This is a genomic window from uncultured Marinococcus sp., from assembly GCF_947493875.1.
GTDB lineage: Bacteria > Bacillota > Bacilli > Bacillales > Marinococcaceae > Marinococcus.
In genome coordinates, this window is sequence record NZ_CANLSU010000003.1 from 115,344 (window position 1) to 226,280 (window position 110,937).

128 protein-coding genes and 1 riboswitch (2 of these 129 running past the window's edge) are annotated in these 110,937 nt (G+C 49.2%); of the genes, 86 read left to right on the forward strand and 42 right to left on the reverse strand.

Translation table 11 applies throughout. From position 1 onward, the window contains the following. Together Q0757_RS06195 and Q0757_RS06200 are read left to right on the forward strand one after the other, a co-directional pair. On the forward strand, positions 1 to 401 hold the 3' end of the coding sequence (locus Q0757_RS06195; RefSeq protein WP_298785509.1) for a thiolase family protein. The gene continues 787 nt to the left of window position 1, outside the view; 401 of the gene's 1,188 nt are visible here — the last part of the coding sequence; the start codon falls outside the window, past its left edge; it ends in the stop codon at positions 399 to 401. Between the two features lie 152 nt (positions 402 to 553). After that, positions 554 to 748 carry a hypothetical protein gene (locus Q0757_RS06200; RefSeq protein WP_298785510.1) on the forward strand — a complete coding sequence of 65 codons (195 nt, stop codon included), beginning with the start codon at positions 554 to 556 and terminating at the stop codon, positions 746 to 748. 164 nt (positions 749 to 912) lie between these two features. Here Q0757_RS06200 and Q0757_RS06205 read toward each other — a convergent pair whose 3' ends face one another. The 4 genes from Q0757_RS06205 to Q0757_RS06220 all read right to left on the reverse strand — a co-directional run bounded on the left by Q0757_RS06205 (position 913) and on the right by Q0757_RS06220 (position 4,355). Then, on the reverse strand, positions 913 to 1,191 hold the full coding sequence (locus Q0757_RS06205; RefSeq protein ID WP_298785511.1) for a hypothetical protein: 279 nt from the start codon (positions 1,189 to 1,191) through the stop codon (positions 913 to 915). Between the two features lie 392 nt (positions 1,192 to 1,583). Further along, positions 1,584 to 2,408 carry a GGDEF domain-containing protein gene (locus tag Q0757_RS06210; RefSeq protein ID WP_298785512.1) on the reverse strand — a complete coding sequence of 275 codons (825 nt, stop codon included), beginning with the start codon at positions 2,406 to 2,408 and terminating at the stop codon, positions 1,584 to 1,586. A 33-nt stretch (positions 2,409 to 2,441) separates the two neighbouring features. After that, the gene (locus tag Q0757_RS06215; protein WP_298785513.1) at positions 2,442 to 3,143 is read right to left on the reverse strand and encodes an HD-GYP domain-containing protein; all 702 of its coding nucleotides are present in this window, start codon (positions 3,141 to 3,143) and stop codon (positions 2,442 to 2,444) included. A gap of 342 nt (positions 3,144 to 3,485) precedes the next feature. After that, positions 3,486 to 4,355, reverse strand: a complete 870-nt coding sequence (locus tag Q0757_RS06220; protein ID WP_298785514.1) for a LysR family transcriptional regulator — start codon at positions 4,353 to 4,355, stop codon at positions 3,486 to 3,488. Between the two features lie 114 nt (positions 4,356 to 4,469). Here Q0757_RS06220 and Q0757_RS06225 point away from each other — a divergent pair, with 114 nt between their 5' ends. Then, positions 4,470 to 4,808 (forward strand): hypothetical protein, encoded by a 339-nt coding sequence (locus tag Q0757_RS06225; protein WP_298785515.1) that lies wholly within the window; start codon positions 4,470 to 4,472, stop codon positions 4,806 to 4,808. A gap of 54 nt (positions 4,809 to 4,862) precedes the next feature. Next, positions 4,863 to 5,291, forward strand: a complete 429-nt coding sequence (locus Q0757_RS06230; RefSeq protein ID WP_298785516.1) for a DMT family transporter — start codon at positions 4,863 to 4,865, stop codon at positions 5,289 to 5,291. 203 nt (positions 5,292 to 5,494) lie between these two features. Here the strand turns inward: Q0757_RS06230 and Q0757_RS06235 are convergent, their stop codons facing one another. Further along, positions 5,495 to 6,406: a diacylglycerol kinase family protein gene (locus Q0757_RS06235; RefSeq protein ID WP_298785517.1), complete on the reverse strand. Its 912-nt coding sequence runs from the start codon at positions 6,404 to 6,406 to the stop codon at positions 5,495 to 5,497. A 65-nt stretch (positions 6,407 to 6,471) separates the two neighbouring features. Then, on the reverse strand, positions 6,472 to 6,906 hold the full coding sequence (locus Q0757_RS06240) for a universal stress protein (RefSeq protein WP_298785518.1): 435 nt from the start codon (positions 6,904 to 6,906) through the stop codon (positions 6,472 to 6,474). 395 nt (positions 6,907 to 7,301) lie between these two features. Between Q0757_RS06240 and Q0757_RS06245 the strand changes: the two genes are divergently transcribed. From Q0757_RS06245 to Q0757_RS06275, 7 genes are all read left to right on the forward strand, one after another. Further along, positions 7,302 to 7,655: a helix-turn-helix transcriptional regulator gene (locus tag Q0757_RS06245; RefSeq protein ID WP_298785519.1), complete on the forward strand. Its 354-nt coding sequence runs from the start codon at positions 7,302 to 7,304 to the stop codon at positions 7,653 to 7,655. Between the two features lie 209 nt (positions 7,656 to 7,864). Continuing rightward, entirely contained in the window at positions 7,865 to 8,647 is a 783-nt protein-coding gene (locus tag Q0757_RS06250) for a Na-translocating system protein MpsC family protein (RefSeq protein WP_298785520.1), read from the forward strand. A 165-nt stretch (positions 8,648 to 8,812) separates the two neighbouring features. Next, a complete protein-coding gene (locus Q0757_RS06255; RefSeq protein WP_298785521.1) occupies positions 8,813 to 9,157 on the forward strand; it encodes a general stress protein in 345 nt (114 codons plus the stop codon). Between the two features lie 420 nt (positions 9,158 to 9,577). Further along, on the forward strand, positions 9,578 to 10,051 hold the full coding sequence (locus Q0757_RS06260) for a hypothetical protein (RefSeq protein WP_298785522.1): 474 nt from the start codon (positions 9,578 to 9,580) through the stop codon (positions 10,049 to 10,051). A 73-nt stretch (positions 10,052 to 10,124) separates the two neighbouring features. Next, complete coding sequence (locus Q0757_RS06265; RefSeq protein ID WP_298785523.1) at positions 10,125 to 10,823, forward strand: TVP38/TMEM64 family protein; 699 nt, start codon at positions 10,125 to 10,127, stop codon at positions 10,821 to 10,823. A gap of 123 nt (positions 10,824 to 10,946) precedes the next feature. Next, positions 10,947 to 11,732, forward strand: coding sequence for an SDR family oxidoreductase (locus Q0757_RS06270; RefSeq protein WP_298785524.1), 786 nt, complete (start codon positions 10,947 to 10,949; stop codon positions 11,730 to 11,732). Between the two features lie 263 nt (positions 11,733 to 11,995). Beyond that, positions 11,996 to 12,469, forward strand: coding sequence for a peptide-methionine (S)-S-oxide reductase (locus tag Q0757_RS06275; RefSeq protein ID WP_298785525.1), 474 nt, complete (start codon positions 11,996 to 11,998; stop codon positions 12,467 to 12,469). A gap of 26 nt (positions 12,470 to 12,495) precedes the next feature. On the opposite strand, the gene Q0757_RS06280 is transcribed toward Q0757_RS06275, so the two are convergent. Then, positions 12,496 to 13,083, reverse strand: a complete 588-nt coding sequence (locus Q0757_RS06280) for a hypothetical protein (RefSeq protein WP_298785526.1) — start codon at positions 13,081 to 13,083, stop codon at positions 12,496 to 12,498. A gap of 297 nt (positions 13,084 to 13,380) precedes the next feature. Between Q0757_RS06280 and Q0757_RS06285 the strand changes: the two genes are divergently transcribed. Then, positions 13,381 to 13,671, forward strand: a complete 291-nt coding sequence (locus Q0757_RS06285) for a hypothetical protein (RefSeq protein ID WP_298785527.1) — start codon at positions 13,381 to 13,383, stop codon at positions 13,669 to 13,671. Positions 13,672 to 13,719: 48 nt separating this feature from the next. Here the strand turns inward: Q0757_RS06285 and Q0757_RS06290 are convergent, their stop codons facing one another. The 5 genes from Q0757_RS06290 to Q0757_RS06310 are packed head-to-tail and all read right to left on the reverse strand — an operon-like array spanning position 13,720 to position 15,029. Next, the gene (locus Q0757_RS06290) at positions 13,720 to 14,031 is read right to left on the reverse strand and encodes a hypothetical protein (RefSeq protein ID WP_298785528.1); all 312 of its coding nucleotides are present in this window, start codon (positions 14,029 to 14,031) and stop codon (positions 13,720 to 13,722) included. Further along, positions 14,028 to 14,231 carry a hypothetical protein gene (locus Q0757_RS06295; RefSeq protein WP_298785529.1) on the reverse strand — a complete coding sequence of 68 codons (204 nt, stop codon included), beginning with the start codon at positions 14,229 to 14,231 and terminating at the stop codon, positions 14,028 to 14,030. The genes Q0757_RS06290 and Q0757_RS06295 overlap by 4 nt, the downstream gene beginning before the upstream one ends. A 24-nt stretch (positions 14,232 to 14,255) precedes the next feature. Then, positions 14,256 to 14,432, reverse strand: a complete 177-nt coding sequence (locus tag Q0757_RS06300; RefSeq protein ID WP_298785530.1) for a hypothetical protein — start codon at positions 14,430 to 14,432, stop codon at positions 14,256 to 14,258. Positions 14,433 to 14,469: 37 nt separating this feature from the next. Beyond that, complete coding sequence (locus Q0757_RS06305; RefSeq protein WP_298785531.1) at positions 14,470 to 14,760, reverse strand: hypothetical protein; 291 nt, start codon at positions 14,758 to 14,760, stop codon at positions 14,470 to 14,472. Further along, the gene (locus tag Q0757_RS06310) at positions 14,757 to 15,029 is read right to left on the reverse strand and encodes a hypothetical protein (RefSeq protein WP_298785532.1); all 273 of its coding nucleotides are present in this window, start codon (positions 15,027 to 15,029) and stop codon (positions 14,757 to 14,759) included. Before Q0757_RS06310 ends, Q0757_RS06305 begins: the two co-directional genes overlap by 4 nt. 237 nt (positions 15,030 to 15,266) lie before the next feature. Between Q0757_RS06310 and Q0757_RS06315 the strand changes: the two genes are divergently transcribed. From Q0757_RS06315 to Q0757_RS06325, 3 genes are all read left to right on the forward strand, one after another. Continuing rightward, positions 15,267 to 15,593, forward strand: coding sequence for a PadR family transcriptional regulator (locus tag Q0757_RS06315; protein ID WP_298785533.1), 327 nt, complete (start codon positions 15,267 to 15,269; stop codon positions 15,591 to 15,593). Continuing rightward, on the forward strand, positions 15,594 to 16,265 hold the full coding sequence (locus Q0757_RS06320; RefSeq protein WP_298785534.1) for a DUF1129 family protein: 672 nt from the start codon (positions 15,594 to 15,596) through the stop codon (positions 16,263 to 16,265). A gap of 215 nt (positions 16,266 to 16,480) precedes the next feature. Then, complete coding sequence (locus Q0757_RS06325) at positions 16,481 to 17,095, forward strand: hypothetical protein (protein WP_298785535.1); 615 nt, start codon at positions 16,481 to 16,483, stop codon at positions 17,093 to 17,095. 188 nt (positions 17,096 to 17,283) lie between these two features. Here Q0757_RS06325 and Q0757_RS06330 read toward each other — a convergent pair whose 3' ends face one another. After that, positions 17,284 to 17,907: a CHRD domain-containing protein gene (locus Q0757_RS06330; RefSeq protein ID WP_298785536.1), complete on the reverse strand. Its 624-nt coding sequence runs from the start codon at positions 17,905 to 17,907 to the stop codon at positions 17,284 to 17,286. Between the two features lie 336 nt (positions 17,908 to 18,243). Between Q0757_RS06330 and Q0757_RS06335 the strand changes: the two genes are divergently transcribed. The 4 genes from Q0757_RS06335 (at position 18,244) to Q0757_RS06350 (ending at position 22,489) form a co-directional block, all read left to right on the forward strand. Beyond that, positions 18,244 to 19,626, forward strand: coding sequence for a copper amine oxidase (locus Q0757_RS06335; protein ID WP_094908345.1), 1,383 nt, complete (start codon positions 18,244 to 18,246; stop codon positions 19,624 to 19,626). 30 nt (positions 19,627 to 19,656) lie between these two features. Beyond that, positions 19,657 to 20,664 carry a class F sortase gene (locus Q0757_RS06340; protein ID WP_298785537.1) on the forward strand — a complete coding sequence of 336 codons (1,008 nt, stop codon included), beginning with the start codon at positions 19,657 to 19,659 and terminating at the stop codon, positions 20,662 to 20,664. Positions 20,665 to 20,768: 104 nt separating this feature from the next. Beyond that, positions 20,769 to 20,966: a hypothetical protein gene (locus tag Q0757_RS06345; protein WP_298785538.1), complete on the forward strand. Its 198-nt coding sequence runs from the start codon at positions 20,769 to 20,771 to the stop codon at positions 20,964 to 20,966. Positions 20,967 to 21,118: 152 nt separating this feature from the next. Then, entirely contained in the window at positions 21,119 to 22,489 is a 1,371-nt protein-coding gene (locus Q0757_RS06350) for a copper amine oxidase (protein ID WP_298786151.1), read from the forward strand. Positions 22,490 to 22,588: 99 nt separating this feature from the next. Here the strand turns inward: Q0757_RS06350 and Q0757_RS06355 are convergent, their stop codons facing one another. Genes Q0757_RS06355 through Q0757_RS06375 form a run of 5 tightly spaced genes read right to left on the reverse strand, consistent with a single transcriptional unit; the run spans position 22,589 to position 26,326 of the window. After that, the gene (locus Q0757_RS06355) at positions 22,589 to 23,521 is read right to left on the reverse strand and encodes an ABC transporter permease (protein WP_298785539.1); all 933 of its coding nucleotides are present in this window, start codon (positions 23,519 to 23,521) and stop codon (positions 22,589 to 22,591) included. Positions 23,522 to 23,523: 2 nt separating this feature from the next. Then, positions 23,524 to 24,447, reverse strand: a complete 924-nt coding sequence (locus Q0757_RS06360) for an ABC transporter ATP-binding protein (RefSeq protein WP_094908349.1) — start codon at positions 24,445 to 24,447, stop codon at positions 23,524 to 23,526. Then, entirely contained in the window at positions 24,447 to 25,163 is a 717-nt protein-coding gene (locus Q0757_RS06365) for an ATP-binding cassette domain-containing protein (protein ID WP_298785540.1), read from the reverse strand. The genes Q0757_RS06360 and Q0757_RS06365 overlap by 1 nt, the downstream gene beginning before the upstream one ends. After that, a complete protein-coding gene (locus tag Q0757_RS06370; RefSeq protein ID WP_094908351.1) occupies positions 25,141 to 25,521 on the reverse strand; it encodes a GntR family transcriptional regulator in 381 nt (126 codons plus the stop codon). The genes Q0757_RS06365 and Q0757_RS06370 overlap by 23 nt, the downstream gene beginning before the upstream one ends. Before the next feature lie 4 nt (positions 25,522 to 25,525). Continuing rightward, positions 25,526 to 26,326 carry a hypothetical protein gene (locus Q0757_RS06375; protein ID WP_298785541.1) on the reverse strand — a complete coding sequence of 267 codons (801 nt, stop codon included), beginning with the start codon at positions 26,324 to 26,326 and terminating at the stop codon, positions 25,526 to 25,528. A 176-nt stretch (positions 26,327 to 26,502) separates the two neighbouring features. Between Q0757_RS06375 and Q0757_RS06380 the strand changes: the two genes are divergently transcribed. The 5 genes from Q0757_RS06380 (at position 26,503) to Q0757_RS06400 (ending at position 32,091) form a co-directional block, all read left to right on the forward strand. Then, positions 26,503 to 26,694, forward strand: coding sequence for a hypothetical protein (locus tag Q0757_RS06380; protein ID WP_094908353.1), 192 nt, complete (start codon positions 26,503 to 26,505; stop codon positions 26,692 to 26,694). A 227-nt stretch (positions 26,695 to 26,921) separates the two neighbouring features. Further along, a complete protein-coding gene (locus tag Q0757_RS06385; RefSeq protein ID WP_298785542.1) occupies positions 26,922 to 29,276 on the forward strand; it encodes a glycoside hydrolase family 31 protein in 2,355 nt (784 codons plus the stop codon). Positions 29,277 to 29,310: 34 nt separating this feature from the next. After that, complete coding sequence (locus tag Q0757_RS06390; RefSeq protein WP_298785543.1) at positions 29,311 to 30,300, forward strand: TRAP transporter substrate-binding protein; 990 nt, start codon at positions 29,311 to 29,313, stop codon at positions 30,298 to 30,300. Between the two features lies 1 nt (position 30,301). Next, positions 30,302 to 30,796, forward strand: a complete 495-nt coding sequence (locus Q0757_RS06395; protein WP_298785544.1) for a TRAP transporter small permease — start codon at positions 30,302 to 30,304, stop codon at positions 30,794 to 30,796. After that, positions 30,793 to 32,091, forward strand: coding sequence for a TRAP transporter large permease (locus Q0757_RS06400; protein WP_094908357.1), 1,299 nt, complete (start codon positions 30,793 to 30,795; stop codon positions 32,089 to 32,091). Before Q0757_RS06395 ends, Q0757_RS06400 begins: the two co-directional genes overlap by 4 nt. A gap of 7 nt (positions 32,092 to 32,098) precedes the next feature. Here the strand turns inward: Q0757_RS06400 and Q0757_RS06405 are convergent, their stop codons facing one another. Continuing rightward, positions 32,099 to 33,271 (reverse strand): ROK family transcriptional regulator, encoded by a 1,173-nt coding sequence (locus Q0757_RS06405; RefSeq protein ID WP_298785545.1) that lies wholly within the window; start codon positions 33,269 to 33,271, stop codon positions 32,099 to 32,101. Positions 33,272 to 33,384: 113 nt separating this feature from the next. Here Q0757_RS06405 and uxaC point away from each other — a divergent pair, with 113 nt between their 5' ends. From uxaC to Q0757_RS06445, 8 genes are all read left to right on the forward strand, one after another. Further along, positions 33,385 to 34,782, forward strand: a complete 1,398-nt coding sequence (uxaC, locus tag Q0757_RS06410) for a glucuronate isomerase (protein WP_298785546.1) — start codon at positions 33,385 to 33,387, stop codon at positions 34,780 to 34,782. Positions 34,783 to 34,796: 14 nt separating this feature from the next. Further along, positions 34,797 to 35,834: a mannonate dehydratase gene (gene uxuA, locus Q0757_RS06415; RefSeq protein WP_094908360.1), complete on the forward strand. Its 1,038-nt coding sequence runs from the start codon at positions 34,797 to 34,799 to the stop codon at positions 35,832 to 35,834. Between the two features lie 3 nt (positions 35,835 to 35,837). Next, complete coding sequence (locus Q0757_RS06420) at positions 35,838 to 36,683, forward strand: SDR family oxidoreductase (protein ID WP_298785547.1); 846 nt, start codon at positions 35,838 to 35,840, stop codon at positions 36,681 to 36,683. An 11-nt stretch (positions 36,684 to 36,694) separates the two neighbouring features. Next, entirely contained in the window at positions 36,695 to 37,324 is a 630-nt protein-coding gene (locus tag Q0757_RS06425; protein WP_298785548.1) for a bifunctional 2-keto-4-hydroxyglutarate aldolase/2-keto-3-deoxy-6-phosphogluconate aldolase, read from the forward strand. 3 nt (positions 37,325 to 37,327) lie between these two features. Next, entirely contained in the window at positions 37,328 to 38,332 is a 1,005-nt protein-coding gene (locus Q0757_RS06430) for a sugar kinase (protein WP_298785549.1), read from the forward strand. Positions 38,333 to 38,591: 259 nt separating this feature from the next. Further along, positions 38,592 to 39,428, forward strand: a complete 837-nt coding sequence (locus Q0757_RS06435) for a DUF4397 domain-containing protein (RefSeq protein ID WP_094908365.1) — start codon at positions 38,592 to 38,594, stop codon at positions 39,426 to 39,428. Continuing rightward, a complete protein-coding gene (locus tag Q0757_RS06440; RefSeq protein WP_298785550.1) occupies positions 39,397 to 40,026 on the forward strand; it encodes a class F sortase in 630 nt (209 codons plus the stop codon). Before Q0757_RS06435 ends, Q0757_RS06440 begins: the two co-directional genes overlap by 32 nt. 236 nt (positions 40,027 to 40,262) lie before the next feature. Continuing rightward, a complete protein-coding gene (locus tag Q0757_RS06445; RefSeq protein ID WP_298785551.1) occupies positions 40,263 to 41,591 on the forward strand; it encodes a TrkH family potassium uptake protein in 1,329 nt (442 codons plus the stop codon). A 73-nt stretch (positions 41,592 to 41,664) separates the two neighbouring features. On the opposite strand, the gene Q0757_RS06450 is transcribed toward Q0757_RS06445, so the two are convergent. Continuing rightward, entirely contained in the window at positions 41,665 to 42,099 is a 435-nt protein-coding gene (locus tag Q0757_RS06450) for a VOC family protein (protein ID WP_298785552.1), read from the reverse strand. Between the two features lie 243 nt (positions 42,100 to 42,342). On the opposite strand from Q0757_RS06450, the gene Q0757_RS06455 reads away from it, so the two are divergent. Further along, entirely contained in the window at positions 42,343 to 43,560 is a 1,218-nt protein-coding gene (locus Q0757_RS06455) for a hypothetical protein (protein WP_298785553.1), read from the forward strand. Between the two features lie 7 nt (positions 43,561 to 43,567). Here the strand turns inward: Q0757_RS06455 and Q0757_RS06460 are convergent, their stop codons facing one another. The 3 genes from Q0757_RS06460 to Q0757_RS06470 form a co-directional block, all read right to left on the reverse strand. Beyond that, a complete protein-coding gene (locus tag Q0757_RS06460; RefSeq protein WP_298785554.1) occupies positions 43,568 to 44,659 on the reverse strand; it encodes a hypothetical protein in 1,092 nt (363 codons plus the stop codon). A gap of 85 nt (positions 44,660 to 44,744) precedes the next feature. Continuing rightward, positions 44,745 to 44,900 (reverse strand): hypothetical protein, encoded by a 156-nt coding sequence (locus Q0757_RS06465; protein ID WP_298785555.1) that lies wholly within the window; start codon positions 44,898 to 44,900, stop codon positions 44,745 to 44,747. Then, positions 44,900 to 45,295 (reverse strand): DUF7010 family protein, encoded by a 396-nt coding sequence (locus tag Q0757_RS06470; protein WP_298785556.1) that lies wholly within the window; start codon positions 45,293 to 45,295, stop codon positions 44,900 to 44,902. Before Q0757_RS06470 ends, Q0757_RS06465 begins: the two co-directional genes overlap by 1 nt. A 186-nt stretch (positions 45,296 to 45,481) precedes the next feature. Between Q0757_RS06470 and Q0757_RS06475 the strand changes: the two genes are divergently transcribed. Continuing rightward, positions 45,482 to 46,369 (forward strand): SDR family oxidoreductase, encoded by an 888-nt coding sequence (locus Q0757_RS06475; RefSeq protein WP_094908373.1) that lies wholly within the window; start codon positions 45,482 to 45,484, stop codon positions 46,367 to 46,369. A 57-nt stretch (positions 46,370 to 46,426) separates the two neighbouring features. Here the strand turns inward: Q0757_RS06475 and Q0757_RS06480 are convergent, their stop codons facing one another. Then, entirely contained in the window at positions 46,427 to 46,786 is a 360-nt protein-coding gene (locus Q0757_RS06480; protein ID WP_094908374.1) for a helix-turn-helix domain-containing protein, read from the reverse strand. Between the two features lie 248 nt (positions 46,787 to 47,034). Here Q0757_RS06480 and Q0757_RS06485 point away from each other — a divergent pair, with 248 nt between their 5' ends. From Q0757_RS06485 to Q0757_RS06495, 3 genes are all read left to right on the forward strand, one after another. Next, positions 47,035 to 47,670 carry an FMN-dependent NADH-azoreductase gene (locus Q0757_RS06485; protein ID WP_298785557.1) on the forward strand — a complete coding sequence of 212 codons (636 nt, stop codon included), beginning with the start codon at positions 47,035 to 47,037 and terminating at the stop codon, positions 47,668 to 47,670. A gap of 139 nt (positions 47,671 to 47,809) precedes the next feature. Then, positions 47,810 to 48,103, forward strand: a complete 294-nt coding sequence (locus tag Q0757_RS06490) for a hypothetical protein (RefSeq protein ID WP_298785558.1) — start codon at positions 47,810 to 47,812, stop codon at positions 48,101 to 48,103. A 19-nt stretch (positions 48,104 to 48,122) separates the two neighbouring features. Beyond that, complete coding sequence (locus tag Q0757_RS06495) at positions 48,123 to 48,473, forward strand: DUF4181 domain-containing protein (RefSeq protein ID WP_298785559.1); 351 nt, start codon at positions 48,123 to 48,125, stop codon at positions 48,471 to 48,473. A gap of 12 nt (positions 48,474 to 48,485) precedes the next feature. Here the strand turns inward: Q0757_RS06495 and Q0757_RS06500 are convergent, their stop codons facing one another. Further along, complete coding sequence (locus Q0757_RS06500) at positions 48,486 to 48,851, reverse strand: hypothetical protein (RefSeq protein WP_298785560.1); 366 nt, start codon at positions 48,849 to 48,851, stop codon at positions 48,486 to 48,488. Between the two features lie 104 nt (positions 48,852 to 48,955). On the opposite strand from Q0757_RS06500, the gene Q0757_RS06505 reads away from it, so the two are divergent. After that, the gene (locus Q0757_RS06505) at positions 48,956 to 49,138 is read left to right on the forward strand and encodes a hypothetical protein (RefSeq protein ID WP_298785561.1); all 183 of its coding nucleotides are present in this window, start codon (positions 48,956 to 48,958) and stop codon (positions 49,136 to 49,138) included. After that, positions 49,138 to 49,404 carry a hypothetical protein gene (locus Q0757_RS06510; protein ID WP_298785562.1) on the forward strand — a complete coding sequence of 89 codons (267 nt, stop codon included), beginning with the start codon at positions 49,138 to 49,140 and terminating at the stop codon, positions 49,402 to 49,404. Before Q0757_RS06505 ends, Q0757_RS06510 begins: the two co-directional genes overlap by 1 nt. An 11-nt stretch (positions 49,405 to 49,415) precedes the next feature. Here Q0757_RS06510 and Q0757_RS06515 read toward each other — a convergent pair whose 3' ends face one another. Further along, positions 49,416 to 49,919 carry a DUF1648 domain-containing protein gene (locus tag Q0757_RS06515; RefSeq protein WP_298785563.1) on the reverse strand — a complete coding sequence of 168 codons (504 nt, stop codon included), beginning with the start codon at positions 49,917 to 49,919 and terminating at the stop codon, positions 49,416 to 49,418. Between the two features lie 288 nt (positions 49,920 to 50,207). Here Q0757_RS06515 and Q0757_RS06520 point away from each other — a divergent pair, with 288 nt between their 5' ends. The 11 genes from Q0757_RS06520 (at position 50,208) to Q0757_RS06570 (ending at position 58,807) form a co-directional block, all read left to right on the forward strand. Further along, the gene (locus Q0757_RS06520) at positions 50,208 to 50,489 is read left to right on the forward strand and encodes a hypothetical protein (protein ID WP_298785564.1); all 282 of its coding nucleotides are present in this window, start codon (positions 50,208 to 50,210) and stop codon (positions 50,487 to 50,489) included. A 174-nt stretch (positions 50,490 to 50,663) separates the two neighbouring features. Beyond that, positions 50,664 to 50,810 carry a hypothetical protein gene (locus Q0757_RS06525; RefSeq protein WP_298785565.1) on the forward strand — a complete coding sequence of 49 codons (147 nt, stop codon included), beginning with the start codon at positions 50,664 to 50,666 and terminating at the stop codon, positions 50,808 to 50,810. 471 nt (positions 50,811 to 51,281) lie between these two features. Further along, on the forward strand, positions 51,282 to 51,950 hold the full coding sequence (locus Q0757_RS06530) for a 3D domain-containing protein (protein WP_298785566.1): 669 nt from the start codon (positions 51,282 to 51,284) through the stop codon (positions 51,948 to 51,950). A gap of 153 nt (positions 51,951 to 52,103) precedes the next feature. After that, positions 52,104 to 53,228, forward strand: a complete 1,125-nt coding sequence (wecB, locus tag Q0757_RS06535; protein WP_298786152.1) for a non-hydrolyzing UDP-N-acetylglucosamine 2-epimerase — start codon at positions 52,104 to 52,106, stop codon at positions 53,226 to 53,228. A 1-nt stretch (position 53,229) separates the two neighbouring features. Next, on the forward strand, positions 53,230 to 54,006 hold the full coding sequence (locus tag Q0757_RS06540) for a hypothetical protein (protein ID WP_298785567.1): 777 nt from the start codon (positions 53,230 to 53,232) through the stop codon (positions 54,004 to 54,006). A 25-nt stretch (positions 54,007 to 54,031) separates the two neighbouring features. Continuing rightward, entirely contained in the window at positions 54,032 to 55,237 is a 1,206-nt protein-coding gene (locus tag Q0757_RS06545) for a glycosyltransferase (RefSeq protein WP_298785568.1), read from the forward strand. After that, positions 55,234 to 56,250, forward strand: a complete 1,017-nt coding sequence (locus Q0757_RS06550; protein ID WP_298785569.1) for a hypothetical protein — start codon at positions 55,234 to 55,236, stop codon at positions 56,248 to 56,250. The genes Q0757_RS06545 and Q0757_RS06550 overlap by 4 nt, the downstream gene beginning before the upstream one ends. Before the next feature lie 470 nt (positions 56,251 to 56,720). Further along, positions 56,721 to 57,074 (forward strand): hypothetical protein, encoded by a 354-nt coding sequence (locus Q0757_RS06555; protein WP_298785570.1) that lies wholly within the window; start codon positions 56,721 to 56,723, stop codon positions 57,072 to 57,074. 73 nt (positions 57,075 to 57,147) lie between these two features. Next, on the forward strand, positions 57,148 to 57,654 hold the full coding sequence (locus Q0757_RS06560; RefSeq protein WP_298785571.1) for a GNAT family N-acetyltransferase: 507 nt from the start codon (positions 57,148 to 57,150) through the stop codon (positions 57,652 to 57,654). A gap of 46 nt (positions 57,655 to 57,700) precedes the next feature. Next, entirely contained in the window at positions 57,701 to 57,844 is a 144-nt protein-coding gene (locus Q0757_RS06565) for a hypothetical protein (RefSeq protein ID WP_298785572.1), read from the forward strand. Positions 57,845 to 57,934: 90 nt separating this feature from the next. Beyond that, positions 57,935 to 58,807: an SDR family oxidoreductase gene (locus Q0757_RS06570; RefSeq protein WP_298785573.1), complete on the forward strand. Its 873-nt coding sequence runs from the start codon at positions 57,935 to 57,937 to the stop codon at positions 58,805 to 58,807. Positions 58,808 to 58,820: 13 nt separating this feature from the next. On the opposite strand, the gene Q0757_RS06575 is transcribed toward Q0757_RS06570, so the two are convergent. Continuing rightward, entirely contained in the window at positions 58,821 to 59,723 is a 903-nt protein-coding gene (locus tag Q0757_RS06575; RefSeq protein ID WP_298785574.1) for a DMT family transporter, read from the reverse strand. Between the two features lie 184 nt (positions 59,724 to 59,907). On the opposite strand from Q0757_RS06575, the gene Q0757_RS06580 reads away from it, so the two are divergent. From Q0757_RS06580 to Q0757_RS06600, 5 genes are all read left to right on the forward strand, one after another. Next, the gene (locus Q0757_RS06580; protein WP_298785575.1) at positions 59,908 to 60,363 is read left to right on the forward strand and encodes an Lrp/AsnC family transcriptional regulator; all 456 of its coding nucleotides are present in this window, start codon (positions 59,908 to 59,910) and stop codon (positions 60,361 to 60,363) included. 75 nt (positions 60,364 to 60,438) lie between these two features. Beyond that, entirely contained in the window at positions 60,439 to 61,350 is a 912-nt protein-coding gene (locus tag Q0757_RS06585; protein ID WP_298785576.1) for an aminoglycoside phosphotransferase family protein, read from the forward strand. A 64-nt stretch (positions 61,351 to 61,414) separates the two neighbouring features. Then, the gene (locus tag Q0757_RS06590) at positions 61,415 to 61,852 is read left to right on the forward strand and encodes a MarR family transcriptional regulator (protein ID WP_366139519.1); all 438 of its coding nucleotides are present in this window, start codon (positions 61,415 to 61,417) and stop codon (positions 61,850 to 61,852) included. A 131-nt stretch (positions 61,853 to 61,983) separates the two neighbouring features. Next, entirely contained in the window at positions 61,984 to 62,850 is an 867-nt protein-coding gene (locus Q0757_RS06595; protein WP_298785577.1) for a pirin family protein, read from the forward strand. A 37-nt stretch (positions 62,851 to 62,887) separates the two neighbouring features. Beyond that, positions 62,888 to 63,463, forward strand: a complete 576-nt coding sequence (locus tag Q0757_RS06600; protein WP_298785578.1) for a nitroreductase — start codon at positions 62,888 to 62,890, stop codon at positions 63,461 to 63,463. A gap of 48 nt (positions 63,464 to 63,511) precedes the next feature. Here the strand turns inward: Q0757_RS06600 and Q0757_RS06605 are convergent, their stop codons facing one another. Continuing rightward, on the reverse strand, positions 63,512 to 63,649 hold the full coding sequence (locus tag Q0757_RS06605; protein WP_298785579.1) for a hypothetical protein: 138 nt from the start codon (positions 63,647 to 63,649) through the stop codon (positions 63,512 to 63,514). 272 nt (positions 63,650 to 63,921) lie between these two features. Between Q0757_RS06605 and Q0757_RS06610 the strand changes: the two genes are divergently transcribed. Further along, positions 63,922 to 64,404: a universal stress protein gene (locus Q0757_RS06610; protein ID WP_298785580.1), complete on the forward strand. Its 483-nt coding sequence runs from the start codon at positions 63,922 to 63,924 to the stop codon at positions 64,402 to 64,404. Between the two features lie 423 nt (positions 64,405 to 64,827). Here Q0757_RS06610 and Q0757_RS06615 read toward each other — a convergent pair whose 3' ends face one another. From Q0757_RS06615 to Q0757_RS06625, 3 genes are read right to left on the reverse strand one after another with little or no spacing between them, the layout of a single operon-like run. Next, entirely contained in the window at positions 64,828 to 64,968 is a 141-nt protein-coding gene (locus Q0757_RS06615) for a hypothetical protein (protein WP_298785581.1), read from the reverse strand. A 27-nt stretch (positions 64,969 to 64,995) separates the two neighbouring features. Next, a complete protein-coding gene (sdaAA, locus tag Q0757_RS06620) occupies positions 64,996 to 65,880 on the reverse strand; it encodes an L-serine ammonia-lyase, iron-sulfur-dependent, subunit alpha (protein WP_298785582.1) in 885 nt (294 codons plus the stop codon). Continuing rightward, entirely contained in the window at positions 65,877 to 66,374 is a 498-nt protein-coding gene (locus Q0757_RS06625; protein ID WP_298785583.1) for a serine dehydratase beta chain, read from the reverse strand. The genes sdaAA and Q0757_RS06625 overlap by 4 nt, the downstream gene beginning before the upstream one ends. A gap of 158 nt (positions 66,375 to 66,532) precedes the next feature. Then, a riboswitch (glycine riboswitch) is annotated at positions 66,533 to 66,639 on the reverse strand. A 156-nt stretch (positions 66,640 to 66,795) separates the two neighbouring features. Between Q0757_RS06625 and Q0757_RS06630 the strand changes: the two genes are divergently transcribed. The 4 genes from Q0757_RS06630 (at position 66,796) to Q0757_RS06645 (ending at position 71,832) form a co-directional block, all read left to right on the forward strand. Beyond that, positions 66,796 to 67,305 carry a GNAT family N-acetyltransferase gene (locus tag Q0757_RS06630; RefSeq protein ID WP_298785584.1) on the forward strand — a complete coding sequence of 170 codons (510 nt, stop codon included), beginning with the start codon at positions 66,796 to 66,798 and terminating at the stop codon, positions 67,303 to 67,305. Positions 67,306 to 67,469: 164 nt separating this feature from the next. Further along, on the forward strand, positions 67,470 to 68,033 hold the full coding sequence (locus Q0757_RS06635; RefSeq protein ID WP_298785585.1) for a hypothetical protein: 564 nt from the start codon (positions 67,470 to 67,472) through the stop codon (positions 68,031 to 68,033). A 217-nt stretch (positions 68,034 to 68,250) separates the two neighbouring features. Next, complete coding sequence (gene sulP, locus Q0757_RS06640; protein ID WP_298785586.1) at positions 68,251 to 69,984, forward strand: SulP family inorganic anion transporter; 1,734 nt, start codon at positions 68,251 to 68,253, stop codon at positions 69,982 to 69,984. Between the two features lie 285 nt (positions 69,985 to 70,269). Then, a complete protein-coding gene (locus Q0757_RS06645; protein ID WP_298786156.1) occupies positions 70,270 to 71,832 on the forward strand; it encodes a catalase in 1,563 nt (520 codons plus the stop codon). A gap of 75 nt (positions 71,833 to 71,907) precedes the next feature. Here Q0757_RS06645 and Q0757_RS06650 read toward each other — a convergent pair whose 3' ends face one another. Both Q0757_RS06650 and Q0757_RS06655 read right to left on the reverse strand, forming a co-directional pair. Continuing rightward, positions 71,908 to 72,183 (reverse strand): hypothetical protein, encoded by a 276-nt coding sequence (locus Q0757_RS06650; RefSeq protein WP_298785587.1) that lies wholly within the window; start codon positions 72,181 to 72,183, stop codon positions 71,908 to 71,910. Between the two features lie 224 nt (positions 72,184 to 72,407). Continuing rightward, complete coding sequence (locus tag Q0757_RS06655; RefSeq protein WP_366139521.1) at positions 72,408 to 72,968, reverse strand: GNAT family N-acetyltransferase; 561 nt, start codon at positions 72,966 to 72,968, stop codon at positions 72,408 to 72,410. A gap of 170 nt (positions 72,969 to 73,138) precedes the next feature. Between Q0757_RS06655 and Q0757_RS06660 the strand changes: the two genes are divergently transcribed. Next, on the forward strand, positions 73,139 to 74,209 hold the full coding sequence (locus tag Q0757_RS06660; protein ID WP_298785588.1) for an aldo/keto reductase: 1,071 nt from the start codon (positions 73,139 to 73,141) through the stop codon (positions 74,207 to 74,209). A 233-nt stretch (positions 74,210 to 74,442) separates the two neighbouring features. Here the strand turns inward: Q0757_RS06660 and Q0757_RS06665 are convergent, their stop codons facing one another. Both Q0757_RS06665 and Q0757_RS06670 read right to left on the reverse strand, forming a co-directional pair. Continuing rightward, positions 74,443 to 75,159 (reverse strand): GntR family transcriptional regulator, encoded by a 717-nt coding sequence (locus Q0757_RS06665; RefSeq protein ID WP_298785589.1) that lies wholly within the window; start codon positions 75,157 to 75,159, stop codon positions 74,443 to 74,445. A gap of 107 nt (positions 75,160 to 75,266) precedes the next feature. Further along, positions 75,267 to 76,364 carry a tartrate dehydrogenase gene (locus Q0757_RS06670; protein ID WP_298785590.1) on the reverse strand — a complete coding sequence of 366 codons (1,098 nt, stop codon included), beginning with the start codon at positions 76,362 to 76,364 and terminating at the stop codon, positions 75,267 to 75,269. A gap of 165 nt (positions 76,365 to 76,529) precedes the next feature. On the opposite strand from Q0757_RS06670, the gene Q0757_RS06675 reads away from it, so the two are divergent. The 17 genes from Q0757_RS06675 to Q0757_RS06755 all read left to right on the forward strand — a co-directional run bounded on the left by Q0757_RS06675 (position 76,530) and on the right by Q0757_RS06755 (position 96,399). Beyond that, the gene (locus Q0757_RS06675; protein WP_298785591.1) at positions 76,530 to 78,176 is read left to right on the forward strand and encodes a DASS family sodium-coupled anion symporter; all 1,647 of its coding nucleotides are present in this window, start codon (positions 76,530 to 76,532) and stop codon (positions 78,174 to 78,176) included. 31 nt (positions 78,177 to 78,207) lie between these two features. After that, a complete protein-coding gene (locus tag Q0757_RS06680; protein ID WP_298785592.1) occupies positions 78,208 to 79,353 on the forward strand; it encodes a glycerate kinase in 1,146 nt (381 codons plus the stop codon). Positions 79,354 to 79,571: 218 nt separating this feature from the next. Next, on the forward strand, positions 79,572 to 80,546 hold the full coding sequence (locus Q0757_RS06685) for a 2-keto-3-deoxygluconate permease (RefSeq protein WP_298785593.1): 975 nt from the start codon (positions 79,572 to 79,574) through the stop codon (positions 80,544 to 80,546). 71 nt (positions 80,547 to 80,617) lie between these two features. Then, entirely contained in the window at positions 80,618 to 81,907 is a 1,290-nt protein-coding gene (locus Q0757_RS06690; RefSeq protein ID WP_298785594.1) for a four-carbon acid sugar kinase family protein, read from the forward strand. Beyond that, positions 81,904 to 82,899: a 4-hydroxythreonine-4-phosphate dehydrogenase PdxA gene (gene pdxA, locus Q0757_RS06695; protein WP_298785595.1), complete on the forward strand. Its 996-nt coding sequence runs from the start codon at positions 81,904 to 81,906 to the stop codon at positions 82,897 to 82,899. The genes Q0757_RS06690 and pdxA overlap by 4 nt, the downstream gene beginning before the upstream one ends. 68 nt (positions 82,900 to 82,967) lie before the next feature. Next, a complete protein-coding gene (locus Q0757_RS06700) occupies positions 82,968 to 84,698 on the forward strand; it encodes a sigma-54-dependent Fis family transcriptional regulator (protein ID WP_298785596.1) in 1,731 nt (576 codons plus the stop codon). A gap of 271 nt (positions 84,699 to 84,969) precedes the next feature. Then, positions 84,970 to 85,866, forward strand: coding sequence for an AraC family transcriptional regulator (locus tag Q0757_RS06705; protein ID WP_298785597.1), 897 nt, complete (start codon positions 84,970 to 84,972; stop codon positions 85,864 to 85,866). Positions 85,867 to 86,011: 145 nt separating this feature from the next. Then, positions 86,012 to 87,025, forward strand: coding sequence for a Gfo/Idh/MocA family protein (locus Q0757_RS06710; RefSeq protein ID WP_298785598.1), 1,014 nt, complete (start codon positions 86,012 to 86,014; stop codon positions 87,023 to 87,025). Then, complete coding sequence (iolG, locus tag Q0757_RS06715; RefSeq protein ID WP_298785599.1) at positions 87,022 to 88,056, forward strand: inositol 2-dehydrogenase; 1,035 nt, start codon at positions 87,022 to 87,024, stop codon at positions 88,054 to 88,056. The genes Q0757_RS06710 and iolG overlap by 4 nt, the downstream gene beginning before the upstream one ends. A gap of 57 nt (positions 88,057 to 88,113) precedes the next feature. Beyond that, positions 88,114 to 89,142, forward strand: coding sequence for a Gfo/Idh/MocA family oxidoreductase (locus Q0757_RS06720; RefSeq protein ID WP_298785600.1), 1,029 nt, complete (start codon positions 88,114 to 88,116; stop codon positions 89,140 to 89,142). A gap of 117 nt (positions 89,143 to 89,259) precedes the next feature. Next, positions 89,260 to 90,699: a sugar porter family MFS transporter gene (locus Q0757_RS06725; RefSeq protein ID WP_298785601.1), complete on the forward strand. Its 1,440-nt coding sequence runs from the start codon at positions 89,260 to 89,262 to the stop codon at positions 90,697 to 90,699. Further along, on the forward strand, positions 90,677 to 91,687 hold the full coding sequence (locus Q0757_RS06730; protein ID WP_298785602.1) for a LacI family DNA-binding transcriptional regulator: 1,011 nt from the start codon (positions 90,677 to 90,679) through the stop codon (positions 91,685 to 91,687). The genes Q0757_RS06725 and Q0757_RS06730 overlap by 23 nt, the downstream gene beginning before the upstream one ends. A gap of 335 nt (positions 91,688 to 92,022) precedes the next feature. Then, positions 92,023 to 93,057: a zinc-binding dehydrogenase gene (locus tag Q0757_RS06735; protein WP_298785603.1), complete on the forward strand. Its 1,035-nt coding sequence runs from the start codon at positions 92,023 to 92,025 to the stop codon at positions 93,055 to 93,057. Positions 93,058 to 93,360: 303 nt separating this feature from the next. After that, complete coding sequence (locus Q0757_RS06740; RefSeq protein ID WP_298785604.1) at positions 93,361 to 94,677, forward strand: hemolysin family protein; 1,317 nt, start codon at positions 93,361 to 93,363, stop codon at positions 94,675 to 94,677. Positions 94,678 to 94,886: 209 nt separating this feature from the next. Next, positions 94,887 to 95,093 carry a hypothetical protein gene (locus Q0757_RS06745; protein WP_298785605.1) on the forward strand — a complete coding sequence of 69 codons (207 nt, stop codon included), beginning with the start codon at positions 94,887 to 94,889 and terminating at the stop codon, positions 95,091 to 95,093. A gap of 334 nt (positions 95,094 to 95,427) precedes the next feature. After that, complete coding sequence (locus tag Q0757_RS06750) at positions 95,428 to 95,697, forward strand: hypothetical protein (RefSeq protein ID WP_298785606.1); 270 nt, start codon at positions 95,428 to 95,430, stop codon at positions 95,695 to 95,697. Between the two features lie 351 nt (positions 95,698 to 96,048). After that, on the forward strand, positions 96,049 to 96,399 hold the full coding sequence (locus Q0757_RS06755; RefSeq protein ID WP_298785607.1) for a hypothetical protein: 351 nt from the start codon (positions 96,049 to 96,051) through the stop codon (positions 96,397 to 96,399). A 130-nt stretch (positions 96,400 to 96,529) separates the two neighbouring features. Here Q0757_RS06755 and Q0757_RS06760 read toward each other — a convergent pair whose 3' ends face one another. Then, positions 96,530 to 97,867 (reverse strand): alkaline phosphatase, encoded by a 1,338-nt coding sequence (locus Q0757_RS06760; protein ID WP_298785608.1) that lies wholly within the window; start codon positions 97,865 to 97,867, stop codon positions 96,530 to 96,532. Positions 97,868 to 98,116: 249 nt separating this feature from the next. Here Q0757_RS06760 and Q0757_RS06765 point away from each other — a divergent pair, with 249 nt between their 5' ends. After that, a complete protein-coding gene (locus tag Q0757_RS06765; protein ID WP_298785609.1) occupies positions 98,117 to 98,488 on the forward strand; it encodes a metalloregulator ArsR/SmtB family transcription factor in 372 nt (123 codons plus the stop codon). Next, the gene (locus Q0757_RS06770) at positions 98,478 to 101,009 is read left to right on the forward strand and encodes a heavy metal translocating P-type ATPase (protein WP_298785610.1); all 2,532 of its coding nucleotides are present in this window, start codon (positions 98,478 to 98,480) and stop codon (positions 101,007 to 101,009) included. Before Q0757_RS06765 ends, Q0757_RS06770 begins: the two co-directional genes overlap by 11 nt. Before the next feature lie 57 nt (positions 101,010 to 101,066). On the opposite strand, the gene Q0757_RS06775 is transcribed toward Q0757_RS06770, so the two are convergent. The 4 genes from Q0757_RS06775 to Q0757_RS06790 form a co-directional block, all read right to left on the reverse strand. Beyond that, positions 101,067 to 102,113 (reverse strand): metal ABC transporter solute-binding protein, Zn/Mn family, encoded by a 1,047-nt coding sequence (locus tag Q0757_RS06775; RefSeq protein ID WP_298785611.1) that lies wholly within the window; start codon positions 102,111 to 102,113, stop codon positions 101,067 to 101,069. 333 nt (positions 102,114 to 102,446) lie between these two features. Beyond that, complete coding sequence (locus tag Q0757_RS06780) at positions 102,447 to 103,352, reverse strand: universal stress protein (protein WP_298785612.1); 906 nt, start codon at positions 103,350 to 103,352, stop codon at positions 102,447 to 102,449. Positions 103,353 to 103,405: 53 nt separating this feature from the next. Next, positions 103,406 to 103,633 carry a hypothetical protein gene (locus Q0757_RS06785; RefSeq protein WP_298785613.1) on the reverse strand — a complete coding sequence of 76 codons (228 nt, stop codon included), beginning with the start codon at positions 103,631 to 103,633 and terminating at the stop codon, positions 103,406 to 103,408. A 46-nt stretch (positions 103,634 to 103,679) separates the two neighbouring features. Next, complete coding sequence (locus Q0757_RS06790; protein ID WP_298785614.1) at positions 103,680 to 104,003, reverse strand: hypothetical protein; 324 nt, start codon at positions 104,001 to 104,003, stop codon at positions 103,680 to 103,682. Between the two features lie 424 nt (positions 104,004 to 104,427). Here Q0757_RS06790 and Q0757_RS06795 point away from each other — a divergent pair, with 424 nt between their 5' ends. Continuing rightward, on the forward strand, positions 104,428 to 104,835 hold the full coding sequence (locus Q0757_RS06795; protein WP_298785615.1) for a hypothetical protein: 408 nt from the start codon (positions 104,428 to 104,430) through the stop codon (positions 104,833 to 104,835). 76 nt (positions 104,836 to 104,911) lie between these two features. Here Q0757_RS06795 and Q0757_RS06800 read toward each other — a convergent pair whose 3' ends face one another. Then, positions 104,912 to 105,250, reverse strand: a complete 339-nt coding sequence (locus Q0757_RS06800; RefSeq protein ID WP_298785616.1) for a YrhK family protein — start codon at positions 105,248 to 105,250, stop codon at positions 104,912 to 104,914. 439 nt (positions 105,251 to 105,689) lie between these two features. Between Q0757_RS06800 and Q0757_RS06805 the strand changes: the two genes are divergently transcribed. Further along, a complete protein-coding gene (locus Q0757_RS06805) occupies positions 105,690 to 106,088 on the forward strand; it encodes a hypothetical protein (protein ID WP_298785617.1) in 399 nt (132 codons plus the stop codon). A gap of 107 nt (positions 106,089 to 106,195) precedes the next feature. Here Q0757_RS06805 and Q0757_RS06810 read toward each other — a convergent pair whose 3' ends face one another. After that, a complete protein-coding gene (locus tag Q0757_RS06810; RefSeq protein ID WP_298785618.1) occupies positions 106,196 to 107,155 on the reverse strand; it encodes a tyrosine-type recombinase/integrase in 960 nt (319 codons plus the stop codon). A 109-nt stretch (positions 107,156 to 107,264) separates the two neighbouring features. Here Q0757_RS06810 and hflX point away from each other — a divergent pair, with 109 nt between their 5' ends. The 4 genes from hflX to glnA all read left to right on the forward strand — a co-directional run. Further along, positions 107,265 to 108,554, forward strand: a complete 1,290-nt coding sequence (hflX, locus tag Q0757_RS06815; protein ID WP_298785619.1) for a GTPase HflX — start codon at positions 107,265 to 107,267, stop codon at positions 108,552 to 108,554. Then, a complete protein-coding gene (locus tag Q0757_RS06820; RefSeq protein WP_298785620.1) occupies positions 108,551 to 109,783 on the forward strand; it encodes a methionine gamma-lyase family protein in 1,233 nt (410 codons plus the stop codon). Before hflX ends, Q0757_RS06820 begins: the two co-directional genes overlap by 4 nt. Before the next feature lie 187 nt (positions 109,784 to 109,970). Beyond that, positions 109,971 to 110,366, forward strand: coding sequence for a MerR family transcriptional regulator (locus Q0757_RS06825; RefSeq protein WP_079476415.1), 396 nt, complete (start codon positions 109,971 to 109,973; stop codon positions 110,364 to 110,366). A gap of 88 nt (positions 110,367 to 110,454) precedes the next feature. Beyond that, positions 110,455 to 110,937 carry the beginning of a type I glutamate--ammonia ligase gene (glnA, locus tag Q0757_RS06830; protein WP_298785621.1) on the forward strand. It continues 864 nt past the right edge of the window, so the window shows 483 of its 1,347 coding nt (coding positions 1-483); its start codon is at positions 110,455 to 110,457; its stop codon lies beyond the right edge, outside the window.

Consider the following 110,937-nt stretch of genomic DNA (forward strand, 5'->3'; position numbering starts at 1 on the left):
ACAAAGTTAAAGAATTAGGTGTCACCCCTATTGCACGATTCGTGGGCTTCAAGGCAGCGGGTGTGGATCCAAAAATCATGGGGATCGGTCCCGCTTATGCCATTCCGGATGTGTTAAAATTAACTGACCTGACGGTTGATGATATGGATTTAATCGAACTAAATGAAGCATTTGCAGCACAAACGGTGGCCTCTATCAGGCAGACAGGGTTAGATATGTCTAAAACGAATGTTAATGGAGGGGCCATCTCATTAGGCCACCCTCTCGGGGCATCGGGAGCAATGCTGACTGCAAAGCTGCTTGCGGAAATGAAAAAAAGACCAGATTCCAAGTATGGCATGGTGACCATGTGCATTGGAGGAGGCATGGGGGCTGCAGGTATATTTGAATATATCAGATAGTTAACTCCGACGTTTTAATGTGTCAGTTATCCTTGTCCGCCCAAACAATTATCAGGTATCCGTAAATATCCAAGGGGCTGTCCTATTTTAGGACATCCCCACTTTTGTTTTAAACAAAAACTGCTGATAAATGCAGGATTAAGGAGGGAAACATGAACGTATTAAGACTGGCCTATAAATTACTTGGTATCATATCGTTTGCTTTTATTCTCATGGACTTGCGTCATATCATTGATATACCGGGAGGGTTATTCATATTATTATGCCTTGTTCTGGCCAGTTCGATTGGCATTTTCTTTTACCTTCAACGAAGACAGTCAAGTACTTCCACCGATGATGGAAATTGAGGTGACTATGAATGGAACTAGTTTATGTATTAGCGGTATTAATAAGTACCGGAACTTTTTTATTCTATTTAGGTAAAATCAAGTACAATAAATGAAAAAACGGACCCCCGGCAGGCCCGTTCTCTCCACTGTGATAACTCTATTCCCCTTTATTATAGCGTTTGTTATCCATAATAAAAAATCGGGTTAAAGAAGAAGACGACCGGTAAAATCCACCCGGCAATGACTGTGAGCACAAACCATATGGTGGATTTCTTCCAAAGCGTATATAGAGTCATCAAAAAAGCAATTACCCAGCCAAAAGCTGTTAAATACCCTAAATGATAAGTCCCGCCGCCTTCTGCAAGCCCGTATATTCTTAATCCTGTAGCATAAAAGGTCAATACGGCACTTAATGCAAGGTTAAGGATTAAAGCAACGGCGAACCATTCCCATTTCTGCATGTCAGCCCCCTATAAAACATTTTTCTCTATTCGCCTCCTCCTCAATTTAACATATATTTCCTTCAAGAAGTGCCATTTCCCGACCATCCCATATTGCCAGAACGTCCTGGCTTTTTTGCTTCCGGCTATCAATTTAGTTTCATATTACGCTGGATTTCCGCTTTGTACATGGTTGATTAAATTGGAAAAGCAGAGTAAAGGCACTCTTGGAGAAAGTTGCTAAAAGATATGACGATAAGCTGCATTATTTATATAAGCATGCAGTAAAATCATCTTTTAAGCCATTTATCACGAAAAATAGAAAACAGGCATCCCTGAACTTCTTAAAGCCAGGGATGCCTGTTTCATTAAAAAGGAACTGCTGCCAGCAACGCTATGAACAGGCCGGCTGTTTAAGTGGAAACCGGCGGGGAGCGCTCTTGTTTGGCCTGATACATGGTGTCGTCCGCCTGAGCCAGTACCGTCAGTAAATCAGTTTCCCGGGGGCAGAAATCATATCGGCCTACACTGACCCGCACGGTAAAGGTATCCTTGTTGACGGCACAGGTTTGATCGATACGTTCATGCAATCGTTCCGCCCATTCCTCGTTCGACAGCTCGGGGGAGGGAATCGGTCCAAGGACAATAAACTCATCTCCGCTCAGTCGGTAGGCGGTATGGTCGGACTCGATCGTATGCTGAAGCGCGTCGGCCACGCAGCGGAGTACACGGTCGCCGGTGAGATGACCATATGTATCGTTGATAATTTTGAACTGATCGACATCCAGAAAATACAGGGCATAGCGGGAGGTCGGAAGAAATGTGTGCTCGCGGAACACCTGCTGCAGCGCCACCCGGTTCGGAAGGCGGGTCAGGTCATCCGTGCGCACCTCGTTGCGGGTTTTCTCCAGGTGGGCAATCGTTCGGTTCAAATCCTTGGTCATCCGGCCAATCATCCCGGAAGAACGAAAGGACGCACGCGCACTTAAATCACCGGCACGAACCGCCGTTAAGACGGACTGAAAGTGAGTGATACAACGGCGGACGAAGGCAAAAAAGAGACAAAAGTTTAACACACCTAAAAGAATGCCCGCACTGATGGATGCGATGGTAAATAAACGCTGAAGTTCGGCGGGGACTGGGATCACAAGCGGCATGATTAGTGAAAAAGCGATGCCCACCACGATGCCAAAACTTAAATACACCAGTGCCATCCCATGAAGATAATTGTATCGCATATATTTCCTTCCTTTCTGCTGCTTCTCTGGATGTTAGGAGAGAGGAGTTTCGGGATCTGGTTCACGGGTGTGTAAAATATCGGGAAGGGCATGAATATAGACAGCATCCAACTCCTCGGTATGCTTACGAAGATGACACAACGCCTGGGCCGGCGTCATGGCTTTCCGGTAGGAACGGGGAAGTGTCAGGGCCGAATACACATCCACGACACTAAGCATTCGAAGCGGGGCGGGTAATTCCCCTGCTGGTAGTCCGAAGGGGTAGCCCGTTTGGTTACCACGTTCATGGTGATACAAAGCCATGTGAGCTATTGAATCCTCCAGTTCATGCGCCCGGAGCAAATGATATCCCTGCATGGGGTGCTCCTGAACAGCCTCCCATTCTTCCGGTGTTAAAGTACCTGATTTTTGAAGAATGGATGAAGATATGTATGTTTTCCCCACATCATGCAGCAGGAAACCAGCTGCAAGTTCTGCCATCTCCATCTGCAGATAATCCGCCAGCACGTTTCCAAGGAGAAACACATCCAATGAATGATGGTACGTTTCGGGACCCAAAGATTGTAACCTGGCTATCAAAGGATGGATACGGTCGTCCCGGCAAAGCGATAGAAACAACGACTCGTATTGCTGAAAGTCCAACTCCAAATTATGTACAAAACTCGTTTTATCTGGCCAGTGCTTTTGCCACAGCTGATGTAAATACGTTTGGGAAAGAAGAAGATCTACGGTCATGGGAGTCAATACGAAGCACCGCCTGCCTGTTAAAATGGTACTTTTGTTATAGCACAAAGGAGAGAATAAATAAACCAAATTGCCTGTCAAATTGGTTTTCCCGTCTTTAATTTAATCTGGGTCAGGTCGATAAGCATGAAAAATCCCCGGGTGCAATAGCGATATAAGCCCGCTATTATGCCAGTATATCCAAAAATATTTGTAATGAGGGGAAAGGAATAGAATTGGCTCAGCATGATCATTTAAGAGAAAAAATCACAGCATACTGAATGGAAAATGGATAAAAAAAGAAACCATTGTGTAAAAATGGCTTCTTACTTTTTAAAGGGAGCTTCATCAAGACTAAGAACGCAGGGATTCATGCATGATGTCCTGAAAAGCCTGGAAGGAACGGTGCTGTTCACTTTCCGGAGAATAGATAAAGGAAATATCCACCCGGGCGTGGGCTGGTGGCACCGGCGTGCATGCGATGTAGTCATCCTGAAACGAACGAACGTATCGTTCCGAGAGCATGGCGATTCCCATCCCGGCCCGGACATGTCCCAATAATGATTCGAGGTTCGAAAAGGTGATCACCTGTTTCGGAATGATGCCTTCCTGATGAATCATCTGCAGCAGGCGTTCCCGAAACATGCACCCCGGCTCGAGCACAAGAACGGTCTGCTGATGCAAGTCCTGGAGACTCTCGAGCGGGAGCACCAGCGGGTTGGAAACGAGCGTAAGGGTTTCTGAGGAAAATACGTGCTGATGGAGGGCCGGGTGACGCACGGGGCCGGTGACAAAGGCTCCCTGGCATTCATGCTGCAGCACCTGCTGGACCAATTCCTCCGTAATGCCGTAGCGCAGGGTTATATCGATGGATGGAAGGGCCTGATGGAGAGACGACATTAACGCCGGCAGGTGGGTTGCCGCCATGGAATTGATGGATCCGAGCACTAGGGGCTCATAGGGCAGGGATGAACGGGAAACCGTATCCTGCAAATGCTCCCACGAGGCAAGCATGTCCTCCACGCAGGCAAGTACATAGGTTCCCTGCGGAGTGAGGGTAAGGCCTCTGGAATGCCGATGGAAAAGAGGGACCCCGAGCTCATGCTCCAGTCGCTTCAGGTGGCCGGTCACATTCGACTGTACATAATTCCATTTGCTCGCGACCCTGGAGATATTTTTCTCGTGCGCAAGGGCACGAAACAGCTGTAGGGTCTGAATATTCATTTCTCGCCTCCGGGCATCTGTTTTTATGATAGCTTCTATATTATTTTATCATTATTCATGATCGATTGGGTGATGTATCGTAGAACCTATCATAGGAAGAGGGAGCGAAAAAGCATGCATCACGAGGAACGAACGTGCTGGATTCTTGCTGGATTACTGGGAGCGGGGATTGGCATCTGCTGGCCGTGGCTGTGGCAGGCGACGCAGAAATTTCCAGGCTGGACAGCGGTAGGAATGACAGCAGGTGGTGGAGAAATCGTAATGCCCGTCTGTTCTTTTATTCTGGCGGCTCTCGCATTCGGGCGGTGGCCTCTGGCTGCATACTGGGCCGCAGGGGTTGCGGTTTTGGGCACATTATATTTAACCGTGTTATGGGTTCTGCCGGGGGCTTTGAGCTGGACGGGATATGTGCTGTATCAGCAACGCAGAAGGCCAAAAGGTGAGAAACGATAGGAAGCTGAACCATACGGGTCCATAGGTTTTAAAAATTAAAGGGGGAGAAGTAGCATGGCCTGGGTGTTAATAGTATTATGCTTTATCGGAGGGGCGGCGCTTGCGTTTCAGGCCGGCGTGAACGGAGAAATTGGGAGCAAAATAGGCAGTTTGCAGGCGGCCTTTATCGCTTATTTTGTCGGGACCGTTTGCTTATTTGTGAGCGCGCTGGCGCAGGGAGGACTTACGTTTTCGTGGCCGTCCTTCTCGTTCTGGAAATGGACGGTAGGAGCGCTGGGCGCTTTTTATATTGTCTGTATTATCCTGGCCGTGCCGAGAATCGGGGCATCAGCGGCAATTACCGCCGGGATTGCCGGACAATTGCTGCTTGGAATGCTTCTGGACCATTTTGGTGCCTTTGGAACGCCGGAAATCCCGGTGGATGCCTCGCGTCTGGCCGCCGTCGGATTGATTGGAGTAGCACTGTATCTGTTTTACCATTAAAGGAGAAATTTATCCTGGTCTGATTCTTTCAACTACTGCTGTACGTAAAAAAAGTCCCCGAAGCGTTGGACGCTCGGGGTTACCATAAGCTTATGCGTTAGATAGCATAAAGGGGGCGTATATACTGGATAAATATATACATATTGGACATTCCTTCCATTACATAAAGGCAAACATGGTTTTGCAATAAATTATGAATAATTTTATTGGTCGTCCGGAGGTACAAACATACGGAGCTCATGCGGCAGGACGGCGGCGCTGAAAGGAAGTGGGCGTCCTTCGTCTCCGTCAATATTGACGATGTGCTTCTCATTGGTGTGCGCCTGCAGCGTGGTCGTAGTAAAGTATTCAATATCCTGATGATGAGAAAGATTTCCCTGCAGCAGCTCCGGGATCATCTGGGCGACATTGGTTATGCCGAGCTGCTTAACAATAAACACGTGGAAGCATCCATCGTGGATCTCTGCCTGGGGGGCCAGGGACTCGATGCCTCCCACGGAGTTGGTTAGAGCGACCAGGGCAAGATAAACATCACCCTCCCACACGCCCTCATCGTGGGTAAGCGTAAGAGAAAACGGCGTATGGTTTTTGAAGGCCTTGGTGCCTTCCATTACATAAGCGAACGGCCCCCACATGGACTTTTGCTCAGGGCTTACGTTATAAACGGCTTCTGCAATGGCACCGATGGCCAGAACGTTCATGAAATACGTCTGGTCGATGCGTCCGATATCGACAGGAACGATGTGCTGGTGCCGAAGCACCTGTACAGCCTCAGCTGGATCTAAGGGCAGCTGGAGGGCGCGGGCAAAATCGTTGACCGTACCGAGCGGAAGAAAGCCAAAGGCCGGCTGATAGGCCTGGCCGGCGAGGCCGTTAATGCATTCATTAATGGTGCCGTCACCGCCTAAAGAGATCAGGGCATCAAATTCCTGCTCGCTTGCCTGCTGAGCCAGATCTCTGGCGTCTCCAGCCTGTTTGGTGTAGCGAATCGTAACGCTGGAATACAGCTCCTGTAATACCTTGATGGCAGAAGCTTCATAGGACATTGCTTCTTCTTTACCGGAGGATGGGTTGATTATTAGCATGGCGTTCGACATTAAAAGCTCCTTTTTCATAAAAATAGGGAATCGGATTCACATTGTTTATTCTGGCATGAGTATCATTATACTGGAGCTTCTAATTACGTTGAAATAACTTTTACGTTGCATTCAACCTTTTTTCGGACGCTTTTGGCTGTACTGCCGAGTAACGCCCGGTCGATTTTGGAAGCTCCTGATTCCCCGAGCACGATTAGATCCGTTTTATAACGGGCACAAAGTTTTCCGATATCCCGTTTTGGAAGACCGGGCTCCATCACGGTTTCCACGTGAGGGACTCCCTGTTCAAGGGCCCATTCTTTGGAGCGCTGAAGCTGGGAGGAGGCCTGGTCCTGAAGCCGGCGGAAGCCGTTCGGATCCATGCGTTCGAAGGAGGCGTAGCCTTTGGTATCCATCATAAAGGCAATAAGTAATGTCGCCTGGTGCTCCTGTGCTAATTGAACAGCCTGTGCAAGCGGGTCATGTGAGGTGGCTTCGAGAGTTTCAACGCCGACTAGTATACGGTGAAATTGTTCCATAGCTGGTCTTCCTTTCTGTTAAAAACATTCGTGCGCACTATTTTTCATAGGAAATAGAAGAAATGAAAATGGTTTCATAAAAACATAAAAAGCCAGAAAAAGAGAAAGTACTCTTTTTCTGGCTGATGGTCTAGCTTTAACATCTATCCATTGCTGCCGCATATGAGGAGGACTGGTCCCTCTCTAGAAGAACCAAAATCCTTTCTCGAACGGTTTACCCGGTAAATGAAGCGGTAAAACATGGGAGGCACTACTCGTTGTTAAAATTATTTCTTAATGAGTATTTAAGGGGCGGGCTCCTAAGGGTGATTTTTCGTACTTAAGATGATATACTGAACAAAACATATGTTCTTCTTTAAAAGCTATGGTTATGAAGAAAAGAAGGGGGCCGACTGATGCCACAACAGCTATATGATTCCCGATGCGACCAGCCCCTGGTTGCCATGTTTATGCAGTATGTCGATGACAATATTCAGCACCGGCTCGCGGTGCCCCAGCTGGCCGAGGCGTTGGAAACCAAACCTTACATATTGTCCCAGGTAGTAAATACTTCGCTGGGCCAAACGATTCCCGGTTACATTCGAAAGCGGCGTATGGAAGTCGCTGCCCGCCTGCTGGTCGAAACTGATTATTCCATTCGTGCAATTGCCAAACGGCTTCGTTTTAACGGTCAGGATTACTTTACGGCCCAATTTCGTATTCACCAGGGCCTTTCGCCCAGTGCGTATCGGCATGCCTATCAATCCTGAGAGCTTTTGATGACGGGAAGACCATGGTCAAACCTGCAAGCCAGAAGGAGGCTGTGGCACATCCTGGAATAATTTGAAAAATATTAAAGAAAAAAGGTTTCACCCGTGGACAAGCGGGAATGGATTTACCATGTCTCCATCTTAATAGCGGTCGCAATACGAGGACATTAAGCGCCTGTCGTACAAGCCGAAGAGGATCTGTAGGTATCATGCAGACATCTTCGGCTTTTTTTGTGATGGATAAAAAGAAAGGAGTGTGTCCTATGCTGCCTGGCGATATTCAGCAGCGATCCCGTCAAAATCAGGAAAAGGAACTCGGAAGCTACATGAGCCGGGTGTTGCGCGAACACTTTGGCCGTGGCCCGGAGTCCGTCTACGTCAGCCTGGATCCGCATAGTGTCGTTATTCACATCCGGCGGTTTTTGGCGCCGATGGAGGAAGTGCTTTTGGAGCAGCGGGGTAAGGAAGCGATCGAAGAACTGCGTGAAACCATGATGGCCAACATGCTGCCGGAAATGGCGCACGCGATCTATCAATTGACTGGAAAAGAAGACTGGAGCTTTTTTGTGGATTGGAATATCTCCAACCGTTCCGGCATGGTGACGGCTTTGCACGAGCCTTCGTTCCAGCATCAGCCATCCCTGGCTGAATCCCCGCATCAAGCCAGTCTTCGCGAAGGTGTGCGTAATGTCAGTCAGCGCACTGAGAAAGAACCTGGAACGGTCCATGCCCATCAAATTAATGATCGCACTCTAGTTGTGGTGCGAACGGACGTACTAATTATGATCGAAAAGGAATTAATACGCATCGGGCACCGAAAGTCACTCAAGACGGTGAAACGCCAGCTGGAAAAGCGGCTATTGTACGAAGAACAGTTCAGCCAGCGGCTGGGAGTCGGGGTTCGAGACATTTTTGTCGACTGGGATTTTGACAAGGACAACAGCGTAGTCGTGCTGCTGACCGACCCACTGCCCCGTCCGAAAGAAGAATAACGGGGAAAAGCCCCCTGTTCGATATGTATGAAGCAGCGGGCTTGAAGGGTTTTATCCCTGCCAAATAGGGGTAAATCACTGCCGGAGGCCCAAGCCTTCTTATATTGGCAGGGACCAATAAATGCTCGGGAGAGGAGCCTATTTACGAACAGGGAGGAAGCGGACATGAAGCCTCAGGTGCGAAAATATACGAATGACGAACAGATTCAGCAGGATGTTCAGACACTTGGAAAAAAAGATATCAGCCGCAATGATATTTATATCATGAGCCATGATGACGACCGGACCGACCGGATTGCCAAAAACGTCCATGCTAATAAACCGGCAGACGATGAGTTTAATATTGATTCGGCCAACCGGTTTTCCAAAAAAGGAGATGAACTGCGCTACAAGCTCGAGGAACTCGGCTTCAGCAGTGGGGAAGCCGATGACCTGGAAGATGAGCTGGATGAAGGCAGGGTACTGCTTATAGTGCAGAGCGATCAAAGCGTAGAGAATTTGATGAAGTAAAGCCAGTTAAGGATCGGAGCACTTGTCTTCATTTTTTACCGGACATATGAAAAAGTTACGACAGAGATCGGGAGAGTCTTTTTTAGTGGAGAAGAGATACGGGTTGCAGGAAAGTAAAGCCGAAGCTTTAAATGAAGAAGAAGTTTAGAAGTTTAATACAAGATACAAGATAATGGCAAACAGAGAGTCTAATAACTGTCTGTTGATACATCATTGCCTATCTACCGTGATGGTCAGTCCTCAGGGCTGACTGTTTTTTGTGTCCAAATCAGGAAGAGACATTTGGAAGAAAATTTTCTAAATAAGATTTTACTATTCAATTCTTTTTAGAAGAGAAACGAAGAAACACTAATACTCAGTGGTTTTTAAAGACGCATCGTTGAAGCAAGAAAAACAGGCAAATGAAAGGAGAGGATCTCCTTGAGGAAACAACGATTGCGTCAAGTCTACGTTCTTCTCCGTCAATGGCTGCACCGAACATTCGTCACTGTCGTTCTATCCAGCGTTCGTTTTTTGATGCATCTCTGGATAAGGAATAGAAAGAAAGCAGGACCTTCGAAACGGCGAAAAAAAGATCTTCAAACTATGAAAGTAATGGGTGTGCTTGAAGAACTGCTGGCAAACACCGATCAATTGAAAAATGACCGAACGAAAGGTGCCACTCCTGTTTACACCAGTGCAGGACAGCATGTAATCGATGCATTTGTTTCCCAAAGGCCTCGTCAGCAGGAAAGCGATTATTATATTTTTGTTGCGCAAGCCTGGGTGGAGGAGTTGGAAAGAAATGAACTCCGCACGCTGCTTATATGGGTCATGCTGCTCTCAGGAATATTTATGGGAATAGTGACGTTCATTCAGTTATGGATTCTGCTAGAGGCTTGGGACGTTGAATGAGACCCGTTCGAATACTGTTTTTTGGCCAAAATAAGAGAGAAGCCGAAGAAAAGACCGAGAGGGGAGATGCTTGATGAAAACCAAATTAAAACAGTATGCATTGCGGCTTTCAATCACAGTGAGTATAGCTGCTCTTCTCCTGGTACTTTCACAGTTTTATATAGATCTTCATCCAGAACACGTAAAAGAAGAGATGAGAGATATTGGAATTTTGGGGCCGTTGCTACTGCTGCTGATATTTGCAGTTCGTCCTTACCTGTTGGTTCCATTGCCCATTATCGCCGTGGCTGCCGGCTTTTTATTCGGACAATGGCTTGGCACAGTGCTGATTTTTCTGGGCGCCGTGCTGGGCGCTTCTATTTCTTTTTTCGTAAAACGACGCAAGAAGAAACGTTTACGTTTAGATGAAAAGAATATGGATGAAATGGAAAATATTAAAGAAGAACTCGAGAGCAATGGTTTCAAATTTTTATTAATGCTCCGGCTTATTCCGGTGCTTCATTACGATTTACCAACTTCGCTCAGCGCCCGGATGAACGTGGGCTGGCCACAGTATCTTGGAGCTACGATGATAGGCACCCTACCGCGGGCGGTGTTACTTGGCTTTTTTGGATCAAGTCTTCTAGCCATTGATCCATGGAAGATGATAGTCCTCTGCAGTGCAGCAGCAGGAGTAGCCGGGATCGGGTACATTCTTAAACGAAACATGGAAAACAAATTTAATAAAAGGGAACTGAAAGAGGAAGCCAAAAAACTGCAGCCTCCCGTATGAAAGCCCCAAAGTCTGAGCCAACATTCGGGGGGGTTAGTTTTGGTGGACCTTGAGCTGAAAAAAATGACCAAAAGGTAGATAGAGTTGCGATTAATTCATTTAAATATAAAAGGAGTAAATAATATGACCAATGAACGTCAGTTTACCATGATCACCGGGGCCTCCTCAGGATTAGGACTGGAGCTTGCAAAACTGTTCGCCCAGGATGGATATGATATTGCGATTTTGGGGTCAAGCGAACGTATTTTTGAAGCGGCGGAGACTATTAAAAGCTACGGGGTGGAGGCATATCCTCACCAGGCAGATGCATCGACGTACGAGGGTGTGGAATCCTTTTGGAAATTTGTAAAAAGTAAGGACAGAAAGCTGGATGCGGCTGTTTTAAATGTCGGTGTCAGTATCGGTGGTTCCTTTTTAGAAAACGATTTACAGGAAGAGCTGAAGCTGATAGACATTAATATTTCGGGAACGGTGCATATGGCGAAACGCATCGTACAGGATATGGTTCCAAATAAAAAGGGAGACCTTCTTATCGTCTCGTCTCTATCTGCAACATTGCCGACCCCTTACGAAACAGTATACGGACCGTCGAAGGCATTTGGTTTTATGTTTGCCGAATCCTTAAGAGAGGAGCTAAGAGACACAGGCGTCAATGTAACAGCCATGCTCCCTGGTGCTACTAATACGGATTTTCACCATAATGCCGGAATGGACTCTACTTACTTTGGCGATGAGAGAAACAAAAATGACAAAGAGCTAGTAGCGCAGCAGGGATATGACGCGTTAAAAAATAAGCTGGACCATGTGGTTTGCGGAGACGAAGCTACGAAGAAGGCAGCAGAAGAGAATAGAACAACACCTGAAGAGGTTAAAGCAGCTGAACATGCGAAAAAAGCAAAGCCACAGTAAAGAAAAACTCTTGGTGGTTATTTATGCCGGTCCTGGATTCTTCCCGGGACCGGCTTTTTTATTAATTATGCTAAAATGAACGGAAATATGATACTTACTACTTAAAAGGAAAGTACCTGATGAAGATTTATCCAACTGAAGAATGCATCCTCGTATGAACAACGTGGGTACCGGTTTATTGAATACGGTGACTGGAACGTGAGCAGCCATCAAAGCGTCGTTATGAGTAAAACGTTGTAACGGCAAAGGAGGAAAATGCCATTATGGAAGTAGTATATCTTGCCGGCGGCTGTTTATGGGGCGTGCAGGCGTTTATTAAAACGCTGCCTGGCGTGGAATTGACAGAGGCGGGAAGAGCAAATGGAAGCAGTTATATGCTGGACGGTGACTATGACGGCTACGCCGAATGCGTGAAAACGGGATTTGATCCTGCAGTAATATCAATCAGAGAGTTGATGGAATATTTATTTGAAATCATTGATCCGTACAGCTTGAATCAGCAGGGGGAGGACATAGGGGAGAAATACAGAACCGGCGTGTACAGTGAACAGCCGGAGCATTTAACAGAAGCGGAGGCGTTTCTTAGGGAGAGAGCAGATTACGACCGTATCATGGTGGAGGTGCTGCCTCTGACAAATTACATTAAAAGCGCCGAGGAGCACCAGGACCGACTGGATAAGCACCCCGGCGATTATTGTCACATTCCGGAAGGGTTGTTACGTAAATATAGTAGGTGATGTATCCCCCGGGCTGGCGGGGGGAGCTAGAACGCTGCGTAAAAGCCTCCCAGGAACAAAGCTGCGACGACAGCAGCTATCACGGTAAAACATAAGTACGTGAAAGCGATCGTTAAGGCTTTTGGCCTGCTTGTATTTGCCGCAACCTGGATTGTGCCGACAGCAACGACAAACATCCATATAAAAGAAATCCATTCGAGCACTCTGTAAACAAACGTGAATAATGACGGAGTACTCCCCTGAGCAAAAAATAAGACCAATCCAATAAGCACGATTGGCAGTAAAAAGAGGGAAGGAATAACAGTTAAAATATTAACCCAAAAAGCTTTTTGATAGGACAAGGGACGATCGTGGATACTGCCCGCCCCTTTCAAAATCAAGGGTAATATAAAAACAGAAATTCCCGCAAACAGGGTCTCCGACAATAGAAGCCAGAGATTATCGGAAAAGATTGGAGATTGATTAGTATTGGGGAAAATATAATTCGTAATAAACGTATGTAAAAGACTGAGTCCCAGAATAATGGCTGCCACTGTTAGAAGCGGGTAATGGTTTGTTAAAAAAGCAAATTGCTTCCGGGGCTGAAAAGGAAGCTGAAGAATGGATGTAAACATAGAAGCCCTCCTGAGCTCGTACAAAGTAATAGAACAGATATAAGGCAGATCTCCACCAGTGCGGGGTATTATATCATCTTTTTATGTAAATTAATTACATTTAAAACGATAATATACATACACTAAAGTCGCAACCCTTCATTAATAAGCGTTTACAATTTATTCAATCAGAATTCTTTTATTTGATGATTTGGGTGGATTTCATTACTGGATAAATTTGTTAAAGTAAATCTTTGAAAGGATGTTGAACTTTTATTTTTGGCGTGCGCGAATATTTACAAAGAAAGAAGGACTTCTATGCTGGTTGCGAAGGAGAAAGCGGAGAAAAAGACAGTATTGAATCCAGCAAGCCCGGGGGCAAAAGCAGCTTTGATCTATGGCATGCTGTTTGTGGCTCTCATGCTGGCAGCGGAAAAAACGATTACGGCAGATAATCTCGGGCTGCCTGCTGTAGCACTATTTTTAGCTGTAAATGTCTGCAATTATATTGAACGTAAAAGCCGTAAGCATTTCCAGCAGGTCATTGTTGTAGGGTCCTTTCTTTTAGCCGTGGCTTCTGCTCTGTGTATGACGCTTTGGATGGTTTAACACCAAATGATAGTGACGGCGATAAAAATAACTTTTGAGCGTGTTTTTTTAAGGATTATTATTAATACCAAATAACAGTCCCATGACAATAGGCACCAGTACAATATATAAAATAATTGTAGAAGGAACGAAAATTCCTATATATTTCTTTTTTCCAGGCTCTTTGTTAACGATGGCAGCAATACTGCTTACTGCGCCTAAAAGGATAAAAACAGCAGCTGAAATTACTAATACGTTGACCGCAAATAGAGTGAAGCCCTGTGGTATATCTGGAGCAATAACATAGGTGAAACCAAGAGAAGCAGCACCAAGCAAACTGGTCACCACAGACCAATAACTGTACGACTTATGAAATATCATTTTTTCCCTTCCTTCTGTTTGATCCGATGGTCAACCCAGATGTAAATGCCGGAGCCCACGGAAGCGGATATCGCTGAAGACACAGGCACATCGATATGATGAGCACCAGATAATGTTAGTGAGCCTAATACGATAGCTGTAAGGCCGTGAATAATGAGCCAAATCATTAGTATATATTTTAACACTCTGAGCATTTTCATCGTGACTGCTCCTTATAGACAATTTCATGAATTCTTGTTGCTGAAAACGGCATAAGCGGTTGCCATCGCAAGAAAGGAGACAACCACATTGGTGGATACCTGGAGTAGCACCGGCAGATCGGGAAGCAGAACGTCCAGGAAAAATAAAACAATAATCGTTAAAACGCCTGAGAGTATCCCTATTTTCCAGGCGAAATTCATGTCTATGTCCTCCTTATTGGCAAATATTCAAATCTTGTCAGGCAATATAACGCTGGATCATCTGCACATCGTATATTAAAGCGAATATCAGAAGCGCAAGACATCCAATGCCAATGTAAAAGTTCTGATGGTCATTTTTGGCATGAAATCGGTACAGCAGGTACAGCCACACAGAAAAAGGAATCAGAGGAATGGCTGCCATGCCAATGGTAATAAAAAATTGATTGATGCTGCTGAAAATGCCGAGAGTGAACAGGGATACCAACCCCAGGCCGTACACTAAAAACATGCCGGATATCAGCAGCATGGCAAAATTACATTTTTTCATTGAATAACCTCCAATATTTTTAACCCTGAAGCGAACAGCAGGCTTACCCCAAGGGCTGTGCATACCCATAAGGCCAGACGCAGCTCCCAGCGTCCGAGGTGTAGATGGCCTACATAGCTGAGCGTCCATATGGCGCTGAAGGAAAAGAAGAAAAGAAACGTCGAAGGGTGAAGGTCAGCTGTAAAGCCCGTTCCAAATAAACCGAACCCAATTAGTCCGCATACGAAAAAGAGCAGAATAAAATAAAGTATATGAACAGCAGTACGCATAGCTTCCCTCCTGAATCCAACATTAGTAATTATTTCCATTTTTGAACATAAGAATCGAAAATACAAGGCTTTTAATGATTAAAATCATTGTTGTTTTTTGACTGAAGGTATATTAAGGTAAAACTATGTTGTTATACAAGATAGCGGAGGAATACTTATTTTAACCCGTTCTGGCGGTAATATGCACGGCGGGTATTTAATTAAATAACTAGCATGTATTGCAAGGCAGGTGACCAGATGAATGAGCGAAGCCAGCTGTTAAAGGGTATTCTCGAAGGGTGTATTTTAGCTATTATTTCCCGGGAGACCGTCTACGGCTACGAGCTGGCGGTCAAGCTGCAGCAGCAGGGGATCGACGTTAAGGAAGGATCCATTTATCCGCTGCTCCTGCGGCTGCAGAAGGAAAAGCTGATTCACGGGGAAATGAAGGCTTCAGGCAGCGGGCCGAACCGGAAATACTATACGCTGACCCCGGCGGGAGAAGCTTCGCTGAAGGCGTTCCGGAAGAACTGGAAGGCCCTGAAGCAGCCCGTTGATCAATTACTGGACAAGGAGGAGTCATAGGTGAGTACGTTGGTGGAGGAAAACAACGAAAAGCGAAACCAGTTAAATAAAGAAAACAAGAAGATATATGAAGATATGATGGTGTATATCCGCCTTTCATTTAATAAAAGTGACCAGGAGACGGAAGAGGTGCTGATGGAGCTGCTGGATCATCTTCTCGTTTTGCAGGCAGAGGGGAGAGACAGTTCGGAACTGTTCGGCTCTGACCCCAGGCAATACGCGAAAGATATTATCGGCGAACTGCCTCAGACGGTGCCCAGAAAAATGATGGCGTTGTTTGTAATGGGCATTTGTTATTTTTTAAGTGTATATATGCTGTCTACTGGATTGATACGAACGATTCTTTCGTATGGTTTTCAGCAGATGGAGCCAACGAAATCGTACAGCCTGGGAACAACTGTGATAATTATTATCGTCTCGAGCATCATATTATCGGTCGTGGGCTACAGTGTGTTTCGTTATATCAAGTGGTCTTGTTTCCGGGATATTTCGAAAATAAAGGAATTCCTGGTATCATGTTTTCTATTTGGAGTCGTGCCGGGAACAGTATTTTTTGCAATGTATTACTGGCTGCCTCCGCTGGGACCAACGTTAACCGTTCCGGTATATTGGCTGGGGATAGCTGGAGCGGTGTTCCTACTGGTGGCTGAAACATTGCGTAGGAAAGCTTAGCATAAAATGAGAGGTGAATTTAATTATTTAATACGTTAATGATGCTGAGACCTAAGCGCAAAAGTGAGATTAGATATGAAACAAAGAACTTGAAAGGTGAGAAAAGAGGTAATGAGAGAATTTCTTTCGTTTAAGACATTGGAGAATGAGGCGTTTCGAAAACAACGGACGAAATATTTGCTTAAAACTGCAAAAAAAACCCGAAAACAAAAAATTTGAATACTTGGTTAGAAGCTATTCTGATCGCTTTAGTTTGCCTTATATTCTTGACGGGTTTTATTTTTATCTATTCTGATCGTTTTGAATTTGGATGGCTCTGTTTAATTGCTACGTTTTTAGCGATCAGCATAATATATGCAGCGGCTTCGAACTTAATGATAAAAAAAGTGATCGCAATGTATTATGGGTACCAAAGCCTTTCACTTTTATATGATAAAATTGTCATTAAAGAAATTCAGCGATGGGTGATGAATAATAGTGTTCCTACGAAGAGATTAACGAATATTTATCTCCCTCATGTTCAAACACTTTTGGAAGAACATAAAAAAGCTTCTTTAATTGAACGGTTTAAATCCCAGTGGGGAAAAATATTTTTACTGCCAAGTACATTGTTTATAGTTTTTTCATTTATATTTCAGCTACCTGGGGCAGAAGACGCATCAAGTAACGAATTATTGTACGTTGGTTTTTTAATTTTAATGATTGGTGTTATGGTTTTAGTGATTATTGGTTTTGTAACTTTTGGAATACTTAGTTTCTCCGTTCCAGATTTTGATCGGCGTTTTCACGCCCGCCTGGAGCTGGCCTTAACCATAGCTGCGTATCGATAGCCGAATAACTTAAAGCATATTGAAAAAACTATAATCAGTCCCTGCTTCCCAAAAGCAGGGGTTTTTTGATGGAAAGCACGGATATAATTAAAAGCCTAAGCATGAACGCTTTAGCTGTCAAAAAGTAAAAAAGCCGTTCTCTCCTTTTAAAAGAGAACGGCTTCGAAATATTTTATCTGCTGGAATTTTTAAGCTTCACTTCTCCGGCGCATGAATAGTGCTGCTCCGCCAACTGCCAAGGCAGCAATACCTGCCCAGAGTCCGGTCATACCGCCAGTGTCACTGGTGCCTCCCATACCGGTTTGAGGCATTTCCTCCGGCATCATGGCTGCCTCCTGTGCTTCTTCATCCAGCTGGCCGCGGATCTCGCCATCCGGGTATTCTTCGGTGTGGAGATTCGCATAAACATCACCTGCGACAAGTCCCATGGAGAATTCCTCCCAGGTCATGTCGCCGACCAGGTCATCCTCGGTCAGTGTGCCGGTAGCAACCTCCCCGTCATAATCCATTGGTTCATCGTTTTCGAATAAAAACAACTCGACAGGACCGTCTTCGCCTTCAGCACCACTGTGCAGGTGTCCGGCAACAGCGTTATCCAGATCCTCAGCATGGACCGAATACATGATGGACTCGCCGTCTTCGCTCACTTCAAAGTGTGCTTCTCCCATCGCGTCGCTGTCGACGTCCTTGGTTTCCGCCTCTGGCGTTAAGTCCACCATAAATTCAAGTCCCTCGTGGTCGGCTGAAGCGGTACCGGCAAAGCTCGTAACCGCAAATACTGATGCTAATGGTACAATAACGCGTTTTTTCATTCTCATTTCCCCCTATTTGATAATGGAATGGAACAATCGCTGACGTACCAGTCGCGCCCCCTTTGATGAATGCAGACTAAAATTAAGCACCCAATTATAAAGACTACGAGCGCTAAAAGAAAACGGATCACCAATTGATAGAATTTTTTAAAAATTATGTAAATAAGCATTTTCAATACTTGAAATAGTTCAGTGCGCGGGACTGTTAATAAGGATAAATTTGAAATTACTGTTGAGAGAATTGTAAGAACCATTTAAAAGATATTGGTTAATTGTGATCCAAAACGTTTTTCTTCTCGTTAGCCTTTATGAATACAAAATGAGGAGGGTTTTTCCATGATTGGTAAAAAATTTATTTTAGGTGCAACAGCGGCTACCCTGATGGTGCCGACAACCGCAATGGCAGCAGACAATGGCTCCAGCGAGCAGATGCCGATGGCCGATATGCAGGAGATGAAGGACATGTCCGCCGGAGACGTCCGGGCGTCGTTTGACCAGCTGTTATCCGAACACTTCGTCTTAGCCGTGCTGTCGATGCAGAAGCAGTATGACGATGCGCCGGATGCCGAAGAAGTTCAAATGAACCTGAACAAGAATGCCGATGACATGCAGATGGCGATTACATCGCTTTACGGTGAAGAAGCCGGCCAGCAGTTTGGCGACCTGTTCCGGGAGCATAACGAATACACCACGGATATTGTGGAAGCTACCAAAAATGATGACGAAGCCGGTCTGGAAGAAGCCGAAGCCGAAATTCAAACCTTCGCGGATGACTTAAGCACCCTGTTGTCCGACGCGACCGGTGGGGAGCTGCCGCAGGAAGCAGCCGAGGAAGCCCTGATCGCTCACGAAGATGACGTCCAGAGCGCCTTTGACAACTACGTGGCGGAGGATTATGAAGCCGCTTATACGGATTACCGGGAAGGCTATGCCCGCATGTTTGACATCGGCGAAACGGTCTCGGACGCGGTCGTGAAAGGCATGCCGGATCAGTTTGACCAGAACACGACCGATACCGCCGCAGATGATCTTCGTTCGAATCTAAACATGCTGGCTGGCGAACATTTCAGCCTCGCCGTCCTGGAAATGCAGAAGGGCGTGAACCAGCAGGACGATTATGACTTTGTCACGTGGGCCGAGGACGGCAACACGGAAGACTTCCGGGCGGCGATCACCTCCATCTATGGCGAGGAAGCCGGGGTGCAGTTCATGGATATCTGGCAGGGCGAGCATATTGATGCCCAGAGCGATATCGTAGCTGCTACACTGGAAGAAGACGATGAAGCGCGTCAGGCCGCTGAAGATGAATTAAAAATGTTCTCGGAAGACTTTGGTGCCTTCTTAGGCGGAGCGACGGAGGAAAACCTTCCGACTGAAGCTGCGCAGGATGCCGTATGGATGCATGAAAGCCAGGTGCTCGACACGTACGATAACTATATGAACGAAGACTATGAAGCCACCTACGATTCCTTCCGGGAAGGCTATGCCTTTATGTTTGGCATCGGCAAAAACCTCGGAGGCGCAATCTCCACGCAAATGCCGGAGCAGTTCGGAACGGACATGATGATGGAGGACGGCGAAATGATGCCGGCGGAAATGCCGCAAACCGGCATGGGTGGTACGGCGAATGGCAATAGTCCATGGGCCTGGGTATTCGCATCTGTCGCGATGACGGCTCTTGCAGGAGCATTCATGTTCCGTAAAAACTTGGCCAAATAATCCCACGTAAATAGAAAGGAGAGGGGAACGGTGACCAAACGACGAATCAAATTCCTGATACTTGCTGCGATGATGTTTGTGGCCATTGGCCTGGGGGTTCAATACGCGCAGCAGGCCCTGTTCTCCTCTCCGGCGGAAACCACGGTATTATCCGAGGGAGAGGGCGTGTCGGATCCGGAAGAAAACGAAGAACCGGGGGAAAGCTCGTCCTCGCAGAAGGTGGAAGAGTTTGTTCAGGTGACAGATAACACCGAAGCGAATGAAAAAACAGAAGAAGCAGAGGAAATGGAGCTGGCCGCTCCTTCGACGCTTTCGATTCCATCGATTGATGTGGAAGCCGACCTGGAAGGCGTGGGCGTACTGGATAACGGCCAGATGGGCGTACCGGATTCGGCGGAGGGTGTCGGCTGGTTTGAACCGGGCGTCACCCCGGGAGAAAAAGGCAATGCAGTGATGGCCGGCCATGTGGACAGTAAAAGCGGCCCGGCAGTGTTTTTCGATCTGGAGGACATGAAAGCCGGAGACGATGTGAATGTCACGAATGAGGACGGCCAGGAGCTGACCTTTACGGTGACAAAAGTGGTGAGCTATCCACGGCAGGATGCACCGATTGAGAATATTTTTGGTGCCAGCGACGGCCGGCACCTGCAGCTGATTACGTGCACCGGCACCTTTAATCAGGAGCAGGGCACGCACGATGAACGGCTGGTCGTTTATACCGAGCTCACCGAGGAGAGCGAAGAAGCCCTGATGAACGATGGCGACGAAGCATCGGAACCGCCGCCGTCCCCTGACAATGTCTCTCTCCAGGGATCGCTTGTGAAATGGCATGCGGTGCGGGATGAGGACATTGCCGGTTACCGGGTATACCGCCAGGAAGAGGGCGGGAATGATTTCACCCGGGTGGCGAGCGTGGATGCCCATGAGCGCAAAAGCTACACGGAAACAGAGGAAGGAGTCTTCACGTACCATGTGACGGCTGTTGACGCCGAAGGAGTGGAATCGAAGCCTTCGGAAGACGTATCCGTGGAAGAGTAAAGACAGAGAAAGAGCTATAGATCAACGACAGGACGATGAACGTATAATGCGGCATCGTCTTTGTTGTTCCATCATAGGGATAAAGGCATGAACAGGGGGAGGCGATGGCCATAAATGTAAGAAAGTGGGGGACGGAAGTAAATAAACAGACAAAAAACAAAAAATACGCTGACGGCTCTGGAACGCACAGCGATAGCTTTTTACCTTCTGAGGAAAAACAAACCTGCTGTACGCCTCCTGCAGGGATGAAAGAACGAGTGCTTCAATACGTTTTTGGAGAAACAAGTCTTACGCAGGATTAACCCTGCCAGGCATCCGTTTATGATAAAAATTCATATATGGAATAATAATCAATTTATTCAATAAATTGTAACAAATGGTGATCCAATTGCTGATCGATTTCGTTAACTGGGTGTAACAAACCATGAAGGAGGATTATCACATGAATATGAATATCAACTGGAAACGTACGGCGCTGGCACTGCCATTATCTGCAGCTGTCGTGATCCCGACAGCACCGGGAGTTGCATCCGCCGACAGCCATGAAGGCGAAAGTAATACGGAAATGTCCGAAGATATGATGGCCTCGGTATCGACGCCGGCGGGCGATCTTCGTGCCCAGCTGGATCATTATTTATCTGAGCATGCCTACCTTGCCGTTACCACGATGCAAAAAGGCGCAGATGGTGCAGAGGATTTTGAAGAATCTGCCGCCGCTCTGGAGGCTAATACGAAAGACCTTTCCAATACGATTGCGTCGGTTTACGGTGAAGAAGCCGGTCAGCAGTTTGAAGAGATGTGGAGCGAGCATATCGGTTATTTCGTTGATTATGTTAACGCAACCGATGCGGGAGACGAAGCTGCCAAGCAGGAAGCACTCGACAACCTGAAGGATTACCGCGAAGAATTTTCGCAGTTCCTGGATGATGCTACAAATGGCGGTGTGGATGCTGAGGCTGCCTCCGAAGGGCTGGAAATGCACGTCAATCAGCTGATCGGCTCGTTTGACAGCTACGTGGCCGGAGACTATGAAGAAGCTTATGCGCTGGCCAGTGACGCGATGGAGCATATGTACGGGGTAAGTGAAAACCTGTCAGTCGCGATTGCGGATCAGTTTCCAGAAAAATATAACAACACCAATCCGGATACCCCGGCTGTCGATCTGCGTTCTGATATGAACTTCCTGTTTTCTGAGCATGCGGCCCTTGCGGTAACTGCGATGCAAAAAGGCGGTGCAGGCGCGGAGGATTTCGGCGCTGCAGCTGGAATCCTGAACCAGAATACCCAGGAGCTTTCGGACGAAATTGAGTCTGTGTACGGCGAAGAAGCCGGGCAGCAGTTTGAAGACATGTGGAGCGAACACATCGGCTATTTCGTGGATTACGTGGAAGCGACCGGTGCAGAAGATGAAGCAGCCCAGCAGGAAGCTTTGGATAACCTCGATAGCTATCGGATGGAATTCTCCAAATTTATGGAAGAAGCGACCGGCGGGGAGCTGCAATCCGATGCCCTGGCAGAAGGTCTGCAAATGCATGTGAACCAATTGATTGGTGCCTTTGACAGCTATACTATGGAAGAGTATGACATGGCCTATGAAGATGTCCGTGAAGCCTATGGACATATGTTTGGTGTAGGGGAAGGCGTTTCGGGAGCTATTGTGGCCCAGTATCCGGAGCAGTTTGAAGGTGACATGATGCCCGAAGAAATGCCGAAAACCGGCATGGGCGGCACAGCACAGAATGTTAGTCCATGGGGCATCGCTGCGGGAAGCATGGCGCTTGTGATGGCAGGTATTGCACTCATGAAGCGCCGCAGAGAAGCCTAGGAACGTGTTGAAAATAAAATAATAGGCATACTGGAAAAAGAGCCGGCGTTTATTCATAAAACGCCGGCTCTTTTCGTGCGGCCAGACCAGGGCCCTGTATTAGATTGCTACATCTCTCTGGGTAAAGCTGATGAAAGCTGTTACTGCAAATAACAGGGTGTAGCAGCTTAAGACCGCAATTGAAAACCACGGGCCGACATCAATGAGCTGTCGGACGTTATCGCTGATAAATACTGTGAGGTCATTGTTGGCAAAAAGGCTGTAGGACGCGAGCGGTTCATTGAGCTGCGCCAGCAAAGCGGTGGCGGTGGTTCCGAAAAACATGCTGAACACGCTGAGGCCGATAGCCATGGCGTTGCTGCGAAACAGGGAGGCAAGCATCACAGCAAAAAGCGTCATGACGGCTGTTTGGATAAAGCCCAGGCCAAACATGCTGAGCATATGAACCGCTATGCTTCGTTCCAGCAGGTCTTCGCTGCTGTAAAGATAAGGGGCGTCGAGCGGAGAAAATCCAAACACCAGGCCTCCTGTAATGTATACGAGAGCGAGAGTGAACATAGTGAGAAGCGCTGCAAACGTCATCCCGGAAAGGTATTTGCCCAAGAACAGCTTCCATCTCGCGACCGGCCGGATAAACAACAGCTTTACCGAGCCCGACTGGAATTCGCCGGCGACCAGCGTTGATGTAACGATAATGGAAAACATGGTAATAAACGAAACCATTATCGTCATTTCGTCCATATAGTTCCACTGGCCGTAGGCAGCAATAGGAGGGATATTTTCTTGCAGCCGGTATTCATATTCAGCGGCAAGCTCCGGCGTTAAGGAGGCGGCTGTCTGCTCTCCGCCTTCCTCATACTGGGCAAGCGCCTGTTCATAATCGGCACGCCACTGCGATTCTTCTTCCACTCCGTTCCATTTCCCAAGCAGCGCAGCTCCAACGATCATTGCCGTTACCAGACCGGCGATGATCCAGGTGCTCGTTTTATGCATCCATTTCATATTTTCATTTTTCCAGATAGCCGTAAGCATACTCAAGCACCCCCGTTGGTTACTTTTAAAAACTGGTCTTCGAGCGAATGGTGGTGAGCGGAGACTTCGTATATACGGATGCCATGCTCGACCAGTGTAGCGATGCATTGGGGCACATCGTCAGGCGAAAGAGACACCCGGACAGAGGAAGCGTCCATCACTGCCGTCTGCTCCTGTGTAAATGGTTTTAACGCCGTGGAAGCCTCGAGGGGCTGGTCGGTGACAATGGTGACAGCCTGCTTTTGACGGTCTCCCTGCACAAAGGACTGGACCGACTGCACATCCACCAGACGTCCCTGATGAATGATACCGATACGGTCGCACATCTGCTCCATATCTGAGAGCTGATGGCTGGAGATGAACACCGCCATTTGCTCCTGTTCTGCGAGCTGGCGCAGGTAATGCCGGAGCTCCCGGATGCCTGCAGGGTCCAGGCCGTTGGTCGGTTCATCCAGTATTAACAGCTTTGGCTGGTGGAGCAGGGCCTGCGCAAGTCCCAGGCGCTGCTTCATGCCTAGGGAATAGGTCTTCAATTTTTGTTTCAGGGCGTGGGAAATGCCCGTTCGTTCGGCTGCATCCCAGATGCTGTTTTCTGAAACGCTCCCGGCAAGCCGGGCGTAATGCTTCAGGTTCTGTTCGCCGGTTAAGTAATCATACATTTCAGGATTTTCGATAATGCCTCCGACGCGAGAAATAGCGGTTAAAAAGTTGGTTTGTACATTCTCGCCGGCGATATAAACATTTCCGCCGGTGGCTTTTACGAGCCCGAGAATCATGCGGATGGTGGTCGTTTTACCAGCGCCATTCGGGCCGATAAAACCGAATACTTCTCCGGCATGAACCTGTAAATGAAGAGGATGGACGATGGTGGTTTTCCGGATGGACTTTGTGAGGCCTTCAAGCTCCAGGACCGCATGCTGTGTCATCAGTAAACATTCCTTTCCCTGGCATAGATGTGCTCCATCCAGCCTGCTGTATCAACTCCGAATTGTTCGCGGATCGCTTCGCTGTCCTCCATATCCAGAACGTGCTGCTGCCGGAGGACGAGCACCCGGTCGAGCAGAGGGTCCATTTCACTGACTTCATGCGTACTGATCAAAACACCCTGGGCTTCGACATCCACAAACGAGACGAGACTCTGAATGATGGAACGCCGTACGATGGGGTCCAGTCCGGATAACGGTTCGTCGAGCAGAAGCAGCTCGGCTTCCCGGGCCAGCGTGACAACAATTTTTACCCGGCCGCGGTTGCCTTTGGAGAGCGTTTTGATCCTTTGGGCAGGATCCAGATTCATGAAGTCCAGCATGTCATAGGCGCGCTGTTTGTTGAAATCAGGAAACTGGGAGGCCTGATAATTAATCAATTCGTCGATGCGGAAAAAAGCATATATGTGGTCGTTTTCTGATAGATAGGCGATTCGGGAGCTGTCCTTCCGGGAGACCGGCGCTCCTTTGTAGGTGACCTCCCCTTTATCCGGTCGCAGCAGCCCGCCGGCAAGCTTAAGAAGGGTGGACTTGCCGCTGCCGTTTTCGCCGACGACCCCTGTCACTCCTTTGGCAGGGATTTCGATCGTCACGTTTTCGAGAGCGGTATGGTTTAAAAATTTCTTCGTTACCCCGTCAAAGGTTATCATGGTCATCATCCTTTCGGTAGGTATCAATGCCCTGGCGGATTTCTGCTTTGCTCATGCCGAGGCTTTCCATTTCGTTCATAAATTCCTTAATCCGCTGATGCATCAGCTGCTGTTTTAGCTGCTGAATGGTTGCTTCGTTTTCGGTCACAAAGGTTCCCTGTCCTCGTTTCATTTCCAACACTCCTGTCCGTTCTAATTCACTGTATGTCCGGGAGACGGTATTCGGATTGACGCCAAAATCGACAGCCAGTGCCCGGACGGAAGGAAGCTTCGTCCCCGGCGGCCATTCGCCCCGAATGATATTGCCATGAATCGTATCAATGATTTGCTGATAAATGGGCCTGGAGTTATCAAATGTGTAAGCCATGAGCTTATACCTCCGCTTTCTTATCAATCAACTGAGCAGACAGGATAAAGAGAATAGTACCAATTACGGCATGAAAAACAATGACGCCGGCATATAGATTGAGGTTAAAAAATTCTACATTTACCAGTCCGGTGAGCGAAAACTGGCCCCAGCTGGTAATCGCCTGATACACATCACCAAGCCCTAAATTGGCAAGAATGCTCAGAAGAACAACAGCGGCAATCGCCAGCACGATTTGAAGCCCTTTGCCCAGGGTGTGCCGATATGCAAAGTCAAACGCGTAAATAAACAGCAGATAGACACTGAAATAAAGAGAAACGAGAAGCACAAAAACAGCACAGAGCAAGCATAAAGCGAGCAGCTGCATCCATGTTACCCCCTTCTCGAGCAGTCCGAAAAAGGGAGGGAGCCCCGGTGTCATCCAGGAGGCAAGAAGCAGCAGAAGGCCGTTAATAAAAAGCGAAATCGAAGCGCAGGTGAGCCCGCTTGCATATTTGGCGCTGAGCATTTTAGCCAGCGGCTGCGGCTGATACAGCCATAGGTGCATCTGGCGGCGTTCGAGCTCCAGGCTGACAATCATGTAGATCGGAAGATAAACAAAATGTGCAAAAATACCAGCGCTGAGAGAACCGAGCACCACGCTTCCCACCCTCTGGGCGGGATTGTTCGCATTGACGGAGAGAAAATTTCCGCTGTTCATGACCACGGCGAAAATAACGACAAAGAATATCAGCGCGAGGCACCAATAAAAAACGGACCGCGTCAGCGCAAACTCTTTTTTCCATAATTGTAACCAGCTTGTCATAAAGCACAGCTCCTTTGTATTAGTGTATTAATTAAATAGTACACTGGTACAAAAGAAACGTCAACAACATTTATGACGGATTAAAATCATTTGAATAAAGTTCATTTCTAACGATTTACCCGAAATGGGGAAGGGAACAGGAAAAGGTCAGCAAAACTAACCGATGGAGGGGTTGGATGAAAAGTACAAAGTCCGTTCTTTATTTGTATGGAATATTTTTATTTATTACATGGAATCTGGTGCTTTTATTGGACCAGAGCCACTACGACGCAACCTATAGGATAGAAGGTATTCTATTTATGAGCGCGGTCGTGGCAATGCTTTTTATATGTAATTTCTTTTATCACCGGAAGCGGACGGAAGAATAGCAGCGAAGCATGGCCAAGCGGTGATCCCCCGAAGGAGGCAGGGGGCCATTTTTTTGATATATCAGGGAAACGGCCAGGGGAGGAGGTGTGCGAGAATAAATAAACTATTAAGTAAAACCGGGGTTGCTAAATACTTAGGAAAGCCTTATCATAAAAACCAATAATTAATTTGTTTACACTACAAATTAATTATTTGGGCAAGTGATTAATCCAAAGAGGGTGAACATATGTTGACGAAAAAAGACCAGTTTTATTTATCAGCTCAGAAGAATAACGTGCTGGTTTTTGAATCGGGTATGCAGGAAATGTACTTTTGTGTTTATGTACTCGAAGAAAAATTATTCCGCATCACGCTGACGAAGGAACGCCCGGAAATGGATATACATACGTGGGCGGTAGCCCCCGGGGACACGGAAGTGCCGTTTGAAGGACTGAACCGGAATCATCTGACCGATCTTTTTTCGCTGCCGGCTTATGAAGCATCAGAAACGCCGGAGGATGTCACGGTGGAAACCGCATCGCTCAAGCTGAACATCAACATGGCCAAGCTCCACTGCAGCTGGTATGACAAAACAGGCGGCGCGGACGTGTTAATTGCTGAAGACCGCAGCACCCAGGCCTACGCGTTCCAGATTGCAGAAAACGCGCCAACGGCCCACTATTTAAAGCGAAACGACACGGACCGTTTTTACGGCTTCGGGGAAAAAACGGGCAAGGTTAACAAACACGGCGACCGCTTCCGGATGCTCAATATTGATGCGATGGGCTATGACGCGGAAAAAACCGATCCACTCTACAAGCATATTCCGTACTATATTACGTACTCCCCGGAAACCAATGCGGCTTACGGACTGTATTACGATGACTATAATGAATGCGCTTTCGACATGGGGCGGGAAAAGGACAACTACCACGGGAAATACCGGTACTTTCAAAGTAATTCGCCGTTTTTGGACTTTTATTTTATTCTTGGCCCGACGGTTGCCGAGGTTACCCGCCGGTTTTCGTGGATGACCGGGCGCCCGGCGCTGATGCCAAAATGGAGCATCGGCTACTCCGGGTCGACGATGACCTACACGGATGAAGAAAAATCGCAGGAGCGGCTGATGAACTTTGTGGCAGATACCGAAAAGTATGATATCCCGTGCGAGTCCTTTCATTTGTCCTCCGGGTATACCTCGATCAACCATAAACGCTACGTCTTTAACTGGAACTACGATAAGTTCCCGGATCCGGTAAAGTTTACTGGGGATTTTCATGCAAGCGGTATTAAAATTATCGCCAACATTAAGCCGAGCCTGCTGATAGATCACCCGAAGCATGAGGAGGTACTGGATAACGATCTTATTCTTCTGGATAAAAACGGCCGGCCGCTCCTGCAGCAGTTCTGGGATGACATGGGCGTGTACCTGGATTTCACCAACGAAGAGACAATTGACTGGTGGAAGAAAAACGTGAAAACGGAGCTGCTTGCAAACGGCATCGACGCCACCTGGAATGACAACAATGAATTCGAAATCTGGGATCCGGAGGCGGACGTTCATTTGTTCGGCCGCGGCGGCAAATTCCAGGATTACCGGGCGATTTTTCCGATGCTGATGACCAAGAGTTCCCTGGAAGCACAGCTTGAATTCAATGAAGAAAAACGGCCGTATTTGATCAGCCGGGCAGGGAGCGCGGGACTCAGCAGGTACGCCCAGACGTGGACCGGGGACAACTACTCCAACTGGGAAACGCTCCAGTACAACATTAAAATGGCGATCGGCTTAAGCCTTTCCGGCATCTACAATTTCGGGCATGACACGGGCGGCTTTTCCGGCAACGCACCGGAGCCGGAGCTGTTTCTGCGCTGGATTCAGAGCAACATCTACTACCCGCGGTTTACGATTCATTCCTGGAACGACGATCAGACAGTCAACGAACCGTGGATGTACCCGGAAATTGTAGGTAAGGTATCGGAGACGATTCACTGGCACCAGCAGCTGTCCGGCTATATTTTCTCACTGCTGCACAAGTCGTCAGCTGACTACGAGCCCGTGATCAAGCCGACCTTCTTCGACTTTGGCGAGGACGCAGCGACGCACGCTGAAAACGACGAATTCATGCTCGGCGAAGAGCTGCTCGTCTGCACGATCGTGCGTCCGGGTGAGCGTGAGCGCACCGTGTACCTGCCTGAACATCCGCACGGCTGGTACGACATGTATACCGAACAGTGGTACGAGGGGGGACGTAAGGTGACAGTTCCTGCTCCGCTTGAGTATACGCCGGTCATGGTAAAGGGCGGCAGTCTGCTGCCGGTGGAAAACAAATCCGAAGGCCGGATCGACATGTGCGCGTACCCGGGTCAAAACGGCGCACGGACATCGTTTACGTATTACGACGATAACGACAAACCGCGGGATTCCGAAGTGCTTTCCATTACGTGTGCGATGACAGCCGATGAAAGCGGCATCTATATTGAAGCCCATCAGGAGGGTGCGTACGACAACGGACTTACATCGATGCAGCTCCAGCTGCCGAAGGATGAAAGCAGACAGGTCTTTATCAACGGAGAGGCAGGTGCGTGGTTTTCGTGGAAGTGAGTGTACTGAAAGCTAATTAAAGGAGGAAACCACAGTGAAAAAATGGATCAGCCTTGTCACGATTATAGCTCTGATTGCTTTAACGGGCTGCCAGAGTGCAAGCGGCGAAGAAGAAAAGACCTTTACGCTCGCACACAACCAGCCGACGGATCACCCGGTGCACCAGTCGCTTGAACGATTTGCTGAGCTCGTGGAGGAAAAATCAGATGGAGCCATGAGCATTAAGATTTACCCGAACGGCGAGCTTGGAAGCGAGCGCGAAGTGATTGAAGGAACCCAGACCGGCGCCGTTGATTTCAGTAAGGTGAGCGGGAGTGCTCTGGAAAGCTTTGAGCCGGCCTATTCTGTTTTCAGCCTGCCGTATTTGTTTGAAAGCCAGGAAAGCTTTAAGCGTGTCATGAATAACGAGGACGTGACGGACGACATCTATATGGAATCCGCAGATAAAGGATTCCGCGGCCTGACGTATTACGACGCTGGGGTCCGCAACGTTTACACGAAAAGCAGAATGATCGAAACAAGTGAAGACATGAGCGGCTTAAAAACGAGAGTACAGCCGAGCCAGACGAGCGTGCAGATGATCGAAGCGATGGGGGGCACACCGACGCCGATGAGCTATGGTGAAGTGTATACTGCGCTGCAGTCGGGCGTTATCGACGCCGCCGAAAACAACGCCACGGCGCTTACGAACAGCAACCACGGGGAAGTGGCGAAAAACTATTTCTACACCGAGCATGCCATTGTTCCCGACATGCTGATCGCCAATGAAAATATCATGGAAAGCCTGTCCGACAGTGAACGGCAAATCATCGAAGAAGCTGCCGAAGAATCGACCAGCTATCACGAGGATCTGTGGAACGAGACGGTGAACGAAGCCAAGGCGACAGCCAAAGAGGAAATGAACGTGGAATTTTATGAAGTGGACAAGCAGTCGTTTATTGATGCAGTGCAGCCGCTGCATGAAGAGTTCCAAAACGACCCGGACACCTCTGATATTTACAACAAAATAAAGGAGGCCGAGTAGGATGCAAAAGGTCAAAATGATTCTCGACCGTGCGCTATTAATTGTTAATTCCGTATTAATTACCTGCATGGCCCTGCTTTCGATCTGGCAGGTGTTTACCCGGTACGTTCTGGATGCGCCGAGTACCACAAGTGAAGAAATTATCCGCTTTATGCTCATCTGGTTCACGCTGCTTACAGCCGCCTACGTCTTCGGACAGAAAAAGCATATCGCCATTGTGTTTCTGATTGAAAAGTTCCGGGAACGCTCGCAGCGCTTCATCGGGCTTGCCATTAACATTTTATGGGTGTTTTTAGGAATAGTACCAATGATTATCGGCGGCATCATTCTGCTGTCGTATACATACTCGGAAACGGCCCCGGCAACGGGCATGTCCATGCTGTTTGTCTACAGCGCTATGCCGGCCTCAGGTGTATGTATCGTGCTGTATGCCGTAATTGATATGGTTCGGGGCAGCAGCCGGATCGGCACTGCCGGTGAGGGGGAAAAAGGATGACAGTTACAGCAGGAATTTTATTATTCGCATTGCTTGGCATACTGCTCGTGTTCGGGGTGCCGATTGCACTCGCCATACTGCTGAGTGCGATGGTTACCATTTCACTTGTGATTCCGTTTGATGTAAGCATCATTATTACCGCGCAGCGGCTTGCGACTGGCGTGGACAATTTCACGATTCTGGCGATTCCGCTGTTTGTGCTTGCAGGTATTATTATGAACAACGGCGGTATTGCCTTCCGGCTTATTAACCTGGCAAAAATTATTGTCGGCAGACTGCCGGGTTCTCTTGCACATACAAACGTCGTCGGCAACATGCTGTTCGGCTCCATTTCGGGGTCGAGTGTTGCAGCGGCTGCTGCGATGGGCAAAATCATGACTCCGATGGAAATGAGACAGAAATACTCTCTCAGCTACTCGGCCGCTACCAATATCGCGTCGGCGCCGGCAGGACTTCTAATTCCGCCAAGCTCCATGCTGATTGTGTATTCCCTTGTCAGCGGCGGCACCTCGATTGCAGCGCTGTTTATGGCGGGATACATTCCGGGGATTTTGTGGGGCCTTTCCGTGATGGCCGTTGCTTACGTGTATGCCAGAAAGCATAAATATCCGGTGTCCGAGAAGGTCAGCTGGAAGGATAAACTGTTTATCGTATTTGATGCGATTCCTAGTCTGCTTTTAATCATTATCGTTATCGGCGGGATCGTCGCCGGCATTTTTACCGCTACGGAAGGCGCAGCGGTTGCCGTCATTTATGCGCTTTTGCTGTCACTGATCTACAGACAGCTGAAAAAAGAGGAATTTAAAAACATTTTCAAGGAAACCATCGAAATCACGGGCATGATTCTGCTTTTGATTACAGCATCCTCGCTGTTTTCCCTCGTGATGAGCTATACCGAAATTCCGGCAGGTATCAGCAATGCGCTTCTTTCGATCAGCGCGAACACGATCGTGATTCTGCTGCTTATCAACCTGATCCTGCTTGTAATGGGGACCTTTATGGACATTACGCCGGCCGTGCTCATTTTCACGCCGATCTTTTTCCCGGTGGTGACCGAGCTTGGCATCGATCCTGTTCACTTTGGCATTATTATTGCCTTCAACCTTTGTATCGGAAATATCACACCTCCGGTCGGAAGCGTGCTGTTTGTCGGTACAAGTGTAGCCAATGCAAGACTCGAAAGCGTGATCAAAACGCTGGTGCCGTATTTCATTGTTTTAATTGTCATGGTGCTTGCCATTACCTTTATTCCTCAGCTCAGCCTGTTCCTTCCACAGCTGTTTGATCTGATGTAGCTGCGGATTACTGCGGGGAGGGGAAGGAGGCGGAGTGGTCCACATGATGAACGCCGAGAAACTTTTTGAATGCAAGTGCCGCGGCTCCGAGGGCGCAGGCGTCTTCGTTCAGGCCCGAGATTTTCAGCTCATCGTAGTTGTTAAACTTGGACTGCAGCGACGCCTCGACCCGGTCCAAAAGCTCCGGCATGGAGGCAAACAGCGGACTGTTAATGATGATGCGCTCTGGATTGAAAATGTTAATGACATTATTCACGCCAATTGACAGGTAGAAAATATATTCGTCAATCTGCTGTCCGGCATCCATCGTTTCGAGGTGCTTGCGCACCTGCTCCTGGGTATGGAACTCGTCACCGCTTTCGTGAAGCAGCTTAAAAAATGCTTTGTTGGAGGCATACAGCTCCCAGCAGCCGTGGTTGCCGCACGGACAGGGCTTGCCGTCCGGCTCAATGATCATATGGCCGATTTCACCGGCAAACCCCTGATGGCCGCGGTAAATGACCGAATCCTTCACCATGCCGAGCCCAATGCCCGAGTATAGAGTCAGGCAGAACAGGTCGGACCCATGCTTTGCGTAAACGTGTTCGGCATACACTGACAGGTTGGCGCTGTTATCCACATGCACGGGAGCATCAAACGCTTGTTCGAGACGGGTCTTTACATCCAGGTCGACCCATTGTTGTTTCGGGGTATACACGATCTGGCTCTCGTTGTTTACGATCCCATGAATACCGACCCCGATGCCGGCTAGAGGCGGGATGGAGGAGCCGTTCTGGAAGACGCCGATTTCTGTCTGCAGCTGTTGAATTAACTCGTCAAGCATGCTTTCAAAATGGTACGTATCCAGATGCAGCTGCTTTTGATGAAGGCGGCGGCCCTTCAGGTCACAAAAAATGATATTCGTGCTGAGCTCGTCAATATCAATGCCGACCGTAAAGCCGGCGTTTTCATTCATTTCAATAATAATTGGCTTCCGGCCCGGAGTATCGAGCGCCTCGGTCCTCGTTTCAATTACGAGTCCCTGCTCAAGCAGGTCATTCACCTGCGTGGAAATGGTCGCTTTATTTAAGCCGGTAATTCTCGCCAGCTCACTTCGGGACAGGGAAGCGTTTTTCACAATTTCCTCGAGAATCACCCGACGGTTTAAGTTTCGTATATAGTTCCAGTCACCTTTATGCAAGGAGGATCCCTCTTTCTACCTGTATTGCGTATGTTAGTAATATGAATGCTGCTGTGTTAAAAGTATAAATTTAATAGTTTGCATAGTAAACAAATTAATTAGGAGATGACAACATGACTGCTTTTATTCACGATAATTTTCTGCTTCAGTCGCAGGTGGCGCGCACGCTGTATCATGATTATGCGAAGCATCTGCCGCTCATCGACTATCACAATCACCTGCCGCCAAGCGAAATTTTAAACGACAAAAACTTCGATAACCTGGCCCAGATCTGGCTGAGCGGCGATCACTACAAGTGGAGAGCCATGCGGGCAAACGGAATCGCGGAAGAATACATTACGGGAAACAAAAGCGACTACGAAAAGTTTCTGGCATGGGCGGAAACGGTGCCGAACACCATCGGGAATCCGCTCTATCACTGGACGCACCTGGAGCTGTCGTCGTACTTTGGCATCGATACGCTGTTAAACAGAGACACGGCAGAGGCCATCTGGAAGGAAACCGGGGAAAAGCTGCAGTCCCCGGAGTTTTCCACCCAGTCGCTGCTCAAGAAAGACAGCGTCGTGTTTCTGGGAACGACCGATGACCCGGCAGACGCGTTAACAACCCACGAGCAGCTGGGGCAAAGCAATCTGCCGTTTGACGTGTCACCCTCCTACCGGCCGGACCAGGCGCTGCATCTGGAAAAGGACAGCTTCTCCGGCTGGGTCAGGCAGCTGGCAGAGCTGACAGGACGGAGCATTTCCTCCTATGGGGAGCTTTTAGCGGCATTGGATGAACGAATCGAGGCGTTTGATGCGCTCGGCACCCGCAGCTCCGATCATGGCATGACAGACATGGTGTATGAACCAGCCAGTGAAGCGGAAGCTGCGGCCGTTTTCCAAAAACGAATGAGCGGAGAAACGGTTACGGCGGAGGAAGCAGCCAAATACAAAACGTATACACTGCTGCACCTGGCCGAAAGGTACGCAGCAAAGAACTGGGTGATGCAGCTGCACCTGCATCCGCTCCGCAACACAAATACCGCGATGTTTCAGAGGCTTGGCGGAGACTCGGGATTTGATGCGATCCACGACCAGCTGCCCGCCCGTCCGCTTGCTGCGTTTCTCGATCAGCTTGAACAACATGGTGCGCTCCCAAAAACGGTGCTGTACAGCGTAAATCCCAACAACAACAATACGCTCGCGGCTATTGCCGGAAGCTTCCAAAGCAGCGAAATTCCCGGTAAGGTACAGGTAGGCACCGCCTGGTGGTTCAATGACCACATTGACGGAATGGAAAGCCAGATGAAATCTCTGGCCAGTATTGGCCTGATCAGCAATTTCATCGGGATGCTGACTGATTCGAGAAGCTTTTTATCATTTTCACGGCATGAATATTTCCGGCGCATCCTCTGCAACCTGATTGGCACATGGGTGGAGGAAGGAAAAGCGCCAAACGACTTGAAGCTGTTAAGTACGTACGTCGAAAATATCTGCTATTACAACGCGAAAAAATATTTTTCAATTTAAAGGAGGACTAGTCGATGGAGATGAGCTTTCGCTGGTACGGGACTGAAGACCCCGTCAAGCTTGAACAAATTAAACAGATTCCTGCGATGAAGGGAATTGTATCTGCTATCTATGAGCTGCCGCCGGGCGAAACGTGGCCGCGGGAGACGATCAGGAGCATGAAGGCTGAAATCGAGCAGCGAGGTCTTGTGTGGAACGTAGTGGAAAGCGTACCGGTACACGAAGACATTAAAATGGGCAAAGGAACGAGGGACAGCTGGATTGCAAAGTATCAGGAAACAATCCGCAACCTTTCCCGGGAGGGCATTAAAACCATCTGCTACAACTTCATGCCCGTGTTTGACTGGACCCGCTCCAAGCTCGATGCCCCGCTTCCGGACGGCTCGCATTCCCTTATGTATGACGAGGATTTGATTCAGCAGATTGACCCGCTTGACGGAAGCCTGACGCTTCCCGGATGGGACCTGTCCTATCAGAAGGATGACCTGCGGGTTATCATGGAGGAGTATAAAGAAATATCGAAAGAAGATCTGATGGAGAACCTGATTTACTTTCTGGAGCGGATTATTCCGGTTGCCGAGGAAGAGGATGTGCTAATGGCCATCCATCCCGACGATCCGCCATGGGACATTTTCGGCCTGCCGCGCATTATCACAAATGAAGCCAACGTTATGACGATGCTGAAGCGGGTCAACAGCAGGCACAACGGGATTACCTTCTGCACCGGCTCCTACGGGGCGGACCAGGATAATGATTTAATCGGCATGATCGAACATATGCAGGACCGCATTCACTTTGTGCACGCAAGAAACGTGCGATGGACAAGCGAAAAATCATTTCAGGAAACGTCGCATTCTGTGCACGAGGGCTCCCTCGATATGGTCGGCATTATCCAGAAGCTGATCGAGGTGGGCTACGAAGGTCCGATCCGCCCGGACCACGGTCGGATGATCTGGGGCGAAGAAGGCCGGCCGGGCTACGGCTTGTACGACCGCGCACTCGGCGCGGTATATCTTAACGGCATTATCGATGCTGAGCGGGAAAGGAGGTAGACAATGCAGACACCATTTCAAATTCCACTGGAGGATAAAGTCGTCGTTATCACTGGCGGAAGCGGCGTGCTCGGTTCGGTGATGGCCGAGGCGCTCGCCGCCAACGGGGCCAAGGTGGCGATCGTTGCCCGCAGCAGGGAAAAGGTCGATCAGGTGGCCAGGCGGATCAGCGAAAGCGGGGGAGAAGCCGCCGGCTACAGCGGCGATGTCACGGACAAGCAGGCCATGGAAGCAATCTATGAGGATGTGAAAAGCCGGTTCGGGCCGTGCGATATTCTCGTCAACGGCGCGGGCGGCAACAATCCGAAGGCCACGACCGGGGAGGAATACTTCGATCCGGAAGCACCCGACAGCGGTGGCACCTTTTTTGACCTGGACCCTGCCGCGGTGGATCAGCTGTTCTCCCTGAACTTTCTCGGTGCGCTGATTCCGTCGCAGGTATTCACCCGCGACATGGTGTACGACCGGCCGGGCTCGATCATTAATATTTCCTCAATGAATGCGTACCGGCCACTGACGAAAATCCCTGCCTACAGCGGGGCCAAGGCGGCTGTCAGCAACTTCACCCAGTGGCTGGCCGTTTACTTCTCCAAATCCGGGGTAAGGGTAAATGCGATGGCGCCGGGCTTTTTCCTCACGGATCAGAACCGGGAGCTGATGTTTTCGGAGGAGGGCGTGCTTAGTGCGAGAGCGGAAAAAATACTTTCCCAGACCCCGCAGGAGCGCTTCGGGGAGCCGGAGGAGCTGGTGGGAACGCTGCTGTGGCTCGTGGATGAAAAATCCTCAGGCTTTGTGAACGGCATTGTCGTACCGATTGACGGCGGATTTTCCGCCTATTCTGGAGTGTAAAGGAGAAAACGATGAGAGTATTTCATATTCTGAATCACATGATCGAAAACAAGGTGGCCGTGGTCATTCGCGGGGAGACCCCGGAGCAGGCGGTGAAGACCGCCGATGCCTGCGTGAAGGGCGGCTCTAAAACGCTCGAGGTTACCTTCACCGTGCCGGATGCCGACGACGTGCTGAAGACGCTAGTCCAGAAGTATCCGGAGGCGGTGGTCGGGGCGGGCACCGTGCTCGACAGCGAAACGGCCCGGCTGGCGATTATCCGGGGGGCATCCTTTATTGTGAGCCCGTCCTTTGACCCGGAGGTCGCGAAGCTGTGCAACCGCTATGCGGTGCCGTATCTTCCGGGGATCATGACCGTCCGGGAAGCGACCGAAGCGCTCGCCTACGGCGCCCAGGTGGTCAAGCTGTTCCCCGGGGAGATGTACGCCCCTTCCTTTATTAAAACGCTGCGCGGCCCGCTGCCGCACCTTCAGCTGATGCCAACTGGCGGTGTGGACCTGGATAACGTGCAGGAATGGCTGCAGGCCGGGGCCATCATGATTGGCGCCGGCGGGTCGATCACCGGCCCGGCCAAAGCCGGTGATTATGAGGAAGTTACCCGGCTGGCGGGCGAATTCCAGCGGCTCGCCGAGGAGGTGTAGGCGATGGCGCACATCCTGACGATGGGCGAAATCATGATGCGGCTTACCCCGCCGTCTCACCAGCGGCTGGTGCAGACGAACGATTTTCACGCTTATTTTGGCGGAGCGGAGGCCAACGTGGCTATGAATATGAGCCAGTTCGGGCACGACGCTTCGTTTTTAACAGCGCTGCCGGCAAATGCGATGGGCGAGGCTGCCAAGCGCCGGCTGCGGGCGGCTGGCGTCCATACGAATACGATCGTGGACCAGGGCCGCCGGCTCGGCCTGTATTATGTGGAAGAAGGCTATTCCGTTAAGCCGGCGGAGGTCATCTACGACCGGGCGGATGCCTCGGTATGGGAGCTTGTGGACACTGTGCTCGACTGGGAGCAGCTGCTTGCCGGCGTGGAGGTGTTCCACGTGAGCGGTATTACGCCCGCCCTAGGTCCGGAGATGCATAAACTTACGATGAGAGCCCTGAAGGAGGCCGCCAGCCGCGGGATTTATGTGAGCTTTGACTGTAATTACCGCGCGAAGCTGTGGTCACCGGAGGAAGCCAAAGCGTCGTTTGAGGAAATTCTTCCATACGTGGATGTCTGTTTCATCGGGCACAAGGACTTTGTGTATCTGCTCGGGATGGACGGGGACGAAGTGTTTTCCCCGGAGCAGCTGGAACGGTTGTATGACCAGGCGGCCCGGAAGTACCAGATCTCTACGATGGCGAGCACGCACCGGACCGCGGCGTCGGCGAGCTCGAACAGTCTGACCGGCTACTACTATGACGGCAGCCGGCTCCATGCGAGCAGCACTGTTTCATTTGATCTGCTGGAGCGGGTCGGCGGCGGGGACAGCTTTGCCTCCGGCATCCTGCACGGGGTCCTGCAGGAAAACTGGGAGCCGCAGCAGATCGTCGAGTTTGCGACCGGGTCGAGCGTCCTGAAGCACATGGTGGTCGGCGACAGCAACCAGTTTGACGAAGCGTACGTGCTTCAGTTTGTTGAAAATCAGGACAACGATGTGAAACGATAAAGAATACTTATTTGTCCGGCTGGATGAACAGCCGGGCTTTTTGGTTTTTCGGGGTACAGCTTTTAGTTTAAAGCTGGTCGCTGTGTTTGTTTCTAAGCTCAATTATTATTTAATGTATAAATATTTTTAGAAAATTATGAAATTAACGTTTATTTTTTATAATTTAAGGTATAATATTATTAACTATGATTATATAGTTGGTTGTTCATTCATTACCCGCCCCGGAGAAACACATCCTTTTTAGAAAGAAGGCGGAGAAATGAAGAAGCTTGCTGGCTCCATGTTAACTGGTGCGCTGGTGTTTAGTTTCGCTGGGGGAGGCACAGCGTTGGCCGACAGTCACGATACGGAGGACGGTGCATCGGAAGACAGCGGGATGGTAAGGATTGTACACGCCTCTCCTGATGCACCCGAGGTTGATGTGTACGTTGATGGAGAGGCTGTAGTCGAAGGGGCGGCCTTCAAGGATGCAACTGATTATATGGAAGTACCGGAAGGGGAACGTGAGGTAGAAATATTTGCCGCAGGTGAAGAAGGCGAAGGAGAGCCTGTGCTTTCAGGAACACTTGATGTGGAAGAGGGCGAAGCGTATACAGCTGCAGCCATAAACACGCTCGACGACATTGAGCTGAGCGTGCTGGAGGACAATCAGGAAGCAGCAGAAGGAATGGCGAATGTCAGAGTAGCCCACTTCTCTCCTGACGCTCCAAATGTTGATGTCGCGGTAACAGACGGAGATATTTTGTTTGAAGATGCTCCGTTCACCGGAGTAACGGACTATATGGAAGTGGAAGCCGGATCCTATGACCTGGAAGTGCGGCCGACTGGCACCGAGGACGTAGTACTTGATCTGGCCGGTACGGAGCTTGAGGAAGGCATGAATTATTCTGTACTTGCAGTTGGTTTTGCCGAAGGTGACCCTGCACTCGACGCTATTGTACTGGCAGCCCCTTCGAGTGACAGTATGCCATCGGAGATGCCGCAGACTGGAGCAGCCGGAACAGATAATACAATGATGTATGTATTGGCTGGCCTGTTAGCAGCCGGTCTTGGGGCTGGATACTATGTACGCCGCCGCGCGGACGCTACTTCATAGTATTCTTTTCGCTATCCTGATTCTTTTTTTAACCGGAAGCTCCGAAGAATTCACGGAAGCGGAAACGGCTTATTCGAAACCGTCAATAGAAGGGGCGGACGCTCCGGAGATAGAGGAGCGGCCAGAGACACCAACAGCTTCATCGCCTGAGTCTATTTCACCGGCAGCAATCAGGATGAGCTCGATTGGTGTGGAAGCGGAAGTGGACGATATGGGATATACGGATAACGGGGGAATGGAGGTACCGGATAACGGGGAGGACACCGGCTGGTTTTCGCCGGGATTTAAGCCGGGACAGCAGGGGAATGCGGTCATCGCAGGCCATGTGAATGACCGCTCCGGTCCTGCGGTATTTTACCACCTGGATAAACTCAAAAAGGGAGATTTGATTGAAGTAACCGGTGAATCCGGGGAAACGATCACCTTTGAAATGGAATCCGCAGCATCTTATCCGTATGACGATGCTCCGATTCAGCAGATTTTCGGCGCCTCCAGCGAGCGTTCGCTGCAGTTGATCACATGTACCGGAGAGTTTGACAACGATGCCGGTACTCACAGGGAAAGATTGGTGGTTACCGCCTCGGCTGTGGAAAGGTAATGAAGACCTGCTTTTGGATGATGAAAACCTGAATCCTGGACACAGAAACAAGTGTTCACGGTTCAGGTTTTTTTATTTTTTTGGGGAAGCGTTGGTTAGGATGGTACCGGCAGATAAAAAAAGCTAGTGAAACACGTGGGTTTTTTGTATGATAGAAAAAACAGAAGGAATATTTTTCAAGCCAAAAATGATTCCTCATCCGCAGTACTAACCTTTGCAGAATCGAGCGATGTGTAATGACTTTTCTATCATGGTTGATGCGGAGCATGACGCCTCCGCAGATTCTTGCTTCCGGTTTTATCATCGTTATAGCCATCGGCACGGCTCTTCTGATGCTCCCTGTTTCCGTAACGGGTCCGATCAGTTTCATTGATGCGCTGTTTACAGCAGCATCCGCCACGACTGTGACCGGTCTGGTGACGGTCAGCCCGGGAAACGGCTTCACGGTGTTCGGCCAGACAGTAATTATGGTTATGATACAGCTCGGCGGGCTCGGGTTTATGGTAGTTACGGTATTTATTGTACTTCTGCTCGGTAAACGCATCGGCCTCCGCAGCCGGCTTCTCGTGCAGGAGTCGCTGAACCAGCCGGCGATGGGCGGCGTCGTGAAGCTGGTAAAGATTCTGGTGATTTTTTCCCTCATGGTGGAATCGGCAGCCGCAGCCGCACTTGCCACCCAGTGGGTGCCGGAGTACGGATGGAGCGAGGGCCTGTTCTACAGCGTGTTTCACGCGGTATCTGCCTTTAATAATGCCGGGTTTGCACTCTGGGACAGCAACCTGATGCAGTATGCCGGCAATCCGGCGGTGAATATTGCGATCTCCTCTTCGTTCATTATTGGCGGCATCGGCTTCACAGTATTGTACGACGTGTGGGAAAAACGGAAATTCCGCACGCTGACGCTGCATTCGAAATTGATGATCGTCGGCACGCTTGTGCTGAATGCTGCAGCTGTGACTATCGTATTTTTGTTTGAATATATTAATCCGCAGACTACGACCTCGCTTTCGCTTGGGGAGCAGCTGTGGACCTCCTATTTTCAGGCGGTGTCGCCGAGGACGGCCGGTTTTAATACCGTCAACATTGCCGATATGCAGATTCAGACGATCGTATTTATTATGATGCTCATGTTCATTGGCGCCGGCAGTGCTTCGACGGCAAGCGGGATTAAACTGACAACGTTTCTGGTGATCGTGCTGGCCGCGGTGAAATACATTAAACGCGAAGAAGATTTAACAGCCTTTCGCCGCCGCATCGCGCCAGCCATTATTGAACGGGCGCTTGCGATTACGGTGCTCGGTTTTGCCGTCGTCTTCTCGGGAATATTTATTTTGTCGCTGACCGAGCAGGCCCCGTTTGAGCAAATTGTGTTCGAGGTATTTTCAGCATTCGGAACGGTCGGCCTCACGATGGGACTCACTGAAGCCTTAAGCACGATTGGAAAAGTCGTGATTATCGGCATTATGTTTGTCGGCCGGGTAGGCTCAGTAACGCTCGCCTTTTCCCTGGCCAAGCCGAAAAAAACGCACGTGCGCTACCCGCAGGGCGATATCTTTACAGGATGACCCCTGCAGCTTAAGAGGGCAAAAACAAAAAGCAGCTATTTTCTGTGCTATACAGAGAATGGCTGCTTCAATGTTAATTCGCCCGTTTTTCCTCCCAGAGCCGCTTGCGCTCCTCAAAGCTCACTTCCAGGTACACCTGATGCAGCATCCAGATGTAACCAAAGGGATCCATAAAAATAGCGTTCGACACGCCGTGATCAGGAAGGTCCGTAACCGGCTGTATTTCATGGCAGCCTGCGTCGATGGCTTTGGCATAGGTCTCCACGATGTCAGGAACCGTGATGTTGAACCAGAGTGTTTTCGGGTCGTCCGGGGTGGGGGCGGTCAAATGGAAGGCCGGGTTTTCATCCAGCAGATGGAACGGGACATCGTAGAGCGTGAAAATAGCTTCGTTTTCGCCCCGGGGGAAGTCTGAAGCCTCTACTGTCTCGATCTCAAATATTTTTTTATACAGCTCCAGGGCTTTTAAACTGTCGGTCACTACCATATCGATTTCGACACCAGCCATAATACACACACCCCTCTACAGCTTAATTAAATAGCTTCTTCAAGTGGGCAATATAAGCATATTACTGATTTCTACTCTAGAGAGGGAAAATCCTTTTTACCATTATAATAGGCCTCCTAATTAATTAGATGCTGTTTTCCAAATATTTCTTCAGCGTATGTTACGATGAATTTATCCTCAGGATCAGTCAGAAAACAGACCAATTCGCGCACAAAAGACGAAAATAGATGCAGGTGATACATAATGAAAAAGCGAGCGGCGTTGCTCGGTATTATGACTGGGATATTGGTTTTAGGCGGGTGCCGGCAGAGTGATTTGACGGAGCTGGAGCAGACACTTGCGGCACAGAAGGCGAACCGGGGAATAGAGGGATCGGCGGAGGCTGGAGCGGGAGGTTCAGGCCCCTTTATTTACGATGAAGACGGGGAGCCGTTTTTCCGGATAGAAGCGCCGGAAGGGTTTTATATTAACGAGCGTTACTACGTTTCAAACGAGAACCTCGAATTTGAATACAGCCCGGAGGATATGGATTATGTGTATCAGTCGTCCATGAGCGAGAACCGAACAGAAAATATCAGTACGTTCAGCGTGTCGGGAAATAAGAAGGTAGAGAACAAACAGGATGCAGACGAGTCGCTCGAACGGATCAGGGAGACCCGGGTTTCCTCCTACAGGGAGGAGGGGAGACCGTATTCAGTTTACACCGAAGACGATAAGGACCTGGGCCCCTTTTCGTTTGTTCTTCGATCCACGAGAGAAGGATATGAACAATACTTGTTTTACGGCGTACAGAAGAAACGCCTGATTACAGCGATGCTGACCGTGCCGGAGGAGACCGGGGAGCAGGAAGCTATCTTCGACCGGACGCTTGAAGCAGTCCGCACGATGACTTTTAAAAATCCTGAGGAGTGGGAGGAGCCAGCGGATCAGACGCAAAAGGCACAGACGATCCAATACGTGCCCTACGAAAAAAGCAGCACGGTGATCCCGGAGAAATCCTACTCCTTTACCGTGCCGGCGCTTCCCCAAGGGTTTCAGCTGCGTAATGCTGATGCGCTGGGATATACCGTATCAAAGAATTACCCGGAGCTGGAAAAGCCGGGGAGCCTCCAACGTTCTGAAACGGCCCTGCATTTTTTCGCTCTTGAAAAGGACATGGGCTACTTTCGTGAAGACGAGCTGCGAAGCCGTCCGAAGAATGAATTTGAAAACAATATGGGGGAGCAGGCTGAGGAGGTGGAGTACCTGCATAATAATAATCAGGCAGACCTCGGGGACTTTACGACTGGCGTCCGGACGTCCTACAAAAATTATGAACGGTACCTGTTTGTTGCCGAGACAGAGAAGCACGTTCTGTTCGGCCGGTACTTTCTTCCGAAAAAAATAGAAAATCGCCAGGAGATTAAAGAAATTTATGAAGATGCGGTTTCAAGCTTTGATATCGAGGAGGAAACGCAGTAATCATAAATTATTTCTGTTGGTCCAGCTCCTCCGTCTTCACGTAGGCATGAGTAACCGCCTCTGCTACTCCGCTGCTTTCGTCGTATGGAAAGGTGGTGACATCGAGCCGGTAGTTAAGGGTGCCAAGCGGACGAATCGATTGTTCGGGTACCTCTGCTTCAAGCCCGATAAAGTCGCCTTTGGCATTATAAAACAGGGTGTACAGCTGAATGTCGCTGTAGGCCTCCTGGTTTTCATTTTCAATTGCTGCGTTTACATGCAGCGGCTCATCCCCGGTGGACCGGTTCAGCTGTTCATTTTCAACATTCAGCTGGGAGGGCCGGTTTTCGGATACTACCGGGGATAAAGCTGCTTCAACCTCCACTGGGGAAGCCGTGCTGGTTATTTTGGAGGAGACGTAGCCGGTTTCGCCGGGCGGGATGATCTCTGGGTACACCTGCACCTCGTTTCCTGCTGTCGAAGCAGCTTCGCTGCCGCCCGCATCATACCATGTGGCAGAAGGCGAGTCTGGAGTAATATATTCATCGCTGTTATTCACAAAGGCCTCGTAGTAATGGTAGGCCTCTTCGCCGGAATAAACATAATCTCCAAGAAATGTGAGTGAATCCCGGGAAACTTCTTTGCCTGCCTTGCCGGCGTCGGGCTCTGTCGTTTCAGAGTAATAGCCGGTGATTTTCGGCGTTCCTGTATCGGTGGTGCCGGTGAACCGGCCGAACACGGTCACCTGGTCGTTTCGTTTAATATTGTCCTGATCACTAATAGTCGTAAACAAATCCCGCTGATCAGGGGAATAGTAGGTGAGTGAGTAAGCCTGCCGGCCGAAGGGATTTCCAGGCTGGTCTTCGGGAAGCACCTGCGAGACGGTGCCTTCAACTTTTACGATAGTGTCCGGATCCAGGTCTTTTTTGTAGGCCACAGCTTCCTTCTTGAACGCTTCTTCGCTCAGCTTCTCGTTGGAGGAGCTGTCAGCACTTTCGGTTTCGCTGGAATTGGTGCTGCTGGACGTTTCCTCTTCGGATTCGGTGCCGCTGCTTCCGCAGGCACTTACGAGCGTCAATACAGAGAAGCCGGCGATAAGGGCGCAGGTATTTTTCTTCATTAATAAGCCTCCTAAAACATTACGGTGAAAATAACGCCTGAACCCAAAGAACGAGGGCTCTGGCTTGTAGAAGCGGGATGCTGAGTTATGTCCGTGCTGCAGTTTTATGCTGGTAATCCCATGCCAGCCACAAAATCAAAACGATTAGCAGAACGACCATGGCGGCGGGCACGGGCCATTGGCTGCTTTCCTTCTGAACTGCAGCCAGAACGGTTACGCTGACAGCGATAACGGGAGCCATTACATAATAGGGAAGGCTGCTGTAAAACCAACCGTACGGGAAAAGTGGGCGCCGGTAATGACAGCAAAAAACAGCACGGCATCCACGGGACTCGCAGCGATGGCCCAGAGGAGGAGCGGAAAATAAGCCAGCTGCGTAAGGTTCAGGCTGAGGCCGAGGCTGCCGAGCGGATTGTCGTCAAATTTCCATTCCACCCGCAGCAGCCGGGAAAAAAGGATTGCCAGTGGCAGCATCAGCCCCGAAGAACAGAGCATGAGTATGTTTTGGGTATACAGATCTAAGGAAAGCAGAAAAACTCCCGTTATCAACACCCAGATCAGCACTGCGGCCATTAAAAAAGCAATGCCGTTTTTGCCCTTTACCGACAATTCCCTTCTCCATGCATGTATCTCCACCATTGCCACCTCCGTTGCGACGATTCATGAATTAAGCGTACCATAAAATCTCATTTATGGGAGGCATGTACTGCGGCCGATTTACAAGATTTTTTATGTGAAAATACTATTGGATGTTTCATTTTTTTATGAAATGGCAATATAGAAGCACGTAATTAAATTATGTAAACAAAGGAGATTTTCAGCATGACCCAGGATCCACGCAACCAGTATTATCATGACGATTATCCAAAGCAGTACCAGGATCCGCCTGGTGTGCAAAAATATATGAATCCTCAGCCGGACTGCGGCGAAAGCAGCTATGAAGGCACCGGCCAATTAAAGGGACGAAAAGCACTCGTTACCGGCGGCGATTCCGGTATCGGCCGGGCCGCGGCTATTGCGTACGCCCGTGAAGGCGCGGATGTGGCGATCAACTATCTTCCGGACGAGGAGCCGGACGCCCAGGACGTAAAAGAAATGATTGAACAGGCCGGGCGTAAAGCAGTGCTTCTGCCGGGAGATCTGAGAAGCGAAACGTTCTCCCGTGAACTCGTGCAGTCGGCCGTGGACGAGCTCGGCGGTCTGGACATTCTGGCACTTGTCGCCGGTAAACAGCAGGCCGTTAAGGATATTGCTGACCTTACGACCGAACAGATTGTTTCCACGTTTGAAACGAACGTGTTTTCCATGTACTGGATGACCCAGGAAGCACTGCCGCATATGCCGGAGGGCGGATCGATCATAACAACGACGTCCGTTGAAGGCTATGATCCATCGCCGATGCTTCTGGACTATGCCGCAACCAAAAGCACTATCATCGGATTTACGAAGGCACTTGCCAAGCAGGTAGCCTCCCAGGGTATCCGGGTAAATTCGGTAGCACCGGGGCCATTCTGGTCTCCGCTGCAGATTTCCGGTGGTCAGCCGGGCGAAAACATCCCGAAATTCGGGGAGGAAACGCCGGAGACACCGCTTGGGCGTGCCGGCCAGCCGGTCGAGCTTTCCGGAGTCTACGTATTTCTTGCCTCCGACCAGGCAAGCTACGTAACCGGTCACGTTTACAGCGCGACCGGCGGCTTAAACGCCAATTAATTGAGACAGACGAAAAGCACCCATCTCCCGGATTAACGGGAGATGGGTGCTTAATTTTTAGGACAGCTTTTCTTCCTGTGCCTCGGGTTCCTCTGCCTGCTTTCGTGCAACGTGGGAGCTTCCCCACTCGTGCATCGCTTCGAGTATCGGCTCCAGGCTCCGGCCATATTCAGTAATGGAATATTCCACCTTGGGCGGAATTTCCGGGTAAATGACGCGCTGAATAATATCCTCATCCTCAAGCTCGCGCAACTGCTTGGTGAGCATGCGCTGGGTGATGCCCGGCATTTTCCGTTTTAATACGCTGAAGCGCTGCGTGCCGTCATTTAACAGATGCACAAGGATGACAGGCTTCCATTTGCCGACAAGGATACCGAGCGCCTCCTGAAACTGACAGAATTCGACTTCTTTTTTCATTAATGCCACTCCTTAGTATGATTTTATAAAGCAAGTATGTAGTCATTTGCTTGCATGCAATTCAGTATGTACATACTACCACGTTCCACCTGTAAAACGAACTGTTTTGCTTACACTCTTCGAAAGCCGCCATTGGTACCCTCAAGGGAACTATACCACTTTTAAGTGCGTACTTGTTTTCACGGGCGGAGCGGCTAAAATAATAGGGGCAGAGAAAAATTAAACATTTAAGAAAAAGAGGGATAGCTGTGAACGTATTACTAGTAAAAGCAAATAACCGCCCGGATGGCATTTCCACGAAAATGTACGAAACGTTTCTGGAAAACGTCCAGGACGCAGGCGCATTAAACGTCCAGACCTACGACGTATTTGAAGAGGATACACCGTACTTCGGCCAGGACTTCTTTGACGCCTTCGGCCGCCTTGCGACAGACGGCGAGCCAACCGAGATGGACCGCCGGGTGCTTGCCGCCAAGCAGAAAGCAAAGGATGCGTTCAGCGCTGCTGATCTGGTCGTGTTTGCCTTCCCGCTGTGGAACCTGACGATTCCGGCCAAGCTGCAGACCTTTATTGACTATATCGCTGAAGCCGGCTACACGTTTAAATACAGCCCGGAGGGTGCGCTTGTGCCGCTCATGCCGGAGAAAAAAGTGATCTTTCTGAACGCCCGCGGCGGGGTATATTCCGCTCCGGAAATGGCTGGCATGGACATGGCGCTTACGTACATGCAGAACATTTTTGGCGGTCTGTACGGCATGGATATTGTAGATGAAGTGGTAATCGAAGGCCATAACGCCAATCCGGACCAGGCAGAGGAAATCATCGAAGCCGGCCTGAAGGAAGTTGCGGAAGCCGCTTCCCGCGTTGCCTACCAAAAGGTATAACGAAACAAATCGATCAACCCGTTCGGCAGGAAACTGCCGGCGGGTTTTTTATTGGGAAAACGTAGGAGCGTAGGACATAAAAGATGATTTCTGGTACAATTCATTTGTAATATTTTAGGAGGGGGGAGGAGAAAAGCGCATGGAGGAAGCAGGCCAAAATCGAATACGTACGACACTGATATTTCTGTTGAACGGTCTGATTTTTATATGGGTTTTTATCTTGAACATTATGGCTTTCACCGGGCAAAGCTACCTGGGAAACACCGTCCTGTCCTTCCCGCTATTATTGATAGTTAACGTTTGTCTCATATGGAATTACAACAGCGGGGCAAAGGAAAGCATCAACCGTAATGAAGCGGGATTTTTCAGGATACTGGCGGCGCTTCTGCTTATGAGCACGATAAGCTTCGTGCTTGCGGAGGTACTTAATTGATTTAAAGAAAGGTGATGGCATGCCGGAATTTTTTCCTATCGCAGGAGTTCTCGGTCTTCTGATGCGTTTTCTGCTGGAGATATGGATCGTACCAAAAGGAGCAGTATCGATCAAACAAACTAAAGGGCAATACTGGTCCTACGGCCTGCTGACCGCTGCAATTGTGATGATAGCTGTGATAACTTTTACAATGGATATGTATGCACAAGGCTATTTTTCTCTGTTTCTAATTTCTTTTATGGCAGTATTTGGAGCTGCTGAAGCATGGCTCGAATGGCATTTTGCCCGTGAGGCAAGGGAATATATTGTAACGGGCATCACCTTTTCTTATTTGACGGTTAGTCTCCTAATATTAGAATTTTTATTTTAATATAGATGGTATTCAAAAAAGCGTCAGATTCGCCAGGGCTGCTGCGCCGATTAGGGCGGAAGCCACGCTGATTAGAATGGAATGCCAGTGCTTTCGTTCGTTGGGAACATTGCGCTTTTCCTCTACGGCGTCAAGCAGGGCCTGAAGGGCAAAGTGGAAACCCAGTACTGGGAAAACCCACGGCGTTTTTCCGGTACCGATGAAAAGAATGAAAAGAAAAAGCGTAAAAACAGTTGTATAAATCTTAGCCCCCAGAAACTTCTCCTCCTGCATTCGGTAGTTATTTCTCCGATAAGGAATTCGCGTTTTCTTTCGCAGCCTTTTATCAATCATAAGTGTAAGAAGAAAAATAATAAGAATGATAATTGCTGTGGTCAATACAATTGCTCCTTTCAATACTGTTTCACATTATACATATATCCCCTTAACCGTATGAAAGGTCAACATAACAGCTTATTTATTTTCTGAAGGGAGATTTTCCGATGAGTATCCGGCAAATCATGATTCTCAGTGCGCTCATTATATCGATCGCCGGCATTTTCGGCATGAATTATTTTGAAAAGGAAGTACTCCCCGTCATGATACTGCTCGCGGTCGTAGCTGTAATAGGATCAGGCTCGCTTACAGCCGATGTTATTAAAATGAGGCGGCTGCGGAAAAATTGATGATTCCGCTGTTGCTGTTAATTCCGGTCGTGCTTGTATCCATCGCGCTTAATGCAGTGCTTGAGCCGAGGAACTGGAAAATGCATGCGCTGTATACGCTTGGATATGTGCTTATTACGGGCGTAGTGTCTCTGATAAGCGCAGCCATTTCGGGGTGGCGGGACGGAGCATTTGAAGCAGGGGACGTAATTTACACATTTACCACGATTACTTTTTGTATGACGGTCGGCCTTGGCGGCTATTCTTTGTTTCGGCCATATTTGTAGTGGCCGGCCTGTTATGACAAACGAAAAGCTCGTATCAAAAACGGCAGCATCACGGCAAATATTCCAGCTATCAGGCTCATTATTAACAGGTGGGGCGGCTCAGAGCCGTTGATATTTACGACAAAGGATGCGTTTAAACCGATAAACATGACCAGCATATAGTTTTTTGTCGTATTCAAAAGAAGAATGCTGTTGCGGTATTGAGCATGGATATTGCCACTGTGAATTTTTCTCGGGTAATTATGTATATGTGGCACCCGTTCCAACAGGGACATGAACACCCATAATACGAAAGCGATAGCTGTCAGAAGCCAAATGGCCGCTTTGTTGCCATATTCATTTACTTCCCCGTTCATACTGAAATGAACGGGAACTTCCTCCGGAAATGTATTGTACATAAAAGCAAAATAGACGATTCCCGTAAGAAATAACACGACCCCCGCAGCATCCAGCCAGAAGCAAACCTTTGGCCGCGAAACGCGACCCCTTTCTATCGGCGTGTTTACTGAGTTCATATTAAAAAACACCCCATTTAATTTCCTTTTACTTCCTATTTTAGCAAATATATTTTTAAAAAGCAGTTGAAGGTGTAGGGGTTAGCTGCAGCCCTGGCTGTAAAAAATTAAAAAATATCTATAATTATGTGTGATTTAGAAGCACAAAAAGCATTTTATAATAAAAATTTGTTTGAAATATTAATAGTTCGGAAAAGATATGTGTATGAGCATGGATAGGTTAAACAGAACTATCGATTCAGCGAACTAACATCCGTAGCTGAGTGAACCATCAAAGGAGATGATGATATGGCAGATGAAAACAAGAACAGCAAGGAAAATAAGGGATACGGCTGGGCAGCCACAGGCAGCCTGGTCGGCGGCACGCTTCCGCTTATTACACGTAAAATCACAAAAAGCCTGACGCCGGACGGCGATGATAAGGGCAAGAAAAAGGATAAAAAGAAAAAATCGAAAAAACCACGCTACATTTTAAACAAAAAGAAAAGCACGCCGAAGAAGCTGGCTAAAAAGAAAAAGAAACTCAAGAAAAAGGCGAAGGGCAAGCTGCCGAAAAAGCTGAAAAAGTAACAGTAGTGTAACCCCCTCCAGTTTTCTGGAGGTTTTTTTTAGAAATTTTATAGAAAAAGTTTTAAAGCCGAAATGAACGTTTATAATAGATAATGAATTAAGCTGGGCGTTCGCAAAGAAGATCTCCGTGTCGAATATGAAGCGCTGGTGCCCCGGGAAGCGCAAAACGGAACATTGCCCATGACGACTGCGGGCACCGGGAACGCAGGCTACGGTGAATTGCGCCGGCACACAGCGCTTGAACATATAAACGGCGTGTTAAAGCTGAGGCTCCCAAAAGAGAAAAAACGATCTGTGAATAAAAAACAAATCGATATTTAATAGAAATATTACAGTCAGACTGTAAAAATGCTTTTTTGTACTTGAATGTGCGGGAGATACTGATATCACCGCATTGAACGCCTGGAATCAAGAGGAAGTACCTGCCTGCATTTTGAAGGTGGTAATCTGATTGTAATATTTAATGACAAATTCTGGTGGATAAAACACTGTTTATATTGTTTTAAAGCTTTGAAGCAGGCCATTAGGCCTGCTTTTTTTACATGAAAAGAAAGTTTATTAAGAGGAGGTTACAACTAAATTAATGCTGTTGATATTTTCAACCCCCCACGTCATAATCGGTAGCGTTGTGTTAAAGAGAAAGCACATAAGTAATTCAGCAATCAACTACATTAAACAATCAACCTATCTAAGCATTAGTGACGTAAAGGTAAGTAATCATATAGGCAAACAGTTCATTGGGCATCGTCATTAGGACGAAAAAAATATCTTTACCTCGGAGGTTGAATCAATATGATGAAAAAAACATTATTTGGAACAGCAATTACAGCAGGCGTAGTATTTGGAGCACCACAGGCAGCGGACGCATCGATCAGCGACCACGGCCAAATGGAAAGAGGAGACGTTAACTCTTCTGTTGCGGAGCTTCAGGACACGCTGAAAGAAAAAGGCTATTTCCACGGCTATACTGGTTCCACTTTTGGACCAAGAACAGAAAGTGCTGTTAAAGAATTTCAGGCTGACAACGGCATTTCTTCTTCTGCAGGCGACTACTTCGGCGTAGCTGGCCCGGAAACACAGGCAGCTCTCGGTGGATCCAGCTCTTCTGATTCTTCTGATGAAGAAGTAGCAGGCGCGTCGACTTCCGAGTCCTCCGACAGCACTAGCGGCGGCGACACCATGACCATGGAAGCTACCGCATACACCGCTGATTGTGCAGGCTGCAGCGGTATCACGGCGACAGGCGTTAACCTGAACAACGACCGTGACGCTAACGTCATCGCCGTAGACCCGGACGTGATCCCACTCGGTTCCACAGTAGAAGTGGAAGGCATGGGCACGTACGAAGCAGCTGATACCGGCGGCGCCATTAACGGCAACCGTATCGACGTTCACGTACCAACCAACTCCGAAGCACTTTCCTTCGGCCGTCAGAACGTTGAAGTAACAGTAGTCGACTAATCAACAGCACCTAACAAAAATCCTCTCCAGAGCTGGAGGGGATTTTTTTATATTGCCGGAGTTCGATAGGTTTGTATGATAGGAAATTTCTGTTAACGAAAGTATAATATTTTATACTACAAATATTATACTGGAGGTACTAATGTGAGTGAGTTGTGTAAAATCATGTGCGTTGTCGGCACCCGGCCGGAGGTTATAAAAATGGCCCCGCTGGTACATAAAATTTCACAAAGCAGCCAATTTGAATTGTGCCTGGTAACGACCGGTCAGCATAAAGAAATGGTCGGACAGGCGATGGAATTGTTCCAGCTGAAGGCGGATGTTGATCTAAAGGTAATGAAAGCAGGGCAGACGCTCACAAGCATCACGTCCAGAGTATTGGAGCGGCTGGAGCCGGTCATGCAGGCCGAACAGCCTTCTGTTGTGCTGGTGCACGGGGACACCACGACGACATTGGCTGCCAGTCTGGCAGCCTTTTATCAAAAAGTGGATATTGGCCATGTGGAGGCCGGGCTGCGAACATATGATAAATACGCACCGTACCCGGAGGAAATGAACCGTCAGCTGGTATCGCGATTAGCAGATTGGCACTTTGCGCCGACGGAACTGGCCAGACAGAATTTACTGGCGGAAAATATTGACGCTAAAAGCATTCAGGTGACCGGCAACACAGCAATTGACTGCCTGAATCTGACGCTGAAACAGCACTACAGCCATGAGCTGCTGGAGCGGATGAACGGGCATGAATTTATACTGGTTACCGTACACCGCAGAGAAAACCTGGGTGTTAATATGGAACATATTTTCTCAGCCCTGCTGGATATTCTCGATTACTTTCCGAATATTCATATACTGTTTCCGGTTCATAAAAATCCTGTCGTTCGTGAGCTGGCTGAACAAATGCTTCAAAATCATCCGCGAATTCATTTATCCGAGCCGTTAAACACGGTGGACTTTCATAACATTGCATATCGTTCGTTACTTATTCTCACAGATTCCGGGGGTGTGCAGGAAGAGGCGCCGTCTTTGCATAAGCCGGTGCTTGTACTCAGAAACCAGACCGAACGTCCGGAAGGCGTGGACGCAGGAGTGCTAAAGCTTGTGGGAACGGATCGCGAAACAATTGTCCAAAGCGTGACGGCGCTTTTAACCGATGAGCGAAGCTATCAGCAGATGGCATCCGGCATCAATCCGTATGGAGACGGCCAAGCTGCAGAACGAATCATCCGCGTGCTGGAGGAGCACTACGCTTCCGCGCAGGCTGCAGGGAGAGAATAATATGCGGATTATTCAGTCGATGGTGCTTTTGTCCGGTCTTATGGCTCTGGCCATGCTGGCGCTGATATGGTTCAGCGGGCCGGTGCTTAGCTTGATGGTGACGGCTGTGATCGGCCTGCTGCTGGCAATAGTCATTTTGCTTCCGACACGGTTGATTTTTCCGGCGGCTCTCGTGTCCGTGCTCGTGTATGGATTTTTTCTTACAGGGTGGAGCATGTTTTTTGCTTCAGCGCCTCCCCAGGAGGAATTAATTCTTCATCATATTCTCTTCAGCATCTTTGTAATTTCGTTTTGGCTGTTCTTTGTTTCGGTGAAAACAGCTGTAGAGGAAAACAATACGCTGCGCCAAAAAGTGAGGGAGCTCGAAAAATATCAGGGAGAGCTGATGATGCTGTCAAACAGCGAATTTAACAATCAGGCGGAATTGTTTTTAACAGGTATGCGGCGGCGCCGTGAACAGGGATTTCTCGTGGAGGTCATGCTGCGGAATTCTTCCTATACGCAGGAAGCGCTCCAGGAGGTCATGAGCAGCGTGTTAATTGATTCGATCCGGAGCCAGTTTGACCTGGTAACCAATAACGGGGACCGAAGCTTCACGATGTTTTTGCAGAACACGGATGAGAAGGGGCTTGGCATTGTGCTCGAGCGTATTAACGAAAACTGCAGGGAAAGGGTATCGATGATAGAACCGCCGTATGAGCTGCACTATGCCGAAGTACAGAATTACAGTCTGGAAGCAACGCGGGAGTATTTACAGCAGCAGAGGACGGGGGCCTGAAATGACGATATTTTTTATATGTGTGATGAGCTTTTTCTGGGCGCTTTTGCTGTATTATTCCTGGCTTGCGGTAGGCGGGGTTATTCATAGGCGGCGGCTGTACCCCTATAACGAACTGAATCACTACCCTTCCGTGTCGATATTTATTCCGGCACATAATGAAGGGGTGGTCATGAAGGAAACGCTGCAGGCGATGAATGCGCTGGACTATCCGGGGGAGCTTCGTGTCTTTCTGCTCGATGACAATTCATCTGATGAAACGGAAGCGATCGGACTGGCCTTCAGCCGGATGTTTTCCCGAATTCATTACATTCAGGTGCCGCCCGGGGAGCCAAAGGGAAAATCCCGGGTGCTGAATTACGGCCTGAGCTTTATCGATACGAAATATTTTCTGGTTTATGATGCCGACAACCAGCCGGAGCCCGGCGCTGTTAAACAGCTGGTGGAAGCTGCGGAACAAACCGACAGGGCGGTAGGGGCGGTAGGCTACGTGAAAACGATCAATGCCAGAAAAAATTTACTGACGCGCATGATCGCCCTTGAGTTTCAGGTGTTTCAGCTGTTGATGCAGAGCGGCCGCTGGTACTGGTGGAAGATGGGGTCGCTGGCTGGCACGAATATGCTGCTCGAGGTGGAGGCGATGCAGGAGCTTGGCGGCTACGATGAATACGCTCTGGCAGAGGATGCGGAGTTAACGATCCGGGTGGCGGCGAAGGGATGGAGGCTGCCGGTCGTGCCGGAAGCTAAAACATGGGAACAGGAGCCTGAGACGATCTCGATTTTTCTGCGTCAGCGCACGCGCTGGCTGATTGGCAACATTTATCTGCTGGAAAAATCGTTCAAGGATTTTTCCTTCTGGAACAGAACAACCATGCTGCACTCGGTTCAGCATATTACCACTTACCTGTTTTTTGTGGTTCTGTTGTTTTTGTCCAATATTTTATTTGTGCTCAGTCTTTTCGATGTGTTTACTACGGCGATTACCGTTCCGCTTTTGATGATCTGGTTTATGAGCTACATAGTTTACACGAGCCAGATCTTCAGTGCCCAGGTGCTGGAGCGGGATGTAACGACCAGGCAGGTCGCCGTGGGAAGCGTTATGTATTTCACCTATGCCCAGCTGTTTTTGATTTTACTCGCTAAAAGCCTTTACGCCTATACCGGAAGCCGTCTGCGCCGGAAGGTCATTAAATGGGACAAAACGGAGCGATTTAAAGGCGGGAGCTCGTGACACGAAAACAATTAATTATAGGAATAGTCAGTATTGTGATCGCCGCAGCTGTGTTTGTTTTCATCAACGCATACAGCCAGACTGATCCGGTGGTAGATACGGTGGAGAAGGAGTACCGGGGCGACCATGGCTTAATTCAAAATTATCCCGGGGCCGCTGGAGAGGCAGAATATTTATCGGAAGCTGAAGGCCTGTATTTGGAGTATCTGCTGCTGACCGGCCGAAAAGAGCTTTTTCGGGACGAAGTGGAACGGCTGGAGCCGCTTCTGCAGAAGGTTCCGTCCGGGAAGCTGGTCCAGTGGAAGGAAGGCAGCAATACTTCCACCAATGCACTGATTGATGATATCCGTATTGCCTCAGCGCTTGACCGGGCCGGCGCCCAGTTTAATGACCACAGCTATACCGAGCTGTCCAAATCTATTCAGGACGGCCTGAGGGCCAACAATTTTGTGGAAGGAAGCTGGAGGGACTATTACGACTGGCAGCAGGACGAGGCATCGCCGGAAATTCATTTCAGCTATTTTTCCAGTGAAAAATGGAAGCAGTTTGGCTGGTCGCAGAAGGAACTGCAGATCATTCAACGTGCAAAGGATAGCGGCAGCGTGTTTTATCTGGAGTCATATAATGCTGTAAAGCGGCAGCCGGAGGCGTACAATCTCCAGGAGGTTAATATGATTGACCAGGTGCTGATTATGCAGCAGATGAACACGGAAGCCCCGGAAACGGAGGCACTGGCGCAGTGGATTGATAAGAAATACGAAGAAGAAGGCAAAATTTACGGCCGTTACCACCGGACCTCAGAAAAAGCGTCCGTGAATTATGAAGCAGCAAGCGTTTACGCCCTGCTTTTGATCCAGGAGATTGATGATGGAAATATCCAGGAGGCAGAGAAATGGGCGGAGCCGCTGAGGGGGCTGCACGAGGCCGCAGACCCTTCAGAGGACACCCACTTTTTTGATTACATGCTGGCAGCCATTGCGCTCGAACGGCTGGAGCAGGCGAAAAACAGCTGATGAGAAAAAATATTGAACTACCCCTGACGGATGCTGCTCCGTCGGGGGTTTTTTATGGCCGGTAATTCTTGTTGTATAGAAGCACGAAAATTTTTAGAAGGGCATATTTCTCCAGGCTGTCGTGACTTCGTGCCAGCATATGTTATTATGTCTTTGCGATATTCAAAATAATGGAAATGATGGAACGCTGAAACGTGTGCTTTAATATACAAAGGAGGTCCTTGGTGTGAAATTTTCACGAAAAAGAAGGGAGCGGAGAGCAAATACTCCTGATTGGGTGACATTTTTAATTGAGGCAGCGGATATTATCATCATCGGTCTACGGTACATGGTGAAATCAATATTTCACTTGTAAAGCATGTGTATACTGAAACGAAAGTTTTGCCGGGAAAAATAATTAACCGGTAAGGCGATCGTTTTTGGTCGGGAATGATAACATTAAGCTATGCAACGATGAGGAGGCAGAGATAATGCCTGATTTTTTTCCCTTTATCGCTCTCTCTATTCCTGTAGTCCGATTGATTCTATTGGCAGTTATCGTGCCAAAAAATGCAAGGCTTTTGAGGGAAACAAGAGGCGGCTTATGGTCCAATATTTTTTTAGGAGTCGTTATTTTCGGAATAGCGGCTGTTGTTTTCACCACCCCGCTTCCGCTTGAAAAATATTTTATTGCAATTACTTTACCCTCTGTATGCTTTATAATCGGGTTGCAGGGGTTTTTAGAGTGGTTCTTTGCAAAACAATCCAAAGAGTATATCGTAACGATAGTCTTGGGGGTTTATACAATTGCAGCGCTGCTTATCACTAGCTTCATAATTGGATAAAAGTTTGATTGAAAACAAAAATCCTGACAGAATTTACATGCAGATATTAAAATCGCTACGCCGGAGGGAAAAAATGATACATATCGAACAGGCCGGGCCGTCGCACGTTTCCGGCATTATTTCTGTCTGTACGGCAGCTACGTGGACTACGTACCGTGGGCTTTGCAGTGATGATTACCTCGAGCGGGTGTGCCGGGAGTTTTATAATGTTCCGAGAGTACTCGATGAGGTGAAGCATACAAGCCTCGACTGGGGCGGATACTTTGCAGCGATGGAAAATGAAACAGTAATAGGAGCTGCGGGCGGTGGTATGACAGGGGAAAAGGAATCCGAGCTGTACGTGCTGTATCTGGATCCGGCACGCCGAAACGAAGGGATCGGCACGATGCTGCTCGGTGCGGTGACGAGCCAGCAGCAGAGCTGGGGTTCGTCAGAGCAGTGGGCGTCTGTCCAGAAGGGCAACCAGCTGGCGATTCCTTTCTATGAAGCGAAAGGCTTTACGTACGAAGGAGAGCGCATCGGGTATGCGAACACGGAAGACGAGGATTATGTATCACTCCGGTACAGGCGCGCCATTTAAATAGAAGAAAAACAGCTGCGAACCGGGCAGCCCGAGGAGGAAGACAATGCTTATCATGCTCATGGTGCTGGGCTTGGCCGGTATGTTAACAGCGGTCAGCTTTATTCCAAGCAGCCGGTTAAGGAGGATTGCCGCCTTCAGCAGCTACGCGTTGTTTCTCGCAGCGTTCGCTGTTTTAACATTGGGATAGCTGCGCCAAAATGGAACAAGGCCAGTCGTTTTGTTGTACTACATGTAACTGTTTTGGTTATAATTAACAATAGAAATGGAGGAATGACAAATGAAAGCACTAGTAACCGGAGCAACAGGCAAATTAGGATCTCAGGTCATGGAGTCGCTTCTGAAAAAAATGCCGGCCGACCAGCTGGCCGTGAGCGTCCGGAACCCGGACAAGGCAAACGATCTGAAGGAAGCGGGTGTGGAGGTGCGCCGCGGCGATTTTGACGAACCGGACAGTCTGGACGAGGCGTTTGCCGGCGTGGACCGCCTGCTGATTATTTCAACCGACGGGGACAATGACACAAGAATCCGCCAGCATACAAACGCGGTGGAGGCAGCGGCCCGGGCGGGTGTTTCCTTTATCGCCTACACCAGCATCGGCCATGCAGAAAGCAGCACGATGTTTCTGGCTCCGCCGCATCGAGCCGCCGAAAATGCGATCATTGAAACCGGCATACCATATGCATTTCTGCGCAACAACTGGTACCTCGAAAACGAAGTGCCGGGCATTCAGGGAGCCATGAACGATGCGCCGTGGATTACTGCCGCTGGAACCGGCCGGGTCGGATGGGCACTGCAGCTCGATTACGCGGAAGCAGCGGCCGCCGCCCTCGCAGGAGAGGGAACACAGCAGTCGGTCTATGAGCTTTCCGGCCGCCCGTACACCCAGGACGAACTTGTAAGCGTGCTTGGAGACGTGCTTGGAAAAGAGATTCCGGTGCAGCACGTGGACGACGATGAATATGCGACAATTATGAAGGAAGCCGGCATGCCGGAGGCCGTGGTACCGATGCTTGTAAGCATTCAGCAGGGCATCCGCAGCGGCTCCCTCGACATTGAAAGCAATGATTTTGAAAAGCTGCTCGGCCGTCCAGCCACACCGATGCATGACGCGCTTGAACATCTCGTGCGGACAATTCCGGACGAATCGTAATTACCACAACGCCTTAAGCGGTGCGCTTTTGAAGCGCGGGAGCTGATCGCAGCCTCCCGCGTTTTTTCGTGAGCAGGGAAAATGCTACGCATCCGCCGATGACAATCGCACTGCCGGCCGCCTGCGGCCAGGTGAGGTGTTCCCCGAAAAGCACAAAGGCCAGCAGAGCGGTAAACAGCGGATTAAAGTTTAAAAACAGCCCGGAGGTTGTCGCTCCCAGGTGCTTCACGCCGATCCCCCAGAGCACCATGCAGACGATTGTTGCGATGATGCTAAGAAACAGCATTGATCCGATAAATGTGGCATCGATCTGGTGCACGGGTATTCGAAAGCCGTTGACCGGAAGCAGCAGAAGTACACCGAACAGGCCGGAATAACAGACGGACATCATTGGGGATACCATGGTGGTGGCCCAGCGGCTGCAGATCGAATAGAGGCCGAAGACAAGCACCGCCAAAAGCATCCACCCATCGCCGGAGGCAAACGAGAAGCCTGCCAGGCTGCCGCCGGTCACGACGAGCAATACGCCGGCGGTGGAGATGAGCATGGCTGTGATCTGTGCGCCGCGCAGCCGTTCACGAAGAAGAAGCGCTGAAAACAGGGCGATCGATAGCGTATTCATCGTCGAGATAATGCTCACGTTCGTAGCGCTCGACGACGTGAGCGCGGTAAACTGCAGAATATTAAACAGGGCAACGCCTGTGATTCCCATCAGAAAGAGCGGCATGATCGCTTTTCTGTCGGGAAGCAGGCGTTTTTCTGTGACCTGGATGATAGGCAGGAGGCAGAGTACAGCGATGCCGTAGCGCAGAATCGTCAGCGTCACAGGGGAAGCGTATGCGGTCAGGCCCTCCCCGACGATGAAATTGCTTCCCCAGCACAGGCTTGCGAGCAGCAGCAGTCCGATGTATTTCATGTGTTTTCCCTCCCGTCGTGTTGTACGGAATAAATGTATCATGTAAAATAATTATATAAAATAATATTCTCTATAATCCCATTAATTCAAAATATTATTCTTTAAGTGAAATTAAAACAGAATTTACTTTTGTTCAGGGTGAAAAATGCGCGTTGCGAACGAATATTATTCGGGAGGGAAATGCATGCTTGATGACGTAGACATACATATTCTCGATTTACTGCAGACGGAAACGAGGCTCAGCAACCTGGAGCTGTCGCAGCGGGTGAATCTCTCCGCGCCGGCTACCCATGCCCGGGTGAAACGGCTCGAACAGGAGGGCTATATTGATTCCTATACGGCGATCCTGAATCAGGAAAAGCTCGGGTATGACCTGCTGTGCACGGTATTTATGAGCACGAGCATTCACCAGACGCAGGAGTTAAATGAGCTCGAACGCCATTTGTCGGAGATGCCGGAGGTTATGGAGTGCTACTGCATGACCGGGTCGTTTGATTATATGCTGAAAACGATTCACCGCAGCCGTAAGGAGCTGGAGGCATTTATCCGGGAGCTGAATCAGCTCGGCGTCTCCCAGCTGCAGACGAGCATCGTGCTCCGTGAGGTCAAGGCTTCAACAGTGCTGCCGCTATGGAAGTAGCGCGTCGGAGACAGCTGAAGCGCTGCATCCGTAGAGAGCACTTCGTATAACGGGGGAACAGGGAGGGAGAGCATAATGATACCCGATGGTTTTCAGGAATATGATCCGGTGAAATACGCTTCAACAATTCGGCCAATTCAAAAGGGTTTTTCCGGGAACGGGAAATTTATTCTAGACGATACATATGTGCTGAAGACTTTTCCCGTCGCCGAGCTTGAGGAACGAATGCATGTGTTCCATGTGCTAAACAGGCTTGAAGAGTATTCACGGCGCATTCCCCGTGCGATAGATATCGGAAAGCGGAGGTCAGACGGGGGAGATGAACAGGCGTTTATGCTGATGACATATCTGCCGGGAGACGATGCAGAAGCAGTGCTTTCCTCTCTTTCTCAAAAGCATCAATACGAAGCGGGAGTTGATGCTTCTAAAGAGCTGGCCAGGCTGCATGAGCTTGAAGCACCTCCTGCTTATCCGGACTGGAAAACAGTAAAAACAAAAAAGATCGACCGGTACTTCGGGCAGCTGAACAACACCGGGGTGGATGAGGAAACGGTGCATCTGCTGCAAACTTATATTAAAAAGAACGAGTATTTAATGGCAGGCCGCCCAAACAGGTTTCAGCACGATGATTTTCATCCGTCCAATCTATTGATAGCAGAGGAACGCTTCCAGGGAATTATAGATTTCGACCGGATGGATTGGGGAGACCCGGTGCACGACCTGCAGAAAACCGGGTTTTTCACAAAAAACGTGAGTCGGGCGTTCAGCAGGGGATGTATCGATGGCTATCTGGAGGCCACAGATTTTGACGAGGGTCTTTTCTGGAGGCTGTATGCATTGTATTCAGCCGTTCATATCGTATCAGCGATAGCATGGGCATACCGGGAAAGCAATGTACAATACCAGAAGCTGCTCAGGTACAGTAAAGAAGCTATTTGGGATCACGATTATTTTAATAAAAGTATACCGGAATGGTATTGGAAATAGAGACTGTGAAGTGCCCGCTGTAATTTTTCTTTTCAAATCCATCAACACCACGGAGGACATGCCGATGCATACCGAGGATTTTATCAGCATTTTGATTCACCAGACCGATTTGAAATTAACCAGCTTTATTAAAGAAGAGCTGCGGATGTTTAACCTTACCCCGGAGCAGAACCTTATTATGATGCTGCTGTGGGAGGAAGACGGCCGAACCCAGAATGATATTGCCCGGAGGCTGCAGAAGGATAAAACCAATATCGCCCGGATGGCTGCCCAGCTTGAAAACAAGCAGTTTGTGCGGCGTGCGGCAGGGACTGAAGACCAGCGGGCGATGCAGCTGTTTGTGACAGACGAAGGCAGGCAGCTGCAGGAAAAGGTGCGTCCGGCAGCCGAGCGGTTCAACGCTGCCGTGACAAGGGGGATCAGCACCGAAGAGCTCACAGCGCTTGAACAGACGCTCGCCAAAATAAATAGAAATGTTTCCGAGAATGTCCGGGAGGAGTGAAGACCCTCTGAGTAGATTCGTTGCAGCGCCTGAAAAAATATGTTGTACTGAAGCTGTATATTAGATGAAGGAAATATATTTTTGGAGAAATAGTTGCTACGCATACTAAAATGAAAAGTGAGGGATTATCCATGGAACATCAACAGGAGTTGCTTCAGCGCCGTATCCGCGATAAATGGACGGTACAGTACGAGGAGTTCGGTTTTCCGTCCATTCAAAAGGGCTGGGTGCTGCCGGTCGACCGCTGGAAGGATTTCGATCCGTTTATTTTAATGGCCGAGGACTGGTTCAAAAAGGGTACCTTCCCGGACCATCCGCACCGGGGCTTTCAAACCGTGACGTATGTGGTGGACGGACGGCTTGAGCACATTGACAACGGCGGCGGCCGCGATATTCTCGAGCCCGGCGACGTGCAGTATATGAACGCCGGCTGGGCGGCCCGCCACGCCGAAGATGGGGTGGAAAATGACATCGCCCACACGCTGCAGCTGTGGCTGAACCTGCCGAAGGACCAGCGAAACACCGATACTATCTATCAGAACGTTTACGGGGAAGAAGCACCGACCGTCCAGATCGAAGGCGGGTATTTAAAGGTATTTTCCGGAACCATTGCCGGGAAAGAGGGACCACTGAACTCGCTCGTCCCGATCACGCTGACCGAAATTAATTTATCGGAGGGCGCCGAATACGTGCATCATCTGCCGGAGAATCACAATGCCTTTTTATACACGCTCGCCGGGGGTGCTGATGTGGCCGATGGGACCGTCAATAAGCACGACGTCGCGACGCTCACCTTTGAGGAGGACGGGGACCCGGAGGCACTCTCCACACTACACATTAAAGCCCACAAGCGCCGGACCCGGCTGCTCGTGTATTCCGGAGAGCCGATCCGTGAAGAGATCGTACCGTACGGCCCGTTTGTGATGAGCAGTATGCAAGAAATCAGGCAGGCGTACCGGGACTTTCACCAGGGAAAATTCGGACCGCCCGCAGAATAAGGCAGGCCGTCATCTAATATGAAGGAGATGAAGCAGAGTGGATGTACTCACAGCAATTCATTCACGCCGCAGTAACGGGCTTGTGGACGACACTGAAGTGCCGGAGGATGTCATTTCTCAGGTGCTTGAAGCCGGCACCTGGGCACCGTCGCATCACAAAACAGAGCCGTGGCGGTATTTCGTCATGACCGGCGACGGGCGCAGGCGGCTCGGGGAAGCGATGGCGGCCATTGCCGCCGAAGAAATGACCCCGGAGGAACAGGTGGAAAAGCAGAAAAATCTTGATAAACAAAAGGAGAAGCCAATGCGGGCGCCGGTTGTAATCGCCGTGGCGGCGGAGCCATCCGAGGAAGAGCGGGTGGAGACACTCGAGGAATACGGAGCAGTCTACGCGTCGATTCAAAACATGCTGCTGGCCGCGCATGCGCTTGGACTGGCGGCTTTCTGGCGCACCGGATCGCACTGCTATCATCCGAAAATGAACGAGCAGTTCGGTCTCGGGGAGCAGGGCAAAGTGCTTGGATTGATTTATATCGGCTACCCGATGCGGGAGATGAAGGAAGGCAGAAGGAGACCGGTGGAGCAGGTAACCACCTGGATTACCGAAGCGTAGATGTTAAAAAAACCAGGCAGCGGGGGCGGATCCGCTGCCTGGTTTTGGCTATTTTTCATCATGTTTTTTATTCAGCTGCTGGCGCAGGTTCAAACGCTGCTGCAGGTATTCCCGCAGGGAAATTTCTTTTTGGGTCCATTGCTGCTTTAAAGCATGAAGCTGGTTTAAAAGATGATGTTTATTCATACGATCCTCCTGCAATCTATTTCTAATACTTCATACCCGACTGGAAACTGGTTGAAACCTCAAATTGCATGTGAAAATGAACGAAAATTGTAAAAATTGGACATTTTAGTTTGAGTATCCAACGCGGTTGGGAATATAATAAATAGATACAAGCCAATATGGCGGAAATGTCAGGAATCCATAAGCCTGCAGCATAAGCCAAAAAGCACTGGAAAAGGGAGACCTTTGTGCTTTTTGGCTTTTATTATAAAATAATAAGAAGGTGAAATGGAATGAAACAATATACTCATATCCTGGCCGCGCTTGACGTTCTAAATAACCCGAGTGTCGATGCCTTTGACGAAGCCTGCCGCGTCGCCGCCAAACACGGAGCCGATTTAACGCTCGCCTACGTGTTTCATTATAACGAATATTCGTCGCTTGGATGGATGGATCCGATCGGTATCAAACGCCTGTATGCAGAAGCCGAATACCAGCTCGAAGCGTACCGGAAAAACGCTAAAGAAAAAGGTGTATCTAAAGTAAAAGCCGTTCTGGACAACGGGGTTCCCAAAAAACGCCTGGTGAACCAATTATGTGAACGGCTGGAACCAGATCTTATCGTTGTCGGCCAGTCCGGAGGTAATGTACTCGAGCAGGCCATGCAGGGTAACACTGTTACCAAAAAGGTACAAAAGCATGCGCCGTGTGATGTACATGTCGTCGACCCGGCCATTGCTTCGATCCAGCGGGCCCATACCGCACCGCTCCAATAATTCAAAAACACTCCGGCCGATTTTAACAATCAGCCGGAGCGTTTTACGTGCAGTTATAAAGTGTAATGATTTTTATCGTCCCATTTTTGCTTAATCACGGGAAGGTCACTGAGGGTAGTGATGATAAGTTCTTCATTCCGAAACGCGTTTAAACTGTCGAGCAACTCATCCTCCGAACAAAAATAAACGGGCTCCTGGCTGCCGAACCGTGAACGGATATCGGCGGCTGTTCCTATGTATACCTGGTTTTTGGGGCGTTGAAGTACGTATGCAAAATGGTCGATGACAATGACCTCCTTTGAAGAAACTTATACTAAGAATAGCATGATAGAGGTAAAACAGAAAGCAGAATGCCTGAAATTAGAATCAGGCCGGAGTATACATCATAAATTGAGCCTGATTCTGGTTGAATTGCCCAAAGCCTTACGCTTTACCTGGCCTTGGGGAAATAAAGCAGAAAATGCCTAAAAGAAGGGCAGAAACGGCTATGGCCCAATACATAAACAGAATACTGACGAGAGTAAGAGTGCCAAACCAGAGTTGAAAAAAACGGCGTTCATTCATAGCTTCACTCCTTGGATAAAAGTAGATTCACAAGCTGCAGGGGCGCTGATACAGTCTCCGGGTGGCTTCTTTTCCCGTCGGGGTCTGGGCAAGCCCTCCCTCAGCGGTTTCTTTCAGGCTGCCGGGCATGTCGCGCCCGATGGTGTGCATTGTCTGAATCACTTCATCACACGGAATACGGCTGGTAATGCCGGCCAATGCCATGTCGGCTGCCGAAAAGGCGATGGACGTACCGATGACGTTTCTTTTCACGCACGGCACTTCAACGAGTCCCGCGACCGGGTCACACACGAGACCAAGAAGCGACTTCATCGCCATCGCTGTCGCGTGGGCCGACTGCTCCGGCGTGCCCTGCTGCAGCTCCGTGATCGTTCCAGCAGCCATCGCCGTCGCTGAGCCGATTTCTGCCTGGCAGCCGCCGGCGGCTCCGGAAATAAAGGCATGGTTCGCAAAAACGTAGCCGATGGCGCTTGCTGCGAACAGCCCCATGGTGAGAGTATCATCATCGAGGCCACGGTTATCCTGGAGTGAGACGAGCACGCCCGGCAGAATACCGGCGGATCCGGCTGTAGGCGTCGCTACAATGAGCCCCATTTTGGCGTTGCTCTCGGAGGTCGCCATGGCAGCCGTCATCGCTGTGCTGATGACCGGCCCGGATAACGGGGCGATGCTTTGGCTATACTGGCGCATCCGATAGGCATCTCCGCCCGAGAGCCTGCTTTCTGTTTCCGTTAGATCGTCCAATCCGTCCCGGACGGCCTGCTTCATTACCTGCAGCCGCTCCTGCATAAGTCCGAAAATATGCCCGCGGGACGAGCCGGAGCGGTCCACTTCGCGGCGCAGCATCCACTCCCCAATGGAAACGTCTTGAGCCGTGCATTCCTGGACGATGCTTTGCATAGTATCCTTCATCTAAATGATGCCTCCTTTTTTGTGCGGGCGGTAATGGATAAAATATCCGCGCCCGTTCCCAGATTAATAGCTGTGGAATGCCCGTTGATTTCATAAATGTAGGCAACGCCGCCCCCGATGGAAGCGCCGGATGCATGGACGCGTTCCGCGCCGGATGAGGCCTGCAGATCCACAGTGTTCGGGTGGCAGCCGTCAGGGGTGTCCGGGCAGAACCGGAAGTCGTAACGAAGCCCCTTGTCCTTTGCCAGGGCATACGCACTCCGGACGTTGATGTCATGCGCGGATAACCCAAGCAGGCCGCCGAGTATGGCTTTATCCGAGCCGTGTCCCTGATAGGTGGAGGCGAGAGAGCCGTAGAACGTGATTGTCACATCGGTAACCTCCCCGAGCCACTCATGCACAAATTTCCCGATCGATACCACCCCGGCAGTATGAGAGCTAGAAGGGCCAACCATAATGGGGCCGATAATATCAAAGCAGCTGTCAAACTCCATAGCAATTCCTCCATATCTTAATTGAAAGCGATTACAAAAATGAAAAAAAGACAGAGAAGCGGCCTCATGCGCCGTTTCTCTGTCTGTGTGCCTGAAAGATTTCATTCTTTCACAAGAATTTTCTTCTTCGGCAGGTACGTATACCTTCTCCAGAGGTGCATCCTGTACTGGTCCTGGTACCTGAGAGTTTTTTCTTCCCGGCTGGTGGGAAGAATTGCTCCTTCGGTGCTGTAAAACAATCTACAGGCTCTCCCAATACGTTCATCTGCAAAACCATTATTTGTATTAACTTCAGTTTAAACATGCCCGTCAGAAAAGTAAACCTATTTTTTGACAGCTGGAACGAAAACGATATACTGGATGCAGCCTGACGATTTGTCATAATAAACCAATTCATTATCAGGCAGGAAAGGATAAGACGATGGATGCCCAAATCATTCTGCGCCCGGTCGAAGCGGAAGATGAAAAAGATATTAACATTCTCCGGCGCCAGCCCTCCGTCATGCATTATACGCTCGGGCTTCCTTCAGAACGAAGAGCCTCCAATCAGTCTTTTATCAAAGGGCTGACAGAAAACGATCATGTAATTGTGGCAGAGTACGACGGCCGTGTCGTCGGTATCGGCTTGGAGGTGCTTGGCGGCAGGCTGCACTACTACGGTACGGCCGCCATGGCGGTGCACGATGAGTTTCAGAACCAGGGCATCGGCAGCCGTCTGCTTGATTATCTGATTGATATTGCCGACAATTATTTAGGCTTACTCCGGCTGGAGCTGGGCGTGGTGGAAGGGAACATGCGCGCCGTACAGCTGTATAAAAGCCGTGGATTTGAAACAGAGGGCACGCTTCGCAAAGCCCATTTTGCTCGGGGCGCATTCTACAACGTGCTGGTGATGGGCCGGCTGAACACCGCGCTGCTCCCCAAAGACTGACTGCCTCGCTTAATAAAAGAGCATCCAGCAAATTATAATTTCCAAAAAATATTTTATTATGAAAAAATAGAAAAAAGCGTTTATGTTCATCAGGATGTCCGGAGAAAACGGGGTATCGGGGCAATGCTGTTGTAATGACAATCATGCGAGCGGGGGAAAACATAATGAAAAAGATCCTTTCTGCCGGAGCGGCCGGTATGCTCATTCTTTTAAGCGGTTGTTCGGTTCCTTCTTACTATACGGAGGAAGAGAAGGATGTGCCCGGAAATATAGAATCGGAATGGGGAGAGGAAGTGCAGCTGCCGTCCTTTAACGAGTCTTCCATTTCGAGGGCACAGATCAACGAAGATGATGAGGGGGAGCCCGAAGAGCTTGAAATTTGGTACAGCGACGAAGAGCAGGATGAACTGCTGCCTTATTTTCAGGATGCAGGCAACCGGCACCGGTATGAAGAGGACTACAGTACACGCCTGGTATACGGAATTTACAGCAACGACATTCACATTATTTTAGATTACGAAGAGGGTGACCAGATGGTCTACGGAGCTCATGACGAGGTGCTCAGTATTGGCGGGCGCCCGGTGGGACGGGACATTCAAAGCGGTCCGATGATTTATACGTTTCAGGCGAACGGGGGCACCTATGCCATTTCATACTCGGAGGAGGCGAGGGCGGACACCGACGTGCACCGCGAGCAGATTAAAGCCTTTTTACAGAACAGCGGGTAGATAGAAGCTGTGCGTGCACGGGAGCATTAACAAGGGCAGGAACCTCCGGGGACCTGCCTTTTTGGTGCCGTTAAATGACTAATTTTCTGGACGCGTGCCTTAGTCTGTTTTTACAAAAAGGTGCGGGGCGGGCTTTTCTTTTAAGCAGTTATGGTTCATGATTTATAGGAGAGAGATTGAACACTTTGTAAGTTCACGGAGAAAGAAGGAAGAGTCTATGCCTCGGAGAATAAAAAACTTACTGAGTATGCCGCAGGAGTACAACAGCCAGTCACTGAAAAAGGATGTGGCCGCAGGCTTTACGATTTTTATTATGATCGTGCCGCAGGGAATGGCCTACGCCGTGCTGGCCGGCCTCCCGCCGGTGATGGGACTGTATGCCTCGCTGCTTCCGCTCTTAATCTACGCGCTGTTCGGGGGATCGAAGCATCTGGCTATCGGGCCGGTGGCGATGGCGTCCATTCTTGTATTTTCCGGCGTATCGCTGTATGCCGAACCGGCAACGCCGGATTATGTGGCGCTTGTGCTGCTGCTTACGGTCATGGTTGGGGTCATGCAGGTGGCGCTCGGCCTGCTGAATGCCGCCGCGTTTGTGAAATTCATTTCGCCGAACGTGATCAGCGGCTTCACGTCAGCGGTGGCGATTGCGATAGGCATGAGCCAGCTCGGGCAGTTTATGGGCATCAGTGTAGGCAGCCAGACGCAGATTATACCGCTGCTCCGGGATGTGATCGTCCATCTGCCACAGCTACATATCCCGACCCTGCTCGTAGGAATCGCGAGTCTGCTGGTGCTGATCGGGGGCCGGAAAATAAAACGGAATCTGCCGGTTTCCCTTATTGTCGTCGTGCTGAGCATTGCGGCGGTGGGGCTTTTCCGTCTCGACAACCAGGGAGTGAGCGTCGTCGGGCAGGTGCCCCAGGGCCTTCCGGATTTTACCGTGCCGGGCTTTAACCTGGCGGATGTGCAGGTGCTGATTCCGACAGCGCTCACGATTGCGTTGATTGCCATGATGGAGACGCTTGCGATTACAAAAACGCTGAGTGATAAAAACGACGCCGGCGTCGATCTGAACAAAGAGATCCGGGCGATCGGGTATGCCAATATTGCCGGCCCGTTTTTCTCCTCCTATGCGGTGACCGGAAGCTTTTCAAGAAGTGCCGTCAGCTACCGCTCGGGAGCAGCATCCCAGGCGGCGATGATTATTACCGCTGCCGGGGTGCTTGTTACGCTCCTCTTTTTCACGTCGTTATTCTACTTTCTGCCGTACGCGGTGCTCGCAGCGATTATTCTCGTGTCGGTCACCGGGCTGATTAACATCCGCTCATTAAAGGACGCCTTCCGGGTGAAGCCGGAGGACGGCTGGGTATGGATCGTGACGTTTGCTGCGACCCTTCTTGTCGGCATCCAGTGGGGGCTTTTAATTGGAATCGGCTTTTCCATCCTGCTGCTGTTGCGCCACATTGCCCGCCCGAATATTGTGGAGATCGGCTATGAGGAGGATACGCACAGCTATCTGGACCTGCAGCGGTTCCCACACGCGAGGCGGGTGCCGGGGACGGTGCTCGTGCGGGCGGATACGCGCATTCATTTTTCGAACGTCGGCTATTTTGTGAAAATGGTGGAAAAAACGATTCAGGACCGCCGCAAAACAGAAGGCGGCGGGCTGAAGGCCGCGATTGATATGTCCGGGGTAAACGACATTGACACGACCGGCATCGGCGCTCTCGAGCAGATTATTGAAATGTACCGCCGGGACCCGGACGTGAAAGTATGGTTTGTCGAGCTGAAGGGCCCGGTCCGGGACCTGCTGCTTCGGGCCGGATGGGAGGAAAAATACGCGGAAGCGATCAGGTATCAGACTCTCGAAGGCTTTCTTGAACATGAGGGCAACGTTCCGTTTAAAACGCCTACAGAGCCGAAGCAGGATTCCTGGGATTACATGATTTAGCATGCGTATAGTAACGAACGAGGCCGGGCGGGAATTTCCCGCCGGCCTTTTCTGTATTTCCTAAGCATAAAAGCGTAACCCTTGAAAAGCTGCTGTGACAAGGTATATAGCTATATACCTTGAATTTAAAAAATTCGGAAAAATCGTTTAAACCGTTATTAACCCGGGTAAAAACGAATAGATTTCCTAAAGGAGGTAACAGCATTGAGTAAAGATCGCGACAACGAACGTGAACACGATGAAGAAAAAAACGACGACAAGCAATATAGGAATGAAGACGGCACGCTGACGACGAGACAGGGACATCCTGTCCGGGACAACCAGAACTCGAAAACCGTAGGCAATCGCGGGCCGACAACGCTTGAAAATTATGAGTTTCTCGAAAAGATCAGCCACTTTGACCGCGAACGTGTACCGGAGCGGGTTGTACACGCCCGCGGCGCAGGCGCTCACGGCTATTTTGAAGCGTATGGTTCCTTTGGCGATGAGCCGATTTCCAAATATACACGGGCGAAAATCTTCCAGGAGGAAGGAAAGCGAACCCCTGCATTTGTACGCTTTTCCACCGTTATCCACGGCGGGACTTCTCCGGAAACGCTCCGGGACCCGCGCGGATTTGCCGTAAAATTTTATACCGAGGACGGCAACTGGGACCTTGTAGGAAACAACCTGAAGGTATTTTTCATCCGGGACGCCATCAAATTTCCGGACGTTATTCACGCGCTGAAGCCGGACCCGGTAACGAACGTGCAGGACAGTGAACGGATCTTCGACTTTATGTCGCAGACACCGGAATCGATGCACATGCTGACGTTTTTATTCTCCCCGTGGGGCATTCCGGCCAATTACCGGCAGATGCAGGGCTCCGGAGTAAATACGTACAAATGGGTGAACGAAGACGGCGAAGCGGTGCTTGTGAAGTACCACTTTGAACCGGTTCAGGGCATCCGCAACCTGACCCAGGAGGAAGCGGACAGCATCCAGAGCAAAAACTTCAACCACGCCACCCAGGATCTGTACGAAGCCATTGAAGAAGGCAACTATCCGGAGTGGGAGCTTTGCGTGCAGGTGATGAGTGACGACGAGCACTTGGAGCTCGACTTTGACCCGCTTGATGATACGAAGCTGTGGCCGAAGGACCAGTTCCCGTGGATCCCGGTCGGCAAGCTCGTGCTTGACCGTAATCCAGAGGACTATTTCAACGAAGTCGAACAGGTGGCCTTTGGTACCGGCGTCCTTGTCGACGGCATGGATTTCTCCGATGATAAAATGCTGCAGGGCCGTACGTTCTCGTACTCCGATACGCAGCGGTACCGCGTCGGAGCCAACTATCTGCAGCTGCCGATCAACCAGGCGAAGAAAAAGGTCGCGACGAACCAGCGCGGCGGACAGATGTCGTATAAAGTCGATAACGACGAAGGACAGAATCCGCACGTAAACTACGAGCCTTCCACGATGAATAACCTGAAGGAAGCGGAGATGAGCGGCAAGCCTCACACTCCTTATACCGAAGGGGAAGTGAAAAAAGAAGCCATCGACCGCCAGAATCCTTACCGGCAGGCGGGGGAAACATTCCGCAAGTTTAAGGAATGGGAAAAAGACGAATTGATCAAAAACCTCGTCGACAACCTGATTCCATGTAAAAAGGAAATCCAGGAAGAAATGATTGCCCACTTTAAGAAGTGTGATGAAGAATACGGCCGCCGGGTCGAAGAAGGGCTGAAAAACAGCAGCTCCGATGACGGCGCAGACCAGGATTCCACCCACGGCGGGCCTGCAGGCGCCACGAAAACAGAAGAAGGCGTCCAACAGGCTGAAGAGCACGGCATCCCATCGGATCCTTATTAATAAAAGCACAGCCTGAAACAATAAAAGCTGAAGCTGGAGAGCGCTCTCCGGCTTCAGCTTTTTACTTGGTTTTCCTTACGTATTAAATGCATTGTGCAAGTGAAAGCATTGAGGCGTCTTTAAATCGTGGCCTAAATCATAGGAGGCCCATGGAGCCTTCAACAAACGGGCATCAGCAAGGAAGCATATCGCGGTGCCGTTTACTGCGAACGGATGAAGAGTCTGAAACAATTTGTCGATGCTGTCGAACATTTTTGCTTTTTGTCCCTGAAGATATGGTTCTAAGCTGGCCCGAGTTCCGACAAGCAGTTCTTTACCATAAAAAATATAACCAAACACGATGGAAGACATAAATAAATTACTCCTTTACATGAAACAAAAGAGGCTGCTTCTGCCCGGAAGACAGAAGCCACCGGAAAGCATTTTTCCTGAATCTAGCGTGTATAAAGCTTGTTCGGGCTGGCTGTGATAACTGAAGTTTAAAGAGAAGGGTAAATACCCATAACTGTATGGATACCCCTTTGTTCTAATAATTACTCATGCCAAAAGGCTTAATTTAATCTGTAGGTTATGCTCTAAGTAGTAATTGAGTAAACCGCTGAGTTTATTAAACGGCTTCCATCCGCGGAGCGTTCATCATTTTTAAATATGCCGTCCAGTTGAAAGCCGGCTCTTGCAAGCATAGCTGTGCTTGGGTCGTTCCGTTCATCCGTCCACGCTTCGATCCGGTTCATGCCCAGATCCTCCAGGCTGTACCGGACAATTTCGGTAACAGCTTCCAGTGCATATCCTCTGCGCTGAAAGGGATCCAGGATCCAGTAGCCCAGCTCGCAGCGCGGCACGTGCCAGTCAATTTCCTGAATAACAATGCTTCCGACAAAGGAAAGCGACTGTTTTTCAAACAGCAGGTAGCGAAGCTTTTGTTTGGTTGAGAATTGAGTAGAGGCCTCCATTAAAAATTCCTTCGTTCCCTCGAGCGTTGGCGGCTCCTGGAAGGCGCGCATCCAGGCTTTAAGACTTCGATGAGACTGTAAAATTCCTTCATAGACGGCTTCAGTATCAATCGCAGGATGTGGAATTCTTAAAAGGAGGCGTTCGGTATGCAGACTTTCTATTCCGGGCTTTTGGGCAGAAATACGATAACCTCCTTAGACGCATTGATAGTTATTGTCATTATTTTACATGAGCAGGTATTCACTTACAAATGTTTGGAAAAAAATCAATCAAGGTATATAGACAACGTAACTGCTATTACAGAAAATGACCTGTCAGCCAGAGAAACGCTAACACACAGGAGGCTTTAATAATGGAGTATATTTATTTAGGAAACTCAGGACTGCGAGTGCCAAAGTACATTCTCGGTACGATTCCATTCAGCGGCACGAATGGATTTGAATCAACGGGAAATATTGATGAAAATGATGCCCGCCGGATCGTGGATATATCGCTCGAGGCAGGCATGAACATGTTTGATACCGCGAATCTGTATTCGAAGGGCGATGCCGAACGCGTTTTAGGCTCTGCGATTAAAGGACGCAGAAATGAAGTTCTCTTAACATCCAAAACCGGCTTTCACATTGACAATGACCCGAACGCCCTCGGTGCGTCCCGCAGCAACATCGAAGCGTCCATTGACCGGACACTGGAGCGGCTTGGCACCGATTATCTGGATGTTTATTTCGTCCACCTCTGGGACGGCCGCACGCCGGTGGAGGAAACCGTGGAAACGATGACCAACCTCGTGAAATCCGGAAAAATCCGGTACTGGGGCGTTTCCAACTACAGCGGCTGGGCGCTTGCAAGAATATTTTCCGTGGCAGAGCGTCCGGGCTACATTCCGCCGATTACCCAGCAGATCTATTACACGCCGGAGGCTCGTGAAGCAGAGTACGAGCTGCTGCCGGCAGGCCGGGAGCTCGGCGTAAGCTCAATGATCTGGAGCCCACTCGGCGAAGGACTTCTAACCGGCAAAATCGGGCGGAACAAAAAAGCACCGGCGAATACCCGTCAGGGCGAAGGCTGGCCGGAGCCGTGGATCCAGGATGAAGAACGCCTGTATCAGGTGATTGATGCGCTTGAGGAAGTAGCCGAAGGCCGGAACGCCACCGTTCCGCAAATCGCCTACGCATGGGTCAAGGACCGCCCGAACGTCGGCCCGATTGTCATCGCAGCCCGCAACGAAGAGCAGCTGCGTGAAAATCTGGCGTCGGCAGATATGTATCTGACGCAGGACGAGCATGACCGGATCGAATCCGTCGCGCGTCCGGCACCGATTTATCCGCTATGGCACCGGACAATGGCCGGCTTTGAAATGGGAAGCCCGTCCGAAATGCCGTATCTCGAAGGATACAAGAAATCGATGGGGATGGATGAGTAATCATAAATAAAACGCACCGGCATTGGAATTTTCCGATGCCGGTGCGTTTTTTATTATGGCAGTGTACATTGCAGAAAAGAAAATCAGCCGTATCGGAAGCCATTACGAGCATATCAAACCGAAATGATATTTAAATTGTGGTGAAAAAGTCGCCTGAGTCGCCTGAATTGAAAAACCAATATATTTGATAGAAAGAATAAATTACTGTGTAGGTGGTAAAAATTTTCCTAAAATCAGTCAATGGCGTCTAGGATATCCTGGCTGGCGCGGCGCCGGTGAGATTCCATAATAGTTCTGGCAGCTTTGCCATCGTTTGTTTTCATGCAGGCTACAATCGCTTCATGCTCTAAAATCGAATTGGTGGGGAGCGGGCGTTTGTTTACGGTATATAAACGGGCTCTAAACAAATGATCGGCGTGAAATTCGATCAAGTCGTTCAGCCGTTGGTTCCCAGCAGCTTCTAAAATCCGGGAATGGTACTGATCATCGAGTACGGCCCAGTCCTTAAGGTTTTTGCTTTCAAGAGCTGCTTTCTGATCCGCAATCAGGGATTCCAACTGAGCAATAAATGCATCTGTCAAGTTTCGGACAGCCAGCTCGGCTGCCAGGCCGTCCAAACTCTCGGCAATTTCGTAAATTTCCTTTAAATTTTTACTTTCAATAGGGGTGACTGCGAAGCCCTTACGGGGAATGACCCGCACTAAACCCTCTGTCTGCAGACGTATTAGCGCTTCCCGTACCGGCGTGCGACTCATGTCCAAGACCTCCGCCATTTCCCTTTCCAGAACCATTTTTTCCGGTGGAAGATAAAGGTTTCGAATAGCCTGCCGGATAATTTGATATGCTTTTTGAGGCAGGCGCTTTTCGTCTACGGAAGAAGAAAGATGCGTTAAATGCTGATGCAGGGTTTCATCATAAAGGATTGAAGGGGAATAATCGTTAGTATTCATCGAAAGCCTCTCCTGTATATAAGTTTCTATCCGTTCATATAAAAGTATAACACCTCCCTTTCGCTTAAAAAGGAGGTGTTATACTTTTATTCTTTTATTTGCATTTATTACGCTTTAACGTAGACCTTTGCTAGAGCTTCCAGGATAGCATCGGTCATTTCTTTGGTGGAAGTATTACCTCCGATATCAGCTGTTAAATAACCGGCGGCCGTTGCTTCCCGAATAGATTGGTTTACGAGCTGGGCTTCTTCGGCGTATCCGAGCTGTTCGAGCATGAGTGCTGCGCTTCCGATCGCACCGATAGGGTTCGCTATGCCTTTACCGGCAATGTCCGGCGCGGAGCCGTGTACGGATTCAAACATGCTTGGGTATCTGCGCTCCGGATCCAGGTTGGCACTGGCAGCAATGCCGAGGCTTCCGGCAAGAGCACTTCCTAAATCAGAGAGAATATCTGCTAAAAGGTTTGAAGCAACCACTACTTCGAGATCCTCCGGATGGAGAACAAAGTTGGCAGCCATGGCATCCACCAGCCACTGATCCGTCTCAACGTCTGGATACTCCTTGCTGACTCTAGCAAATACTTCATCCCACAGCACCATGCCGTATTGCTGGGCGTTACTCTTCGTGACGCTCGTTACCTTTTTCCGTTTTCTTGTTCGTGCTAAATCGAAAGCGTAGCGGATAACACGTTCGCAGCCTTCTTCGGTAAAGAGGGAGGACTGGACAGCTACTTCCTTACCAGGGCCGCGGCCGGTAAAGTTTCTGCCGCCGATACCAGAGTATTCGCCTTCGGAGTTTTCGCGGACGAGCACCCAGTTCAGGGTATCTGTGTCTGGGTGATTTAGCTTGCTGGGCACTCCAGGAAGAAATTCGACGGGACGAATATTTGCCCATTGATCAAAGCCCTGGCATATTGCGATGCGAAGCCCCCATAAACTAACATGGTCGGGCACACCCGGAAAGCCAACGGCCCCGAAATAAATAGCATCATAATTTTTCAACCTCTCAAGCCCATCCTCAGCCATCATGCGGCCATGCTCGAGATAATATTCGCAGCCCCACGGAAAGTAATCGGTTTCAAAATTGAAGTTGTTTGGAGAATGTTTGCTGATAAAATCCAATATCCGAATCCCTTCCTGCACAACTTCTTTTCCTATACCGTCTCCCGGAATAATTGCTAATTGATGAGTCTTTTGATTGTCCATCCTGTTCCCACCTTTTTTGTATTTGACTTCATTATCTACAACGTATACGTAAAAGTCAATAAAAAAATATTTTTAGCTAAAATTAGAAAATTAATTGACTTAATGTATACGTTAATATAAGATTTGGGTGATTGAAAGCGTTATCAATACTAGGGAGGGAAAGAAATGAATTTCACAAAAACCTGGAACCACCTTTGGCATTGGAATGACCGAGTTAAAAGTCAATTAAAAAACAGCGTCAAAATCCTGACGTTTTCGCAACCCGAACCAAAGCGCGCAGACAATGTTTCGGAATCCGAGCGTCAGGAACTGGAAAATGAAGAGCCGAATCCTCCCAATGAACCCCGTCTGTATTCCAAAGTACAATTGATCGGGTTATTTTTAGGCCCTATACTCTTCCTATTGATACAGTTTGTTGTTCAGCCGGAGACCATGTCGGCAGAAGCGGTATCTATGCTTGGAATGATTGCCTGGATTGCCACATGGTGGGTGACAGAGACATTACCGATCCCGGTGACTTCTTTATTGCCGATTGTCCTGTTTCCGGTACTTGGCATTATGGAAATGGAAGGAGTCACGGCTTCCTATGGCGATCCGCTCATTTTCTTGTTTGCGGGAAGCTTTATGATTGCTTTGACAATGGAAAAATGGAATCTGCATAAACGTATCGCATTAAGTGTTATCGCTTTTGTTGGTACCAATCCCAACACGATTATTCTTGGATTTATGATCGCTACCGGATTTTTGTCGATGTGGATTTCAAATACCGCTACAACGATGATGATGGTTCCGATCAGTATTGCAGTGGCCAAGCACGTTTCGGATTCCTTGAAGGATACAGACATTGACACTTCGCCCGGCGTGTTTCCGTTTGGTACGGCTCTAATGCTCGGTACAGCGTATGCAGCTACGATAGGAGGGTTCGGCACGTTAATTGGGGCACCGGCCAACACAATTTTAGCGGCTACGTTAAATAATTTGTATGACGTGCAAATTGCTTTCGCCAACTGGATGATGTTTGGCGTGCCATTAGTTGTTGTACTGGTTCCTTTAGTGTGGTTCTACCTCATCAAAATAGCTTTTCCAATGAAAGTAGATCATATTCCGGGCGGCAGGGAAATTATTAAAGAAGAGCTTCATGGCCTGGGTAAAACCCAGTATGAAGAAAAAATTGTACTTACGATTTTTTCACTCACAGCGTTTGCCTGGATTACCAGAAGCTTTCTATTGGAAAACTTCATTCCGGGCATTAATGACACCATTATTGCATTATGCGGCGCTTTATTGCTTTTTCTTATCCCATCTAAAAACAAAAAAGACACGATTCTGGACTGGAACACTGCTTTAAAACTGCCGTGGGGAATTTTATGGCTGTTTGGAGGCGGGCTAGCACTTGCTGCCGGTATTACGAACAGCGGCCTGGACAGCTGGCTTGGTGAAAAACTCGTTGCTTTTTCCAACGCACCGCTGTTTGTTATATTACTGTTTATCATTGGGTTAATTACACTGCTCACCGAATTCACCTCCAATACAGCGACTTCAACCATGGTTTATCCGATTGTGGCAGCAGGAGCCGCGACGCTCGGCACTGACCCGGTCGTATTAATGATTGCTGCCTGCATGGGCGCTACATTTGCCTTCATGTTCCCAGTAGCGGCGCCGCCGAATGCGATTGTATTTGCAAGCGGTTACGTGAAGATGAGCAAAATGGCTTCAGCAGGCATATGGTTAAACTTAATATGCATCATTATTTCCTGCCTGATCGTTTTATATTTTGTGCCGATTGTCTTCGGGAATCTAAGTGTTATGTAACGCTTTAATACCGTCAATGGAGGAAAACTATATGAAGATTGTTGTAGCTTCTGATTCATTTAAAGAAAGCTTAAGCTCGGTGCAGGTAGCGAATTATTTTCGACGGGGATGGGAAAAATTTTCCTCGCAGGACGTGAAGTTTGATATTATTTCTATGGCAGATGGAGGGGAGGGAACCTCAGAAGCACTGCAGCAGGCATTGGATACGAAAGAAATTTCAGTGCAGGCGCATGACCCGCTGATGAACCCGATCCTCGCCTCGGTACATGTTTCTAAGAAACATAGAACAGCCGTCATAGATGTGGCTTCTGCGTCAGGCCTGGATAAAATACCTGCGGGAGAGCGTAATCCTTCTCTAGCTACTTCTTATGGAACGGGTGAGCTCATCAAGGCATGCCTGGATTACGATATTGACCGGCTCCTTATTGGGCTTGGAGGGAGCGGTACGAACGACGGCGGAGCCGGCATGCTACAGGCGCTGGGTGGAAAACTGCTGGATGCAAACCATCAGGAGCTACCGTACGGCGGTCAATTTTTAAAGCAGCTTGAGGCGATGGATATGACTGCTTTGGATCCAAGGTTGGAAAAGACAGAAATAATTGGTTTATGTGATGTAAATAACCCTTTGACTGGACCACGGGGAGCAAGCTATATTTTCGGTCCACAAAAAGGAGCATCCAAAGAAACAGCTGCTTCGCTGGAGGAGGCATTGAGTACATTCGGCAGAGTGCTTAACTCGTATACCCATAAAGCTGTGAGCGAGCTTCCTTATATGGGGGCGGCCGGAGGCCTGGCTTCGGCCTTGGAAGGGTGCTTAAAAGGCCGGCTTGAGCCGGGTATCCAATTTATTTTGAAAGAAAGCAATTTTTATGAACGGGTGCGGGACGCCTCATTAGTTATTACTGGGGAAGGAAAAATTGATTATCAGAGTGGTTCAGGGAAAACGCCGGTGGGCGTTGCGAGGGCCGTCAAAGAAGTAAATCCTTCGATCCCAGTGATCGCGATATGCGGCCAGCTTGGAGAAGACTTTGAAAATGTATATGAAGAAGGTATTACAGCCGTTTTCAGTATCAGCGAAGGACCTTCCACTCTACAGGAAGCCGTCGCAGATTCGAAAAAATTAATAGCACATCTGGCAGGCAATTTGTCTAAATTCTATGGACAGATAATAAAGTAGATAAAATATAAAGAATAGAGAACGATTAAAAAAGTCGTAATAAAACGCGTGAAGCTGGATATTATCCAGCTTCTTTTTTTGTTTTGTTTAATTTTGCAACTATTTTTAAAAAATCCGCTTTCACAGTTGAATAATTGATTAATATGTTTTATATTTCAACATGTAAGCGGTATTATAATAACTGTTGCAAATTGCAAATATTAAAAGGAGGTTGTATAATGCGTATTAAAGCGAATATGGAAAAAATCCCTGGCGGCATGATGGTCGTTCCATTATTACTTGGGGCTCTGATTAATACCTTTGCCCCTGGTATGCTGAGGATTGGCGGCTTTACCCAGGCGCTTTTTGTCGATGGGGCATTAGTTTTAATTGCTTTGTTTTTACTTTGTGCAGGGGCACAGATTAATGTACGGAATGTTGGAACTACTGTAGGTAAAGGTGTCACATTATTAACAGTGAAATGGGTGGTAGGGGCATCCTTTGGTTTAATTGCCTACGCCTTTGCCGGCACAGACGGTTTATTCCTTGGACTGGCTCCGCTCGCTATTATCGCGGCAATGACCAACAGTAACGGCGGATTGTACGTAGCGCTTGTCGGCCAGTACGGAAAAGGAGATGACCGGGCGGCCTATTCCATCCTGGCGCTTAATGACGGCCCTTTTTTAACCATGGTGGCTTTATCGATTTTTGGCGCTATTGGATTTGTGGACGGCCTGTTCTCGGTCGTTGATTTTGTCGCCGTCCTTTTGCCTATTATTATTGGCGCGGTGCTTGGAAACTTGGATGAAGAAATGAGAGATTTTCTGGATTCCGGAAGCAATATGTTAATCCCGTTTTTCGCCTTCGCGCTGGGCATGGGAATTAACTTTGCAGACATTTTAGCCGGCGGCCTCGGTGGCATCGTACTCGGATTTATGACTGTATTTCTCACCGGCACTGCTGGCTACTGGGTATTCAAGCTGTTCAACTGGAACCCGATTGTAGGCGCATCGGAGGGCTCTTCAGCAGGCAACGCGGTTGCGACTCCGGCAGCGATAGCTTCGGCCAATGCAGCCTTTGCCAGTATGGAATCTGTGGCTACCGTCCAGGTGGCAGCGAGCGTAGTAACTACTGCTATACTGCTGCCTATTTATGTAGGCTTTCTTGTAAAACGTCTGGAGAAAAAAGGAAAGCTTCAGACGTATCTTCAATGACATTCAACGTAAAATGAGAGGATTTCAACACATGAAGTCCTCTTATTTTTGCCAGACGAGGTGGTTTTAATATGGATATATGTATTGTGGCTGACGACTTAACGGGAGCCAACGACTCCGGGGTACAGTGCACCCGGTACGGCTACCGGCCCTCGGTGGCTGTAAATGCACGCGATACAGGTGCTTTTGTGCATAAAAACGCACTTATCATCGACACAGATTCAAGGGAAATGAATCCTGCATCCGCCTACCGGACGGTTAAAGATGCTGTCCATCCATTGGCAGCGAGCCCTCCGAAATTAATGTATAAAAAAATTGACTCTACGATGAGGGGAAACATCGGAAGGGAATTAGACGCCCTGTATGACGCATTTTCCCCAGATTTTATTTTGATCAACCCCGCCTATCCCGAGAACGGCAGAACGGTGGTCAACGGAGAGTTATATGTGAACGGCCAGGCGTTAGCGGAAACCGGGATAGCCACGCTTCCGAACCAGCGTGTGGGTTCTTCAACAATTACCGACCTGGTGCAGGCGCACAGCAGTAACCAGGCATATCACCTTACGGAAGAGGAAATATCCTCCGGCGGACTTTTGGCCCTGCTTAAACGTCTGAAAAGGGAGGGCGTGGTGCATCTCAGCTTCGACGGGGAAACGGAGGAGCAGATGCTCCGCCAGAGCCGATCGCTTGCAGCTGCCGGATACGATGTTATCTGGGCAGGCTCTGCGGGTGTGATGAAATTTTTACCTGAGATTTACGATTTAAGCGGGAGCATTTCATCAGCCGAAAAAGCAGACCGGCTGACCGGGTGCGAATCCGTGTTGATTGTCGCAGGCAGCAGAAGTGATATCACCCAAAAACAGAAGGCCCATCTGGGGGCGCAATACCCGGGGTGGACAGTGCTCCCGGAAATTTTTCTGGATCCCGGATGGCAGTCGGATGCTTCAATCAAAAACATTCTACGGGAGGCTTCCAGACACAGTCATTCAGTGATGCTTATTTCCACGGATACGACTCCGGAGGCTGTGGAGAACGTGAAGGCAAAAGCGGAAGCGGTAGATATCCCGATGGTGGAGGCAACGAAAAAAATTGCTGAAGGCCTGGGAAGGTTAACGCGCCTGGTATTCGATATGAACACGTTTGACGCGGTTGTCATGACGGGCGGAGACGTAGCTAAAGCGGTTTGTCTTTCGCTGGAAAGTACAGAATTTGAACTGATACAGGAATTTGAGCCTGGGATTCCGCTGGGGCGGCTGCGCGGGTATTACAATCCAATTGCCATTACGAAGGCAGGGGCTTTTGGTACGGAAAAAACATTTGTTCATGCGATCGAAACGCTGAGAGGAGAGATTTTAACATGACAAAGCCAGTTATTGGGATCACGATGGGAGATGCTGCCGGCGTAGGGCCGGAAATTATTGTCAAAGCTCTGGCAGGCACCTCGGTTTATGACTACTGCACACCCGTGGTTATTGGCGACACCGGACGTTTGGAGGACGTCATCAAAATAACAGGCACCCGCCAGACTGTGGTGGCCATCGAAGATCCCGCGGAAGCAAAAGCGGATCCGGCCGTCATTTATTGCATCCAGGTAGGGGATCTAAATCCTGATCTTCCCTATGGCCAATTATCCTTTGAAGCAGGGAAACATGCATTTTTATATTTGGAAAAAGCGGTGCAGCTAGCCATGGACAAGCGTATTGACGCTATCTGTACAGCGCCGTTAAATAAGGAAGCTCTTCAGGGAGCGGGATACAATTATCCGGGGCATACGGAAATTCTGGCGGACCTGACCGGAACCGAGGATTATTCCATGATGCTCTCCGCGCCCAATCTGAAGGTGATTCATCTAACGACCCATCTGGGACTCAAGGATGCCATTGAAGCGATAACGCCGGAACGCACGTATAATGTGATTCGCCTTGCGCACAGCACGCTCTCCAAGGCCGGTTTTACCAATCCGAAAATTGCTGTGTGCGGTATTAATCCGCATGCCGGTGAAAATGGCCTGTTTGGATATGGCGAAGAAGAAAAACAACTGCTCCCGGGCATACAAAAAGCTCAGGAGGAACAGATCAATGTGGAAGGGCCGTACCCGGCAGACACCTTATTTTTCCGTGCGGGACGCGGCGATTTTGATGTCGTGGTGGCATGTTATCACGATCAGGGCCACGCGCCGGTGAAGGTGCTGGGCCTGGAGGCCGGGGTGAACATTACCGTTGGGTTAAATTACGGCGTTATCCGCACCTCGGTTGATCACGGCACCGCCTTTGACATAGCCGGAAAAAATATCGCGGATGAGCGCAGTCTTCTGGAGGCACTCACCATTGCCGCGGAGCTTGCTCCTAAATAATTCATTCTCCATCATGTGCATTTTTTCGTGTAAAATAGGAAGAAAATTGCATTAAAGGGAGTAAGCAAATGTTAAAAATAGGAATTATAGCTCCTTATGAAGGGTTAAAGGAAGTAGCAACCAAAATTAGTGCTTCTCATCAGGAAGTCATGATAAACGTAGAGTCAGCAGACCTGGAGGAGGCGGTGGAGCCGGCCCGGCGTCTGGAGGAGCAGGGTTATCATGTATTGGTCAGCCGGGGAGGGACAGCGCAGATTCTTCGTGAGCGATCCTCTCTGCCGGTGGTGGAAATTGATGTTTCCGGCTATGATATTTTGCGTACGCTGCTGCTGTTCAAAGACTCGAAGGATCCCATAGAGCTGATCGGGTTTCCCAATGTGTGCCACGGGGTGAATCAGGTGGCAGAGCTGCTTGGCATATCCATCTCCTATCAGGTTATTCACAGCTCTCAGGAAGTGCATCAGGCAGTAGAGAATGCTATCAGCCGGGGCATTCAAATCATTATTGGCGACACGGTAACCTTAACAACCGCCCGCCGTTTTGGGCTGGAGGGAATTATGATCACCTCCGGGCCGGAGTCGGTGGAGCAGGCTGTTATTCAGGCTAAAGAAGTCGGAAGCCTGCTGCTTTACCAGGAAGCCATGAATACAAGCTATCACCATCTGCTGGAGCATTTACCGGAAAGTATTGCTCTTATTAAAGAAACAGGAGAATTAATGTTTGCCAACCAGCCCTTTTTGAACCTGTTTCAATTACCTTCGTATTCAAATTATCATGCTGACAAAGACGATATTTTACAGAGCCTACACCGAAAAATGCTGAATTACGCCTTCCTGCAGGAGAATTTTGTTATTAGAGGACGCAGTGTGATTGCAGAAGGGGAATTTTTGGTTGAAGGAAAGGAACGGCTGTATTTTCTGAAAATCAGTGATGAAAACAGATACAGGGTGGAGCAAAGCGGTTTAGTTATTCAGCCGCTTCAGTCAGATATTGTCTCCTTCGGCCAAATTTCGACAGCCGACGAACGGGTACGTAGCATTGTGGAACAGGCGAAAAAGTTTACGGAGACCGTATATTTCCTCCAGGGGGAGGATGGGACAGGGAAGCGTTCCATCGCTGCTGCCCTGCATCATTATCGTAATAACTACATTGAAAATCAATGGGAAGTAATATTGGACAAACACTTCGACGAAATGGCGATGAAGCGGCTCGAAGCGATCATTTTATCGGGGAATGGGACGTTTTACATTAAAAACTGGGAGGTACTTTCAGCTGAACGGCTGGAACAGCTTTTTGAGGCTGCCTTTGATTCTGTGTCGGTAATTATTTTTGCTGCTTCCAAAACCAACCAGCCTCTGCTTCAGGAGAAATTTCAAAGGAATAGCATCGTGCTTTCGCTTCCGCCTTTGCGGGAGAGAATCGAGCATTTGACCGAGTATATACGCACGTTCATTGCCAGAAACAATTCAAAATACGGAAAACAGATTGTGGGAGTGGAAAGCGGGCTTTTGCTGGAATGGACATCCTATCACTGGCCGATGAATCTGCATGAGCTGCAGGAGCTGGTTGAAATGGGGGTGAAAAACTCTGAAGGTCCGTACATTTCCAGAGACGCCGTTCAACCTAATCCGGAATCCACATATGGCACCGGGGAGCTCTTGGACCTGAATCAGTCACTGGATAACATCGAGAAGCAGGTGATCAATCTGGTGCTGCAGGAAGAAAACATGAATCAGACCCGGGCAGCCCAAAGACTAAATATTAACCGATCCACGCTATGGCGCAAGCTTAAAGACTGAGTAGCAACACCTATATAATGAGAAATAGACAAGCACCTCTAACGTGGAGGTGTTTTTCTTATTGGAAAAACCAAAAGAGAAATTTGGGAGCTGTATTTACCTTTATGGGACGATTGGTTATTTTTTATTTCCTGAATATGTTGGCTAAATCAAATGCTGAAGATAAAATAGTAAATAAGCGTGTGTAAAGGAATGGAAACATTTCAGAAAATCCGCATAAAAACACATATTTAGACTTTAGAAAGAAAGCGAATTGTCGGGAGGAAATAGTTTGAATAAGTCTTTAACAGCGGGCAAAGTACCATTAAATCAATATGTACATAAGATAGAAATAGAGGGAGCGGTTTTTCATATACATTACTGGGGAGTAGCTCCTGCTCATTATGACAACCCTATCCATAAGCATTCTTTTTTTGAGCTTTGTTACGTGTTGGAGGGGAGCGGAGAATATTGGGAAAATAACCGGCAGTATGTGTTAGGAAAAAATTCGTTGTTTTTTACGAAGCCAAATACGCTGCACCAAATTAAAAGCAGCAGCGGGTTATTTTTATTGTATGTTGGCTTTGAGCTTGCAGGCGAAAAATCTACAACAACATGGAGAGAACGAATAGACTACGCAAAAAAATATTCAGATCAATTTGAGCAGGCAGGCGAAGGAAATTACATTGAACGAATTTGGAGGGAACTGCTTCAGAAAGCATCGAAACCGAAGCATGAACTGATGGAGGCTGTTCTAAAAGGTGAAGCATCTGTGCTGCTACTTACTGCCCTGCAGCACTTTGTAAGCTTCCCGAAGATAAAGGAAGAACTTGACCTCGCTGAAACGATATCTCCGGCATTACAGGAGGCTGTTTTATATATTCGTGATAATATTTCCAAGCCTTTGCATTTATTGGAAGTAGCTTCCTTTGTTCACGTGTCTGAAAGGCATTTATCACGTTTATTTTTTCAAGAGTTAAACATAACGTTTTCTCATTTTATCAAAAAAGAGCGGGTGGATTATGCTGTTCATTTATTGAGGGCCACGTCTTTACCAATTAAAGAAGTAGCTGAACAATCGGGCTTTTCTTCTATCCATTATTTCACACGTGTGTTTAAGGAGACGATGGAGATTTCTCCAGGAGAGTATAAAAAATCTTATATGAAAAACAGTAGTGATCAAAAATAGATGTCTGAATAATACAAAAAAGGTGTCTTGATATTTAAAAGACGCCCTTTTTTTATGCCTTTATAATGAAATTTAGATAATTGAATATGAAATCACTAAAAAGAATGGCTGATAATTACAAAAAAGATATACAGGAGGTGCCGTCTTGGAAAGTACAAAGTGGGGGATTTTGAGTACAGCAGCAATTACGACCAAATACGTAATACCGGCATTACAAGCTTCAGCAAATGCAAAATTGAAAGCGATTGCAAGCAGTAATGAAAAAGCGGAAGAGATAGCCCGGGAGTATAGCATTGAAAAGCACTACAGCGATTACGATGCTTTATTAGATGATCCGGAAATTGATGTGGTCTACATTCCGCTTCCTAATAGTCTTCATGCTGAATGGGTAAAAAAAGCGGCAGAAAAGGGCAAAAATATTTTGTGCGAAAAACCGGCAGCACTAACAGTCAGGGAAGTAAAAGAGATGTATGAGGTGTGTGAAAAGAACAACGTTTTATGCCTGGAAGCTTTAATGTATCAATTCCAGCCGCAGCATGAGCGGGTAAAACAAATAATCCAATCCGGAGAAATTGGAGAAGTAAAGCTGATGCGCGCGGGAATGTCCTTTATGCTTGAACAATTGGACGGCAATATACGCATGAATAAAGAACTCGGGGGCGGAAGCGTCTATGATCTCGGCTGCTATTGTATACATGCAGTACGGAGCATGACAGGAAGCGAACCAGCTACGGTTCACGCCTTCGAAAATAAGCATCCCGAGTATGGGGTGGATATGTCCGCTTTCGTATCAATGAAAATGGAAAACGGCATGAACGCCTCCTTTGATTGCAGCATGGAAATGAGCGGCACTCGCCAGTTTTACGAAATTGTTGGAACAAAAGGAACCATTGAAGTGCCGAAAGCGTTTGTGCCACCGGAAGACGGTGTTGGAGCCGTGCGTATTAACCTTGATTCCGGCATTAAGCGTGAAGAAAACGTCAGCGGCTATTCATATATACAGGGAATAGAATATTTTTCCGGAAGCATCGTGGAGAGAGCTGACATTAATCGTTTTAAACAGGACAGCGTAGCGAATATGCGCGCGGTTGAGGCGTGTCTGAAGTCTATAGCACAGAAAGCCCCCGTATCATTGAACCTGGGAGGGATCGGAGTATGAAAAAAATAACTATTGGCATTGTTGGTGGAGGAAGAATTGGCAGACTCCATGCTGAAAATTTATTTAAAATGGTTCATGTGAAGGTAAAAGCTATGTCGGATATCCACACTGAAGGATTGACGTCCTGGCAGACAGATAAGCCCGTTGAATATATTACAGCAGACTATCACGAACTGCTTGAAGACCCGGAAATAGAGGCTGTACTCGTTTGTACGTCCACAAGCACTCATGCGGAAATTATTATTGCTGCTGCTAAAGCAGGGAAGCACATTTTTTGCGAAAAGCCCATCAGCTTTGATCTTACGAGCACTAAAGAGGTTTTGGAAGCCGTCAAAAAATATAATGTCGCTTTCCAGGTGGGATTTATGAGACGTTTTGATCATAATTTCCGCCGTCTGTACGAGTGTGTGGAAGCCGGAGAAATCGGAGCCCCGCATATGGTGAAGATCACTTCCCGTGACCCCGAGCCTTCCCCGAGGGAGTATGTAATGTATTCTGGAGGAATGCCGTTTGATATGACAATTCACGATTATGACATGGCCCGTTTTATCAGCGGAAGCGAGGTAGAGGAAGTATATGTGCAGGGAGCAGTACTGGTTGATAATATGTTTGCCGAATGTGCCGACATTGACACTGCCATTACGACATTAAAGTTTAAAAATGGAGCACTTGGTGTGATTGATAATAGCCGGAAAGCAGCTTATGGGTATGACCAGCGCGTAGAAGTGTTTGGCTCCAACGGAATGGCAACAGCCGACAATGATTACCATCACACAGTGGAGGTAAGTTCAGGCGCAGGTATTTATAAAGACAAACCAAAATATTTTTTCCTCGACCGGTACAAAAAAGCATTTGAAACAGAAATGGTAGCATTTGTTACGGCAATTACCGAGGAAAAGGAGGCACCGGTTACCGGAATGGACGGGCTTCAGGCAGAATTGATCGCTCACGCTGCTGACAAGTCGCTTAAAACAGGAGCTCCGATAAAGGTGAAGGAAATCCAGGCTCAATTGGATCAGATGGAAGTATAAAGGAGCAGTAAAACAACCATTGGAAAATGAAAGGCAAGAATAAGGAGGGCAGCAGCAATGAATCAAAATATTAAAATTGCAGTTATGGGACTTGGACGCTTAGGCATGTTCCACGCGAATAATATGATGAATAAAGTAAAAGGTGCTGAATTAATTCTGGTATGTGATCCTATCGCCGAACATACGGAGAGGGCAGCTGAACAATTAGGAGTGCCGAATTGGACGAATGATCCGGAAGAGGTGTTCCAGAATTCAGAAATTGACGCCGTGGTTATCGTAACTCCTACGACAACCCATAAAGAGATGATTGAAAAGGCTGCAAGGGCTGGAAAACAAATTTTCGTTGAAAAGCCTGTGACGTCAACAATTGAAGAAGCAGAGGAAGTCATTGCACTTTTAGAAGAAACGGGAGTAATCTGCCAGGTAGGTTTTATGAGAAGGTACGATCCAGGTTATTTTGAAGCAAAGCAGCGGATTGAAGCCGGAGAAATTGGAAAGCCGATATATTTTAAAGGTTTTACCAGGGACAGCGGTTCTCCCCCTGCTTCATTTATAAAAAACAGCGGAGGGATTTTTGTAGACTGCTCCATTCATGATTACGATATTGGAAGATATTTAATGGGGGCGGAAATTTCTTCTGTTTCCAGCCACGGTAAAATTTTAATGAATCCATTCATGGAAGAATTTAACGATGTGGACCAGGCGATCACGTATTTAGAATTTGACAATGGCGGTGCTGGGGATGTAGAGGCCAGCCGCGTTTCTCCGTATGGTCACGACATACGGGCAGAAATTATTGGGATGGAGGGAGCATTGTTTGTGGGATCCCTTCGAAATAGCGATGTGACGATTCAAAGTGGCACAGGAAGTAATCATGAAATCGTCCCGAATTTCCAGCAGAGGTTCCAGGAAGCGTATATCCAGGAGATGGAACAGTTTATCAAATGCATTAAAGGAGAAGCGCAAGCGCGTGTAACGTCTGTGGATGCAAAAATCAATATGCAGGTAGCTTTAGCGGCTACTCGTTCGTTCATGAATAATGGGCAGCGGATAGAGATGCAGAAAGAATATATACGCCCTCAATAAAAGTCAGACCTTCAATAATTTTGTAAGCGCTTAAAAATAAAAAGACTGAAAAATCAGTTATTTATAAGAGCGTACCCACGAAAGGGGGGAGGAAGGAGAAATTCCTTCCTATCAGATATGAAAAACAATTATCGGTATTATATTATTGCTGTCGCTTTAGTTGCTTCGCTGGGCGGGCTGCTGTTTGGATATGATACAGCAGTCGTGGCCGGAGCCGAACAGTCGGTTCAACTGTATCTTGTCGATAGTCTTGGTTTCGGTTCTTTCATCCATGGATTAACGGTATCAAGTGCCCTGGCCGGATGTATTGTCGGAGCTGTTCTATCCGGATTTTTATCGAATAATATCGGACGGCGCAACACGCTGGTTATTGCTGCGTTTTTATTCGCTCTGTCAGCCATAGGCTCTGCCTACCCCGAAATGTTTTTCTTCACAGCAGGGGAGCCAAGCTTTTCGTTACTTGTTATGTTTAATGTCTACCGTATTTTGGGAGGTATCGGGGTAGGACTTGCGTCTGCTATTGCACCGGTTTATATCAGTGAAATGAGCCCCCGGCACATTCGCGGAAGACTTGTGGTGTTGTACAGCGTTGCTGTTGTTTTCGGCCAGACAGTGGTCTACATCGTGAACTGGCTTATTACGCTCGGTCAGCCTACCGCCTGGATCAATGAGGTTGGCTGGAGATACATGTTTGCATCTGAACTCATCCCTGCCGCATTATTTTTCTTCTTATTGCTGTTCATACCGGAAACACCGAGGTACTTGGCTCTAAAAAATAAAGACGAAAAGGCCTTCAGTGTATTGGAAAAGCTGCACGGTTCAAAAGAAGCAGCCAGTACCACCATGCAAAGCATCCGCTATACCCTGAACACGCAGGTGGAGAAGGTAAGTATCTTTTATTATGGCAAGCTGGTACTGGTAGTAGGTATCGCACTCGCTATTCTCCAGCAATTTATTGGAATCAATGTTATTTTGTATTATGCGCCGCGTATATTTGAAAGTCTTGGCGCCGGTCAGTCAGCTTCCATGCTTCAAACGGTGCTTGTAGGAGCCATTGGTGTAACTGTAGCGTTAATTGCGATTCGTTTAATCGATAGAAATGGACGGAAATTTTTGCTCTTGTTTGGCTCAGCGGGTTGTGCGGTTTGCCTGATCGCGGTTGCCACACTGTTTTTCTTCGGGGTTTATGGCGTCGCTACATTAATCTTTATTCTAGGATTTGTGGCTATTTTCCAAATGACGTGGGGGCCGGTTACCTGGACTATGCTTTCAGAAATATTTCCAAATAAAATCAGGGGCCAGGCAATTTCTATTGCCGTTACCCTTCACTGGGGGGCGAACTTAACGGCTTCTTCTACCTTCCCGCCGTTGAATGCGGCGTTTGGAGCAGGTACTTTTCTGATTTACGGTACGATCAGTACTCTTGCCTTTTTCTTTATTTGGAAGTTCGTCCCTGAAACAAAAAATAAGTCTCTGGAAGAAATTGAACAAACTTGGTTAGATAACAAAATCAAAAAAGCAGAAGGGCAAACACATGAAGAAGCCAAATATTTATGATGTCGCCAAAAAAACCGGAGTGTCATCGGCCACTGTCTCCAAAGTGCTCAACAATAAAGGAAACATCAGCGACCAAACGAAATCTAAAATCTTCGAAGCAGTCGAAGAGATTAATTACTATCCACATGCCATGGCCTCTGCCCTAAGAGGAAACAAAACGCATACCATTGGCCTGCTCATTCCCGATATTGGAAATGCTTTTTTTGCAGAGCTTGCAAGAAGTGTGGAGGACACCGGTCATGAACATCACTTCAATGTGGTTATGTGCAATACGGACAACCAACCGCATAAGGAGGAAAAATATTTACAATGGTTGAATCAAAAGCGTTTGGACGGATTAATTTTCGGCACAGGCTTCAGTAATTCTACATCGCTTGCGAAGATGCTGGAGGCTAAGATGCCTGTGGCGATGGCTGTTCGCTTTAATTCATCGATCGAAGCGGATGCTGTATTGGTTGATGATTTTTTGGGAGGTTATCAGGCGACCCGGCATTTACTCGAATTGGGGCACCAGAATATTATTTTTCTGCTCGATACGTTAAAGAACCCAAGCAGTCTCGGGCGAATCGAAGGGGCAAAGAAAGCTTTTTCGGAAACGAATGTTGCCTGGAGTAATCATTTGATCATAGAGAACAACTGGTCAGCCCGGGAAGCGGAGCAGTCGCTTACTCATGCTTTTCGAACGCAGCCAGAACTCACAGCGGCATTTGCCTTAAACGATTACCTCGCTGTTGGAAGTCTCGAAGCAGCTATGCAATCGGGACGCGAGGTGCCACGGGATTTTTCAGTAGTCGGTTTTGATGACACGTTTATTTCCAGATTAAGAGAACCGCATTTAACAACGGTTGCCCAGCCTATCGGGACCATAGGAAAAACAATTACGGAGAAAGTTATAGCCCGCATTAATGGGGAAGAATCGAGTGTTAAAAAAACGCTTTTAAAACCAGAATTGAGAGTACGGGAATCTACAGGGCACGTATTTTCCTAGACTGTACACTTTTTTTATAGAAAGAAGAAGGGGCTTTCTCAAATGGGAAAAGTCCCTTTATTAATGTATTTTGGATTTGATATCAGCGTAGACTTTGAATGCTAAATATGAGCAATTTGAACAATAATTTCTTCAGAATGGAGAAGATTTACTAATATTCTAGTCCTCTGGAAAATCAACAAAAGCCTATAATTATTTTGTGCATGATGGCAGATAAACCCTCTTGCTTGCTTTAAAGTGGCCTTTAAGGGTTACACTGAATGCATCACTTTTCTAGGAATGGCGGCGAAGTGAGGATAAAAACAAACATATTTAAGATAAGGTGGGAATCAGCTATGAAGGCAAATATTATGTACGAAGCGGGCGACGTCCGCGTCGAAGACGTACCGAAGCCGCAGCTGCAGGATTCGACGGACAGCGTGTTAAAGGTTGTCGCTGCCTGTATCTGCGGAAGCGACCTGCACCCGTACCGCCACATGCATGCCGATGAGCAGGGCGGAGGCGAACCGATGGGCCATGAAGTGATCGGCCGCATCGATGAAATGGGCTCCGGCGTGACGGACTTTAAGAAGGGCGATCTCGTCGTGGTGCCGTTTGCGTATGGGGACAATACGTGCCCGTACTGCCAGGAAGGGCTGCAGACGTCCTGTGTGAACGGCGGATTTATGAGCGGCTGCCAGGCGGAATATGTACGCATCCCGCAGGCCCAGGGAAGCATGTTTAAGCTTCCGGACGAGATTGGTGATGATTCTCCGCTGCTTCCGTCCCTTCTGACGATTTCGGATGTGTACGGAACCGGCTATCACGCCGCGGTTATGGGCGGCGTCAATGAAAATACCACCGTCACGGTTGTAGGCGACGGAGCCGTCGGGCTGCTTGCAGTGCTGTCCGCGAAAAAGCTTGGGGCGCAGAAAATCATATTGATGGGCCGCCACAAGGAGCGCACCGACCTCGGTGTGGAATTTGGCGCTACCGACGTTGTCTCCGAGCGCGGAGATGAAGGAATTGCCAAGGTCCTCGAGCTGACAAACGGGGAAGGCACCCACGTCGTGCTCGAATGTGTCGGGCTGATGCCGGCATATGACATGAGTGTGGGCGTTGTCCGTCCCGGCGGCGTAATCAGCCGTGTGGGAGCGCCGCAGTATGAAGAGGCGGCGGTAGGCTTTGGAAGTCTTTTCAGACACAATATTACGCTCACGGGAGGCCCTGCTCCGACCCGTGCCTACATGGAGGAGCTGCTGCCGGATATTCTGGACGGCACCCTCAATCCGGGCCGGGTGTTTGACGTCACGATGGGAATTGATGACGTTCCGGAGGGCTACCGGGCGATGAACGACCGCGAAGCACTTAAAGTATTGGTAAAGCCGTAAGAAAAGCAGATAACTGTTAAGGGGGAAAGCACATTCATTTGTGTTTTCCCCTTGATTTTTCAAAGCTGAAGTCGACAGCAGGGCTGGTGAACCAGGGATACCGTTAAAGGAACAGTTGCTTTCAGGTGATGCTTCTCTTATACTAAAATCACTATGAATACAGAGGTGAGGCCGTGTGGATGACCCCCGATCATGGAGGTTATGGCTGCAGGTACAGCGAGAATAGCCATCCGGGATTAGCGTAGAAGGGAAACTAAAACCTAATCACGGAGGTGAAGCCTGTCTGTTTAAAGGACAGGGAAAATGATTACACTGAATTTAGCAATATTTGTGCTCTTGATTGCGCTGACAGCGTTTTTTGTCGGCACTGAATTTGCCATTGTCCGTGTGCGCGGCTCCCGGATTGATCAGTTGATCGAAGAAGGAAATAAGCGGGCGGTGACGGCAAAGAAGGTGACCAGTAATCTGGATGAGTATCTTTCTGCGTGTCAGCTCGGTATTACCGTTACAGCGCTCGGACTCGGCTGGATTGGGGAGCCGACCGTAGAACGCCTGCTGCATCCATTGTTTGAACAGCTGGCGCTGTCGGACACCGTAGTTACCCTGCTGAGCTTTGGGATTGCGTTCGGCTTTGTAACGTACGTACACGTTGTGGTCGGGGAACTGGCACCAAAGACACTGGCGATACAAAAAGCTGAGGCCTTAACGCTGGCAGTCGCCACACCGATCCGGGTGTTTTACTGGGTGATGTATCCGTTTATTTGGACATTGAACGGATCCGCGCGTCTTTTGACCCGGGCATTCGGCCTGCGGCCTGCGTCGGAAAATGAAGAAGTACATTCGCAGGAGGAGCTGCAGCTGCTGTTGTCTGAAAGCTACAAACGCGGAGAAATCAATTCTGCAGAATACAAATACGTCAACAATATATTTACGTTTGACGACCGGATTGCCCGCGAGGTAATGGTGCCAAGGCCGGATATCGTCGCACTGTCTGCAGATCAGACGATTGAGGAAGCCCTCCCGGTTATCCGGAAGGCTACATTTACCCGGTACCCGGTCATGGGTGAAGACAAGGACCACATTATTGGCAGCGTGCATATTAAAGAGCTGCTGATGGATCCAACGTCGGCAGACGAAGCATTCCTCCAGCAAAGGCTGGCGGATATCGCGATTCCAATTATCCGTGTAATGGAAAACACACCGATTTATGATCTGATGCTTGAAATGCAAAGCAGACGCACACAGATGGCGCTGCTGTTTGATGAATACGGGGGAACCTCCGGTATTGTAACGCTTGAGGATATACTTGAAGAAATTGTCGGTGACATTAAAGACGAATTTGACACCGCTGAAGAAAAGGAAGTAGTTCACCTCGGTGAGCATCATTACCGGCTGAATTCCAACGTATTATTGAGTGAAGTGAATGATCTGCTTCCGATTCGTGTTGAAGAAAATATGGATGTGGACACGATTGGCGGCTGGATGTATATGCAGCATGCCGATGAAGTTCACGAAGGGGTTTATGTGGACGAGCAGAATTTCCGCTTCCGGGTCGTGGAGGTGGAGGACGGCCACATTCACACCATTGAAGTACTCCCGCAGGAGCAGGAAGCTTCTTAAAAGCAAGGCAGCGTCCCTATAACAGGGGCGCTGTTTAATTTTGTTGATGAAAATTTATTAATACGTTCGATTGGATAATATTTCAATTTATGGGATGATAAAAGAAATGCTGAGTAAGGAGGGAGGGGGAATAGATTGTCTCCCTCCTATTTTGAGGAAAAGATTCACCTATACTATTCACCGGTCATTACAAGCAAAGGAGAGTATGTATGATTATCATTTGTATAGTGCTTGCAGGAATCGGGCTATGGATTTACGGCCGAAGAACAAGCTCACGAATGACGGCGTTTACTGGAGGTCTGGCAGCAGCAGCTCCGCTGCTTTATGCTGGCGGAGGAATGCTGTTACCGCTCGCGCCGATGCTCGCGCTTGGCGCTGCGTATTGGACAGTGGATAGAAACAACGATGAGCGTTAATACGATCAACGGTGACGTTAAAATGAAGCAGGGGACTAACGAATCGCCAAGCCATATATAAAAGAAAAATGCAGTTGCAGCAACAATTAAGTAGACTGGGGCCATCAGCGGGTGAAACCACGAATTTTCCTGCAGTTGGGTGTGTTGATTAGTCAAACAAATCCCTCCTTTTGTCAGAAATATATGAAAGGGAAGAAGTGAGCAGACCAACGGCAAAGATGAGCAGTAGTTTCATAGCGATATTCCTTTCTTTAAAGATTAATTGATAATAAAATCTCGCAAATAAGTACGCAGTACCTGGAATGGCACACTTAATAACGAGGAGGCAGTTATGATGACAGAGAAGCTGGCTTACATCTTTTGCTGGTTATTGCTGGTGGCTGGATTTTCTTTTTATACTCCGTGGATGCCCTTCGGATGGTCCATCTACGAGGGCGGCATCGGTTTGCTCATACTAATCGTCATTAACTTTTGCTTGTTTGGTATCTTTGCCTTCGTCCTGGCCCTGGCTTTGCAAAACAGGCTGCTGATTATACTCAGTGTCCTTCTGCTTCTGATGCCGTTTATTACCGTTGGCTTCTTCTGGGTGCTCCAGTACATCTGATTAATCGTTTCATATTTTCGTACATAATCATAGCCGGCGTTTTCCATTTTTTATCGGTTGCGGATATTTTTCAAGTGTGCATTGTTGAAATTATCAATGAACCTGTGAGATTATATAAAAACACTAAGCAGCCGACCTTTTGAATAGGAAGATTATACCAATGAATACCATGTCCGACGCTGAATAAATAAGTCTTTATAATTATCACGTTTAGTTACATTCGCCCGGGGTTATATATAAAGATGATAAAGCAATCGGACAGCAGAGTGGGAAGATGAAGGAAATGAAGCGGTCGCACCTAATCAAAATCTGAGTACGGGGGAAGCACAGGAGAGGTTACGCAGAAGGGTAATGGAAAACAAAAAAGCATACGAAGTGTGCTGTGGCTTTGTGCTATTGAAAGGGGTATTTTTTATGCAGGAGCAATGCGAAAATATCACGCTGGACGACATTATGTTAACATTTGACGGATATTTACATGTAGTAATGGAGGGGGAGCGGTCCCTGCATCTAAAGGATAATGACGGCTTTCGTTACTACTACGATAAGAAAACACAACGGATTTACGCAGAGAACGGCAGGGGCGGATGGAACTTTCTGGATGTCGTTGAAAAGCCCCAGACTGCTTCACGTAAAGGAAGCAACCTGCTTGAGCGTGCAAAGCTGAGGCTTAAAAAGGTGAAGTGGGCCTTTGATAATTAATCAGGGCGAAGTGCTGCGCTTCAATGAACAGCTGCGACAGATAGGCGGAGGCTCCCATACCGGGGCCTCTGCTTTTTATATGCTAAAAAAGCGGCCTCCGTATTTGGAGACCGCTTATGAATATGAGATGTTATTTCATTGCCTGCTGCATCGCGTCAAATACTTCTGTGTTCTGTAAGCTTCCGGAGAAGGCTTCTTCGCCCGGTCCTTCAGCAAACACGGTAATATCCACCGCTGTATGATTTGTACTTGTCCAGTCAATGCCGGCATTTTCGCTTAACACATGGTTGAACCCGAGCTCGAGCGTTTCAGCTTCCTCCACCATTGTTTGTTCCTCGTCGGTCATCGTCATGCCGGTATGCTCTTCAAAAACTTCGGCAGGCGACTCGTCGCCGAGAAGCACCTGCTCCTGCATAGCTGCTCCTGTGGCATCCACGTTTTTCAGACTGGACGGATGGTTTTCCACTGTGGCCTCACTGGCGCTTCCGCCTGTGTCGTGGTCACTCGCGACGACCACGAGAGTATCTTCGTGTTCCTCGGAGTAAGCCGTCGCCTCCTCCACGGCCTGTTCAAAGGCTGCGGTATCAGACATCATCCAGGCAGGATCGTTGGCGTGGCCGGCCCAGTCAATCTGGCTGCCCTCAACCATAAGGAAGAAGCCGTCCTCATCCTGCGACAGGTGGTCAATAGCCGAGGAGGTCATTTCGGAAAGGGATGGCTGAACCGGGCTCTGCTCCAGGGAAGTGTTCATCGCATCATCTGCAAACAATCCCATAATGCGGTCGCCGTCTGCTTCATCCATGGCGCGCTCGGTTTCCACATATTCAAATCCGGCATCGATGGCATGATCAATGTAGTTTTCGCCGTCTTCGCGAATGCCGCCCTCCGATTCCGGCAGGAAGTGCTCACGTCCGCCGCCGTACATCAGATCAAGGTTTTCGTTTTCGGTCATCTGCTTCGCGATTTCAGTGTAGTTGTTGCGGTCCTCCACGTGAGAAGCAAATACGGCCGGAGTGGCATGCGTAATCGTCGATGTTGCTACGAGGCCGGTGGATTTGCCCATGTCAGCTGCCTCATCCAGAATCGAGGACTGGGACTCGCCGTCAGGCGTCATGCCGATCATGCCGTTGTTCGTCCGTTCGCCGATCGCGTAGGCCGTGCCCGCAGCCGCTGAGTCCGTAATGACAGCGTCAGCCGAGGAGGTATCCACCTTGCCGGTCGTCATGTCCCGCTCCTCCCATACCGGCTCGCCGTCCTTATAAAGGCTGTAGTTTTTCGATACGCTGTCCGAGAATCCGTCCGGCACCATGAGAATAACGTTCTGAGCCTGCGCTTCCTCGGCGGCCGGCTTTGTGTCCCCGGCTGAATCGTCCCTGCCGTCGTTTTCCGATGCCATCGCGGTGCCAGCTACCAATCCGCTTGCCCCCAGCAGCAGGGCTGCTTTCGTCGAACGCTTCCACTTACTCATTTAATGACCCCCTATATGTTTGTAGCCGTGGATAACTCCACGTCCTCCACTATAGGGATTTTTTATGAAGCAGACGTTAGCTGCGCTTAAACTTCCTGTAAAGAAAATAATGGAAGCATGACCAGTTGCTTCATATTTATATACTTCCAGTCTCTGGCTTCAATTAAACGAATATTTGACTGTTTAATCAAAAAAGTATAGGATTCAATTAAACAAACATTTAATCGTTAAATTGAAGGGAAGATAGATATGGCTAAAACAAACGAACAGTGTGACATATATTGCTACGACCCGGAAAAGGTGGCCCGCGTGCAGGATCAGGTGGGGAAGGTGGACGCACGGAGCGCCTCGCAGTGGTTTAAGGTGCTTGCCGACGAAACCCGCTACAAGGTAGCCTACGCCCTGAACGTCGAAGGAGAGTTGTGCGGGTGTGACCTGGCAAATATTCTTGGGACCTCAACCGCGACCGTGTCTCATCATTTACGGATTTTAAAGCAGGCAGGCGCCGTCACCTACCGCCGCGAGGGAAAGCTGGTGTTCTATACACTTTCCGGAAATCAGATCACTCATCTGCTTGGGGGCATGGAGCCGGAAAAGGAGGAGAAGCCGCTTGGCATCTAAAGAGGAAACCCTTGAACGAAAATCATCGGAGGAAGGATGCTCCTGCTGCAGCGGGGAAGCATCCAGCCAGCCGTCTGATTCGCGGTCCTTTTCCATTCAATTGACCCCGGTCGAAGAGACGTCGTGCTGCAGTTCGGATAGTGCGGAGGAAGACTGCTGCACGACGGAGGAGCAGGCAGGGCAGACGAAGCCGGACGAAGCTCCGCCAGCGAACGCGTACACCTTTCAGGTGGAGGGAATGGACTGCCCGTCGTGCGCCGCTACGCTGCAAAAGGGCGTCTACCGCTTACCCGGCGTCCAGGAGGCGAAGGTACAGTACACGAGCGGCAGTATGCAGGTGTCCACGGATGGCACGCTGGCTCCGGCAGTGATACAGCAGACGGTGCAGCGGCTCGGGTATGACACAGAGCTGCCGGCAGCGGAGGCGGGAGAAGCATATAACATTTACGGGATGGACTGCGGATCGTGCGCCGCAACGGTGAGCAAACACTTTGCGCAGCTTGACGGCGTGCGCGACGTCCAGGTGCAGTTTGCGACGGGAAAGATGACGCTCGATCACGAGCTCTCCCAGGAAACGGTAAAGGCGGAGGTCCGCCGGCTCGGGTTTGATGCGACTCCGGTCACCGAGCGCCGGGCTTCCCCCGGCCAGCCGGAAGCCTCCCCGCTCCGCGGAACGGTGAATACAATCATTTCCGGGGTCCTTCTGCTGGCCGGCATTGCCAGCTCGCTGACGCCGGCCCCGGCCATCATTTCGATTATTCTGTATCTCTCGGTTATTGTCGTCGGAGGCTATAAGCCGGCAAAAAGTGCCTACTTTGCCATTAAAAGCCGGTCGCTTGATATGAACGTACTCATGATGGGCGCTGCGATCGGGGCTCCGCTCATCGGAGAATACTTTGAAGGCGCGCTCGTCGTCTGGCTGTTTGCGCTCGGCAATGCGCTGCAGCAGTATTCGGTGGCAAAAACGCGCAAGTCGATCAGCCACCTGATGGACCTCGCCCCGGCCGAAGCCTGGGTAAAGACGGGAAACACGTGGGCCCGGCGTCCGGTGGAGGAGGTGCGTCTCGGACAGACGATGCTCATTAAGCCAGGAGAAAAGATTCCGCTCGACGGTACCATTCGCGGAGGCAACTCGATGGTCGACCAGTCGCCGATCACCGGGGAGTCGCTCCCGATTGATAAAGCGTCTGGAGATAAGGTATATGCCGGCACGCTGAATGACTTCGGCAGCCTGGAGGTTGAGGTGACGGCACGTCCGGAGGACACGACGCTTGCACGGATCATTCATTTAGTGGAAGAAGCCCAGGAGCAGCAGGCGCCGACCCAGAGCTTTGTGGACCGGTTTGCGGCTGTGTATACTCCGATTGTGTTTGCCGCTGCGATTACGGTCATTGTCGTACCGCCGGTCATTGGCTTTGGCGGCTGGGCGGACTGGGTGTACCGGGGGCTGGCGCTGCTCGTGGTGGCCTGCCCGTGTGCGCTCGTCATTTCGACACCGGTCGCCATCGTGTCGGCTATTGGCAATGCGGCCAAGCAGGGCGTGCTGATTAAGGGCGGGGCCTTTCTTGAAGCCGCCGGCACCCTGAATGCCCTGGCCTTTGATAAGACGGGGACGCTCACCGAAGGCAGGCCCGTCGTGGAAAAGGTTTATGCGGCAGACGGCGACAAGGACCGGCTGCTGTCGGTGGCATCGACCCTGGAGGCATACTCGAACCACCCGATCGCCCGCGCAATTACGGCACATGCCGGGGAACAGAACGTATCCTCTCTTGATGGGACGAATTTTTACGCGGAACCGGGGAAAGGCGTCGCCGGGACCATTGAAGGCAGGACGTATGCTGCCGGAAAGCCGGAGTGGCTGAAGGAGCAGGGCGTCCAGATGGAAAAATTCGAAGAAGAAGTTGAGCAGCTTCAAAACGAAGGTATGACCGTCGTGCTAATCGGCGACGGGGAGAGCGTTCTGGGCTATGTAGGCGTTGCCGACAAAATTCGTCCGATGTCCTCGGAAGCGGTACAATCGCTTCATAAAAATGGCATCCGTGAATTAACCGTCCTTACCGGGGACAATGAAGGCACCGCCGCGAAAATTGCGGGTGAGGCGAACATTGACCGGTACATGGCGGGGCTGCTGCCGGAGGATAAAGCGAAAGCCGTGCGCACCCTGCAGCAGGAGGGGCGCCGGGTTGGTATGATAGGCGACGGCATCAATGACGCGCCGGCGCTTGCCACCGCGGATATTGGTATTGCGATGGGAGGAGCCGGGGCAGACACGTCGATGGAAGCCGCCGACATCGTGCTGATGGCGGATAATCTCGAAAAGCTTCCGTATACAATCCGGCTCAGCCGCAAGGCGCTTGGCATCATTAAGCAGAACATCTGGTTTGCGGTGCTGATTAAAGTGGCCGCACTGGCCCTGATCGTGCCAGATCTGTTGACGCTGTGGATGGCGGTGCTGAGCGATACCGGCGCAGCACTCATTGTTGTCGCAAACAGCCTGAGGCTGTTCCGGCTGCGTGGATAGCTGGCAGCCATGTAAATGTAAAAGCCAGGCGGGCGGTCCGTCTGGCTTTTTTGCTGTTTACTGATTTAACGCCTGCTCGAGGCTTTGAATGTTGTCTTCCATTAAAGAGACGTAGGTGGCGTCATTTTCAATATCCTCCTCCATGACGCTCGATAGGTTGTGCAGGTAGGCGACATCTGCGCCAATTTCGTCCTGCACGGTTTCTGCTGTTTTCGATGGGATGTTTTGCTCAAGCAGCACCGTATGAATATCATTTTCTTCCGCGGTGGCGACAATATCGTTAATTTCCTGCACCGAAGGCTCATCCTGGGCGTTAATGCCGCTGACCGGGATCTGTTCGAAGCCGTACCTCTCCTCCCAGTAGCCGTACGCCGCATGGGACACAATAAACTGGTTATTGTCATTGTTTTCAGCGACGTCTGTGAATTCCTGATCAATTTCCTTCAGGTCGGACACGAGCGCCTGATAGTTTTCCTCAAACGTTTCTTCCTGATCCGGGATTTGCCGGACTAACTCGTTTTTAATACTTTCAGCAGCCTGCTGGGCCCGGACCGGATCGAGCCATACGTGAGGGTCCACGCCGCCGTGACTGTGGCCTTCTTCACCGTGACTGTGATCGTGTTCTTTATCATGGCCGTGGCCCTCTTCGCCGTGGCTGTGGTCATGACCGTCGTCATGGCTGTGATCGTGCTCCGCTGCCGTTTCCAGAAGCTCCATATTATTTGTCAGCTCCAGCACTTCCACATTTTCGCCGTCTACCGTACGTTTCGCTTCGTCCGCGAAGCCTTCCATACCACTGCCGGTCATAATAAACACATCGCCTTCGGCAATATCGGTCAACGTCTGGGGCGTCGGGTCAAAGGAGTGGGCATTTGATCCTGGAGGGACGACGTTTTCGACATTCACGTAGTCGCCGCCGATTTGTTTGGCAAAATCCTCCCAGGCGAACAGGGTGGTGTAGACGTCCAACTTTTCGTTTTGTGTCTGCTGATCCTCATTGCTGTCACCGGAGGCGTTTTGCTGATTATTATCACTGGTGCTGCAGGCCTGGAGCAGAACGGTGCCTGCAAGAATAGAAACACTTATAGCCGAAGGTTTTTTCATATGTCATTCTCCTAACAAATAGCTGTGATTAATGCGTAAAGTATTGAAAAAGTCATAAACCATAATGATTACGATTTGTAAGTCAAATAAAAGCTGCCAGTGGAATAGTAGATAGCAATGCAGCAATAATCTGCTTTCACTTGAAATAAGTATAAATCGTAATTGTTACGATTTGTGTGCTGCAATTACTTTATAAAACATTTGTTATCATGTCAACGCCTGCTTATGTATTTTTTTAACAGAAATGAATGAATCAAAAAGAAAAAACCCCTGCGCGAAAGGGGTTTTACTGGAGACTGTGTCAGGAGCTGATTTTTTTAAATAAAGAGAGCTTCATATTTCCGGCTGATGCTGGTTCCGTACCACCAGCACATCGCAGGAGGCCCGGCGAACGGTGCTTTCAGAGACACTTCCGAGAATGAACCGCTGCGTGCGTCCCATGCCCGAAGCGCCGACCACAATCAGGTCAGCCTGGTGTTTGCGGGCGATTTCCCCAGGAACAGCCGTTTTAGGCGTGCCGTATTCGATAGAGTACTGCACGGACTTGAGGCCGTGGTTTTCTGCGTCACTTAACGTCCGGTATTCGTGGAGCAATGCTTCCGCGCGTCCTTTATAAACGTCGACGAGGTCATTGGTATAGGGCTCAAGCGATGACAGCGACTGGGTATTCAGCACGTAAATAATCCGGGCTGCGTTGTGGTTTCTTTTGGCCATATTCAAACCGGCATAGAATGCACTTTTAGATGCATCGGAGCCGTCGACGGCAATTAATACCGAACGGTAAATGGCCGAACTGTCGCTGTTTTTCACGACCCAGACGTCGCAGGAGGCACGCCGGACAATACCGGCGGACACACTGCCAAGACGCTTCTTTTCGTTTGTGCCGGCGCCGGACCCGCCTGTCACGATCAAGTCCGGCTCAAAGGGCTTCACAATGTCATCTGCTACAGCTGCTTTTGGGATGCCCTCTTTAATAAAAACACGCACATGGTAAATACCGGCATTCTCGGCTTCTTCTTTGCCCCGGGCGGTAATTTCGCTTCCTTTTTTATTTAAGGGATGAAGCATTAAATCCGGGTACTGCTTTCGCAGCTCCTTAATATTATGGTAGTCGACAATATGACAAATCCCCAGGGTGCTCTTATAGGCCAAGGCGGTATCGATGCCTTTGGCTAAAGCGGCTTCGGATTCCTCCGATCCATCCAGCGCTACGAGTATCCGTCGGTAAGGGAGAGGCATAGGAGTTCTTCCTTTCTGTAATCCATCATTTGTGAATCAGTGGAAAGGACTGCTTATATTTCACGCCTGTCATTACACATTTTACGAAGGGTGGTGTAAAGAACGTAAATGAAGGAAGTGAGGGCCGTGGCCTGCACTAGCCGGAGCTCTGAGCGGAGAGGACGGGCATATTTAATACCGGTCCATAAACCAATCGCGAAAAGACAGATCTTTAATACACCAAAATCCAGCACAGAGTACCTGCGGGCAGCCCTGTGTACACGCTCAATTAACTGCTGCATCATAATCCCTCCATTTTAAATGTTTTGAAAAGAGGTACTAAACAGATCACATAAGCGGGAAATGCTCTGAGGCTACATAATAGGTGATTAATTTTTCCTCCGTTGTGGTGGAGGGACAGGAGGAAAGAGGCAGGCACTCAATAGCCACCACATACATCACAGACTTCCGGAAGCGAATTTCCTCTCCCAGCTCAAAGCTGACCTCTGTATAATGATTCAGGAAAAACTCCTCCTGCAGCTCCAGGGGATTGCCGATAAACCAAAGCTTATTCGGCTGCTCCGTATTTGCAGAAAGGTACACGAACCGGACGAGAGAGTATTGCTCTGCATGAAAGGGCTCGCCCGAATATTTTTGCTCCGATATGTCCATATAGCGTGCTCCTTTCGGGTAATAATTTGGGCTTACGGCCAGCAGGCGTCATAAAATAAATTGAATTATGTAAAAATAAAAACGGTAGAAAATGCCAGGGCCTTATTACCTTTATATTTACCAGTATACACTGAAAATAGGGAATTACATCATTAAAAAGTCCTTTAGTATGTACTCACGACTAAATATGCACAAGCAATAGTGAGTTTATCAAAATTATGCGTTAATGCATACAAGTATTTTATTTGGGAAATCCACATTTTAAAGGGAATACAGGGGAATGATGCGATTGGTAGCTGTCAAAGGAGACTTCAGCATGTGTAAAAATAATGATACATTTAATAGAGATAAAGGAATAATTTAACAGCAGTATCCTGTGTTAGTAAGGAACATAAAAATTGGAAATTGTAAGGGGGAGAAGAAGATGCCGCCCGAAGCAGCATTCAGTTTAAGAATACTTACTCTGGCCACAGTCGTAACGATTGCATTGATCGGAGCCATTCACTGGCTGAGCCGGAGGTGGTATATCAAGCGTAACGACGGTCCGCGAGCGAAGAGCTATGCGAACAGATTCCATCTTACTATCAGATATATATTCTCCAGTTTATTTTTGGCAGGTACCATTCTGGTAAACGTCTTCCGGGAATTTTTTGAGCCCTCCATCTATGTCGTTTTTTTACTGTTTTATGCTTTGTATACGGCCATAAGCGTGCATATGTGGAAAAAAGAAAGCTATAATCCGGACGATTACCGGTATGAGTGGTTCGTGCAGGGAGGGACGCTGCTTGTGGCAGCCGTTAGCCTCACTGCGGCCCTGCTGATATTAGAGTAGGTAAAAAGCTTAGCAGAATAAAAAAAGAAAGCCCGACTGCGACGGTCCCACAGCGGCTTTCCTATCGATGTGTTTTTTAAGACTGCTGCTTTTCTGTCCCGAATTTCCGGTCGTATTCCCTTCCGTAATGCCGGCGTGCGTGGAATTCGTGAATGAGCCGGATGGACGGGCGAATGAGAAATTGAAAGCTGGCCACGACAAACAGGGTGACCCCGAGGAGGCGCCAGGGGCCTTCAAAGTAAAAGCAGATGCTGCCGATGAAAAACCATAGGCCTAAAAGAAAATCGTTGATCGTATAAAGGGTACTGTAAATCTTTTTGAAAAAGGGAGTATGATTTTTCATCCGGCTTTCGATATATTCGTTTCTGGAATTATCCTCCTGGTTGCTTTGATTGGCTGCTTCTTCTGTATTCATGCTGACTCCTCCCTTCGTCTGTTCTGGTTCTGTTCCATATATCTATTAACGAATATGGGCAGGATAAAACGTCCTATGCCCGGTGCGTTTGTCTCCACCGGGCGACCATGTTAGGGTAAATTTAACGCGTAGTACTCGTCTCCGCTAACGATGCACGAAATCAGCTAGGATACCCCTGGCAGGGAGCATTAGGGACAATAGCGCCTGCAATGCCCTGCTCCGGTAACGTTGCTGCTTGTTTTTTATTTTATGAGGAATTCCATATCGATACCAGGCAAAAGCCTGCGGAGAAGGGGAGCAGGCCAGGAGGCTGCTCCCCATTTTTAGGTGCAGCTTAGAGGCGGACGATCGGTAGCTATTGATCTGAGCGGGAATTACGATCCGGGAGATTTATTTTGACTGGGACCTTCAGCAAAAGCGGGGCGTCATTCTTGGCGTCATGTCGGAGAATACGTCGGAATGCGAGGCCCGGTGGCCGGCTCATTTAAACCACCAGAAATTCAACGACAAAGTTATCGAGCTGAGCGAGTGGGGACAGAAGGTGCCGGCGACGACGGAATCGTTTTGGCTGAATGACCGGACGATTGTGATCAAACGGACCGGAGTCTTCGTGGAAATTGAAAAGGAATTGATTCAGGCAGGATATACCAACGAGCTCAAGGAAGTGAAGAAGCCGCTGGAGCTGCGGATGATTCACCGGTCGAGCCTGGAGTCCCTGATTGACGGTAAAATAACCGACCGTTTGTTTTCTGGCATTTCACAGGAGACAAAGGGTATTCAGTGCTCGTCATGCAGCCGAAAAAGTAATAGCCTGAGCGGAACTCGTTTTCAGACCTAAATGGTAATTCACATTAAAAGGTGATTAGTCTAAAGCAGTTTAGTGGGAGCTGGGAAAAGACAAAAACAAAACCGGGAACGTTAAAGGACGAAAAAGAAGCTGCCAGCTCAGCCGGCAGCTTCTTCATTTACGTAGCGGATGTATTTGGTGAGCGTGAGCATCGACTGCAGCCCGAGCCGGTCCATCAGTTCCTCCGGCGACACGCCGCTTTCGAGCTCGCGCACGATGTAGCTGTTGCGGAAATGAGTCGCGGAAATAGCCCGTTCGATGCCGGCGCGCTTGCGCTCCTCGCGGATCATTTTCTGGATCGCGACCTCGGTTAAATTTTTCGGCTGGTCGTTTTCATAGCTCCAGCGGTACGTCTGGCGCTGAAAGTCAAACGCCACAAACAGTGGCTCGCCGTCAAAGGACGGGCGCACGGCCTGCGGGATAACGTCGAGGTAATAGTACAGCTGCTTTTGCAGCTCCTTTGTCAGCTGGAGCGTCCGCGGGTTGCCCGCGGTAATCTCGAGCTCCCCGCGGGTCAGGTGCAGATGCTCGATCCGGATCGAGGCGAGCTCGTGCATGCGGAGCCCGTAGTCGTAAAACAGCTTTAGGATCACGATGTTTCGCGGGGCAAGCATGGGGCGCACGGCCTGCTGCTTGTCCGACAGTCCGGAATCGGACTCGAGTGTATCCATGAGCCGCTTCATTTCCTTCAGGGCAATCAGCTCTTCCTCCTTTAGCACGTTCCAGACGCTGTCATCGACGGGCAGCTCCGCCATCGGGTTGGCGGCGATCCGTTTTGTGTCGCGCAGAAAGCGGAAGTAGCGGACGAGCACGGTCTGGATGCGCTTGAGCGTCCGGAGCTGGTAGTGGCGCTCCTCGGCCAGAATATGAAAATAAGTGGTAATGTCGTCGGGTTTAACGGCCGCCTCTTCGCCGTCGAGGACCACATCGATAAACCGGTGAAAATCGGCCAGGTCGTATTCATAGCGTTTCAGCGTGCTCGTCTTGCGCCCCCGGGACTGCAGGAAGGAAAGAAAGGCCTGCATGCCGTCCGGAAGGAGCTCGGGTTGCAAATTCATTGTCATTCCTCCTGCTTCGTTTGCCGATTAAGCATCGCGGCTTGTTTGTTTGGCACTTAACCCATATTATAGTATGTAGAGGACAGGAAAAACAGGAGGATCTAAACTATTGCAGGATTTTGAGAATCAACAGGTAGATAAAGAACGGGTGGTACTGGTTGCCGTCCACAAGGATGATACCGATGAAGCGACGTTTGAAGCGTCCCTCACCGAGCTCGAACAGCTGGTGGAGACGGCGGGAGGCACGGTTACGGCCGTACTGACGCAGAGCAGGCGTTCGCTCGATTCGAAGACGTACGTCGGGAAAGGCAAGCTCGAGGAAGCGGTGGCGACCGCCGAGGAGCAGGAGGCGGATCTTTTAATCTTTAACGATGAGCTTTCGCCCGGCCAGATCTCCACGATTACAAACCAGACTGGATTGTACATCATCGACCGCACGCAGCTGATACTTGATATTTTCGCTGGCCGTGCGGCGTCAAATGAAGGGAAAATGCAGGTGGAGCTCGCGCAGCTGAACTACATGCTGCCACGCCTCCGCGGACAGGGCGAATCCCTGTCCCGGCTCGGCGGCGGGATTGGTACACGCGGACCCGGGGAAACGAAGCTTGAGACCGACCGGCGCCACATCCAGAAGCGGATGGACGACGTACGCAAAAAGCTCAAGCAGGTGAAAAACCGGCGCGAGCAGTACCGCGAACGGCGCAAGGAAAAGAACGTGCTGCAGTTTGCGCTTGTCGGCTATACGAACGCCGGCAAATCCACGATTTTAAACGCGCTCACCGAAGCGGACACGCTCGAGGAAAACGCGCTGTTTGCCACGCTTGATCCGCTGACTCGCCGGGTGGAGCTGCCGTCAGGCCTCGAGGTGCTCGTCACCGATACGGTCGGGTTCATTCAGGACCTGCCGACGGCGCTAATTGCGGCGTTTCAGGCGACGCTTGAGGAAGTAAAGGAAGCAGACGTGCTGCTTCATGTGATTGACGGCTCGCACCCACGGGCAGCCGAGCAGGCCGCCACGGTGCGGGGGCTGTTAAAGGAGCTCGAAGCAAGCCACATTCCGGCGCTTACGGTCGTAAACAAACGCGACGCCGTCGAAGACGGGCCGGTTGTGGCGGCAGACAAGCCGTCGATTTCCATCTCGGCCCGCAAGGACGAGGACGTAGAGCTGTTGCGGGAGTCGATGGAAAGCGTACTGCTCGAGCAGCTGCAGCCGTACCATGTGGAAATTCCGCTTGCCGACGGCCATATTATGCAGCGGTTCAAGCATGAAACGGTCGTGCGCGAGGAAACGCTCGATGAAGAAAATGAAAGCTGGATTTTGTCCGGATACGTGCAGAGCGACCAGGCCATCCACCGGGAGATCAAGCAGTATGCTAAAGGAGATGCCGGGGCCAGATGACACGCGAGATAATGGAACAAAAGCAGCTGCAGCAGGCCGAGCGCCGGATCGCGCCGCAGCTTGAAGCGATTTCCGAACGCGAGCTTGTGAACCAGCAGCGGATGCTCGACATTTTCCGCAGCCATAACGTGTCGGCGTTTCATTTCCAACACTCCACCGGCTACGGCTATGATGACACCGGGCGCGAGGTGCTCGACCGGGTGTACGCCGATGTGTTTGGCACCGAGGCGGCCATGGTGCGCCAGCAGTTTATTTCCGGGACGCACGCGATCAGCACGGCGCTGTTTGCGGCGCTCCGTCCGGGCGGACAGCTGCTGTATGCCACCGGCACGCCGTACGACACGCTGAACACGGTGATCGGCCTCGACGGCAGCGAAGCAGGGACGATGAACGAATGGGGCATCGGCTGCGACGTAGTGCCCCTTGCCGGCGGCCGCGTGGATATGGGCGCTGTGCATGAGGCGGTCACGCCGGACACACAGGTAATTGCATTTCAGCGCTCGCGCGGCTACGATGACCGCCCGTCGATCGGCCTGAACGAAATGAAGGAGTACATGGCGGAGCTGAAGCAGGCGTATCCGCACATCGTGCTGTTCGTGGACAACTGCTACGGCGAGTTTGTGGAAACGACCGAGCCGGGCCATATCGGAGCGGATCTGATGGCGGGCTCGCTCATTAAAAACCCGGGCGGCGGCATTACCCGCACCGGCGGCTACATTGCCGGCCGGAGCGACCTGATTGAAAAGGCGGGGGCAAGCTTTGCCGCGCCCGGCATCGGCCTGGAAGGCGGGGCGACGCTCGGCATGCTCCAGGAAATGTTTCAGGGGCTGTTTCTCGCGCCGCACGTTGTGGCGGAAGCCCATAAAGGAGCGGTGCTGACCGCGGCGCTGATGGAGGACGCCGGTCTGCAGGCCTCACCGGCCTCCGGACAGGAGCGGACAGATCTGATCCAGTCCGTACAGTTTGGCGACCGGGACAAAATGATCCGGTTCTGCCAGGCGGTGCAGCGGTATTCCCCGGTCGACTCCGGCGTTACACCTCAGCCGAGCCCAATGCCCGGCTACAGCGATGACGTGATCATGGCTGCCGGCGCGTTTATCCAGGGCTCAAGCATTGAGCTTTCCGCCGACGGGCCGATCCGGCCGCCGTATACAGCCTTCGTGCAGGGCGGATTAACGTATGCACACGTGAAAATTGCCGTTAGCGAAGCGTTAAAAGCGATACAATAACCGACAGAAGGGCAGGTTCTCCGAAAGAGGGCCTGTTTTTTCTGTACATTTGACGGGGAATAGGCGAAAATAGAGAAAGAGACAATAAGTTCTGAAAATTTTGATGTAAAAATAGCTTACATGAACTTGACTGAAAAGCTTACATCATGTAGGATATACTTAGTTTCAATGAAAGGGGGCGTAACGCATGAATGATCATGTACGCCGGAATACCCCTTTATTTCCGATTGGTATCGTCCAGAAGCTGACGGAGCTCACCCCAAGGCAGATTCGTTACTACGAAGAACACGGCCTGGTGTTTCCGACACGGACCGAAGGCAACCAGCGGTTGTTTTCCTTCCGCGATGTGGATCGTCTGCTTGAAATCAAAGCGATGATGGAGCGGGGCGTGAACCTTTCAGGCATCAAGGAAATCTATGAGTTAAAAACGTATTCAGAGGAACCAAAGCAGCCCTCCGCACCAAGAAGTCATGATATGACCGACCGTGAACTGCGCAAGCACCTCCGCAAGGAAGTGATGATGGCAGGCAAATATTCGCGTCCGTCTATGATTCAGGGACAGCTGTCGCGGTTTTTCGACTAACAGCAGGATTAACTTTTTCCCGGCTGCGGCTGGGGAAAAGATCTAATAATTCACTATTCTAGTTTTTTAGAGAGGAGTCACAATTAACATGGCAAACACGAGAAAAGACATTTTAAAGTTTGCGGAAGAGGAAAACGTTAAGTTTATCCGTCTTCAGTTTACTGACTTGCAAGGAATTATTAAAAACGTAGAGATTCCGGTGGACCAGCTTGATAAAGCACTGGACAACCTGATGATGTTCGACGGTTCTTCCATCGAAGGATTTGTACGTATTGAAGAATCCGATATGTACCTCTATCCGGATCTTGATACCTGGATCGTCTTCCCATGGACCCCGGAAAAGGGCAAAGTCGCACGTTTAATTTGTGACATATACGAGCCGGGCAAGCCTGGCGAAGAACCAACACCATTTGAGGGCGACCCTCGCGGTATTTTGAAGCGTGTACTTAAAGAAGCAGAGAAATTAGGCTTCACCGACTTCAATATTGGACCGGAGCCTGAATTCTTCCTTTTCAAAAACGATGAAAAGGGCGAGCCGACCACAACCCTGAACGACAAAGGCGGTTACTTT

Excerpts from the sequence above, each read along its gene's own strand:
- Q0757_RS06200 (WP_298785510.1), top strand. The coding sequence starts at position 554 with ATGAACGTATTAAGACTGGCCTATAAATTACTTGGTATCATATCGTTT.
- Q0757_RS06205 (WP_298785511.1), bottom strand. The coding sequence starts at position 1,191 with ATGCAGAAATGGGAATGGTTCGCCGTTGCTTTAATCCTTAACCTTGCA.
- Q0757_RS06210 (WP_298785512.1), bottom strand. The coding sequence starts at position 2,408 with ATGCGATACAATTATCTTCATGGGATGGCACTGGTGTATTTAAGTTTT.
- Q0757_RS06215 (WP_298785513.1), bottom strand. The coding sequence starts at position 3,143 with ATGACCGTAGATCTTCTTCTTTCCCAAACGTATTTACATCAGCTGTGG.
- Q0757_RS06220 (WP_298785514.1), bottom strand. The coding sequence starts at position 4,355 with ATGAATATTCAGACCCTACAGCTGTTTCGTGCCCTTGCGCACGAGAAA.
- Q0757_RS06225 (WP_298785515.1), top strand. The coding sequence starts at position 4,470 with ATGCATCACGAGGAACGAACGTGCTGGATTCTTGCTGGATTACTGGGA.
- Q0757_RS06230 (WP_298785516.1), top strand. The coding sequence starts at position 4,863 with ATGGCCTGGGTGTTAATAGTATTATGCTTTATCGGAGGGGCGGCGCTT.
- Q0757_RS06235 (WP_298785517.1), bottom strand. The coding sequence starts at position 6,406 with ATGAAAAAGGAGCTTTTAATGTCGAACGCCATGCTAATAATCAACCCA.
- Q0757_RS06240 (WP_298785518.1), bottom strand. The coding sequence starts at position 6,906 with ATGGAACAATTTCACCGTATACTAGTCGGCGTTGAAACTCTCGAAGCC.
- Q0757_RS06245 (WP_298785519.1), top strand. The coding sequence starts at position 7,302 with ATGCCACAACAGCTATATGATTCCCGATGCGACCAGCCCCTGGTTGCC.
- Q0757_RS06250 (WP_298785520.1), top strand. The coding sequence starts at position 7,865 with ATGCAGACATCTTCGGCTTTTTTTGTGATGGATAAAAAGAAAGGAGTG.
- Q0757_RS06255 (WP_298785521.1), top strand. The coding sequence starts at position 8,813 with ATGAAGCCTCAGGTGCGAAAATATACGAATGACGAACAGATTCAGCAG.
- Q0757_RS06265 (WP_298785523.1), top strand. The coding sequence starts at position 10,125 with ATGAAAACCAAATTAAAACAGTATGCATTGCGGCTTTCAATCACAGTG.
- Q0757_RS06270 (WP_298785524.1), top strand. The coding sequence starts at position 10,947 with ATGACCAATGAACGTCAGTTTACCATGATCACCGGGGCCTCCTCAGGA.
- Q0757_RS06275 (WP_298785525.1), top strand. The coding sequence starts at position 11,996 with ATGGAAGTAGTATATCTTGCCGGCGGCTGTTTATGGGGCGTGCAGGCG.
- Q0757_RS06280 (WP_298785526.1), bottom strand. The coding sequence starts at position 13,083 with ATGTTTACATCCATTCTTCAGCTTCCTTTTCAGCCCCGGAAGCAATTT.
- Q0757_RS06285 (WP_298785527.1), top strand. The coding sequence starts at position 13,381 with ATGCTGGTTGCGAAGGAGAAAGCGGAGAAAAAGACAGTATTGAATCCA.
- Q0757_RS06290 (WP_298785528.1), bottom strand. The coding sequence starts at position 14,031 with ATGATATTTCATAAGTCGTACAGTTATTGGTCTGTGGTGACCAGTTTG.
- Q0757_RS06295 (WP_298785529.1), bottom strand. The coding sequence starts at position 14,231 with ATGAAAATGCTCAGAGTGTTAAAATATATACTAATGATTTGGCTCATT.
- Q0757_RS06300 (WP_298785530.1), bottom strand. The coding sequence starts at position 14,432 with ATGAATTTCGCCTGGAAAATAGGGATACTCTCAGGCGTTTTAACGATT.
- Q0757_RS06305 (WP_298785531.1), bottom strand. The coding sequence starts at position 14,760 with ATGAAAAAATGTAATTTTGCCATGCTGCTGATATCCGGCATGTTTTTA.
- Q0757_RS06310 (WP_298785532.1), bottom strand. The coding sequence starts at position 15,029 with ATGCGTACTGCTGTTCATATACTTTATTTTATTCTGCTCTTTTTCGTA.
- Q0757_RS06315 (WP_298785533.1), top strand. The coding sequence starts at position 15,267 with ATGAATGAGCGAAGCCAGCTGTTAAAGGGTATTCTCGAAGGGTGTATT.
- Q0757_RS06330 (WP_298785536.1), bottom strand. The coding sequence starts at position 17,907 with ATGAAAAAACGCGTTATTGTACCATTAGCATCAGTATTTGCGGTTACG.
- Q0757_RS06335 (WP_094908345.1), top strand. The coding sequence starts at position 18,244 with ATGATTGGTAAAAAATTTATTTTAGGTGCAACAGCGGCTACCCTGATG.
- Q0757_RS06345 (WP_298785538.1), top strand. The coding sequence starts at position 20,769 with ATGGCCATAAATGTAAGAAAGTGGGGGACGGAAGTAAATAAACAGACA.
- Q0757_RS06355 (WP_298785539.1), bottom strand. The coding sequence starts at position 23,521 with ATGCTTACGGCTATCTGGAAAAATGAAAATATGAAATGGATGCATAAA.
- Q0757_RS06360 (WP_094908349.1), bottom strand. The coding sequence starts at position 24,447 with ATGACACAGCATGCGGTCCTGGAGCTTGAAGGCCTCACAAAGTCCATC.
- Q0757_RS06365 (WP_298785540.1), bottom strand. The coding sequence starts at position 25,163 with ATGATGACCATGATAACCTTTGACGGGGTAACGAAGAAATTTTTAAAC.
- Q0757_RS06370 (WP_094908351.1), bottom strand. The coding sequence starts at position 25,521 with ATGGCTTACACATTTGATAACTCCAGGCCCATTTATCAGCAAATCATT.
- Q0757_RS06375 (WP_298785541.1), bottom strand. The coding sequence starts at position 26,326 with ATGACAAGCTGGTTACAATTATGGAAAAAAGAGTTTGCGCTGACGCGG.
- Q0757_RS06380 (WP_094908353.1), top strand. The coding sequence starts at position 26,503 with ATGAAAAGTACAAAGTCCGTTCTTTATTTGTATGGAATATTTTTATTT.
- Q0757_RS06385 (WP_298785542.1), top strand. The coding sequence starts at position 26,922 with ATGTTGACGAAAAAAGACCAGTTTTATTTATCAGCTCAGAAGAATAAC.
- Q0757_RS06395 (WP_298785544.1), top strand. The coding sequence starts at position 30,302 with ATGCAAAAGGTCAAAATGATTCTCGACCGTGCGCTATTAATTGTTAAT.
- Q0757_RS06400 (WP_094908357.1), top strand. The coding sequence starts at position 30,793 with ATGACAGTTACAGCAGGAATTTTATTATTCGCATTGCTTGGCATACTG.
- uxaC (WP_298785546.1), top strand. The coding sequence starts at position 33,385 with ATGACTGCTTTTATTCACGATAATTTTCTGCTTCAGTCGCAGGTGGCG.
- uxuA (WP_094908360.1), top strand. The coding sequence starts at position 34,797 with ATGGAGATGAGCTTTCGCTGGTACGGGACTGAAGACCCCGTCAAGCTT.
- Q0757_RS06420 (WP_298785547.1), top strand. The coding sequence starts at position 35,838 with ATGCAGACACCATTTCAAATTCCACTGGAGGATAAAGTCGTCGTTATC.
- Q0757_RS06425 (WP_298785548.1), top strand. The coding sequence starts at position 36,695 with ATGAGAGTATTTCATATTCTGAATCACATGATCGAAAACAAGGTGGCC.
- Q0757_RS06430 (WP_298785549.1), top strand. The coding sequence starts at position 37,328 with ATGGCGCACATCCTGACGATGGGCGAAATCATGATGCGGCTTACCCCG.
- Q0757_RS06435 (WP_094908365.1), top strand. The coding sequence starts at position 38,592 with ATGAAGAAGCTTGCTGGCTCCATGTTAACTGGTGCGCTGGTGTTTAGT.
- Q0757_RS06440 (WP_298785550.1), top strand. The coding sequence starts at position 39,397 with ATGTACGCCGCCGCGCGGACGCTACTTCATAGTATTCTTTTCGCTATC.
- Q0757_RS06445 (WP_298785551.1), top strand. The coding sequence starts at position 40,263 with ATGACTTTTCTATCATGGTTGATGCGGAGCATGACGCCTCCGCAGATT.
- Q0757_RS06450 (WP_298785552.1), bottom strand. The coding sequence starts at position 42,099 with ATGGCTGGTGTCGAAATCGATATGGTAGTGACCGACAGTTTAAAAGCC.
- Q0757_RS06455 (WP_298785553.1), top strand. The coding sequence starts at position 42,343 with ATGAAAAAGCGAGCGGCGTTGCTCGGTATTATGACTGGGATATTGGTT.
- Q0757_RS06460 (WP_298785554.1), bottom strand. The coding sequence starts at position 44,659 with ATGAAGAAAAATACCTGCGCCCTTATCGCCGGCTTCTCTGTATTGACG.
- Q0757_RS06465 (WP_298785555.1), bottom strand. The coding sequence starts at position 44,900 with ATGGCTCCCGTTATCGCTGTCAGCGTAACCGTTCTGGCTGCAGTTCAG.
- Q0757_RS06475 (WP_094908373.1), top strand. The coding sequence starts at position 45,482 with ATGACCCAGGATCCACGCAACCAGTATTATCATGACGATTATCCAAAG.
- Q0757_RS06480 (WP_094908374.1), bottom strand. The coding sequence starts at position 46,786 with ATGAAAAAAGAAGTCGAATTCTGTCAGTTTCAGGAGGCGCTCGGTATC.
- Q0757_RS06490 (WP_298785558.1), top strand. The coding sequence starts at position 47,810 with ATGGAGGAAGCAGGCCAAAATCGAATACGTACGACACTGATATTTCTG.
- Q0757_RS06495 (WP_298785559.1), top strand. The coding sequence starts at position 48,123 with ATGCCGGAATTTTTTCCTATCGCAGGAGTTCTCGGTCTTCTGATGCGT.
- Q0757_RS06505 (WP_298785561.1), top strand. The coding sequence starts at position 48,956 with ATGAGTATCCGGCAAATCATGATTCTCAGTGCGCTCATTATATCGATC.
- Q0757_RS06510 (WP_298785562.1), top strand. The coding sequence starts at position 49,138 with ATGATTCCGCTGTTGCTGTTAATTCCGGTCGTGCTTGTATCCATCGCG.
- Q0757_RS06515 (WP_298785563.1), bottom strand. The coding sequence starts at position 49,919 with ATGAACTCAGTAAACACGCCGATAGAAAGGGGTCGCGTTTCGCGGCCA.
- Q0757_RS06520 (WP_298785564.1), top strand. The coding sequence starts at position 50,208 with ATGGCAGATGAAAACAAGAACAGCAAGGAAAATAAGGGATACGGCTGG.
- Q0757_RS06530 (WP_298785566.1), top strand. The coding sequence starts at position 51,282 with ATGATGAAAAAAACATTATTTGGAACAGCAATTACAGCAGGCGTAGTA.
- Q0757_RS06540 (WP_298785567.1), top strand. The coding sequence starts at position 53,230 with ATGCGGATTATTCAGTCGATGGTGCTTTTGTCCGGTCTTATGGCTCTG.
- Q0757_RS06545 (WP_298785568.1), top strand. The coding sequence starts at position 54,032 with ATGAGCTTTTTCTGGGCGCTTTTGCTGTATTATTCCTGGCTTGCGGTA.
- Q0757_RS06555 (WP_298785570.1), top strand. The coding sequence starts at position 56,721 with ATGCCTGATTTTTTTCCCTTTATCGCTCTCTCTATTCCTGTAGTCCGA.
- Q0757_RS06560 (WP_298785571.1), top strand. The coding sequence starts at position 57,148 with ATGATACATATCGAACAGGCCGGGCCGTCGCACGTTTCCGGCATTATT.
- Q0757_RS06565 (WP_298785572.1), top strand. The coding sequence starts at position 57,701 with ATGCTTATCATGCTCATGGTGCTGGGCTTGGCCGGTATGTTAACAGCG.
- Q0757_RS06570 (WP_298785573.1), top strand. The coding sequence starts at position 57,935 with ATGAAAGCACTAGTAACCGGAGCAACAGGCAAATTAGGATCTCAGGTC.
- Q0757_RS06575 (WP_298785574.1), bottom strand. The coding sequence starts at position 59,723 with ATGAAATACATCGGACTGCTGCTGCTCGCAAGCCTGTGCTGGGGAAGC.
- Q0757_RS06580 (WP_298785575.1), top strand. The coding sequence starts at position 59,908 with ATGCTTGATGACGTAGACATACATATTCTCGATTTACTGCAGACGGAA.
- Q0757_RS06585 (WP_298785576.1), top strand. The coding sequence starts at position 60,439 with ATGATACCCGATGGTTTTCAGGAATATGATCCGGTGAAATACGCTTCA.
- Q0757_RS06590 (WP_366139519.1), top strand. The coding sequence starts at position 61,415 with ATGCATACCGAGGATTTTATCAGCATTTTGATTCACCAGACCGATTTG.
- Q0757_RS06595 (WP_298785577.1), top strand. The coding sequence starts at position 61,984 with ATGGAACATCAACAGGAGTTGCTTCAGCGCCGTATCCGCGATAAATGG.
- Q0757_RS06605 (WP_298785579.1), bottom strand. The coding sequence starts at position 63,649 with ATGAATAAACATCATCTTTTAAACCAGCTTCATGCTTTAAAGCAGCAA.
- Q0757_RS06610 (WP_298785580.1), top strand. The coding sequence starts at position 63,922 with ATGAAACAATATACTCATATCCTGGCCGCGCTTGACGTTCTAAATAAC.
- Q0757_RS06615 (WP_298785581.1), bottom strand. The coding sequence starts at position 64,968 with ATGAATGAACGCCGTTTTTTTCAACTCTGGTTTGGCACTCTTACTCTC.
- sdaAA (WP_298785582.1), bottom strand. The coding sequence starts at position 65,880 with ATGAAGGATACTATGCAAAGCATCGTCCAGGAATGCACGGCTCAAGAC.
- Q0757_RS06625 (WP_298785583.1), bottom strand. The coding sequence starts at position 66,374 with ATGGAGTTTGACAGCTGCTTTGATATTATCGGCCCCATTATGGTTGGC.
- Q0757_RS06630 (WP_298785584.1), top strand. The coding sequence starts at position 66,796 with ATGGATGCCCAAATCATTCTGCGCCCGGTCGAAGCGGAAGATGAAAAA.
- Q0757_RS06635 (WP_298785585.1), top strand. The coding sequence starts at position 67,470 with ATGAAAAAGATCCTTTCTGCCGGAGCGGCCGGTATGCTCATTCTTTTA.
- sulP (WP_298785586.1), top strand. The coding sequence starts at position 68,251 with ATGCCTCGGAGAATAAAAAACTTACTGAGTATGCCGCAGGAGTACAAC.
- Q0757_RS06650 (WP_298785587.1), bottom strand. The coding sequence starts at position 72,183 with ATGTCTTCCATCGTGTTTGGTTATATTTTTTATGGTAAAGAACTGCTT.
- Q0757_RS06660 (WP_298785588.1), top strand. The coding sequence starts at position 73,139 with ATGGAGTATATTTATTTAGGAAACTCAGGACTGCGAGTGCCAAAGTAC.
- Q0757_RS06665 (WP_298785589.1), bottom strand. The coding sequence starts at position 75,159 with ATGAATACTAACGATTATTCCCCTTCAATCCTTTATGATGAAACCCTG.
- Q0757_RS06670 (WP_298785590.1), bottom strand. The coding sequence starts at position 76,364 with ATGGACAATCAAAAGACTCATCAATTAGCAATTATTCCGGGAGACGGT.
- Q0757_RS06675 (WP_298785591.1), top strand. The coding sequence starts at position 76,530 with ATGAATTTCACAAAAACCTGGAACCACCTTTGGCATTGGAATGACCGA.
- Q0757_RS06680 (WP_298785592.1), top strand. The coding sequence starts at position 78,208 with ATGAAGATTGTTGTAGCTTCTGATTCATTTAAAGAAAGCTTAAGCTCG.
- Q0757_RS06685 (WP_298785593.1), top strand. The coding sequence starts at position 79,572 with ATGCGTATTAAAGCGAATATGGAAAAAATCCCTGGCGGCATGATGGTC.
- Q0757_RS06690 (WP_298785594.1), top strand. The coding sequence starts at position 80,618 with ATGGATATATGTATTGTGGCTGACGACTTAACGGGAGCCAACGACTCC.
- pdxA (WP_298785595.1), top strand. The coding sequence starts at position 81,904 with ATGACAAAGCCAGTTATTGGGATCACGATGGGAGATGCTGCCGGCGTA.
- Q0757_RS06700 (WP_298785596.1), top strand. The coding sequence starts at position 82,968 with ATGTTAAAAATAGGAATTATAGCTCCTTATGAAGGGTTAAAGGAAGTA.
- iolG (WP_298785599.1), top strand. The coding sequence starts at position 87,022 with ATGAAAAAAATAACTATTGGCATTGTTGGTGGAGGAAGAATTGGCAGA.
- Q0757_RS06720 (WP_298785600.1), top strand. The coding sequence starts at position 88,114 with ATGAATCAAAATATTAAAATTGCAGTTATGGGACTTGGACGCTTAGGC.
- Q0757_RS06725 (WP_298785601.1), top strand. The coding sequence starts at position 89,260 with ATGAAAAACAATTATCGGTATTATATTATTGCTGTCGCTTTAGTTGCT.
- Q0757_RS06730 (WP_298785602.1), top strand. The coding sequence starts at position 90,677 with ATGAAGAAGCCAAATATTTATGATGTCGCCAAAAAAACCGGAGTGTCA.
- Q0757_RS06735 (WP_298785603.1), top strand. The coding sequence starts at position 92,023 with ATGAAGGCAAATATTATGTACGAAGCGGGCGACGTCCGCGTCGAAGAC.
- Q0757_RS06740 (WP_298785604.1), top strand. The coding sequence starts at position 93,361 with ATGATTACACTGAATTTAGCAATATTTGTGCTCTTGATTGCGCTGACA.
- Q0757_RS06745 (WP_298785605.1), top strand. The coding sequence starts at position 94,887 with ATGATTATCATTTGTATAGTGCTTGCAGGAATCGGGCTATGGATTTAC.
- Q0757_RS06750 (WP_298785606.1), top strand. The coding sequence starts at position 95,428 with ATGACAGAGAAGCTGGCTTACATCTTTTGCTGGTTATTGCTGGTGGCT.
- Q0757_RS06755 (WP_298785607.1), top strand. The coding sequence starts at position 96,049 with ATGGAAAACAAAAAAGCATACGAAGTGTGCTGTGGCTTTGTGCTATTG.
- Q0757_RS06760 (WP_298785608.1), bottom strand. The coding sequence starts at position 97,867 with ATGAGTAAGTGGAAGCGTTCGACGAAAGCAGCCCTGCTGCTGGGGGCA.
- Q0757_RS06765 (WP_298785609.1), top strand. The coding sequence starts at position 98,117 with ATGGCTAAAACAAACGAACAGTGTGACATATATTGCTACGACCCGGAA.
- Q0757_RS06775 (WP_298785611.1), bottom strand. The coding sequence starts at position 102,113 with ATGAAAAAACCTTCGGCTATAAGTGTTTCTATTCTTGCAGGCACCGTT.
- Q0757_RS06780 (WP_298785612.1), bottom strand. The coding sequence starts at position 103,352 with ATGCCTCTCCCTTACCGACGGATACTCGTAGCGCTGGATGGATCGGAG.
- Q0757_RS06785 (WP_298785613.1), bottom strand. The coding sequence starts at position 103,633 with ATGCAGCAGTTAATTGAGCGTGTACACAGGGCTGCCCGCAGGTACTCT.
- Q0757_RS06790 (WP_298785614.1), bottom strand. The coding sequence starts at position 104,003 with ATGGACATATCGGAGCAAAAATATTCGGGCGAGCCCTTTCATGCAGAG.
- Q0757_RS06795 (WP_298785615.1), top strand. The coding sequence starts at position 104,428 with ATGCCGCCCGAAGCAGCATTCAGTTTAAGAATACTTACTCTGGCCACA.
- Q0757_RS06800 (WP_298785616.1), bottom strand. The coding sequence starts at position 105,250 with ATGAATACAGAAGAAGCAGCCAATCAAAGCAACCAGGAGGATAATTCC.
- Q0757_RS06805 (WP_298785617.1), top strand. The coding sequence starts at position 105,690 with ATGTCGGAGAATACGTCGGAATGCGAGGCCCGGTGGCCGGCTCATTTA.
- Q0757_RS06810 (WP_298785618.1), bottom strand. The coding sequence starts at position 107,155 with ATGAATTTGCAACCCGAGCTCCTTCCGGACGGCATGCAGGCCTTTCTT.
- Q0757_RS06820 (WP_298785620.1), top strand. The coding sequence starts at position 108,551 with ATGACACGCGAGATAATGGAACAAAAGCAGCTGCAGCAGGCCGAGCGC.
- Q0757_RS06825 (WP_079476415.1), top strand. The coding sequence starts at position 109,971 with ATGAATGATCATGTACGCCGGAATACCCCTTTATTTCCGATTGGTATC.